The 115,343-nt window shown below is 36.0% G+C and carries 104 protein-coding genes, 4 pseudogenes and 1 other annotated feature (1 of these 109 running past the window's edge); of the genes and pseudogenes, 31 read left to right on the top strand and 77 right to left on the bottom strand.

Going from position 1 to position 115,343, the window contains the following annotated elements; translation table 11 throughout:
- From IGL98_RS00540 to IGL98_RS00490, 11 genes and pseudogenes are all read right to left on the bottom strand, one after another.
- Positions 1-757: the 5' portion of a lipase gene (locus IGL98_RS00540; protein WP_206843594.1), read on the bottom strand. The gene continues 452 nt to the left of window position 1, outside the view; the window shows 757 of its 1,209 coding nt (coding positions 1-757); its start codon is at positions 755-757; its stop codon lies beyond the left edge, outside the window.
- On the bottom strand, positions 757-1,077 hold the full coding sequence (locus tag IGL98_RS00535; protein WP_206843595.1) for a hypothetical protein: 321 nt from the start codon (positions 1,075-1,077) through the stop codon (positions 757-759). Before IGL98_RS00535 ends, IGL98_RS00540 begins: the two co-directional genes overlap by 1 nt.
- Positions 1,078-1,440: 363 nt before the next feature.
- Positions 1,441-1,899 carry a M20/M25/M40 family metallo-hydrolase gene (locus IGL98_RS00530; RefSeq protein WP_242590109.1) on the bottom strand — a complete coding sequence of 153 codons (459 nt, stop codon included), beginning with the start codon at positions 1,897-1,899 and terminating at the stop codon, positions 1,441-1,443.
- Between the two features lie 189 nt (positions 1,900-2,088).
- On the bottom strand, positions 2,089-2,916 hold the full coding sequence (purR, locus tag IGL98_RS00525) for a pur operon repressor (RefSeq protein ID WP_206843596.1): 828 nt from the start codon (positions 2,914-2,916) through the stop codon (positions 2,089-2,091).
- Positions 2,917-3,182: 266 nt separating this feature from the next.
- Positions 3,183-4,019 carry a metal ABC transporter permease gene (locus tag IGL98_RS00520; protein WP_206843597.1) on the bottom strand — a complete coding sequence of 279 codons (837 nt, stop codon included), beginning with the start codon at positions 4,017-4,019 and terminating at the stop codon, positions 3,183-3,185.
- A complete protein-coding gene (locus IGL98_RS00515) occupies positions 3,992-4,672 on the bottom strand; it encodes a metal ABC transporter ATP-binding protein (protein ID WP_206843598.1) in 681 nt (226 codons plus the stop codon). The genes IGL98_RS00520 and IGL98_RS00515 overlap by 28 nt, the downstream gene beginning before the upstream one ends.
- Positions 4,673-4,748: 76 nt before the next feature.
- The gene (locus tag IGL98_RS00510) at positions 4,749-5,717 is read right to left on the bottom strand and encodes a metal ABC transporter substrate-binding protein (protein ID WP_206843600.1); all 969 of its coding nucleotides are present in this window, start codon (positions 5,715-5,717) and stop codon (positions 4,749-4,751) included.
- 132 nt (positions 5,718-5,849) lie between these two features.
- Positions 5,850-6,809 carry an IS30 family transposase gene (locus IGL98_RS00505; protein WP_339099398.1) on the bottom strand — a complete coding sequence of 320 codons (960 nt, stop codon included), beginning with the start codon at positions 6,807-6,809 and terminating at the stop codon, positions 5,850-5,852.
- A 456-nt stretch (positions 6,810-7,265) separates the two neighbouring features.
- Positions 7,266-8,117 (bottom strand): 4-(cytidine 5'-diphospho)-2-C-methyl-D-erythritol kinase, encoded by an 852-nt coding sequence (ispE, locus tag IGL98_RS00500; protein WP_206844768.1) that lies wholly within the window; start codon positions 8,115-8,117, stop codon positions 7,266-7,268.
- Between the two features lie 194 nt (positions 8,118-8,311).
- A pseudogene (locus IGL98_RS00495) lies at positions 8,312-8,588 on the bottom strand (ATP-dependent Clp protease proteolytic subunit).
- 115 nt (positions 8,589-8,703) lie between these two features.
- Positions 8,704-9,306 (bottom strand): flavin reductase family protein, encoded by a 603-nt coding sequence (locus IGL98_RS00490; RefSeq protein ID WP_206844766.1) that lies wholly within the window; start codon positions 9,304-9,306, stop codon positions 8,704-8,706.
- Positions 9,307-9,390: 84 nt separating this feature from the next.
- Between IGL98_RS00490 and IGL98_RS00485 the strand changes: the two genes are divergently transcribed.
- Positions 9,391-10,083 (top strand): ArsR/SmtB family transcription factor, encoded by a 693-nt coding sequence (locus tag IGL98_RS00485; protein WP_206912043.1) that lies wholly within the window; start codon positions 9,391-9,393, stop codon positions 10,081-10,083.
- 89 nt (positions 10,084-10,172) lie between these two features.
- On the opposite strand, the gene IGL98_RS00480 is transcribed toward IGL98_RS00485, so the two are convergent.
- The 16 genes from IGL98_RS00480 to IGL98_RS00405 form a co-directional block, all read right to left on the bottom strand.
- Positions 10,173-10,418: a Veg family protein gene (locus IGL98_RS00480; protein WP_010761984.1), complete on the bottom strand. Its 246-nt coding sequence runs from the start codon at positions 10,416-10,418 to the stop codon at positions 10,173-10,175.
- 133 nt (positions 10,419-10,551) lie between these two features.
- Positions 10,552-11,112, bottom strand: a complete 561-nt coding sequence (locus IGL98_RS00475) for a sigma-70 family RNA polymerase sigma factor (RefSeq protein ID WP_206844752.1) — start codon at positions 11,110-11,112, stop codon at positions 10,552-10,554.
- Positions 11,113-11,199: 87 nt separating this feature from the next.
- A complete protein-coding gene (locus IGL98_RS00470; protein WP_206844741.1) occupies positions 11,200-11,730 on the bottom strand; it encodes an NYN domain-containing protein in 531 nt (176 codons plus the stop codon).
- A gap of 84 nt (positions 11,731-11,814) precedes the next feature.
- On the bottom strand, positions 11,815-12,663 hold the full coding sequence (gene rlmB, locus IGL98_RS00465; RefSeq protein WP_422851622.1) for a 23S rRNA (guanosine(2251)-2'-O)-methyltransferase RlmB: 849 nt from the start codon (positions 12,661-12,663) through the stop codon (positions 11,815-11,817).
- Entirely contained in the window at positions 12,644-13,042 is a 399-nt protein-coding gene (locus IGL98_RS00460) for a Mini-ribonuclease 3 (RefSeq protein ID WP_069646978.1), read from the bottom strand. The genes rlmB and IGL98_RS00460 overlap by 20 nt, the downstream gene beginning before the upstream one ends.
- Positions 13,039-14,451: a cysteine--tRNA ligase gene (cysS, locus tag IGL98_RS00455; RefSeq protein WP_206844733.1), complete on the bottom strand. Its 1,413-nt coding sequence runs from the start codon at positions 14,449-14,451 to the stop codon at positions 13,039-13,041. The genes IGL98_RS00460 and cysS overlap by 4 nt, the downstream gene beginning before the upstream one ends.
- A complete protein-coding gene (gene epsC / locus IGL98_RS00450; RefSeq protein ID WP_206844730.1) occupies positions 14,435-14,983 on the bottom strand; it encodes a serine O-acetyltransferase EpsC in 549 nt (182 codons plus the stop codon). Before epsC ends, cysS begins: the two co-directional genes overlap by 17 nt.
- A gap of 170 nt (positions 14,984-15,153) precedes the next feature.
- Positions 15,154-15,354: a binding site (T-box leader), on the bottom strand.
- Position 15,355: 1 nt separating this feature from the next.
- A complete protein-coding gene (gene gltX, locus IGL98_RS00445) occupies positions 15,356-16,813 on the bottom strand; it encodes a glutamate--tRNA ligase (protein ID WP_206912042.1) in 1,458 nt (485 codons plus the stop codon).
- A gap of 15 nt (positions 16,814-16,828) precedes the next feature.
- Complete coding sequence (ispF, locus tag IGL98_RS00440; protein WP_069646982.1) at positions 16,829-17,302, bottom strand: 2-C-methyl-D-erythritol 2,4-cyclodiphosphate synthase; 474 nt, start codon at positions 17,300-17,302, stop codon at positions 16,829-16,831.
- Positions 17,303-17,310: 8 nt separating this feature from the next.
- Positions 17,311-18,036, bottom strand: a complete 726-nt coding sequence (gene ispD / locus IGL98_RS00435; RefSeq protein ID WP_206844725.1) for a 2-C-methyl-D-erythritol 4-phosphate cytidylyltransferase — start codon at positions 18,034-18,036, stop codon at positions 17,311-17,313.
- Positions 18,023-19,165: a PIN/TRAM domain-containing protein gene (locus tag IGL98_RS00430; protein WP_206844722.1), complete on the bottom strand. Its 1,143-nt coding sequence runs from the start codon at positions 19,163-19,165 to the stop codon at positions 18,023-18,025. The genes ispD and IGL98_RS00430 overlap by 14 nt, the downstream gene beginning before the upstream one ends.
- A gap of 90 nt (positions 19,166-19,255) precedes the next feature.
- Positions 19,256-20,626 (bottom strand): DNA repair protein RadA, encoded by a 1,371-nt coding sequence (gene radA / locus IGL98_RS00425; RefSeq protein ID WP_010761995.1) that lies wholly within the window; start codon positions 20,624-20,626, stop codon positions 19,256-19,258.
- A 103-nt stretch (positions 20,627-20,729) separates the two neighbouring features.
- On the bottom strand, positions 20,730-21,209 hold the full coding sequence (locus IGL98_RS00420) for a dUTP diphosphatase (RefSeq protein ID WP_086314904.1): 480 nt from the start codon (positions 21,207-21,209) through the stop codon (positions 20,730-20,732).
- A gap of 111 nt (positions 21,210-21,320) precedes the next feature.
- Positions 21,321-22,688: a hypothetical protein gene (locus IGL98_RS00415; RefSeq protein WP_206912041.1), complete on the bottom strand. Its 1,368-nt coding sequence runs from the start codon at positions 22,686-22,688 to the stop codon at positions 21,321-21,323.
- Between the two features lie 152 nt (positions 22,689-22,840).
- Positions 22,841-24,157: a PTS sugar transporter subunit IIC gene (locus tag IGL98_RS00410; RefSeq protein ID WP_206912040.1), complete on the bottom strand. Its 1,317-nt coding sequence runs from the start codon at positions 24,155-24,157 to the stop codon at positions 22,841-22,843.
- A gap of 13 nt (positions 24,158-24,170) precedes the next feature.
- Complete coding sequence (locus IGL98_RS00405; protein ID WP_206844718.1) at positions 24,171-24,788, bottom strand: hypothetical protein; 618 nt, start codon at positions 24,786-24,788, stop codon at positions 24,171-24,173.
- A 42-nt stretch (positions 24,789-24,830) separates the two neighbouring features.
- Between IGL98_RS00405 and IGL98_RS00400 the strand changes: the two genes are divergently transcribed.
- From IGL98_RS00400 to IGL98_RS00375, 6 genes are all read left to right on the top strand, one after another.
- Positions 24,831-25,526: an SIS domain-containing protein gene (locus tag IGL98_RS00400; protein ID WP_206912039.1), complete on the top strand. Its 696-nt coding sequence runs from the start codon at positions 24,831-24,833 to the stop codon at positions 25,524-25,526.
- 259 nt (positions 25,527-25,785) lie between these two features.
- Positions 25,786-26,877 (top strand): 3-phosphoserine/phosphohydroxythreonine transaminase, encoded by a 1,092-nt coding sequence (gene serC / locus IGL98_RS00395; RefSeq protein WP_206844712.1) that lies wholly within the window; start codon positions 25,786-25,788, stop codon positions 26,875-26,877.
- Complete coding sequence (locus tag IGL98_RS00390) at positions 26,878-28,065, top strand: phosphoglycerate dehydrogenase (RefSeq protein WP_206912038.1); 1,188 nt, start codon at positions 26,878-26,880, stop codon at positions 28,063-28,065.
- A complete protein-coding gene (locus tag IGL98_RS00385) occupies positions 28,065-29,309 on the top strand; it encodes a DUF1015 domain-containing protein (RefSeq protein ID WP_206912037.1) in 1,245 nt (414 codons plus the stop codon). The genes IGL98_RS00390 and IGL98_RS00385 overlap by 1 nt, the downstream gene beginning before the upstream one ends.
- 99 nt (positions 29,310-29,408) lie before the next feature.
- Positions 29,409-30,203, top strand: coding sequence for a glutamate 5-kinase (gene proB, locus IGL98_RS00380; RefSeq protein ID WP_206912036.1), 795 nt, complete (start codon positions 29,409-29,411; stop codon positions 30,201-30,203).
- A 22-nt stretch (positions 30,204-30,225) separates the two neighbouring features.
- Positions 30,226-31,473 (top strand): glutamate-5-semialdehyde dehydrogenase, encoded by a 1,248-nt coding sequence (locus IGL98_RS00375; protein WP_206844700.1) that lies wholly within the window; start codon positions 30,226-30,228, stop codon positions 31,471-31,473.
- 56 nt (positions 31,474-31,529) lie between these two features.
- Here the strand turns inward: IGL98_RS00375 and IGL98_RS00370 are convergent, their stop codons facing one another.
- A complete protein-coding gene (locus tag IGL98_RS00370; RefSeq protein ID WP_206844687.1) occupies positions 31,530-32,210 on the bottom strand; it encodes a helix-turn-helix domain-containing protein in 681 nt (226 codons plus the stop codon).
- A gap of 266 nt (positions 32,211-32,476) precedes the next feature.
- Here IGL98_RS00370 and hisJ point away from each other — a divergent pair, with 266 nt between their 5' ends.
- Positions 32,477-33,304: a histidinol-phosphatase HisJ gene (hisJ, locus tag IGL98_RS00365; protein ID WP_206912035.1), complete on the top strand. Its 828-nt coding sequence runs from the start codon at positions 32,477-32,479 to the stop codon at positions 33,302-33,304.
- Between the two features lie 60 nt (positions 33,305-33,364).
- Here the strand turns inward: hisJ and IGL98_RS00360 are convergent, their stop codons facing one another.
- The gene (locus tag IGL98_RS00360) at positions 33,365-34,381 is read right to left on the bottom strand and encodes a choloylglycine hydrolase family protein (protein ID WP_206844677.1); all 1,017 of its coding nucleotides are present in this window, start codon (positions 34,379-34,381) and stop codon (positions 33,365-33,367) included.
- Positions 34,382-34,578: 197 nt separating this feature from the next.
- Between IGL98_RS00360 and IGL98_RS00355 the strand changes: the two genes are divergently transcribed.
- From IGL98_RS00355 to IGL98_RS00340, 4 genes are all read left to right on the top strand, one after another.
- Entirely contained in the window at positions 34,579-37,215 is a 2,637-nt protein-coding gene (locus IGL98_RS00355; protein WP_206912034.1) for a YfhO family protein, read from the top strand.
- A 270-nt stretch (positions 37,216-37,485) separates the two neighbouring features.
- The gene (locus IGL98_RS00350) at positions 37,486-38,940 is read left to right on the top strand and encodes a glucosyltransferase domain-containing protein (protein ID WP_242590178.1); all 1,455 of its coding nucleotides are present in this window, start codon (positions 37,486-37,488) and stop codon (positions 38,938-38,940) included.
- 382 nt (positions 38,941-39,322) lie between these two features.
- Positions 39,323-39,841, top strand: a complete 519-nt coding sequence (locus tag IGL98_RS00345; RefSeq protein WP_206844674.1) for an RNA polymerase sigma factor — start codon at positions 39,323-39,325, stop codon at positions 39,839-39,841.
- Positions 39,834-40,967 carry a hypothetical protein gene (locus IGL98_RS00340; RefSeq protein WP_206912033.1) on the top strand — a complete coding sequence of 378 codons (1,134 nt, stop codon included), beginning with the start codon at positions 39,834-39,836 and terminating at the stop codon, positions 40,965-40,967. The genes IGL98_RS00345 and IGL98_RS00340 overlap by 8 nt, the downstream gene beginning before the upstream one ends.
- A 53-nt stretch (positions 40,968-41,020) precedes the next feature.
- Here IGL98_RS00340 and rihC read toward each other — a convergent pair whose 3' ends face one another.
- From rihC to dhaK, 7 genes are all read right to left on the bottom strand, one after another.
- Positions 41,021-41,944, bottom strand: coding sequence for a ribonucleoside hydrolase RihC (gene rihC / locus IGL98_RS00335; RefSeq protein ID WP_206912032.1), 924 nt, complete (start codon positions 41,942-41,944; stop codon positions 41,021-41,023).
- Positions 41,945-42,083: 139 nt separating this feature from the next.
- Positions 42,084-42,416 (bottom strand): hypothetical protein, encoded by a 333-nt coding sequence (locus IGL98_RS00330; protein ID WP_206912031.1) that lies wholly within the window; start codon positions 42,414-42,416, stop codon positions 42,084-42,086.
- A 119-nt stretch (positions 42,417-42,535) separates the two neighbouring features.
- Entirely contained in the window at positions 42,536-45,127 is a 2,592-nt protein-coding gene (gene mprF, locus IGL98_RS00325) for a bifunctional lysylphosphatidylglycerol flippase/synthetase MprF (RefSeq protein WP_206844664.1), read from the bottom strand.
- Positions 45,128-45,287: 160 nt separating this feature from the next.
- The gene (locus IGL98_RS00320) at positions 45,288-46,418 is read right to left on the bottom strand and encodes a glycerol dehydrogenase (RefSeq protein ID WP_206844661.1); all 1,131 of its coding nucleotides are present in this window, start codon (positions 46,416-46,418) and stop codon (positions 45,288-45,290) included.
- Positions 46,419-46,441: 23 nt separating this feature from the next.
- A complete protein-coding gene (dhaM, locus tag IGL98_RS00315) occupies positions 46,442-46,810 on the bottom strand; it encodes a dihydroxyacetone kinase phosphoryl donor subunit DhaM (RefSeq protein WP_069647003.1) in 369 nt (122 codons plus the stop codon).
- Positions 46,803-47,390, bottom strand: coding sequence for a dihydroxyacetone kinase subunit DhaL (gene dhaL, locus IGL98_RS00310; RefSeq protein WP_206844659.1), 588 nt, complete (start codon positions 47,388-47,390; stop codon positions 46,803-46,805). The genes dhaM and dhaL overlap by 8 nt, the downstream gene beginning before the upstream one ends.
- A gap of 173 nt (positions 47,391-47,563) precedes the next feature.
- The gene (gene dhaK / locus IGL98_RS00305; RefSeq protein WP_206844656.1) at positions 47,564-48,547 is read right to left on the bottom strand and encodes a dihydroxyacetone kinase subunit DhaK; all 984 of its coding nucleotides are present in this window, start codon (positions 48,545-48,547) and stop codon (positions 47,564-47,566) included.
- A 355-nt stretch (positions 48,548-48,902) separates the two neighbouring features.
- Between dhaK and IGL98_RS00300 the strand changes: the two genes are divergently transcribed.
- Positions 48,903-49,895, top strand: a complete 993-nt coding sequence (locus IGL98_RS00300) for a dihydroxyacetone kinase subunit DhaK (protein ID WP_206844654.1) — start codon at positions 48,903-48,905, stop codon at positions 49,893-49,895.
- A gap of 60 nt (positions 49,896-49,955) precedes the next feature.
- On the opposite strand, the gene dhaS is transcribed toward IGL98_RS00300, so the two are convergent.
- The 3 genes from dhaS to IGL98_RS00285 form a co-directional block, all read right to left on the bottom strand.
- Entirely contained in the window at positions 49,956-50,504 is a 549-nt protein-coding gene (dhaS, locus tag IGL98_RS00295; protein ID WP_206844652.1) for a dihydroxyacetone kinase transcriptional activator DhaS, read from the bottom strand.
- A gap of 133 nt (positions 50,505-50,637) precedes the next feature.
- Complete coding sequence (locus IGL98_RS00290; protein ID WP_206912030.1) at positions 50,638-51,399, bottom strand: hypothetical protein; 762 nt, start codon at positions 51,397-51,399, stop codon at positions 50,638-50,640.
- A gap of 11 nt (positions 51,400-51,410) precedes the next feature.
- Positions 51,411-52,277 carry an ATP-binding cassette domain-containing protein gene (locus IGL98_RS00285; protein WP_206912029.1) on the bottom strand — a complete coding sequence of 289 codons (867 nt, stop codon included), beginning with the start codon at positions 52,275-52,277 and terminating at the stop codon, positions 51,411-51,413.
- Between the two features lie 455 nt (positions 52,278-52,732).
- Between IGL98_RS00285 and IGL98_RS00280 the strand changes: the two are divergent.
- The 4 genes and pseudogenes from IGL98_RS00280 to IGL98_RS00265 form a co-directional block, all read left to right on the top strand.
- A pseudogene (locus IGL98_RS00280) lies at positions 52,733-53,554 on the top strand (linear amide C-N hydrolase); the annotation flags it as partial.
- Between the two features lie 251 nt (positions 53,555-53,805).
- Complete coding sequence (locus IGL98_RS00275) at positions 53,806-55,239, top strand: amino acid permease (RefSeq protein ID WP_206912028.1); 1,434 nt, start codon at positions 53,806-53,808, stop codon at positions 55,237-55,239.
- The gene (locus IGL98_RS00270; protein ID WP_206844644.1) at positions 55,211-57,637 is read left to right on the top strand and encodes a YhgE/Pip domain-containing protein; all 2,427 of its coding nucleotides are present in this window, start codon (positions 55,211-55,213) and stop codon (positions 57,635-57,637) included. The genes IGL98_RS00275 and IGL98_RS00270 overlap by 29 nt, the downstream gene beginning before the upstream one ends.
- Before the next feature lie 78 nt (positions 57,638-57,715).
- The gene (locus tag IGL98_RS00265) at positions 57,716-59,062 is read left to right on the top strand and encodes a glutamate decarboxylase (RefSeq protein ID WP_069647012.1); all 1,347 of its coding nucleotides are present in this window, start codon (positions 57,716-57,718) and stop codon (positions 59,060-59,062) included.
- 349 nt (positions 59,063-59,411) lie between these two features.
- Here IGL98_RS00265 and IGL98_RS00260 read toward each other — a convergent pair whose 3' ends face one another.
- From IGL98_RS00260 to IGL98_RS00250, 3 genes are all read right to left on the bottom strand, one after another.
- A complete protein-coding gene (locus IGL98_RS00260) occupies positions 59,412-61,553 on the bottom strand; it encodes a hypothetical protein (RefSeq protein WP_206912027.1) in 2,142 nt (713 codons plus the stop codon).
- Positions 61,554-61,964: 411 nt separating this feature from the next.
- Positions 61,965-62,924, bottom strand: coding sequence for an IS30 family transposase (locus tag IGL98_RS00255; protein ID WP_339099411.1), 960 nt, complete (start codon positions 62,922-62,924; stop codon positions 61,965-61,967).
- A 174-nt stretch (positions 62,925-63,098) separates the two neighbouring features.
- Positions 63,099-63,677: a TMEM175 family protein gene (locus IGL98_RS00250; RefSeq protein ID WP_206844638.1), complete on the bottom strand. Its 579-nt coding sequence runs from the start codon at positions 63,675-63,677 to the stop codon at positions 63,099-63,101.
- 164 nt (positions 63,678-63,841) lie between these two features.
- Between IGL98_RS00250 and IGL98_RS00245 the strand changes: the two genes are divergently transcribed.
- On the top strand, positions 63,842-64,042 hold the full coding sequence (locus tag IGL98_RS00245) for a hypothetical protein (protein WP_206844636.1): 201 nt from the start codon (positions 63,842-63,844) through the stop codon (positions 64,040-64,042).
- Between the two features lie 82 nt (positions 64,043-64,124).
- Here IGL98_RS00245 and IGL98_RS00240 read toward each other — a convergent pair whose 3' ends face one another.
- The 4 genes from IGL98_RS00240 to IGL98_RS00225 form a co-directional block, all read right to left on the bottom strand.
- Positions 64,125-65,213: a DUF5105 domain-containing protein gene (locus tag IGL98_RS00240; RefSeq protein ID WP_206844632.1), complete on the bottom strand. Its 1,089-nt coding sequence runs from the start codon at positions 65,211-65,213 to the stop codon at positions 64,125-64,127.
- Between the two features lie 110 nt (positions 65,214-65,323).
- Positions 65,324-66,115, bottom strand: coding sequence for an HNH endonuclease (locus tag IGL98_RS00235; RefSeq protein WP_206844629.1), 792 nt, complete (start codon positions 66,113-66,115; stop codon positions 65,324-65,326).
- A 123-nt stretch (positions 66,116-66,238) separates the two neighbouring features.
- Complete coding sequence (locus tag IGL98_RS00230) at positions 66,239-66,640, bottom strand: hypothetical protein (protein WP_206844626.1); 402 nt, start codon at positions 66,638-66,640, stop codon at positions 66,239-66,241.
- An 18-nt stretch (positions 66,641-66,658) separates the two neighbouring features.
- Entirely contained in the window at positions 66,659-67,186 is a 528-nt protein-coding gene (locus tag IGL98_RS00225) for an HdeD family acid-resistance protein (protein ID WP_206844622.1), read from the bottom strand.
- 226 nt (positions 67,187-67,412) lie between these two features.
- On the opposite strand from IGL98_RS00225, the gene IGL98_RS00220 reads away from it, so the two are divergent.
- The gene (locus IGL98_RS00220) at positions 67,413-67,742 is read left to right on the top strand and encodes a PadR family transcriptional regulator (protein ID WP_206844619.1); all 330 of its coding nucleotides are present in this window, start codon (positions 67,413-67,415) and stop codon (positions 67,740-67,742) included.
- A 2-nt stretch (positions 67,743-67,744) separates the two neighbouring features.
- Complete coding sequence (locus IGL98_RS00215) at positions 67,745-68,557, top strand: hypothetical protein (RefSeq protein ID WP_206911828.1); 813 nt, start codon at positions 67,745-67,747, stop codon at positions 68,555-68,557.
- A 67-nt stretch (positions 68,558-68,624) separates the two neighbouring features.
- Here the strand turns inward: IGL98_RS00215 and IGL98_RS00210 are convergent, their stop codons facing one another.
- The 6 genes from IGL98_RS00210 to IGL98_RS00185 form a co-directional block, all read right to left on the bottom strand.
- A complete protein-coding gene (locus IGL98_RS00210) occupies positions 68,625-69,002 on the bottom strand; it encodes a DUF956 family protein (RefSeq protein ID WP_069647021.1) in 378 nt (125 codons plus the stop codon).
- A gap of 128 nt (positions 69,003-69,130) precedes the next feature.
- Entirely contained in the window at positions 69,131-70,042 is a 912-nt protein-coding gene (locus IGL98_RS00205) for a PTS system mannose/fructose/sorbose family transporter subunit IID (protein ID WP_206844610.1), read from the bottom strand.
- 23 nt (positions 70,043-70,065) lie between these two features.
- Positions 70,066-70,872: a PTS mannose/fructose/sorbose transporter subunit IIC gene (locus IGL98_RS00200; protein WP_206844608.1), complete on the bottom strand. Its 807-nt coding sequence runs from the start codon at positions 70,870-70,872 to the stop codon at positions 70,066-70,068.
- A 33-nt stretch (positions 70,873-70,905) separates the two neighbouring features.
- Positions 70,906-71,904: a mannose/fructose/sorbose PTS transporter subunit IIA gene (locus IGL98_RS00195; protein WP_206844605.1), complete on the bottom strand. Its 999-nt coding sequence runs from the start codon at positions 71,902-71,904 to the stop codon at positions 70,906-70,908.
- Positions 71,905-72,195: 291 nt separating this feature from the next.
- The gene (locus tag IGL98_RS00190; protein WP_206844602.1) at positions 72,196-72,690 is read right to left on the bottom strand and encodes a mannose/fructose/sorbose PTS transporter subunit IIB; all 495 of its coding nucleotides are present in this window, start codon (positions 72,688-72,690) and stop codon (positions 72,196-72,198) included.
- Positions 72,691-72,945: 255 nt separating this feature from the next.
- Positions 72,946-75,843: a sigma-54-dependent transcriptional regulator gene (locus IGL98_RS00185; protein ID WP_206911827.1), complete on the bottom strand. Its 2,898-nt coding sequence runs from the start codon at positions 75,841-75,843 to the stop codon at positions 72,946-72,948.
- 260 nt (positions 75,844-76,103) lie between these two features.
- Between IGL98_RS00185 and IGL98_RS00180 the strand changes: the two genes are divergently transcribed.
- The gene (locus IGL98_RS00180; protein WP_206911826.1) at positions 76,104-77,735 is read left to right on the top strand and encodes an ABC-F family ATP-binding cassette domain-containing protein; all 1,632 of its coding nucleotides are present in this window, start codon (positions 76,104-76,106) and stop codon (positions 77,733-77,735) included.
- A gap of 40 nt (positions 77,736-77,775) precedes the next feature.
- Here the strand turns inward: IGL98_RS00180 and IGL98_RS00175 are convergent, their stop codons facing one another.
- The 3 genes from IGL98_RS00175 to IGL98_RS00165 all read right to left on the bottom strand — a co-directional run bounded on the left by IGL98_RS00175 (position 77,776) and on the right by IGL98_RS00165 (position 81,151).
- Positions 77,776-78,612 (bottom strand): TPM domain-containing protein, encoded by an 837-nt coding sequence (locus tag IGL98_RS00175; protein WP_206911825.1) that lies wholly within the window; start codon positions 78,610-78,612, stop codon positions 77,776-77,778.
- Positions 78,613-78,829: 217 nt separating this feature from the next.
- Complete coding sequence (locus IGL98_RS00170; RefSeq protein ID WP_206911824.1) at positions 78,830-79,699, bottom strand: DegV family protein; 870 nt, start codon at positions 79,697-79,699, stop codon at positions 78,830-78,832.
- A gap of 159 nt (positions 79,700-79,858) precedes the next feature.
- Entirely contained in the window at positions 79,859-81,151 is a 1,293-nt protein-coding gene (locus tag IGL98_RS00165; RefSeq protein ID WP_206844589.1) for an adenylosuccinate synthase, read from the bottom strand.
- A 308-nt stretch (positions 81,152-81,459) separates the two neighbouring features.
- Here IGL98_RS00165 and IGL98_RS00160 point away from each other — a divergent pair, with 308 nt between their 5' ends.
- Positions 81,460-81,942 carry an AmiS/UreI family transporter gene (locus IGL98_RS00160; protein ID WP_206844587.1) on the top strand — a complete coding sequence of 161 codons (483 nt, stop codon included), beginning with the start codon at positions 81,460-81,462 and terminating at the stop codon, positions 81,940-81,942.
- 59 nt (positions 81,943-82,001) lie between these two features.
- Here IGL98_RS00160 and dnaB read toward each other — a convergent pair whose 3' ends face one another.
- From dnaB to rpsF, 6 genes are all read right to left on the bottom strand, one after another.
- Positions 82,002-83,375: a replicative DNA helicase gene (dnaB, locus tag IGL98_RS00155; protein ID WP_010762114.1), complete on the bottom strand. Its 1,374-nt coding sequence runs from the start codon at positions 83,373-83,375 to the stop codon at positions 82,002-82,004.
- Positions 83,376-83,515: 140 nt separating this feature from the next.
- Complete coding sequence (gene rplI / locus IGL98_RS00150) at positions 83,516-83,968, bottom strand: 50S ribosomal protein L9 (RefSeq protein WP_206911823.1); 453 nt, start codon at positions 83,966-83,968, stop codon at positions 83,516-83,518.
- Between the two features lie 87 nt (positions 83,969-84,055).
- Positions 84,056-86,038: a DHH family phosphoesterase gene (locus IGL98_RS00145; protein ID WP_206911822.1), complete on the bottom strand. Its 1,983-nt coding sequence runs from the start codon at positions 86,036-86,038 to the stop codon at positions 84,056-84,058.
- A gap of 231 nt (positions 86,039-86,269) precedes the next feature.
- Entirely contained in the window at positions 86,270-86,509 is a 240-nt protein-coding gene (gene rpsR, locus IGL98_RS00140; protein ID WP_010762117.1) for a 30S ribosomal protein S18, read from the bottom strand.
- A 25-nt stretch (positions 86,510-86,534) separates the two neighbouring features.
- Positions 86,535-87,101, bottom strand: coding sequence for a single-stranded DNA-binding protein (gene ssb, locus IGL98_RS00135; protein ID WP_206844582.1), 567 nt, complete (start codon positions 87,099-87,101; stop codon positions 86,535-86,537).
- Between the two features lie 48 nt (positions 87,102-87,149).
- On the bottom strand, positions 87,150-87,452 hold the full coding sequence (rpsF, locus tag IGL98_RS00130) for a 30S ribosomal protein S6 (RefSeq protein WP_206844580.1): 303 nt from the start codon (positions 87,450-87,452) through the stop codon (positions 87,150-87,152).
- Positions 87,453-87,757: 305 nt separating this feature from the next.
- Between rpsF and IGL98_RS00125 the strand changes: the two genes are divergently transcribed.
- Complete coding sequence (locus IGL98_RS00125) at positions 87,758-89,284, top strand: AMP-binding protein (RefSeq protein ID WP_206911821.1); 1,527 nt, start codon at positions 87,758-87,760, stop codon at positions 89,282-89,284.
- A 57-nt stretch (positions 89,285-89,341) separates the two neighbouring features.
- On the opposite strand, the gene menC is transcribed toward IGL98_RS00125, so the two are convergent.
- The 8 genes from menC to IGL98_RS00085 form a co-directional block, all read right to left on the bottom strand.
- Positions 89,342-90,451 (bottom strand): o-succinylbenzoate synthase, encoded by a 1,110-nt coding sequence (gene menC, locus IGL98_RS00120; protein WP_206911820.1) that lies wholly within the window; start codon positions 90,449-90,451, stop codon positions 89,342-89,344.
- Positions 90,452-90,548: 97 nt separating this feature from the next.
- Entirely contained in the window at positions 90,549-91,379 is an 831-nt protein-coding gene (menH, locus tag IGL98_RS00115; RefSeq protein WP_206911819.1) for a 2-succinyl-6-hydroxy-2,4-cyclohexadiene-1-carboxylate synthase, read from the bottom strand.
- A complete protein-coding gene (menD, locus tag IGL98_RS00110; RefSeq protein ID WP_206911818.1) occupies positions 91,380-93,101 on the bottom strand; it encodes a 2-succinyl-5-enolpyruvyl-6-hydroxy-3-cyclohexene-1-carboxylic-acid synthase in 1,722 nt (573 codons plus the stop codon).
- Complete coding sequence (locus tag IGL98_RS00105) at positions 93,085-94,467, bottom strand: isochorismate synthase (RefSeq protein ID WP_206911817.1); 1,383 nt, start codon at positions 94,465-94,467, stop codon at positions 93,085-93,087. Before IGL98_RS00105 ends, menD begins: the two co-directional genes overlap by 17 nt.
- Positions 94,464-95,936 carry an o-succinylbenzoate--CoA ligase gene (locus IGL98_RS00100; protein WP_206911816.1) on the bottom strand — a complete coding sequence of 491 codons (1,473 nt, stop codon included), beginning with the start codon at positions 95,934-95,936 and terminating at the stop codon, positions 94,464-94,466. Before IGL98_RS00100 ends, IGL98_RS00105 begins: the two co-directional genes overlap by 4 nt.
- Positions 95,937-95,954: 18 nt before the next feature.
- The gene (gene menB, locus IGL98_RS00095) at positions 95,955-96,770 is read right to left on the bottom strand and encodes a 1,4-dihydroxy-2-naphthoyl-CoA synthase (protein ID WP_206911815.1); all 816 of its coding nucleotides are present in this window, start codon (positions 96,768-96,770) and stop codon (positions 95,955-95,957) included.
- A gap of 564 nt (positions 96,771-97,334) precedes the next feature.
- Complete coding sequence (locus IGL98_RS00090; protein WP_206911814.1) at positions 97,335-98,375, bottom strand: Abi family protein; 1,041 nt, start codon at positions 98,373-98,375, stop codon at positions 97,335-97,337.
- Positions 98,376-98,537: 162 nt separating this feature from the next.
- Positions 98,538-98,921, bottom strand: coding sequence for a YccF domain-containing protein (locus IGL98_RS00085; RefSeq protein ID WP_206844557.1), 384 nt, complete (start codon positions 98,919-98,921; stop codon positions 98,538-98,540).
- A 181-nt stretch (positions 98,922-99,102) separates the two neighbouring features.
- Here IGL98_RS00085 and IGL98_RS00080 point away from each other — a divergent pair, with 181 nt between their 5' ends.
- Complete coding sequence (locus tag IGL98_RS00080) at positions 99,103-99,447, top strand: hypothetical protein (RefSeq protein WP_206844554.1); 345 nt, start codon at positions 99,103-99,105, stop codon at positions 99,445-99,447.
- Between the two features lie 31 nt (positions 99,448-99,478).
- Positions 99,479-99,850 carry a PaaI family thioesterase gene (locus IGL98_RS00075; RefSeq protein ID WP_339099416.1) on the top strand — a complete coding sequence of 124 codons (372 nt, stop codon included), beginning with the start codon at positions 99,479-99,481 and terminating at the stop codon, positions 99,848-99,850.
- A gap of 69 nt (positions 99,851-99,919) precedes the next feature.
- On the opposite strand, the gene IGL98_RS00070 is transcribed toward IGL98_RS00075, so the two are convergent.
- Both IGL98_RS00070 and IGL98_RS00065 read right to left on the bottom strand, forming a co-directional pair.
- On the bottom strand, positions 99,920-100,351 hold the full coding sequence (locus IGL98_RS00070) for a hypothetical protein (protein WP_069647067.1): 432 nt from the start codon (positions 100,349-100,351) through the stop codon (positions 99,920-99,922).
- A gap of 143 nt (positions 100,352-100,494) precedes the next feature.
- Positions 100,495-100,692, bottom strand: a pseudogene (locus tag IGL98_RS00065) (DNA gyrase C-terminal beta-propeller domain-containing protein); the annotation flags it as partial.
- Positions 100,693-100,887: 195 nt separating this feature from the next.
- On the opposite strand from IGL98_RS00065, the gene IGL98_RS00060 reads away from it, so the two are divergent.
- The 6 genes and pseudogenes from IGL98_RS00060 to IGL98_RS00035 all read left to right on the top strand — a co-directional run bounded on the left by IGL98_RS00060 (position 100,888) and on the right by IGL98_RS00035 (position 106,075).
- Positions 100,888-101,754, top strand: a complete 867-nt coding sequence (locus tag IGL98_RS00060; protein WP_206844547.1) for a helix-turn-helix domain-containing protein — start codon at positions 100,888-100,890, stop codon at positions 101,752-101,754.
- Positions 101,755-101,767: 13 nt separating this feature from the next.
- Positions 101,768-103,930 (top strand): annotated as a pseudogene (locus tag IGL98_RS00055) (peptidase domain-containing ABC transporter).
- 28 nt (positions 103,931-103,958) lie between these two features.
- Complete coding sequence (locus tag IGL98_RS00050) at positions 103,959-105,302, top strand: HlyD family efflux transporter periplasmic adaptor subunit (RefSeq protein ID WP_206844544.1); 1,344 nt, start codon at positions 103,959-103,961, stop codon at positions 105,300-105,302.
- 108 nt (positions 105,303-105,410) lie between these two features.
- Positions 105,411-105,629, top strand: coding sequence for a hypothetical protein (locus IGL98_RS00045; protein WP_206911813.1), 219 nt, complete (start codon positions 105,411-105,413; stop codon positions 105,627-105,629).
- Positions 105,630-105,649: 20 nt separating this feature from the next.
- The gene (locus tag IGL98_RS00040) at positions 105,650-105,814 is read left to right on the top strand and encodes a hypothetical protein (RefSeq protein ID WP_206844539.1); all 165 of its coding nucleotides are present in this window, start codon (positions 105,650-105,652) and stop codon (positions 105,812-105,814) included.
- A gap of 45 nt (positions 105,815-105,859) precedes the next feature.
- Positions 105,860-106,075, top strand: coding sequence for a hypothetical protein (locus IGL98_RS00035; protein WP_206844538.1), 216 nt, complete (start codon positions 105,860-105,862; stop codon positions 106,073-106,075).
- A 370-nt stretch (positions 106,076-106,445) separates the two neighbouring features.
- Here IGL98_RS00035 and gyrA read toward each other — a convergent pair whose 3' ends face one another.
- From gyrA to dnaA, 6 genes are all read right to left on the bottom strand, one after another.
- Entirely contained in the window at positions 106,446-108,965 is a 2,520-nt protein-coding gene (gyrA, locus tag IGL98_RS00030; RefSeq protein ID WP_206911812.1) for a DNA gyrase subunit A, read from the bottom strand.
- A 19-nt stretch (positions 108,966-108,984) separates the two neighbouring features.
- Positions 108,985-110,934, bottom strand: coding sequence for a DNA topoisomerase (ATP-hydrolyzing) subunit B (gene gyrB / locus IGL98_RS00025; RefSeq protein ID WP_206844532.1), 1,950 nt, complete (start codon positions 110,932-110,934; stop codon positions 108,985-108,987).
- A complete protein-coding gene (gene recF, locus IGL98_RS00020) occupies positions 110,931-112,058 on the bottom strand; it encodes a DNA replication/repair protein RecF (RefSeq protein WP_206911811.1) in 1,128 nt (375 codons plus the stop codon). Before recF ends, gyrB begins: the two co-directional genes overlap by 4 nt.
- Positions 112,045-112,287, bottom strand: coding sequence for a S4 domain-containing protein YaaA (gene yaaA, locus IGL98_RS00015; RefSeq protein WP_010766628.1), 243 nt, complete (start codon positions 112,285-112,287; stop codon positions 112,045-112,047). Before yaaA ends, recF begins: the two co-directional genes overlap by 14 nt.
- A 381-nt stretch (positions 112,288-112,668) precedes the next feature.
- Positions 112,669-113,799, bottom strand: coding sequence for a DNA polymerase III subunit beta (gene dnaN / locus IGL98_RS00010; RefSeq protein ID WP_010766631.1), 1,131 nt, complete (start codon positions 113,797-113,799; stop codon positions 112,669-112,671).
- 200 nt (positions 113,800-113,999) lie between these two features.
- Positions 114,000-115,343, bottom strand: a complete 1,344-nt coding sequence (gene dnaA / locus IGL98_RS00005; protein ID WP_069647074.1) for a chromosomal replication initiator protein DnaA — start codon at positions 115,341-115,343, stop codon at positions 114,000-114,002.

Raw genomic sequence — 115,343 nt, 5'->3', positions numbered from 1 at the left:
ACTTACTCATTAGATTTTGTTCTAGCTGCTGACCATCCATTAAAGCATATGTAGTATCAGGAATTCTTAAACGTCCGTCTTCATCAAATTTCCACAAGGTCAGAGCATGTGCATCTAAAGGATTCGCGGGGCTCCCTTTCGTGTACCCTATCATTATTTCTGCGCCTGTCCCATTTCCCATCAGATTTCCAATCAAATCAGCAAAATTCCGATAATTTGTTAGCATACCTGGATTATTTTTGACCCACTCTTTAGCATCTGGAGAAAGTATGCCATATGGATCTGGACCGTTGAAGCCAACGTTGCGCCATTCATTTTCTGCAGCAATCATAAGTGCCAAATACTCACCCAATGAATGACCCGTTGTTGTAACGACTGCATCGGGGTAAGTTAATTTGATCCAATTTGCAAATTCCTGAGCTGAAACAGCTTGACCAGGATTCCAACCCAGTTGTTTCATACTTAAACCAACAGTTTGAGCATCGGTTACAACATCTCGCCAATCGCCACCGAAATTAGTGCCTGCATAGGCAACTGTAAGCTGAGTTGTATCAGGATATCCACTTGGATTCAAAGGAGCTACTGCCATAGCCTGCATTCCATTACTTGATTCTGATTTAATTTTTAATATTTGGTAATCTTTTCCGCCTAAGTCAATTATTGCTCCTTCTTTCAAATCTGGATCATAACCTTCATGTTTTGGATCTAACCAATAGACGGTGTTACTAGCTTCGTTATATTCAATATCTGTCGCCACTAAATTTCCTCCGTTGATTCATTTGAAAAGACTACTTTAACTTTTGAAGTTGTGGTACCACGTTTTTGAATAGACTTATCTTTTATTGGATAACCACTTACTTTTTCCCTACCATTTGAAAATCCGTACGAAAAAGAAACTTTCTTGTTGTCTGTGTTAATCATTGTAATGAACATCCTGTATGAACTAGTCATAGGATCATAGCTACTTTTTTCAAAATAAATTTCTTTAACATTGCTAAATGTATTCTTTAGAGCAGTTACTGATTGTTTTTCTGCTCCAATCATATTTTCATCCTGCTTAATTTTTCTGTTGTCCATGAAATATTTCCCTCCAATGCTTATTAACACTAGTAAACATAGTCCTACTATTAAAATAGTATTTCTTTTTTTCATCATAAGCTCCTTTAGTAATAATAGATTAACTATACCATATAATTGAATAACAATATATTAGTAAAAATGTGTTATTTGCTAAATTTTATGTGTGTTAGCTAGTTATGTAAGTATTATTTGAAAATATGAAAAGACACTACAATCTTCATTATAGTGTCTTCCCATGCTTTTAAAGTCGGACATTAGCCCTATCTCGATTGTACGCTATAATTAGTTTCCAATCAAAATTAACGATAAAAAACTACTAGTACCAGCTTCTGTCATTTTTCTTTTTAAATGGCATAGATTTTATATTGATAAATGACACAAACTCATATTACATTTAGAAGAACGGCTATTTACTGAAGGGCATTCGTCTATTGTGCCAAATAAGTCGAAAGAAATTTTGCCATTTAAATCAAAAAATGACACCATAGCAGCTAAACCACTTTTCATATCACACGTGCCGCGACCGTACATTTTACCATCACGAATCTCAGGTTTAAACGGATCAGAAGTCCAGTCAGATTCATTCCCTGCTGAAACGACATCCATATGTCCTGAAAATGCTAAAACTTTTTCACTATTTTTATTACCGATTTCAACAATTAGGTTGTCTCGCTCTTTGTCATATTCTAAAAAGCTTGAGTCGATCCCGTGTTTTTTGAAAAGCTTGCTTAGGTACTCAGCGACTTCTTTTTCATTACCGTTGACTGATTTGATTGCGACGATGTCTTTTAAAATTTGAATTTTTTCTTGATTTTCCATTGTGTTGGCCTTCTTTCATTTGATTCATTCAGTTTCTCATCGTGTGTGGGAGATACTGGTTAAATTTGCTTACAGGTTAACTATACACCTAATTTGGGATTTCGTTAAATAAAAGTGGTTCTATTTTATCTCTAAAATTAAAACGAGTGAGACAAAACTGAAATCAGTTTTGCCTCACTCGTTTAGTCTTTATTCATCAAAATAATTCCCAGGAACGACATTGATCGTTTTCGTTCTTGTATCCACATCTTCCACATAAAGTAATGACGTGTAATCTTTAATCGCACGTTGCCCTTTAAATTTAGACTCCGCAAACACAGTGATCCCAACAAGTTCCGCCTCAAATTCTTCGATCAGGCTCTTCATTCCGTTGACGGTTCCGCCACCTTTCATGAAGTCATCTACGACTAAAACTCTTGAACCACGTTTTAAACTGCGTTTTGACAATTCCATTTTTTCGATACGTTCAGATGAGCCCGAAACATAATTCACGCTGACAGTAGAACCTTCCGTGATTTTTGAATCACGACGAACGATTACAAACGGAACATTCAGGTAATAAGACACAGCTTGAGCAATCGGCACGCCTTTTGTCGCAACAGTCATAACTGCATCGATTTTTTCCCCTAAATATTTAGAAGCAATGATTCTCCCAACTTGGCGCAACAATTCCGGCTGTCCTAACAAATCAGAAAGATACACATATCCTCCTGGCAACAGACGATCTTGTTCTGATAAACGTTCACACAAAGCCATAACCAATTCTTTTGATTCCTCATAAGGAATTTCTGGGATAAACCGAACACCGCCGGCCGCTCCTGGAATTGTTTCAAGAATCCCTGTACCTCTTTGTTTGAATGTCTTTTTGATGATCGCTAAATCCTCACTGATCGATGATTTGGCTGATTTATAGCGTTGTGCAAAATGGGTCAAAGAAACCAATGTATGTGGATGATCCAACAAGTATTGTGTCATATCAATCAATCGTTCGCTTCTCCGAATTTTAGAATCTGTCACTTCTTCTCCTCTTTCCTTTAAGGTTTATTATCCAATAGAATAATTACTATCCCTTATTTTTTATAGGTTTGTTATTAATTATTTTTCAATAGGTAAAATAAATGATACTCCCTTACAATCTATCGTTCCCTATTATAGGGTGTTTTGCAAAAAAAATCGAGCATTTTTTGAAAAAATCGAAAAATAGTTCGCAATTTAAGAAACAAAAAAGAAGATAAAAGAAGAAACTTTCGTTTTCCTCTTATCTTCTATTCGTTTAAACTGATTTATCGCTGACTCATTTTCTTATTTCTCTGCATCGTCACCACTACTTTACGGACAATACTTACAAGGATAAATAAGGCGATAAAAATCAATGTGATGCTGGCACTTGGCGGCGTTTCTAAATAATAAGACCCCGTCAATCCTGTTAGCATGCCAATCAATCCCATGATGACACTAATGATAATCACCGTGTTAAACCCTTTACCGATTCGCATACCAATCGCAGCTGGTAAGACCATGATCGCCGAGATCAATAATGCTCCAGCAATCGGGATCATCACCGCAATCGCCACACCTGTGATCACGTTGAATAACATCGACATCCAGTGAATCGGCAATCCATCCACGTGCGCTGTGTCTTCATCAAAAGTCAACACATACATTGGACGTTTGAATAAGACAAATAAAATCACCAATACTACAAACAGAATCGCCAAAATAACGACCTGCTGCCATGTAATCGTCACGATCGAACCAAACAGATACGACTGAATACTGGCCGCTGAATTACCTCCGCTGAGATTCATCAGAACCAGAGCTAAAGCGAGTCCACCTGACATCAAAATCGCAATCGAGATTTCTGAGTACGTACTGTAAATCATTCGTAGATATTCTAAAATAATTGCAGCAATGATCACGACAACTAGCGTCATAATATCTGGATTCCAATTTAAGAAAAATCCTAGTGCAACTCCGGCGAGTGATACATGAGAAAGAGTATCCGCCATTAAAGATTGTCTTCGAATCACGAGAAACACACCCAACATCGGCGCAATTACTGAAATAAAGGTTGCCGCTAAAAAGGCTTTTCTCATGAACTCATATGAAAGCATCTCCATTGTGAATCCTCCTTTCGAACCAAACGAATTTGTCGATCGGCATACGATTTGATATCTTCATGATCGTGTGTGATCATCAAAATCGCTTTGCCATGATCATGTGCATTATGGCGTAAAAGGCGGTAAAACTCATTTCTAGACGTTTCATCCATCCCTGTTGTTGGTTCATCTAAAATAAATAAATCAGGGTCTGTCGCAAAAATACGAGCCAAACTGATGCGTTGCTTCTGTCCACCAGAAAGTTCACCGATCCGTTTATGGCGCATATCCCACATACCAACTGCTTTGAGTGCTTTTTCCACATGTTGATGATCCCTTTTAGTTAAAGGTTTAAACCAGCGATTGCGTGGGAAACGCCCTGAACGAACCAATTCGATCACCGTACTTGGAAACCCAGCGTTAAATGAGGCAACTTGCTGAGGAATATACCCAATACTTAGTTTTTCGCCCACAGTATTTTCTTTAGCGATCGTAATCGCACCTTTTGTTGGTTTCAATAGGCCTAAGCTACTCTTGATCAATGTCGATTTCGCTGCACCATTTTCACCAGTGAGAATGACAAATTCACCTGGGTCAACATAATATGAAACATCTTCTAAGACTGGCTCATCATCATAATAAAACGTGAGGTCTTTGACTTCTAGATAATGCATGACTCTACTCCTTCTTAAACCTTATAAACTGCTTAAATCGGGAGAAAAAACTGTACGTCTTTTATCCCGATTCTTTTTACTTGATACTTTTCTTCAACGCTTCAAGATTGGCTTTCATCACTGAAATGTAATCTTCCCCTTGATCTTGTTCTTTTTGGGTAATACTTTCTAACGGATTAAGAACCGCTAATTCTACATTTGTTTCACGCGCCAATGTTTCAGCAACTTTTGATGAAGCAGACGTTTCAAAATAGATTACTGAGACATTATGCTCTTTAATGTATTTTTTCAACTCTGCTAAACGACTTGGTGACGGTTCTTGATCGGGCGAAATTCCCGCAATTGATTCTTGTGTCAAACCGTATTGTTTTGCTAAGTAGCCGAACGCTGCATGTTGCGTTACAAATGTTTTGTTTTTAGCATTCGTAAATGCTTCTTTATATTCTGTATCTAATTCTTTTAATTTTTCAATATAAGCTGTGGCATTTTTCTCAAATGTCTCTTTTTTATCTGGGTATTTTTTAACTAAGGCATCACGAATTGCTTCAACTTCTTTTTGTGCTAAAACTGGATCTAACCAAACATGAGGATCTAATTCGTGATCATGATCATGCTCGTCATGGTCTGCTTCTTCACTATCATGATCGTGCTCATGAGCCGCACCTTCCATTAAATCGATCGAACCTGCCGCTTCCACAACAGCAACTTTTTTCTCGTCAACGTTTTCCAGGACATCTTTGACCCACGTCTCTAATTCATGGCTGTTATATACAAACACATCTGCATCTGTGATTTTGGCGATATCTTTGGCACTTGGTTCATAATCATGGGGCTCTGTTCCGGCTGGGATCAATAATTGAACATCTCCAGCATCACCTACCACATTTTTAGCGAAATCGTACATTGGGTAAAAAGTTGTCACGACTTTTATTGTATCACTTTTCCCAGATTTATCTTGCTCTTTTGTTTGTCCACAAGCAGTTAGTGTAAACATTACTGCTGTTAAAAGGAATCCTACAATATATTTCCAGCTGTTTTTTCTCATCTCTTTTATCCCCATTTCGATTTGTCTTATTCAAATCGTAATATTTACGATTTGGTAGCAAGAACTAATTTACCAGAAGGAAAAGAGAACGTCAAGAGAAAACAGAAAAAATATTTTATTACTTTTGATTTGTCAAATTAAGCTAGACAATTGTCTTTCATTTACGTAACTCAAAAATACTTCTAATGGTGTTCGATAATTTAAAGATTTCCTTGGTATGTGATTTCTTTTAGAGGCGACAGCCGCAACAAAAGCTTGGTCAACTTGATTAAAATCCATTGTTTTAGGCAGCCCATCTTTACGTAATAACCCATTCGAATGCTCATTTAATCCGCGTTGTGAGGGGGTTCCAGGGTCTGCAAAATAGATAGAAATATCATTGACATTACTCATGTTTTTCCAATTTGAAAATTCTTTTCCACAATCAAAGGTCACGGATTTGAACAAATTTCTGGGAATCTTTTGTAGCCAATCAGTTGTCGCTTTTTCAATATCCAATGCTTTCCGACCATTTGGTTTTAATGTAATAATCACTTTTGAAAGGCGTTCAACTAGAGTGATGATGGCACTTTTATGATAAACGCCAACAATTGTGTCCCCTTCTAAATGCCCAAATTCCTGTTGGAAATCAGGGTAGTCAGTGGATCGTTCTGAAATATTGCGTTTAAATGCTTGCTTTCCGCGACGTTCTTTATGCCCGTTGGGCTTTCGTTTCCCTTTCATTGGTAGTTTTGAGCAATCAAATTGATTTGCTTTAAACTGACGATAAAGTGTTCTAACAGAGCATGAAATAGGAAACTCAGCTCGACCAATAATCACATCAGGTGTCCACCCTTGAGCCACCATAGTTTGAATGTAATCATGCTGTTCTGTAGGCAAACTAATGGGTTGTCGACCACAACGCGTTTTATTTTCTTTATATTGTTGGTAATAGTCACAGATAGATTTTCCTTGTTTTAGGAAGTTGTAAACATTGTAGATTGTCTGTCTAGAACGATTTAAAGTCTTAGAAACCATCGTAACAGGTTGGCTCATATTGAAATAAGCTTCTATCATCACGAGTTCATTTGATGTAAGATGAGTATAGGTCATTTGTCTTCACTCCTTATAATTCTTTGGTCGGAACTATTTTGAGTGTAGCACAAATGACTTATTTAGTTGTCTAGCTTAATTTTACTATCGGCGACTATAAAAAACATTGCCAATTGTTTGATGACGTTGATTCAAAATAATTCTTCCTCTTCCAACATAGTTAGAAAAATAGGAAATTCCCTAGACGTAATTTTACCGAAAAACAGTGGAATCGTGGAAGGCGAATCCTTAGTTTATCAAAAAATAGGGAATATTATTCAGTTAGATTTATCTGAAGCACAAAAAAATTATGCACTATTCTATCGTATCAATGAATCAGAAAGAAAAATTAAGATTGGAAATATGTATCATCAAAAACAGATGCATTTTTCCTTTTAAGCCTTTTATAACTAACGAAAAACCACTCAATTGAGTGGTTTTTCGTTAGGCTTAAAGTCCCAATATTTTCTTTTTCGTTTACTTCAACGTCCGCACAATATACACTTCATCACAAAAGCCTTTTAAACCATTATAAATCCGTTGTGCTCGTGTCTTCTTCTCGCATAAAGCAAAAACAGTTGGACCACTACCGCTCATTAGCGCTGCATCTGCTCCGTATTTCATCATGTGGTCTTTGATTTGCTGAATCACAGGATGACGTTTGATTGTTACACCTTCTAAAGCATTACCGATTTTTTCTGCCATCAATTGATAGTCATCTGTTTCGATCGCCTGCTTTAGACCACGAATATCAGGATGCTCTACACTGTTGAATGATAGACTACCAAAAATCGTACTCGTAGAAACACTCATTTTTGGCTTCACTAAAACAACCCAACATTGCGGCATCGATGGTAAGAATTCGACCTTTTCACCACGTCCACTGACAAAAGCCGTACCGCCATGAACACAATAAGGAACATCTGAGCCGATCTTACTACCTAGTTCAGCAAGTTCTTCTAATGATAAACCTAAGTTCCATAAACGATTTAGCCCTCGTAACGCAGCGGCACAATCACTACTGCCGCCAGCTAAACCAGCTGCTACGGGTATTCTTTTTTCTATATAAATTTTAACTCCCTGCGTAAGATTAAACGTATTCTTCAGCAATTCTGCCGCCTGATACACATGATTTCTTCTATCTACGGGCAAAAAGGAGCTATCTGTTTCGATCACTATTTCATTTTTCGGCAATAACTCAAAGGTCAACCGATCTGCTAAATCTACACTAGCCATGATCATCTCTAACTCGTGATAACCATCATTTCTTTTATAGAGAGCATCCAACCCCAGATTAATTTTTGCGGGCGCTTTTTCTATGATTTCCATTCTTTTTCACCTATCTAATCCCATTACCTGACCAACTTCACAATCTTTTAAATTCTAACATATGTTACTAGATATGTATATAATTGATAAAAACTTGCTTTATTTACGTAATACTTCAAAAAAAGAACCATGAAGCACCTCAGCATCGAAGGCTCACAGTAATCTACTCATTTTCATACTTTACTTTTAAGTGATTAAACAATCTCGCTTCTAGTTTTAATGATCTTATTGACGATCCCATATTCTAAAGCTTCCTCAGCACTTAACCAGTAGTCTCGAGCTGTGTCATTTTTCACCTGTTCAATATCTTTTCCTGTTTCTTTGGCTATCAAAAGGTTCATGAATCATAAAACGAGTATTCGGCAAACAATAGCGTCGCTCTTTTTCACTAGATAAATAAATAAGCGCTTCGGCACTAACGACCCAACCTAAACTAATAATATTGATCTTGGAGTTGATGAAATTAATCATATCAAATATTAAATAGCCAGAATCGACATATCCACCATTGCTGCTGATAAACAAATTCTATATATCGACGCACATTTATGGATTCCTCCATTATAGTTCGTGATGTGCTTAATAGTTATTCTTCTATAAACTCTTGAAATCTAAAATTCTTGCCTAAATGCTTATCCGTTGTTGCATATTCCCTAAATTTGTAAATCAAAGGATGCCATTTCTCCACATCTATATGCGCTTCATCTGCTAAAATTTCTTCTGAGACATGGATTGCATTTATTTTAGTTTCAATTATGGCATAATTTTTTCGTACCATAATCTCAGTAACATTAGCTTCTATTTGAATGGGGCATTCTGCTATGCGCACAGTAGAAACTGAAATGCCTGCTAATTTGGAAAAATTTGCTAAACGGAACTTGTCTTCACAATAATTATAGCCCAATTCTTTTTTGTATTCAGGGACTGTTTTATTTCCAGTTGTTTTCGCAATTTTCTCAACCTGCTTCCACAAGCTTTGTTCTGCAATATTTAAAGTTAAATCCCTACCAATCTTTAAATTGTCAAACCCTTGATTATCCAATCCTACACCTAAAATCACAGATTGATCAAGTGTCCATGTTGAACTGATTGGAGTTAAATCATCATGACCAGACTCTTTGTTTTTTGTTGTCATCAAAACCACTGGAAAACCATAATAGAAAGAATTTTTTTTGAGTTGCTTATACATTGAAATCACCTCTTCTTATAAGATATAAGTAGTATATAATAAAGATATCTCAATCTATATCGAGATGTTAAAGGAGGGGAATAGATGCAGGGATTTCCTGATATCAGCCAAATAACGAAAACGCTAAGCGATGAATCACGTATCCAAATTGTAACTATTTTAATGGATAGCCGTTATCATACTGTTCACGAGCTTGCTAAATTAGTTCACATTAAAGATCATACAGCTTCTTATCATTTGAAAAAAATGGGTGAATTAGGTTGGGTCACGTCTTATAAACAAGGTCGGCATGTTTATTATTGCCTTTCCAATGTTGAAATTGCTGAATTAATGGAGAGGCTAATGATTATTAGCCCAGTAAAACCAATTACATCCTATAACCAAAGCACAGAATACAAACAGTTAAAAGCTGGCCGGAGTTGTTATTGCCATCTAGCAGGTGAATTAGGTGTACATTTTTTTGATCACCTATGTCTAATGCAGTTTCTTATTTTGGAAAATGAGCAGTTATTTCTTACCAATTCGGGAGAAGAATTTTTTTCTGAATTAACAATTAATGTACAAGAATTAAAAAAGAAGGCAGGCGTGTTGGTGAAACCTTGTCTCGATTGGACAGAACGAAGATTTCATTTAGCTGGAAACCTAGGTACAGCATTTTTTAATGAAGGTCTTCATCGTGGTTGGCTGATCAAACATCCTCAAAATCGAAGTGTCGTTTTAAGTGAGTTAGGTACGAAATGGTTTCAATCATTCTTTGCCTTTGATAACAAAGATTAGCTAAAAATAGAAGTAAACGCGCATATATCAAAAAAAGCAGAGCTAAAGCGTTTTCGCTTTAGCTCTGCTTTTAAAAATCAATTCTTGTTTTAGACTGCTTCACTGACAAATTCAATCTCTACTGTGCGTGTTAGCACATCAGAATAACTATAAGAAACTCGTTCAAATGAGTTTTCATCTGGATCTAAATCTACAACGAAGACAGATGGATACGTTTCTGTTAAAATACCGTTACGTTCAGTTTGACGCTTTCTGCCGGTTTGAGCAACTAATGTGATTTTGCTGCCGATACGACATTCTAGATCTTTTTTAATTGACGCTAAAGTTGTTGGCATTGCATTCACCTCAAACTCCATTATACCACATATTAATAAAAATAACAAGTTTACCATAGCAGAAAATGAATTGCAACTAATTATAATTTATAAAAGGATAATTATTTGATGTGAAAAGTTTTAAAGTTCTCATTTAATCATAAATAATCGCTTTCAATTTCTTTTTTGCTCGATCATAGGCACTTCTAACGGTTATTTCACGGTTATCAGTGTCTTTGGCAATCTCTTCCAATTCCTTGCCACTCATATATTCTTCAAAAGTAATTCGTTCAAACGGAGACAATACAGTCGGCAACTGCTCCAGTTTTTCTCGAATGATCATCTGCTCTAATACATTGGTATCTTCCGTCCCTATATAATCAAAAAAAGACTCCCCTTGCTTTTCTATTTTTTGATCTAATGAAACAGACTGTGCATCAATCGTCCGCTTAATTGCACATTGTTTTCTGACCAAACTACGAATATGGTTTTCAAAGTTTGACTTAAAAAATGTCCCAATCGAAACGCTGTGCTCTTCTTCATATTTTTCCAGTGAGCGATGAAAGATTATTCGGCCTTCCTGTAGCCAGTCTTCTCGATCAAAATCCTTTAGATAATACTTTTTTCGAAACTTATGCACCACTGGATGATATTTTCGATACAAACGGTCAAATGCTAATGGGTCTCCTTTTAAAATCTCTTCATACTTATTCATCAACAACATTCTCCTTCCAAGCATTCTACCAAAATGCTTGAAAAAAGCGTAACACTTTCTTTAAAAAAAGCGGAGAAAAATATATAATTAATCTTTCTTTTTGGATAATTCGTCCAACTTTTCGGACAATTTTGACAATTGCTCTAGATTCCATGGAGAATTTCGTCGGAAATCCTGAAAATGGATATCTGTTGCATGAACTGCAATCGTGCGTTCTGTTTTTTGAACATTTTTATACAGCTCATTCGCAGACGCTCGCAATGCTCCTTTTGAAAAAACCAGCCATTGTTCTGCCAGATCGCTCGTTGCGACCGTTACTTGAGTCAGCCGATCATTTTTCTCGCCTGCAATCCGCTCAATATAGCTATCTGCTGTCTCCTCTTCTTTGGTGAAGACGACCGTTAAATGATACTTTTTATACGTTTGCTGAATTCCTGGAACCAATTGTGCATCAAAAACTACGATCACTTCTAAATCCTCGTATTTTGCATAGTTGGATAAACGCTGCAGTAAAACTTCTCTGGCGTCTTCAAGTTTATTTTGATTCTTCAGCTGAACCAACTCAGGCCAAGATCCGATCATATTATAACCATCAACGATCAATAACTGTTTTTTCATTTTGCTTTGTCACCTTCTTTATAATGATGCTGAGATAGAAACTCACGTTCAAAACCGCTTCTATCTCGCCACTAATTTAAATTTCTAAAGAGGATTTCGTCCACGGTAAGCTTCATACATCAACAAACCAGCTGCAACACCTGCATTCAAACTTTGAACATGTCCGCTCATTGGGATTGTCAATAATTCATCCACTTCTTTGTGTAGTCCTTGACTCATCCCACGACCTTCATTACCAATAATCAAAGCGATCGAGCCTTGAGTATTCCATTTACGGTAATCAGTACCTTTCATATCCGTTCCGAATATCCAGAAACTATTTTCTTTAAGCGTGGCAATACTTTGCGTTAAATTCGTTACACGAGCAACTGGAATATATTCAACTGCTCCAGTTGAGGCTTTTGTCACGACCGGTGTAATGCCAACTGCACGGTGTTTAGGAATAATGATTCCATCCACGCCTGTTGCATCTGCTGTTCTCAATATCGACCCAAAGTTATGAGGATCTTCTAAGCTATCCAAAATCAAGAAAAATGGTGTCTCTGTCTTTTCTTTCGTCCGATCAAGTAATTCTTCCAACGTTAAGTATTCATACGCTGTAATCGCCAATACGATTCCCTGATGAACACCGTGATTTGTCATTGTATCTAATTTTTGTTTTGGTACCCATTTAACAGGTACAGCATTTTCTTTTGCTAATAATTTTAAGTGTTCAACTTTTTCACTTTTACTATCTTCTTGAAGAAATAATTTATTTCCACGACCTTGCTGAATCGCTTCGATAGTTGCATGATTTCCAAAAACAAAGTTGTCTTCGATCTCTTCTTGTGAAATCTCACGCTCTTTTCTTACTGGCTCTTTTTTAAATGGCTGATTTTTTTGTGGTTTGTTTCCCTTAAAAGGGCGTTTTTTATCATTTCTCATTTTTTTCACCTATTTTCTTTATACACCAATCGATCAATTCTTCCAAGCGTTCCGTTTGTTTAGTCAAGTGCAGATAGCCCATCAATGCTTCAAATCCAGTTGAAATTCGATATGTTGTGATATCAGCATTTTTAGCAGACGTGTGGCTTTTGGCATTGCGTCCGCGTTTGTACATTAGTTCTTCATTTTCTAAAAGTAATTTTTCTTCCAACATTTCTTGAATCAAAAAAGCTTGGGCTTTAGCTGAAACATAATTCGTCGCCATACGGTGTAACGTGTTCGGTTTGGTTTGTCCTTGTTCCACTAAGTAATCACGTATATAAATCTCATAGATTGCATCTCCAACATAAGCCAAAGCTAAACCGTTTAATTGAGTATAATCTCTCATTCACTTCTTCTCCATCTTGTTCCTTGGGCTGTGTCTTCCAAGGTTATTCCTTTGTCTTTTAATAAATCACGAATTTCATCACTACGGGCAAAGTCACGATTTGCACGGGCTTGATTGCGTTCTTCGATCAATTGGTCGATATCATCATCTAGCAACTCTTCTGATAAGAAGAAAATACCGAAAATGCCTAACCATTGTGTGAACTGTTCTAGTGCTTTTTCGATCACCACAACTGATACAGTCTCTTGTTCACTATATTGGTTCAGCCATTTAGCCATTTCGTAAACAACAGTGATTCCATTTGCTGCGTTAAAATCATCATCCATTTCAGTGGTGAAACGTATTTCTAAATCTGCTAATTCCTGCAGCTTTTGATTATCTTCAGCACGTTCAGCTACTGCATCTGATTTTCTAAAAGACACGTTCTCAAAAGCATTTTTTAATTTTTGTAGGTTGACGCCTGCTTCTTTCATCGTTGTTTCACTATAACGAATTGGGCGGCGATATTGTGTAGTTGCCATAAAGAAACGCAAGACTTGTGGGTCAACTTGCTTCACTAATTCATGAACTGTTACAAAGTTCCCTAACGATTTGCTCATCTTTTCATCATCTTCACCAATCGTAACAAAACCATTGTGCATCCAGTAATTGGCAAATTTTTGACCTGTTTTCGCTTCACTTTGGGCAATTTCATTTTCATGATGGGGAAACTCTAAGTCTTGTCCGCCACCATGGATATCAATTGTATCACCTAAATGTTTGGTTGCCATCACAGAACACTCGATGTGCCACCCCGGTCGTCCAGCGCCCCACGGAGAGTCCCAAGAAATTTCGCCTTCTTTGGCTCCTTTCCATAATGCGAAGTCTAACGGATCTTCTTTCAGCTCTTTTTCCATACCAGTACGTTGGCTAGCCCCGACTTCTAATTCATCGATCGATTGATGACTAAGCTTGCCATACCCTTCAAATTTACGTGTTCGATAATAGACATCACCTTGTGATTCGTAAGCATAACCTTTGTCGATCAATGTTTCGATAAAGGTTAAAATATCCGGCATATGATCCATTACACGAGGGTGTAGCGTTGCTGGTTTAACATTCAAGATATTCGTATCTTCTTCAAATGCATGGATAAAACGATCTGCAACTTCTGGTGCCGTAATCCCTAGATCTTTAGCGGCTCGGATGATTTTATCATCTACATCAGTAAAGTTTGACACATAATTCACTTCATATCCGCGATATTCTAAGTAACGTCTGATCGTGTCAAAGGCCATCGAACTACGGGCATTGCCGATATGAATATAATTATAGACAGTCGGACCGCAGACGTACATCCGGACTTTTCCTTCCTCTATTGGTTGAAACACTTCTTTTTCTCTCGTTAATGTATTATAAATTTGAATCATACGTTACCTCCAATTTTTCTCCTTTTATTCTGACGACCTTTGCCGGGACTCCTACGGCTGTTGCATCGTCAGGAATATCTGTTAAAACAACAGCAGCAGCACCAATTTTTGCTCTTTCACCAATCGTGACAGGTCCCAATATTTGAGCATGTGCATGGATCATAGCCCCTTTTTTGACAGTCGGATGACGTTTCCCTGTATCCTTACCTGTTCCTCCTAAGGTCACACCATGAAATAACACGACATCTTCTTCTATTTCTGCTGTTTGACCGATCACCACACCCATTCCGTGATCAATAAAAACGCCAGGTGCGATCGTCGCTCCAGGATGGATCTCAATTCCTGTTAAGAATCGCCAAAACTGCGCATGGATCTTCGCTAATAAAAACAGTCGGTGTCTATATAAAAAATGGGAAAAACGATGCCAAAACAACGCATGTAATCCTGGATATGTAAGCAACGCTTCCAACGTCGAACGTGCTGCTGGATCATTGTTTTTGACTGCCCTAACAGCTCTTTTTAACCAACTCATATTCATACTCCTTCATTTGATTTTAAATTCATGTAGCTCCGACGGAAAAAATAGAAAAATAGGTTTATGACACATTTGATACCAGACAAATTTTATCTTTTTTCCGAATATCTAACCTGAAAAGCTAGATATTAAAACAAATAAGCGTCTTTTAAACGAAATAACTCCGTTTAAAAGACGCTTCTGCGTGGTTCCACTTTTTTTCACAGGTTTCCCTGCCTCAAAACAGATAACGGTTGTTGGCCGTTTTCAGCTACATATCGCTGAAACTATTCAAAGATGCATTTCAAAAAGGGCTGACAACTGTTTTCACCATCTACAGTCTCTCTAAAGACACGCGCTTTTTTACTTCTTCTTCTCTACATATTTGTATTATAAAACGTTATTTAAATGATCTAAAGCTTTTTCTTTCCCTAGCAGTTCGATCGTATCACCTAATTCTGGTCCATGCATTTGTCCTGAAACAGCTACACGAATCGGCATAAATAGATTTTTACCTTTAACACCTGTTTCTTGTTGAACTGCTTTGATTCCAGCTTTGATACTTGGTACATCTACAACGTCCATCGCTTCTAATTGTGCTTTAAAAGAAGCTAAAACGGTAGGCACAGTTTCTCCAGCTAAGACTTCTTTGGCTGCATCATCTAAGACTGGATGTTCGTTGAAGAATAATTCAGAAACATTGACGATTTCAGCAGCATAGCTCATTTGTGGTTGGTACAAGCTAACAACTTTTTTCAACCATTCCAATTTTTCACCGCTTGGTTGAGCTTCAATTTTGCCTTCTGCTACTAGATAAGGAAGACACATCTCTGTTAAAGCATCTAAGTCTAATTGTTTCATGTATTGGTTATTGACCCATTCAAGCTTCTTCCCATCAAACGCCGCTGGTGATTTGCTTAAACGTTCTGGATCAAAGATTTTGATCAATTCATCTTGTGAGAAGATTTCTTCTTCCCCGACTGGTGACCAACCTAATAATGCTGTAAAGTTGAACATTGCTTCTGGTAAATAGCCAAGTTCACGGTATTGTTCGATAAATTGTAAAATCGATTCGTCACGTTTACTTAATTTTTTACCTGTTTCAGAGTTGATGATCAACGTCATATGTCCGAATTCTGGTGCTTTCCAACCAAATGCTTCATAAACCATCAATTGCTTTGGTGTATTGGCAATATGATCGTCTCCACGTAGAACATGAGTGATTTTCATCATGTGATCATCTACTGCTACAGCAAAGTTATACGTTGGCATACCATCACGTTTTTGAATAACAAAGTCGCCGCCGATATTGTCTGATTCAAAAACGATTTCGCCTTTGACCATATCTTCAAATGTAAAAGAAGTGTTTCGTGGTACACGGAAACGAATAACAGGAACAAGTCCTTGTGCTTCTTTTTCTGCTTGCTCAGAAGGTGTCAAATTCGCACATTTACCAGAGTAATGCGGCATTTCGCTACGAGCACGTTGCGCATCTCTTTCAGCTTCTAATTCGTCTTCTGTACAATAACATTTATATGCGCGATTGCTTACCAACAGTTGATCGATCAAAGGTTGATAAATTTCGCCACGTTCTGACTGACGATAAGGACCGTATTCACCTGGTTTTTCAGGAGATTCATCCCAATCCATGCCTAACCATGCTAAGTTTTCCAACTGGCTTTTTTCGCCGTCTTCAATGTTTCTCTTTTGATCAGTATCTTCGATTCGGATAATAAATTCACCATCATTGTGGCGGGCAAATAAATAATTAAATAAAGCAGTTCTCGCATTTCCGATATGCAAGTGTCCAGTTGGACTTGGTGCGTAACGTACACGTACTTTTGTCATTGTGCATTCCTCTTTCTATTTTTCAAGTAAAGCGACCGCAATCGCTCCCATACCTTCTTCTTGACCAATGAAACCCATTTTTTCCATCGTAGTTGCTTTTAAATTGATTTGATTTGTTTCAATTTCACAGGCTTTGGCGATGTTTTCTTTCATTTGTTCTAAATAAGGTTTCATTTTTGGTTGTTCTGCTAAAATTGTACAATCAATGTTGCCAATAGTAAAGCCGCCAGCCAAAATTTTTTGATTTGCTTCATATAATAATTTCATTGAGTCCGCATCTTTAAACTCTGGATCTGTATCAGGAAATAAATGACCGATGTCTCCAAGTCCTGCAGCACCTAGTAGCGCATCCGTAATTGCATGTAGCAACACATCTGCATCAGAGTGCCCTAGCAGACCTTTTTCAAAAGGAAGTTCCACACCACCGATGATCAATTTACGTCCTTCTACCAATTGATGAACATCAAAACCTTGTCCAATTCGTATCATTTTTTCACCTAGCTTCTTTTTCGTTTCACAATCGCTTCACCGATCAGCATATCTTCTGGTGTAGTCAATTTGATATTTTCATAACTTCCCAATACCATTGAGACAGGTAAATTACTGTATTTTTCAATGAGTGATGCATCGTCTGTTCCTAAATAACCTTCTTGTTGGGCACGGACATGAACAGCTAGTAAATCCTCCCCGTAAAAAGCTTGCGGCGTTTGAATTTGCCATAATGTTTCACGTGGAACTGTCTCTTGTACGATACCCTCAATCACTCGTTTGATGGTATCTTTGACTGGAACACCTAAAATAGCCGCTCTCGTTCCTTGTACCTTTTGGTGCAATAATTTCAATTGTGTCAAGTTAACAAATGGTCTTGCGCCATCATGAACCATTACGATATTCTTTTGATTCAGCAACGCTTTTAAGCCATTATAAACACTGTATTGCCGTTCACAACCACCAGATACGATTGTAATTGGACATTTTTTTTTCTTTGTTTCCTTTTTGACCATTGCCGCTAATAAATCTTGTTCATCTTCTTGCGTGACCAAAACGATGTGTTTACACGCAGGATCATTTAAAAATGTATTTAATGAATAAGAAATAACTGGTTTGCCGATTAAATGCAATAAAATCTTATTTCGGCTGGCGCCCATTCTCTTACCTTGTCCAGCAGCCAATAATATGACTTCATAATCCAGTGCTTTGTTTCTATTTTCAGCTTTTCCCATTGGCTTTATGTTCTTCTTTACTGTCGTCGATCCCACGACCTGAGTGAGCTGGTTTAGCAAAAATCATCCGGCCAGCTGCCGTCTGTAATGCACTTGTTACAACAACTTGAATATGTTCGTTCATGTAATGCTGTCCATCTTCAACTACAACCATTGTGCCATCATCTAAGTAAGCCACACCTTGCTGACGTTCTGTTCCGGCTTTTACAACCATCACATTCATCGTTTCACCTGGAATCACAACAGGTTTTACAGCATTTGCTAAAGCATTGATATTCAAAACAGGAACATTTTGGAACTCAGAGACTTTATTTAAGTTGTAATCATTTGTTACAACCACACCATCCAATAGTTTTGCTAACTTGATCAGTTTACTGTCGACTTCTGAAATATCTTCAAAGTCACCTTCATACATTTCAACCGAAATTCCATCTTCTTTTTGCAATGCATTCAAAATATCCAAACCACGACGTCCACGAACACGTTTTAAGCTATCACCAGAATCAGCAATATATTGCAGCTCATACAACACAAAGTTAGGAATCAAAATAACTCCTTCTAAAAAACCGGTTTTAGCAATATCATAGATTCTACCGTCGATGATCACACTTGTATCTAAAATTTTGTACTTATGAAAATGATCTTCTACTCTACGATCTAAAACTTCTCCTTCACCTTCAGTTTGAACCTTTTTCTGCTTAGGAGTAAAAATTTTACGCCATTCATCAATTCGAGTCGTACCCATACGAAACCCAAGGTAGCCAAAAATGATCATGACTAGAATCGGTAAAACACTATTAACAAACGGGATATTCAAGTTATACATTGGAATCGAAATGATCACACCAATGACTAGACCAAGAATTGCACCAATACTCCCGAATAATAGATAAGTCAAACTCATTTCGTTTAATGCTGCTTCTACTTTTTTCACAACTGAAACAATAGACTTTGCTAACCCTAACGATAAAATAAAGAAAATAAGTGCACCAATCAAACTGTTAGTAAAGTTATTGTTCAGCCATGTATTATCTGCCTGTTTCGCCATGTCCCAAGCCATCGGTAATAATGAGATACCTAAGCTTGCGCCTGCGACGACCATTAGCAGTGTGATAACACGTTTCTGCATAGATTCATCCTCCAATATAGTTATACTTAATTTAAAGATTGAAAGGAAGAGATCGCTCCTAAAATCTTGTGTCGACCTCTTACTCTCACTCTATTTGAATACTTTTCTTAGTGTTTCTCCGATTGTCGCAACACCGACAATCTCGATTCCCTCTGGAGGGGTCCAGCCGCCTAAATTGTTTTTTGGTAAATAAATTTTAGTAAAGCCTAGCTTTTGTGCTTCTCGTACTCGTTGTTCAATACTATTCACACGACGAATCTCACCTGTCAGACCAATTTCACCAATAAAACATTCTGTTGGCTTCGTACCATTTTCTTTATAGCTGGAAGCGATACTTACCGCTACTGCCAAATCGATAGCTGGTTCGTTGATTTTCACACCACCAGCAGCCTTTAGATAAGCATCTTGATTTTGTAGTAACAAGCCAGCACGTTTCTCTAAAACTGCCATGATCAAGGAAACCCGGTTAAAATCCAATCCAGTCGTCGTCCGCTTGGCATTTCCGAACATCGTCGGAGTGACCAAAGCCTGAACCTCAACCAAAATGGGGCGTGTCCCTTCCATTGCGACCACAATCGCTGAACCTGTAGCATCAGCCAATCGTTCTTCTAAAAACACTTGAGAAGGATTCGCGACTTCTTCCAGCCCATGCTCTCTCATTTCAAAAATCCCGATCTCGTTAGTCGAGCCAAAACGGTTTTTCACTGCTCTCAAGATTCTGAAGGTATGATGCTTGTCTCCTTCAAAATACAAAACAGTATCTACCATATGTTCTAGCATACGTGGTCCTGCAATCGAACCTTCTTTGGTCACATGACCTACAATGAAAATCGCAATACCATTGGTTTTAGCGATTTTTAACAGTTCGGCTGTCGTCTCTCGTACCTGACTAACGCTGCCAGCCACGCTGGTAACATCTGGTTGGGTCATCGTTTGAATGGAATCAATGATCACATAATCGGGCTCTAACTTTTCGATTGCACGGCTTATTTCGTTCATATCCGTTTCTGCGTACAAATAAAATTCCGTATCGATCGAACTTAAACGCTCGGCACGCATTTTGATTTGTTCCGCACTTTCTTCTCCAGAAACATAAAGTACTTTGCCGCCGATTTCTGCAAGTTGTTGTGACACCTGTAATAGCAACGTCGATTTACCGATTCCGGGATCCCCACCAATCAAAACCAGTGATCCAGGAACAACACCGCCGCCTAACACACGGTTCAGCTCTACCAACTTTGTTTTAACTCTCGGCTCTTTCTTAGGAACCACTTCAGCTAAGCGCTGAGGCTGTGTCTTTTTACCCGTTAAACTAACTCTAGCACGACGATCTGTCGTATCTTGAATGATTTCTTCGGTCATTGTGTTCCACTGCCCACAGTTCGGACAGCGTCCTAAATATTTAGGGGAAATATACCCGCACGTTTGACACTCAAATTGAACTTTTGCTTTTTTTGCCATATGCTATCCCCTCGTTTTGATGTATTCTTTATTTTACCATAGTATCAGCCACTTAGACTAAGACTTCCCACTGTAAAATACGCAATTTTCCAATGAATTTAACTTAGTTTTTACCTGAAGATCCAAAACCGCCTGTGCGTTCAGTTTCCACATCATCAACATCTGCTAAAAGAAACGGCTTAAAGATACCTTGTCCGATTCGTTCGCCTTTTTCGATAACCATTTCTTCATACCCAAAATTCAAAAATTGAAACATGATATGGCCTTCATTGCCTTCGTTATTATAATAATCACGATCGATCACACCCACGCCATTTGCTAACATTAAAAAACGTTTCAATGGGTTTGATGAACGACTCACTAATTCTAAATACTCATTTTCAGCCATATATGCTTTGATTCCTGTTTTTACCAAAACGGGTTTTGGCGCTATACCTTGTGCTTGTAATTGCCAAATACTTGGTACAACAACGGTTTCTGCTGCTTCAAAGTCATACCCTGCAGCGCCTTTTGTGGCACGTTCAGGGATTGCAATCCCTTGGTCTTTATAATCAGTAATAATTTCAAATCCTCGTTGTTTCATCAAAAATCTCCTCTACTTGTAAACTATTTTTATTTTAACATACTACGCTGATTCCCAGCTTACTTTTACAGTATCTTTAATATTCTCTTGTGTTTTTTTAATGTTTCAACATCATTTAGACTCATTTTGTTCATGTTTTACTACTTCGTAAAAAATAAAAGAATAAAATAACATCAATCCAATGATACTAATTATATGAACATGCTCCACCAATTGAAGAGCCACTGGATTATGGGTTCGATGTGCCGTGATTTGCAATACTGTTTTGACTGGTAACTGTGCTTGTTTAGCTAACAACCACAAAATACTCATCAATAACAACTGATGCGTCACACTGCCTTTTGTTTGGGTACTAAACTTGGTAATGATTCGAGTATCTTGCGGCAAATTCTCTTCTTGATAATACTTTTGATTCAAGAAATTGCCAGTAGCACTAATAAAACAACTTAGCAGAAAAATCCCAATCGGAAAAAGTGGGCGAAACAATAACAAGAATAACGAGAAGATGAATCCCCCAAGATGAACGATTCTAACATCCACTTTAGGAAACAGTCGATATAAAAATTTAATAACAACTGCTGATCCAATAATTCCTATAATATACGGAACATATAAATTTGCAGTAAGACGGTCTATTCCTAAACGTAGCGAAACATAAAATGTGCCAAAAAGCAGTAGAAAGTTCATACACATCCCATTAGCAAACGTTAGCAAATTCAACCATAAAGGAAGCTTCCACATTTTCCTTTGGCGATTCAAATACCAAGCAGTGATCACAAACAACACAGAAAAGCCAATAATTCCAACATCCAAAAGCTGCGGATCAAACAACAGTCGAGCCGAACGAATAAATAACAACAGGACAAAGAAAAACAAAAATAAAAAGAACTCTTTGATCGATATTACCTGTTTGTCGACTTCATTAAAATCAATTTCATAATCAGGATAATGAGTGACCGTATGATAGGCCGCTATATACAACAAGGTATACTCTCCTAAAACCAAAGGAATTCGCAACTCCTTCGTCAGCATCAAAGAGGCGATCACCCCACCTAATATCAATAGGATAAACAGATATTTTCTACCTGTCAAAGCGGAATAGCCTTGCTGTTTTTCATGATAATTGACTGTGGTATTGGCCGCAGGAAGCCACGATGCGCTAAGTCCTATTAAAACAGCCGAAAATAGATACGCTGGAAAGTAGAATTGTCCTAGCATCCCAACCAAACAGCCTGCGCCTCCAATCAAAATAGAAATAATCAGCACATTAAAACTCGTTAACGCTAATTTGAAACTTTTTAACAAGAATATCCCAGTCATTCGAAACGTATAAAAAAGTACGAAAGGTAAAACTCTCTCTAAAGTCGCACCATCGCTTAGGTTCAAAAACAAAAAGTAAGGGATAAAAATAATTGTATTAGATAAAATAAACGGCGCAACTTGCAGACAATTGCGGGCTAATTCTTTTAATTTAGACATTGATTGATCTCCTTTGAAACGGTTTGTTATGTAGGTAGTCTACCACGTTCACAAGAAAAGTAAAATCCTCCACTCAACTAAAAAACGCCTATAACATAAATTATGCAATAGACGTCCTTTTTTATTAAAAAAATAACTTTTTCTTCAAATTCCTACAACACTTCATCCACTAATTTTTTTTGATTTTTCTCCAAAACTTTAAAGAACGGATAGTAAACAAAGATACTCAAAACCACTAAGAAAATGTAGAAAACAATATTACGCCAGTCCATCGTCGCCAAATATGCTTGAGCAAAAAACGGTGTGAAAGACGGATCAACAATAAATCCTAGTGAAATCATCCCGATTTTTTGCGCAAAGTAGGTTAGAAACAGTGAAATAACCGGCATGATCAAAAACGGAATCCCTAAAATCGGATTAAAAACAATTGGTAATCCGAAAATAACTGGCTCATTGATAGAACAAATTCCGGGTACAAACGATAATTTTCCAATCGTTCGATATTGCGGTACTTTACTGAACATCATCAAAATAACTAAACCTAAGGTATTCCCAGCACCGCCCAAAACAGAAATCCGAAACATTTGCAAATTCATCAAATGCGTCATTACTTCCCCATTGGCGGCTTGTTCCGCATTCAAACCAGTCTGAGCTACACCTAATGTAAAGACGATTGGAAAAATGATCGATGAACCATTAATGCCGAACAACCAAAGAACGTTTCCCAATGTCACGATCAATAACAAGCCACCTAAACTCCCAGCGATATTCACAGCCGGCGTTAGCACTGACATAACTGCATCAGGAAACGATTGATCGATCAAACCTAGAAACACCAAGTTCAATCCATAAAATAAAACAATATTCGTCAACAAAGGAATCAACGTATTAATGAACGTCACAACCATCGGTGGCACGGTATCCGGCAGTGAAATCTTAATATTTTTCACTTCGAAGAAACGGCTGACCTCAACGACTAGCAGTCCTAAAATAATTGCCACAAATAGCCCGTTCGTTCCTAAATAAGCTAGAGAAATCGTACCATCCTTAACCGGCGTACACACAAGCAAATAGGTCACCATGCTGACCATCCCATTCATAGCAGCATTTAGTTTATACTCATTTGATAGTGAATAGGCGATGCCAAAAACACTGATCAAACCAATGATCCCCATCGTCAGATTATATGGCGCCGTAATCACATCATAATTAGCAACAGCAAATTCTTTCCACGCCGCTAAAAATTTCATAAATATCCCTGCTTGAGCTGGATCATACTGATCTATATTGATGGGTGGATTGGCAAATATCAAGAAAAAAGAACCAATCACAATAAACGGCAACCCAAACATCATTCCAGTAGAAACAGCTTTAAGATGCCGCTGATTGCCAATTTTATTTGCAAACGGGCTTAAAATATCATTTAATCGATTTACAACAGATCCTTTATCACGTGCTGATTTATTCATCAGATGATCCTCCTTAGACTTGCCAAGAATTAAATTCAAAAGCCGATTCAACGACTTCATTCGGGTCATAACGGTCAATGATTTTTGCATATTCTTCTTTATAGTTATTAGTTACTTCTGCCTGTGGGATAACAATACTTGCTTCATTTAAGAAATGCTTTGAATCACGGCCCATTTCTTTGCCTCTCGTTGTATGTTTATCCAAAGCGATATCTGGAATTTCCGGTACATGCCCCATTGCAAAACTTTTGATCACGATATTTTTTAATAAATCAGATGAACGGTCTTTTTCAGATTGGCATAAATAGCGGATTGCGTGGAAAAAGAACATCGCACGATCAGATTCGTTGTATTGAAATTCTTTACGCATTTGATTTAAATTATTGACCATGATCGCAGCTTGATCGTTGCCCATCCCAATATCTTCTACCGAAATTGCTAGTAATCTGCGCCATAATTTTTCTTCAAACTGTGGAGACGTGATATACATTTCATAAGCAAAATCACAGGCTGCACGCTCATTCCCGCGACGAATAGACTTTTGTAAAGCAGAAACAACCTCATCACCATTTAAATTATTTCTAGTTTTAACTCTTGCCCATGGATCATTGATATATTCTTGTTCTGTCATGTTATAATACTCCTAACTAAATTGATTTTAAGGGTGATTCAAGTGAATATTGATAGTCTTGCTGAAAAATACCAATTGAATAAAACAGAAATCCAAATTTTACGGTATATGACCGACCATCGTCTGGAATTAAAAAATTTAGGTATCCGAGAAATTGCTAAACAAAGCTTTGTTTCAACCGCAACGATCATCAATATGGCGAAAAAAATGAATTTCACAGGATACAGTGAACTCGTTTTTTACATCAGTGAATTCAATCTCAACCAAGAACGTCTAGAAAAACATGATGTAATTAAAGCTTACGGCGATAATTTTTTGACACTTTTGAAAAAATATCAAGATAAAAATATTATGATCTTAGGATCTGGATTTTCGCAAAATTTAGCGAATTACTTTTCTGAATACCTGAATCTTTACGGATTTAGAGCTACTTCTAATAGTCATCTGGAATTTTTAAGAGAAAGTCACAAGGATGACGTATTACTGATTTTCATCAGTAATTCCGGTAATACTGGTAGGATGTTTGAACTAGCAGAAATCGCTCAAACGAATGAGTTGGAAAGTATTTGCTTTGTCGGCAGTGATCATTCTGCCATTAGCAAACTTTCTACGCTTTCTATTAGTACAAATACTTACTCTCCAAGCTCCCATCAAGATTTTTATCCCCAACTATTTTTTGGTACGGTTCTAATCCAATTTGAATTATTAATGAGTTACACACTTCAAAATCTACAGTAGAAGAACGATTCAGCCGATGTCTCTTCATGACGTATTATAGTAGAAAACAACTGGTATAAGAAGCGCTTTCAGGAAGATATGAACATGTTTACCGATTTATAAACATGTTTTCTTTAAATATACAAAGCTGAAAAACACTGTGAAAAATTTTACGAAACTTACTTTTAATCTTTTTTTAATCTAGCCTTTCTGTTATAATGATTTTCACATTTACTATACGATAGTAGATGAATGATCATATCAAAGGAGAGATAAATGTATGAAAACTGTTTACAATTTTTCAGCTGGTCCCGCCGTTTTACCTAAAAGTGTATTGGAAAAAGCTCAATCCGAATTGGTGAATTACGAGAACAGCGGCATGTCCGTGATGGAGTTGAGTCACCGGTCCTCCCTTTTTGAAACGATCATTGAAAATGCCGAAACGTTACTCAGAGAATTGATGAATATTCCTGATAACTATAAAGTGCTCTTTTTGCAAGGTGGCGCTAGTATGCAATTTACCATGGTTCCATTGAATTTGGCGCAAAATAAAACAGCCTTATACGTCAACACTGGGTCTTGGGCAAAAAAAGCCATCAGTGAAGCGAAGAAACTTGGTAATATTGATGTTGAAGTAATTGCTTCAAGCGAAGACAAGAATTTCACTTATATTCCCGAAATCCGTAAAGAAGATATTCCTCAAGATGCGGCCTATGTTCACATTACGACCAATAATACGATAGAAGGTACAACTATTTATGATTTACCTGATACAGGTGACGTACCGATTGTAGCTGATATGTCATCAAATATTCTATCGATCGATTATAATGTAGCCGATTTTGGATTGATTTACGCAGGAGCACAAAAAAACATTGGCCCAGCAGGACTAACGGTTGTCATCGTTCGTGATGATTTAATCGGTCAAGCGGATGTTCTTAGCGCCATGCTAGATTATGATATCCAAGCGAAAAACGGCTCAATGTACAACACACCGCCGACATACAGCATTTATATGGCAAAACTTGTCTTTGAATGGATCAAAGAACAAGGCGGCGTTAGTCAAATGGAAAAACAAAATAAAGAAAAAGCAGCTATTTTATATGATGAGATCGACTCATCTGACCTATTTTCTTCACCAGTAAATCCAAAAGACCGTTCGATCAACAATATTCCTTTTATTACTGGAAGCGATGATCTAGATAAAAAGTTCAATCAAGAAGCCTTGACAGCAGGATTCCAAAACTTAAAAGGGCACCGTTCTGTAGGTGGTATGCGTGCAAGTTTGTACAACGCATTCCCAAAAGCTGGTGTTGTAGCTTTAGTTGATTTAATGAAAAAATTTGAAGCAGAAAATGGAGGAGCAAAATAGATGTATGATATTAAAACATTCAATGCAATTGCACCAGTTGGTTTAGCTCGTTTTAATGAAGAAAATTTTACGATCAATAAAACTGAGACACCCGCCGGTATCATCTTACGTAGTGAAAAACTCCATGATTATGACTTTCCTGCTTCTGTTTTAGCTGTTGCTCGTGCTGGAGCTGGAACGAATAATGTTCCAGTCAAAAAATGCACTGAAGAGGGTATCGTTGTATTCAATACACCAGGCGCAAATGCGAACGCTGTAAAAGAATTAGTCATTGCTTGTCTACTTTTATCTGTCCGTCCGATTTTAAAAGGCTCTAACTGGGTACAAACTCTGACCGGAACAGACACTGAAGAACAGGCCGAAGCGCAGAAAAAACAATTTGCTGGGACTGAATTAGAAGGTAAAAAGTTGGGCGTGATCGGTCTTGGTGCGATCGGTGCAATGGTTGCCAACGATGCTTATCGTTTAGGGATGGAAGTCACAGGATTTGATCCTTTTGTCTCTGTTGATACCGCTTGGAGTATTTCACGTCGTGTCAAACGTGCGCAAAGCATGGAAGAAGTATTAAAAACATGCGATTTCATTACCGTTCATGTTCCTTTATCTGAAAATACCCATCATTTGATGGGAAAAGAACAACTGGCGCAAATGAAAAAGAATGCTGTTTTACTGAACTTTGCTCGCGGTGAGTTAGTCGAAACAGAAGCCGTGGTCGAAGCTCTAGCACAAGGTGAAATCAGCAATTTTGTTACTGATTTTGCCGATGAACGCCTCCTACACAATGAAAAAATCTTAGTTCTTCCTCATTTAGGTGCATCAACAGAGGAAGCAGAAATCAATTGTGCCAAAATGGCTGCTCGTACCTTAAAAAAATTCTTAGAAACTGGGAATATAAAACGTTCTGTTAATTTCCCAACTGTGGAAATGGCCTTCAACTCACCATTCCGTTTCACGATCATACACAGAAATGTACCAAATATGTTAGGTCAAATCTCAACTGGTATTGCGAATTTAGATATCAATATCGATACGATGATTAACCGTAGTCGTGAGGATTACGCCTATACGATCGTTGATATTGCAGAAACAGACGAAGCAAAAATCAATGCCGCAGCGGAAAAAATCCAAGCAGCCGAAAATATCATCCGTGTGAGGACAATCAAAAATACTGAGGTGGTGAGCTACTAATGGTTAAGATTCACCCATTTAAAAGCATTCGACCAGCCGCTGAGTTCAGTGAAAAAATTGCTACATTGCCTTATGATGTTTTAAGTTCCGATGAGGCGCGCGAACTTGGTGACAACAACCCTTATTCTTACCTGCATATCGACAAAGCTGAAATAGATTTACCTGAAACACTTTCGCCTTATGATGATCAAGTTTACGAAAAAGCGGCTAATAATTTACAAACATTTTTACAAAAACAATGGCTGCTCCAAGATGACCAACCGCTTTTATACCTTTACGAATTAACGATGAACGGACGAGCTCAAACTGGTCTTGTAACCTGTACCTCAATCTCTGATTACACGGAAGGTAAAATCAAAAAACATGAATTTACCCGTCCAGAAAAAGAAGTCGATCGCATTCGCCATATTAAAGCGTGCGATGCGAATACTAGCCCGATTTTTCTAACTTACCGAAAAAACAAACAGATCCAAACGTTAACGGACGACTGGAAAAAAACTCACGATCCCGTCTATGATTTCACGAGTTTTCATGAAGTCACTCACCGTGTTTGGCTTGTAGATAAACCAGAAGTGATCGAACAACTCGTTACGACTTTTGCTCAAGATGTACCCGCTTTATATATTGCAGACGGCCATCACCGGACAGAATCAGCGGTCAAAGTTGGACAAAAGAAAAAAGCTGCTCATCCTGACGCTACTGAAACAGCAGAATTCAACTACTTTTTATCTGTGATTTTTCCTAAAGAAGAATTGGAAATTTTAGATTATAATCGTGTTGTGAATGTTCCAATCGAAGCTGATTTCTTCGATTGTTTGGAAAAGAGTTTCACGGTCACAAAAACAAACACAGGAAAACCTACCCAACCGAACACTTTTGGTATATATTTGGATGGTCAGTGGTATGCACTAACTGCTAAAGAGGCAATTCTATCTGACGATCCAGTTGATCGTTTGGATGTTTCTTTACTGCAAAATCATGTATTAGCAGCCATTTTCGATATTCAAGATGTGCGGACAGATAAACGGATCGATTTTGTTGGCGGCATTCGTGGAATGAAAGAATTAGAGCAACTAGTGGATAGCGGACAATGGTCAGCAGCTTTTGCTATTTATCCAACGACGATGGATGATTTATTAAATGTTGCGGATGCGGGTAAAATCATGCCGCCAAAATCAACTTGGTTTGAGCCTAAATTGTTAAGTGGATTATTTGTTCATGATTTAGAGACAAATAACACATAAAGCTGTAAAATAGAAGAATAAAATCTAAGCTTGGACAAAAGCCAAATTTTTGTCCAAGCTTTCTTGCAAATAAACACCTGGAAAGAAACGAGGTCAACCATGCGAAAACAATTAAAAGAAGCAAAACGAATCGTCATCAAAGTTGGGACAAGTACGTTGATTTACCCCAATGGAAATATCAATTTAAGCGCCATTGACCAATTGGCCTTTACCTTATCCGATTTGCGTAACCAAGATAAAGAGATCATCTTAGTATCATCTGGTGCGATCGGTGTAGGTTTAAATAAGTTAAACATGGATAAACGACCCCCGACCATTCCAGAACAACAAGCAGTAGCGGCAGTGGGACAAGCGGAGTTGATGAACATTTACAATCAACGCTTTTTGACTTACAGCCAGCAAATCGCCCAATTATTATTGACCAGAGACGTGATCGAATATCCTGAGAGTCGCAAAAACGTAACCAACACAATAGAACAACTTCTGCAAATGGGCATCATTCCTGTTATCAATGAAAATGATACTGTGGCAATCGATGAATTAGATCATCTGACAAAATTTGGTGACAATGATCAATTATCGGCAATCGTAACCCAACTGATCCAAGCAGATGCGTTGATCATGTTATCCGATATTGATGGATTTTTCTCTGATAATCCGAATACCAATAAAGACGCCACCCTTTTCTCTGAAATCAATGAGATCAACGACAATCTTTTACAATTAGCTGGCGGCAAGGGCAGTCGCTTTGGAACGGGCGGTATGTACAGTAAATTGAAAGCCGCAGAACGTGTACTAGCACATAATGGTGCTATGATTTTAGCAAACGGGCAGCAACCTAAGATTATTTTTGATATTTTAAATGGTGAAATGATTGGTACGTTATTTATTTAGTTCGAAAAAGGAGGAACCTTTCATGACTGATTTAGCACAATTAGGCAAACAAGCGAAAGAAACAGCTTATCAACTAGGTTTGATGGACACAAAAACAAAAAATGATCTGTTACTGCATATGGCGGATGAACTAGAAAAAAATACTGCTAAAATCTTACTCGAAAATCAAAAAGATTTAGCTACAGCCACAGAAAATGGCATTACTGAAACAATGCTAGATCGCTTACGTTTAACTGATGAACGGATTAAAGACATGGCGGATGGTATCCGACAAGTTGCAACTTTACCTGATCCAATCGGTGAAGTCGATAAAATGTGGAAAAATGAAGATGGCTTGATGATCGGCAAACAACGTGTGCCACTCGGTGTGATCGGTATCATCTATGAATCTCGTCCAAATGTGACGACAGATGCGGCAAGTCTTTGTTTTAAAACAGGGAATTCTGTGATTTTACGTGGCGGTAAAGAAGCTTTTCATTCAAATCAAGTCTTGGTAACTGTTTTACAACAAGCGTTAGAACAAAAGGGCGCTTCTCCTTTTGCGATCCAATTTGTTGATGACACTTCTCGGGAAACAGCGCAAAAATTGATGAAATTAAATGACTATTTAGATGTTTTGATCCCTCGTGGCGGCGCTAACTTGATCAAAACAGTCTTAACAACTGCAACTGTTCCAGTGATTGAAACGGGAACCGGCAATTGTCATGTGTATATCGACAAAGACGCTCAATTAGAGATGGCAACCAATATCATCGTTAATGCAAAATGCCAACGCCCTTCTGTCTGTAATTCAGCAGAAACATTATTGATCCATCAAGAGGTAGCAGCGGATTTCCTACCTGTTATCGAAAAAGCACTGAATGAATATAATGTGGAATTACGAGCTGATGAACGAGCGCTAGCTATTTTTGAACAATCGATCCCAGCCACTGAAGAAGATTGGGAAACAGAGTTTAACGACTTTATTTTAGCCGTTAAAGTTGTGGATTCTTTAGAAGAAGCTATTCAGCATATCAATCGCTACAACACTAAGCATTCAGAAAGTATCATTAGTGATAATTATTTTGCTACACAACAATTTTTAAAACAAGTTGACGCAGCAGCAGTTTATGCTAATGCATCTACACGCTTTACGGATGGTTTTGTTTTTGGCTTTGGTGCTGAGATTGGGATCAGTACGCAAAAGTTACATGCACGTGGACCGATGGGATTAGATGAACTTACTTCTACGAAATATATTGTTTATGGTGATGGACAGTATCGGAAGTAAATATTAATAAATGACCAATACAATTCTATATAGAATTGTATTGGTCATTCCTTTTATTAATGGTGAGTTGGCTCATCCTCCACACTCGGTGCTTCTTCATATTCTTTATGCATTATGTCTCTGTACATTCCTGGAATTGAATCCCAAGAAACAAAGGATATGCGCCGTACATATAATCCTTTGTGTTGCACTAAAGCATAATTTTTCCCTTCTGGAGATTGTCCTCCCTTAAAATCTAATCTAGTTCCTTCACCAAATGGATCATCTATAACCCAAATATCCTTGTATGGATCTGGAATTTGCAGCTCTTTACTACTTTCTTCATACTCTTTTCCCCCATTATAAGTAACGTTAGTCGGTAATGTAGCATAGCCTATTTTCATTTCCATAAAGGGGTTGAATCTGTCTATCCACTGATTCTTATATTGATACGTATTCAAAAAAATGATTGTTCCTAAAAAAATAGTTATAGTCGCTATCAATGCATATCGATAAACTTTTTTTAATTTTAAATCAGCATCGATCCTTTTTATCATTTTAGCATCTCCTCTCATAAATTCATCCAACGTAATATCAAATAATTCACTGAGCGTAATCAACATTGCAACATCAGGATATGTACGCCCTGTTTCCCAGCTAGAAATTGTTTTATCTGAAACATTGACTTTTTCTGCTAATTCTTTTTGAGTCCATTCATGCTTAATTCGGTATTTTTTCAATTGATTTCTTAATTCCATTAATTAAACTCCTTTCTAATTACAATATAAAATGAGAACGATTCCTATGCTACCTTGTATCTGTAGAATGAGGAATATAAGGAGCTCTATAGTTTGTAGAATACCTATAAATAAACGTTTCTATATTGATTTATTATACCAAAAACGTTCAGCTCAAACATCGCTGTTTTTACTTTGGAAAAAAATAAAAATATACAATTAAATCTCCTTTTGCTACACTGTTTATAAATAAATGAACAACTTATACACACAAGAGGGGGAGTTTCATGAAACGTGACGGTCACACCCACACAGAATTTTGTCCACATGGAAAAATCGAAGATACTGAATTACTGATCAAACGCGCAATCAGTCTCGGCTTTAAAGAATACAGCATCACAGAGCACGCACCTTTACCTACAGGTATAGAGGAACTTGCAGCTGGAGATCCAAATGTGTGGACAACTGCATCGATGTCCTTGAATGATGTGGATAACTATTTTAAAAAGATGAATGATCTGCGAAAAAAGTACGCTTCTGACATTATTATTTACGTTGGATTTGAGCTAGATTATTTTTCAGAATTTGAAGGATGGACCTGTGATTTTTTAGCTGAATACGGACCACAAACCGATGACGGGATTTTATCAGTACATTTTCTTAATGGGAAAGATGGATTACGTGGAATCGACTACTCTTTTGAAGAATATAAGACCGGTGTAGTTGATGGTTTAGGTAGTTTTGAAAAAGCCCAAAAACGTTACTATCAAAAGGTTTTAGCCTCTTTAGAAGCTGATTTAGGCCCTTTTAAACCTACACGCTTAGGACATATTTCTTTATGCCAAAAATTTGAACGTTTCTTTGATGAATCGATTGATTATCCTTCTGAAAATATCGCACTTGTCCACACCCTTTTAACACGTGTGCAGCAGGAAAAATACAGCTTAGATTTAAACACTGCTGGATTTTATAAACAAGGTTATCAACAGACTTATCCACAGGTGTGGATAAGTAAAAAAGCTACTGAATTGGGGATTCCATTGATTTACGGATCAGATACTCATTCATTGGCTGATGTGGGACAAGGATATGAAAAAATCGAGAATTGGCTATAAAAAATACTAAGATTTGTTGAGGAATTAGCTCACAGATCTTAGTATTTTTTGTGCTTTTTTTTAATTTAAGTCTTCATATTGCGGTGTTTTTACTAACTCATAGATTTTGATCTGATCCTCATTTCCTGCTATTTCATCAAAATGGATCGTTTGAATCGTAAAATTATCATACATTTTAATATACATCTGTCTCTTACTTAAATCGTAAATAGAAGTATATTGTGTGTATTGACGATCTTCCCCTTTGGGTTCGTCTAATTTGACTACGCCTTTGACAATATCAGATGTGGATAAAATATGGAAAGCTTTATTGATAATGTCTTTTTCCCCAACAGGATCACTAAATTTCAACAAATACGCTGCTCGAACAAAACGCGAAGTCGCTGTGTAATCTCCAGGAATACCATGCATGCCAGAACCCTTGCCTGCTGATAAAATTTTATGATCGTGGAATAACGCATCTTTTGCATTTTCATCAGATAATCCTGTATAGTTTTCTAAATTCGTCAGATGCCAGTCAAACTTAGGACTGTTAGTCATCACACCAACTGGATTTTCATATACAACAAATCCTAATTTTATTGAAGGTTCTACAACGATCGTACGGCCAGTAGCATCTGTAAACATAAAATGCTGCGGTAAACCTTGTGCTTTACCTTTAACAGAAAGATCTGCAATCGCTACATCTAAAATCTTTTCTTCAATTTCTTGTGTATTCTTACAATTCGCTAACACCCAAAAGACAAATTGTTCCGCTATCAGAGGTAATTTACCAGCTTTTTTTATTTCTTCAACACTCGAATAGTGATTAAATTCCGCAAAATATTGCGTAATCCCACCAAGTCCACATTCATTGACGCCATCAATCACGCTCTGAGCGACTTTTTGCTGGCTTTCCTTGATTCCTATCCCTAATACAGAATAAATTGTTTGCCACTTTTCGATACTTTCAGTAATTTCGATTTTTTTAGGAATTTGTACACCCGCATAATCAAAATCAATATTGTATTCTTGGGTTCTTCCTAAGTAATGATTTCCTTCTAATGATTTTAAGCTAATTCCTGTACACACTGTCATCCCTTACTTTCTAAAAAGATAGTATTATGTTTCTTATTATACGCTAATTATTATAAGAACAGCTAATTAGACTATTTTTCTAATTTATTCGTTTATAAACCTTTCGATTTTCTTTAATTTTTCTCTTTCTGGCAATCAATTTTCCAATGGATATGCTAAACTATATATATTCTATTTATTACGTTGCGAGGTTGATTATGAAGAAAAAAATACAAGCATTTATTAAAGAAAACTGGCCTTATATGACCGCTAGTTTTTTCATTCCCTTTTTTGTGATGGTCATTATTTATTTAAGTATCGGCATTTATCCTGGAAGTAGCCGGAGTGTGATGGCAAGTGATTCCTTTTCACAATTTTCCAATTTCCATGCCAGTTTCAATAACGTACTGCACGGTAAACAAAGTATTTTTTACACGTGGAATGCGTCCCTTGGTTTAAATTATCTTTCACTAATTTCCTATTACCTTGGTGGACTATTTACACCACTCGTTATCTTTTTTAAAAACCAAAATATTCCTGATGCGCTGTATTTGATCACGTTACTGAAAATCTGTTCAGCTGGTTTAGCTTTTTGGGTGTTTGCTAAAAATACCTACAAGATACCAAAATGGGGACATGTCATGCTTAGTGTTCCGTATGCTTTGATGTCATTTGCTACAGCTCATTCCGAAATTATTATGTGGTTAGACGCGTTTACTTATCTACCACTCGTTATTCTAGGAATTCATCGTCTGATGGATGAACGAAAACCAACGCTGTTATTTGTTAGTTACCTACTATTATTTATCTCGAATTTTTACATGGGCTTTATGATCGGTGTCTTCTCTTTCCTATACTTTATCGCCCGAATGTTGACGAACTGGAAAGTTTATAAACAGCGTATTCTACCTTACGGAATCACCTCTCTTTTAGCAGGTGGCGCTTCGATGATCTTGGTATTGCCAGCTGTCCTAGATTTACGGGCAAATGGTGAGACTTTATCTCAAGTAACTCAGTTTAAAACCGAAGCGACAGCTTTTTGGGATATTGTCATGAAAAATATGATTGGCGTCTACGATACAACAAAATATGGCTCGATTCCGTTTATCTATGTAGGTCTGCTTCCATTGATTTTCTGTATCTTTTATTTTGTAACAAAAGACATACCACGGAAGAACAAACTACTCTTTGGCAGCTTATTCGTTCTTTTGATTGCTAGTTTTTATATCACACCATTGAATTTATTTTGGCATGGTATGCATGCGCCAAACATGTTCTTGTTTCGCTACAGTTTCTTATTTTCTTTCTTAGTTGTTCTATTGGCAGGGTATGGGTTTGAAAAATTCAAAACGGATGATTTGGGCTTGTTAGCTGGTTCTACGATTATGCTGATTGCGATATTTGCTTTAGCTGAAGGAACGAAAAGTGCAACAAGTTATGACTATATCCCGATTACAGCATTCGTTTTGACCGTTTTATTTTTGCTACTGTACCTTGCTGGGATCGTTTTTTATCAATTGAAGAAAATACCTATGCATTATCTGATTATCTTGTTAGTATTACTTGTTTCAGCAGAAGCGTTCATCAATACAAACGCAATGGTGAAAGGGATTCTAAAAGATTGGAATTACGCTTCACGTAGTCTTTATTCTGAACCTTATCCATCGATCAAAAAACTAGTGGATAAAACAAAAAAAGAGAATGATGAATTTTATCGTTTAGAAAACCTAAATCCTGTTTCTTCTAATGATAGTATCAATTATGGTTATAGCGGTGTCAGTTTGTTTTCTTCTATCAGAAATCGTCATTCCTCTTCTTATTTAAATGACTTAGGTTTCCGTTCTAGAGGAACTGGCTTGAATATTCGTTATCCAAATAATACGCTGTTAATGGATTCATTCGTTGGAATCAAATACAATATTTCAGAAAGTGATCCATTGAAGTTCGGTTTTTTCCCAAAAGATAAAGCGGGTAAATTTTCACTATACGAAAATAGTAATGCTTTGCCTTTAGGCTTTTTAGCAGACGATGATATCTATAAAGTCAAACAACCGGCCAATGATAATTTAAGCAGTCAAACCGAATTATTCAATGCATTATCTGGGCAAAAAGAAAATTACTTCAAATTTTATCAACCAACGATCATTAATAAAAAGAATGTCAAAATCGAACAAAATGCAAGTTCGGTAACCTATAAGGAAATCCAAAACAACATCGCAAAAGATATCACTTGGACAGTTGATGTACCTGCAAATACGCAAGCGTATCTTAGCTTGTTCCCGACAGATTTTGGTCAGCTTGAAAGTTCTACTGCCACAATGTCTGTAAATGGGACGAGTCAAAAATCACAAATCAATATCACAGGTCAATATTATAATATTGGTTACTATGATAAACCAACTAGCGTTACCTTTACTGTCAGCTTCTATGGCACAACAGCGGTCAGCTTTATGGAGCCAAAAGTTGTTGGCTTAGATACCAAAGCCTTCGAAAGTTCCATTAAGACGATTCAAGATAAAGGCGCTGATTTAACAGCTAAAGGACGGAAAGCGGTTGGAACTGTGAATGCAGAGAAAGATCAAGTACTTTTAACAACGATTCCTTATGATAAGGGTTGGAAAGCCTATGTAGATGGGAAAAAAGTACAAATCAAATCGTTTAAAAAGGCCTTTGTGAGTATTCCAGTAACGCAAGGTGAACATACGATTGAATTTGTTTATCTGCCGGAAGGGTTTGTGCCGGGCGTGATTCTATTTATTGTTTGTATTGGTGGGTTTATGGTGTATGTTAGAGTGACCAATAAACCTAAACTGGCTTTAGTGAAACCGAATAAACGCAAACGTAAAAAACGTTAAATCAATATTTTATGAAGGAGCTTTGTTATAAAGCTCCTTCATTTTTTGTTATATAGGCTTCTTTTCTAGTTTTTCCTAATTTATAATGTTCTTCTTGGTTTTCTTTTTATTGTTATTAGATGCACTCCTTGTCTTTTTAATACGTGTAGGTATTTTATCCTTATCGTTCGACTAAATGCAATTTATTAGGTAAATTTTAATCCATACCTTTTTTTCTAAGATATAAAATGCTATTATTCAAGAAGTATTAAGAAAGGGGGACTAGACAAATTGTCTACTATAAAACAAAATAAATATAGCATTAGCTTGATTTTTCTGATCTATCTATTAGCCAACTTAGCGATAGGGATAGTGAATTTTCCTTATCTAGATGATGTTGGTCGACAATTATGGGGTTATTCAAAATTTGCAGAAGGGTATTCACGTTGGGGAAGCGAGATTTTAGCTTGGGTGATACAAGGGAGTAGACATCTAACAGATCTAGGATTAGCTTCCTCGATCATAACAGCAATTATTTTAACTACTTCCAGCAGTATCGTTGTTTACACTTTAAATGATAAAAAATTAGAGTTTGCTCCGATGATTGTATCCACAATTATTGGTTTAAATCCTTGGTTCCTTCAAAATATAAGTTTCAGATTTGATGCTCCTTTTATGGCATTCAGTATTCTATTCTCTGTCGTCCCGTTTCTTTGGTGGGAAAGCAAGAAACACTACTTTTTTGCAGCATCTTTTATTGGTATTTTTCTGATGTGTAATACCTACCAAGCATCGTCTGGATTATATATTCTTTTGGTATTAGCATTGTCATTCAAAAAAATTTTGGCAAATGAAAAATGGTTAACTATCCTTAAACAGATATCACTTTCAACACTTGCCTATATCGTTGCTATGCTAGTTTATGTATTTGAAACCAAACTTAATCCTGAACTAACAAGCCGCGGTGGTAATGTTGCAATAGCTTCCTTAAAAGATATTCCTGCAGTTATTGTTATCAATAGTAAAATGTATTTACACAGAATCATGGAACAAAGTACTCGGGTCTGGATTTGGCTATTTTTAATTTTGTTGATATTATTTATTTTCGTTCATGTCACCACAACTAAAACGAATCTTGTTAAAAACCTCTTTTTTTCTCTCGTTTATTTGGTTTTAGGCTCAATTTTAAGCTATGGTGTTTTCTTGATCTTCCCAGAAAAACTAGCCTTAGCTGCGCCAAGATACGCTTACGGATTTAGTGTTTTTGTTGTCATAACGCTTATTTTACTTTTGAATCGGATGCAGCAACAGCCTGCTCTAAGAATAACAATACATGGATTCGTTTATCTGTTTTGCTTTTATTTACTTTCGTTTCCCTTTATTTACGCCTCGTCACTATTTTACCAACTAGGCGCATTTGAACGTCAAAGTCTTGTACTGGCATCAGACTTAAAAAATTTAGTCCATTCAGATAAGGCAAAAGTCTACTCTACTATGCTTTTCAAAGAGTCTCCTGTATTTGAAAATACTGCTAAAAATTATCCAATTCTAAAAGATTTAGTACCAACGAATACCGCATTTTTCTGGCCAAATCAAGTCTTGTTCAAAACATATTCCGGTATGAATTTCGATATCCAGCCTTTTAACTTAGAAGATTTCAAGCAAGATAACCATGAACTAGCGATATCTGATTACTACTATGATGTTTATAAAAAAGATCAAGATTTTTATATTATTGTGAAGTAAATTATACGAACTTTTCGTTTATCATCACATCTCACTTGGCAGATATTGTGAGATCACTTTTTGATCATTGGTTATTCGATCAAGACGAAGATTGAAGCAATTGCTGATAACAACGCGCCAGTAAGTACAACTGGTGAAAAAAGACACCCTGTTCGCAGCAGGGTGTCTTCGTGTTTGTATTGAATAATTTTATTCGTTAGCAAGTATACTATACCGTAGGAAATTACTTACGTCATATTTTGATTTTCTTAGCTCTCATATCTGAATAACTGCTATGACAAAGATTTTAAATGATTAATTGAGTGGTTTGAAAAAAAGAATTTCGATGAAACCTTTTTGTTAAAATTAGAGTCTAATAGCTATAACTGGGAAGGAGAAGTGTATGGAAAAGAGGGAACAAATAAGTTTGGTGAAAAAAGCGAAAAATGGCGACGCACAATCGTTTATAAAACTTTGTGAAGCCTATCAAGTCGTGCTATACAATTCTGCTTATAAATTACTTTTAAATAATGAAGATGTAGCCGATTGTCTGCAAGAAACTGAAATTCGCGCATGGCAAAAAATACCTAACATTAAAAATGAAGCAGCGTTTAATTCTTGGATTTTTAGAATTATGATCAATATCGCTAAGGACATCTTGAAAAAAAGAGTTGAAACAGTTGAATTTGAAGAAAGTTACATGAGCACAAAAGAGAACAGCTACAAAAGATTTAACTTAGAAGAAGAATTTAATAAACTACCAGATAGATATAAAATCCCTATCATTTTACATTATTATGCAGGTTTTAACATAAATGAAATTGCTGAACAACTAAATCTATCTAAAAACACTGTTAAAACAAGGCTTGCACGAGGCAGAATGAAATTGAAACTATTTTTGGAAGGAGAAGAGAATGGATAAAAAAAAGAATGAGAACATCATACAAGAAAAGGAAATCCCAAAAGAAGTAATGGAAAAATTAGTTCAGAATCGCAAGAAAATTTTAAATAATCCTATTAAGCAAGAAAAAAAGAAATTCAAAATGAGATACAAGAAACAAATAATTATTACTTTTACAACGGCTGCGGCAGTAATTTTAATTGCCATGATCAACCCACAAATAAATACAGCAATCAAAAATGCTTTAGGAATTAGCCAAGATTCAGGTGTTGCGATGATAGAAAAAAAAGGTATACAAAGCGAACTCAATTTAACTAGTACACAAAATGGACGAGAGATCACATTGACTAAATTTGTATCAACAAAGAAAAAATTTGCCTTTGATTATCAATTTAAGTTAGATGATGAAAAACTAAAAGAGTTATTGGAAAAACAAAGCTCTCCTGATCGGGTATTCACTAAAAATGCGACAGACGCTCAACATATTGACCTCGGCCTTTTTGTTGATGATAGTGATGAAGATATATTCGGCGGGGTTTCATCTCAATCTACTTTTCGCATAGAAGGAGATATTTTTTATGGTTCTGTCGTAGCAACTTTTAATCGAGAAAAAATACCTGAGGACGCTAAATTGACCCTTCACATTTATAAACTATCTTGGCAAGATGCTGAAGAACTTGATCAAGCATTTATCGAAGCGTCTAATACAGGGAGTCCTTTCGGTGTAGATAATGCTTTAGAATATGAAGGTGACTGGCGTTTTGACATTGATTACAAACCATTGACTCAAACTGCTGATACACAAATCAGTAACGTAAATAATATCACAGATATCAAAGCAACCAGCGATGCTTTACAAACAACTATTCGATTTATTGCTCCTCTCAAAGAATTTAGTACTCCAGAAAAACCTTGTACCCCACGAATTACTTTATATAAAGATGGTATAGAAGTTGAAAATCAACTATTTACACAAATATCTAACTTAGAAACTGGAGAGATCGAATTATCGATTAGTCTAAGCTCGTTAGATACAACATCCGTATATAAAATCCAAGTAAACGATGTGGATAATTTTTCTGGTGAAGCGATCAAGGAAGTTGGCTTTTTCGAACTACAAAATAAAGAATCAAAGTCCTCTAAATAAAAGAGTGAAGAACAGAACCAAAGACCATTCTGTTCTTCACTCTTTTACAATTATCAATCACACTTCTTAATCGCTTCTAAAAACCACTGTCTAAACTGTTCCTCATCAATATCCACACAAACTCGACAATTAGCTGTTTTACCCAAATACCCAGCCAAATCAACCAAAGTAGCCCCTGCCGTCAACATGCCTTGCGTTTCAATCCCAACATAAGCCTCTTTCACTTCAAACATTTCAGGCTCTAACAAATAAGCAATCGCACAACCATCATACATCTTTAACCCAGTCTCTAAACTACCACCTCGATATTGTCTAAACAAATGATCGATCATGTCTCCAGTTTTATTCATTTTCTGAACTTGCTCACGCTCTTTAGGCAAGACCAAAGCTTTCTCCCCAACATCCAATCCGACCATCGTCAGTGAAATATTACTTTCAAAAACAATCTTCGCTGCTTCTGGATCTGCAGCAATATTGAATTCTGACAGCACACCCGCGTTTCCTCTCCCCAAAGAACCACCCATAAGCACAAGCTCTTCGATTCTTTCTACACATTCTGGATAGATTCTTAGTAAAAGTGCAATATTCGTCAATGGACCGATCCCGACAATCGTCGTTTTTTCTTTAGAATCCATCAGGACCTTGTACATCTCAATCACGGCATGGTTTTTTGTTAGTAATTCATACTTAGATTCTGGAAATTCATAGCCATCCATCCCTGTGCTTCCGTGAATGTCACTTGCATTGATTGCTTTACGCAACAACGGACGGTCAGAACCAATTGCAACAGGTATTCTTTTGTTCCAAAAAGCTAACAGCTTCAGTAGATTTTTTGTAACTTTATCTACACTAACATTGCCTGCAACTGTCGTAAACAGCATGATGTTCAACCTTTCATCAAATAATGCAGCAGCAATTGCAACAGCGTCATCGATTCCTGGATCTGTATCGATGATGATTTTTCTTGGTTTCTTCACTTTACTATTCCTTCCTTTTAAACTTTAGCTACACAAAACCAGCAATTCTCCCATGCTAATTTATTCGCACTAAAGCTACCCCTTTTTTATATAAAAAGCGGAAAACAGAAAAGTGCCTGTCTCCCGCCCTCTTCTATTTTTAATAATCCAACTGCTTCAAATGCAGTAGAAATGACTCTTTCGTTAAACGCTTGATCGTATAAAGACGTTCGATTTGCTTGCAGAGTTTTTTATCTTCTTTTGCCTTAGGATCAAAAACATCCATCAACTTACTGATACCATATTCTAAAAGAATACCAGTTCCACCGCTACCAACAGCAAAACCTAGCTCATCTGTATCATTTAATTGACCCTTTTTGATGTCTGAAATGTTACGACTGAAATCGCCTTCAACAATAATTTCATCTGTCTTCTTGTCTAACTCTACCGCTAATTCAGCTTTTGTTTTTACAGTTATTTGTTCGATAGCCATCCCAAAAACCTCCTTTTATTAATTATTATACGCTATTCCACTATTTTTACTAGTAGGATTTGAGACTTAAAAACAGGTAAGGGTAAAACCATTTTGATTTTACCCTTACCTGTTTTATTTTATATCCCAATTATTACTTCCTCTACCAAAGAAACGGCCTTTCCTTTGCCTCGTTCAATCAATAACGCTAGTTGAATAAACGCAAACAACACATTACTTTGTTTAGAATACGCAAAATATCTAGATTCCCAGTTTGTTACATACTGTTCCTTCTCTTTTCTTGTATCTTTGAATCCATACATTTGATCGCCATATTTATAAAAAATATTGATAAAGCGTTCATTTAAAAACGAATATTTTGTTTCACCAACATTTGCTAACGGAGCCGTACCTAAATCAACTATACGATACCCTCGTTTTTGATACTCAGCGATAAAATGGGTCAATAAATAATCCGTAACGTGCTCCGGTGCTGACTCAGAATAACGCAATAAATCATAGGACATTTCATGATTTTGAACGATGGGTTTAGCCGTGATGAAACCGATCACTTCATGACGTTCATTTCGCAAAACACCAATATCGCTTAAAGCTAAATACTCTTTATCAAAATGACCACCCACAAAATTTCGTTCTCGCTGCGAACCTAACCACTCTTCTGACACTCGTGCTATTTCTTGAAACAGCTCATCTGAAACAGGGTCATGATACATCGTAAAGTTATAGCCTAAATTGCTTAAATGCTGAAGCTCCATACTATTCGTTGCTAGAGAAATCGGGGCTGAATCGAGACAAGAAAAATCAATGATTCCTTCTTCTCCAATTTTCATAAAATTAAACCCTAAATCATGTAATACCATTGTATATTCTTCACTGATCCGATAAAACGCCGCTTGATAACCCAGAAGGTCGGCAGCATCCATGAATGCCAATGTGGCTTGTGCCCATTTTTCTTTATCACCGATCGGCTCTGCCAAAACAAAACATTTATTCGCCTTGATCTGATAAGCGAACAATACGTGATCTTCGTTATTTTCCTGATAATAGTAATAGGAATAATTTTTTAAATACAACAAATGACTGCCTTGTGTTCCCCCATACTTACTGATCAACGCTGTTAAACGTTCTTCTTGATACGGTACACCCAAATGTTTGGATGTATCTGCCAAATACTGATATAGCGTAATCAAGCCAATCATCGAAATACCCAGCCCAATCAAACCAGAGAACCAGACATCATCAGATGGAAATAGTAAAAATGTATGTGGAAGTGGTCCTGTTTTATCCGGATGAGAACTATAATACCCAGCTACGGCATAAATAATAAACAAGAAACTAAACAATACACCATCAACCGCTAACGCCCCCCAAGAATAAACAAATTTTTCTCGGTAAAACTCTTTTCTTGCCAAAAAAACGGCTGAAAGAATCACTAGATAAACAAGAATCAACTGCCAAGAAGACGTTCTAGAAACCGTATTAACAATGCCAAAAATCAATAAACCAATCGTAGGCCAATATGCTTTTTTCACTTTCATAGAAATCCCTCTAGCTAACCCTAACAATAAAAAGCCGATCAGCATATTGAAGGTTTGATCTAAAAAATCAAAAGAAAATGGCATTAAGAATTTAAATAGCCGACTAACATTCGATAAGTTTGTGATCGTTGAAAGTAAAACCATCATGATTCCAGCAAAATAAAGAGCTGTCACTAAAATAAAATGCGCCACTTTTTGCGAGAACATCCGCGGTAAATTATCAAGAAATCGATTGATTTTGATCCCTGTTTGATGAATAAATAGAATAATTCCAGTAATAAAAGGGAATACATAATAAAACAAACGATAATAAATCAGCCAAACGACTGCGGTTGACTGTCCCACACCTAACTGAGACAAACCTAAAATCATCAATACATCAAAGGTTCCCATCCCTCCAGGCACCATCGTCAACATTCCGATCAAGGTCGCAATCACAAACATCGGATACACTGAGAGTAAAGACACATCGACTTTCATCAAAGCACCTACACTTAAAAAGACAAACATCGCACCTAACCACTGGCCAAGTGACGCCCCGAATAAAAGAAAAATACCTTTCGGGAAAAAATCCTTAAATAAGGTATATTTTTTTAGTTGTGTAAACAATAATAAAGCCGGTGCAATCAAACTGCCTGCTAGCAGCCAAACCCAATACTCTCGAAACAAACTATCTGGTCGAATAAAAAAGACATCAATAAATGCACTAAACGATAAAATAGACAAACCAGAAATCATAAACAATGCGACTTTAGAAACCGTTACTACAACTTTTTTGCGTGGTGCGTCCTTACCATAAAAATTAGCCCGCAAAGTCGCTCCAACCACACCGCCAAATCCCGCAAGATTATTGATCGTATTCGTGACCCAAGCCGAAACAAACCACTCCCAACGGTTCATTTTTGGCTTACCTTGCTCTTCAAGTACATTCACCACGACTAAATCATATAAAAGCATCGGTAAAACACCAAGCAAACCTGCCACAATCATTCCAATGATCCTAAAGCGGTTTTGTTGCCCCATTGTGTGGAAAACATCCTGCCAAGTCATTCCCTGCACAATATGCGTTACTTGATTGGCTACGAAGATCAAAACGGAGCCCAGAAAGATTAATTTTAATAATAAACTGTGTTCTTTCATCCAGTGAAATAGCTGGTTTATTTTATGTTTCATCTGCTCACCACCTTTGTATATCTTAGAGAGTTTTCCTTTATATGTTAGCTTATAACGAATTATTTTTCCAGTTTCCTTCTTGAAATCCTTGTTTTATGCAAAAAAACAGTTGTTAAGCTTCACTATCTAAGCTTAACAACTGCTTTCAACCAACGACTATCTATTTATGATTCTTATACTCTTTCCCAATCTTATCTGCCACAATAATTGCTGCCTTCACTTGATCCACTGTAATCGGAAATGGCATTGAATGAATCGATTCTTCTGGGATACACGATTTTTCAGCTACTTCAGTCAGTTCAGCATCCGAAATTTCTTTCACACCTAAATCGGCTAAACAAACCGGTAATCCAATCGATAAAGCAAAGTCCAATACTTCATATAATTCGGCTTTTGGTGCATTTTCTAAAACTAACTGACAAATCGTACTGAATGCTACTTTTTCGCCATGAGTTGCGCCATGGGCATCATGTAAAACAGTCAACCCATCGTGAATCGCATGAATTGCAGCGAGTCCCGCACTTTCAAAACCTAAACCAGAAAGTAAGATGTTTGCTTCAATGATATTTTCCAGTGCAGGTGTTACAACGTTATTATCTGATGCTTCTTTAGCTTTTAAACCATCTTCTAAAATCGTTTCATAGCATAATGTAGCCAGTGCCAACGCTGTATTTGTTCCTTTTGCTGGTGGACAGACACCTTCACGAGCACCACATGGCAAACCAGCATTTACATTCGAATAAGAATTATGTGTTGCTCTTGCTTCAAAATAAGTTGATAGCGCATCACCCATACCGGAAACTAAGAAACGTGTTGGGGCATTCGCAATGACGACCGTATCAATCAAGACAACACTTGGACTTTGAACAAAGTACGCATAATCATCAAACTGACCATCTTCTGTATAAAGGACTGCTGAATGACTCGTCGGCGCGTCTGTTGCAACGATTGTTGGTACAATGATCAAGTTATGCCCTTCCGCTACACATTTTGCTGTATCGATCGCTTTACCACCACCAAGACCGATCACACAATCACAATCATTTTCTTTAGCCACTTTTTGCAAACGAGCCACTTCTACTCGTGAAGCCTCTCCATGAAAATTACTTTCTACAAAGGAAATATCAAAGGTTTCAGCTGTTTTATCCAGTTTATCTTTTACTCGATTCACATCGTCTGCATGTGCAATCAGTAAGGCTTTTTTCCCAAATGTTGTGACAAAATAACCTAAATTCAATAACTCGTCTTCACCTTGAACGTATTTCGTTGGACTAATAAACGCTTTTCTCATGTTCTAAACTCCTATCCTACTCTTTATTTTATTTTTAAAGGGGCTAATTGCTCCTTTATGACATCGATCGGTGTATCTACTTGTAATAATGCCGCCGCTGTATAAGCGCTTTCTACTAAAGCCGTATCAAATAATAAAACTTCTTTTTCTGTCATGTCGATGGCCATTTCTAAATTCATTTTAGCGCTGCCTAAATCATAAAAAGCTAATAATGTCTGAGCTGAATTTTTTTCAAAGGCATCCATGATTTTTTCAAATGAGGTTCCAACTGCTCCTTGATCCAACCCAGCGGCGACAGTTATCGGCACATCTTTTGCCACTTCTTTGATCAAACGATCGACACCTTCTCCGATTTCTTTAACATGAGATACAATTACTACACCGTTACTCATCAAATACACCTGCTTCCATTAGAGATTGAAAGAAATACATACTAGACATTGCCCCAGGATCGATATGACCGATCGATCGTTCACCAACATAAGAGGCACGCCCTTTTGTCGCAGCGATCTCTTTTGTTGCTTCTACAGCCTCTTCTAGTACTGCATCTGTTAGCTTTCCAGTTTTAATTGCCTTGATTGCTGGAGCCCATTCGTCTAGCATTGTTTTTTCACCAGGTTGGCTGTTTCCACGTTTCTCGATTCCTGCTAAACCAGCTTCTAGACTCGGTAATGTATCAGACGTTGTTGCTGAAGCTTTAGCCATTTCCATCATAGCTGTTCCATACAGTGGACCAGAAGCTCCGCCGACTTTACTAATCAAAGCCATCGCAGTTAGTTTGAAAACATCTTGTATCGTTTCGGGATCTTTATTCTGCAAACTTTCACTCACAGCATCCATGCCACGCGCCATATTATTTCCATGATCCCCATCACCGATCGGCGTATCTAATTCACTTAAATAATCTTTGTTCTTATCGATTTTTTCTTTGAACAATTGTAATGTCTGTTTTAAATTTTCTACAGTAAACATTTAAGTACCCTCCTAATTTAAAAGCTGAGCGAGCTTGTTCAACCTTGGCAGAAAAATAGGGGAAATTAACTGTGATGCTCTTTATCACATTTAATTTTGATCTTTTTTCCGAAAGGCTAGCTCGTAAAGCTAGATAGATTTAAAAGCTGAGCAAGCTTGTGAAGCTAAATCACTTACCAAGCTACTGTATCAACCTCTTCATTCAACGCGTCTACCCAATCATCTTCTACTTTCAGCAACGTTACAGAAATTCCTGCCATTTCCAAAGAAGTCATATAATTACCAACTTTTGAAAATGAAATCTCTACACCAGAAGCATCCAATAAATTCATTGCATCATCATAAAAAATATATTGTTCCATCAACGGTGTTCCACCTAATCCATTGACTAAAATAGCAAAACTATCGCCTTTGCTCCATTGAAACGCCGCCGCTAATTTAGAAATCAATTCTTCTGCCATTTCTTTAGATGGTTTGATTTTTTCCCGTTTGTAGCCAGGTTCACCGTGAATACCAACACCAAATTCAATCTCATCATCTGCTAACACAAATCCAGGCTTCCCAACTTCTGGTACTGTGGCACCTGTTAAAGCAACTCCGATTGTTTTTAGATTTTCTACAACACGTTTCCCTAAAGCAACTAACTCATCTACTGATGCACCATTACGCGCTGCTGCTCCTAAAACTTTATGAACTAAAATCGTTCCCGCTACACCTCGTTTGCCTTGAGTATACGTGCTATCTTCTACCGCTATATCATCATCCACTATGACTGTGCCGACTTTGATATCTTCCATTTCAGCTAAATCTTTCGCCATGTCAAAGTTCATAATATCGCCGGAGTAGTTTTTCACAACCATCACAACACCTTCTCCTTGATCAACTGCTTTGATCCCTTCAAAAATCTGATCTGGTGTTGGAGATGTAAATACTTGTCCGCAAACAGCTGCCTGCAACATGCCTGAGCCAACAAATCCAGCATGAGCCGGTTCGTGGCCACTGCCTCCGCCACTGATCAAGGCAACTTGTTTCCCAATTTCTTTTTGCTTCAACACGAAAGTTTCTGGTACTTGCTCAATTGATTCATGATGAGCACGGACAAATCCTTGGACCATTTCCGGTACTACATTTTGTGCTTGATTGATGATTTTTTTCATGATGTTCCCTCCTAATTTTATCTCTGCTTTAGTTACTCCAATTTCATCTGAGTTGAACGATTCCGCTGCACTTTTATTTTATCTGGCTTCACGGGCTAACTCCTTGGAAAAAAGATAAAATCTGATTGTGGCAAAAAACGCCACCCTCATATTTTCCTATTTTTCTGTCAGAGTTGAACGATCCCGCTGCGCTTTTATTCATTGTATACGTTTACAATACTCGCATATGAAAAAAGTTGCAACGGACAAACAGGTTTATGTGTCCGCTTTCATTTCGTTTTTTTTCAAACTATAGTTTTCACTGGAAAGACAGCGTATAATAGAAACAGATATTATGGAAAAGGAGCACGTCTCAATGAAACAATTGATCAATTCCAGTGGACACATTCGCCAGCAACTATTGGCTGGACTTACCTATACATATAATGACAAGCTAGATTGGCAGACAGGAACAGGTATCGTTACTAAAAAATTGATTCCGGAAAATAAAGTTGTCCTAATCAGTGGTGGTGGCTGTGGTCACGAACCAGCTCACGTCGGCTATATCGGTGAAAATATGCTGGACTGTGCGGTGATGGGGGCTATTTTTGAGCCACCTACTAGCATCGAAATTCTTCAAGCGATCGAACAAACCTACAATGGACGGGGAACCTTATTGATTATCAAAAATTTTGAAAAAGACTTAGCCAGTTTTCTAGAAGCTGAACATCTAGCCAAAGCAAAAGGATTATTGGTTTCACACGTGATCGTGGATGATGATTGTTCTATCGAAAGAGGCACGTTTGAGAAAAGACGTCGTGGAGTTGCTGGAACTGTTTTTGTACATAAGATTCTTGGGGCAGCCGCATCTGCTGGTAACTCTTTAGATGAACTGCAGGTACTAGGCGAAGCGTTAATTCCTATGATCAAAACACTAGGTGTCGCTTTTTCACCTGCATCTCCCATCGGCATTATTCCCCAACAATATGAACTAGCAGAAGATGAAATGTATTTTGGTATCGGCATTCACGGCGAACCTGGTTACCGTATTGAAACGATGCAATCTTCTGAACGAATTGCAATCGAATTGGTCAATAAATTAAAACAACAATACACCAGAAAAGAATTAACACAGGCTGCTATTTTGGTAAACGGTTTAGGTGGAATTCCCTTACTTGAACTTAGTATTTTCATGAATGATGTTCAACAATTATTGGATATTGAAGATATTGAGGTAGGGTATAAACGAATGGGGAATTTTTTAACTGCTTATAACACAAACGGACTTTCCTTGACTTTATTAGCAATCAAAGACCATAAATGGTTAGATTATTTAAGTGTTCCGACTGACGCCTTTGGCTGGAGATAAGAAGAAAATGAAACAAAAAGACAATGAACAACAGCGTAAATTCCATGTACACGCCGTTGTTCATTGTCTTTCTTCAAATCCCATTAAAAAAGCGATTTTCATTTGCTCAGCAAAACAATGCGAATCAATCTTACAGCCATCAATGATCCATTTTGTCGTTAGTGAGACAAATGCATTCGCATAAAATTCTTCTAAAAATAAGCGATCTGCTTCGTCAACCCTCTTATCTTTTTGCTTCTTAACAACTAAAACTTGATGAATCAATCCTTTTAAATGTTGCGTATAATAGTCTTGAAATGAATTTTGCCCCTCAAACGTTAAAATTTTTCGATAAAAGACCTGATTTTCCTCAAAATAGATAAACAGATTCTCTACAATAACCTGCCAACCTTCATAAGCAAGATTGTCTTCAATCTTTTCAATTGCCTCTTGTTGGAAAATCCAATCCACCAATTCATATTTATCTTGAAAATAATCATAAAATGTTTGCCGTCGCATGTGACTTTCCTGCATGATTTTTGCAATCGTCACTTTTTCAAAGCCAATTTGTGCAACAAGCTTTTTAAATGTTTTCGCAATTTTCTTTTTCGTGATCAATGATCCTGTCATTTGCCTACACCTTTAATTTCTTTATTGCTTTTATTGTACCAGTTAATCGTCATTTAGAAAATCAATCATTCTATCATCAAATAAAAAAACGATAAAGTCAGGTCATCATGCCCGCTTTATCGTTACATTATATTTATAAGTTTTGTTTTTCTAACGTTCTCAATGAAATATAGCCAAAAACGACAATCGAAATAACTGTCAGGAATAATTGGAAGATATAACTTCCGGTTGAACTAAAATCAAATGAGTATGCTAAAGTTTGTAAAATTCCAGTTACCATACTGCTAAGAATATTAAATCCAATAAACAGTAAAAACGAAAGGTTTTTGCCTTTCATGATAATACAAGCCGTTGCAATCACCATCAGCATATTTAAATAACCAAGCAATCCTGAAAAAATAAATTTCCCAAAGCTTAAATCTGTATAATAAAATACTGAATTAAAACCATCCGCAAAATCATTCCAAGCATCTAATTGTACTAATTTTATCAAGAATAAGATTGTAGGAATCAATGCGATCATTAGCATCAACGCAATCGTACAAATAAAGATTGCACCAATTTTTGCAAAGAATAATTTTCTTCTATTCACACCAGACGCAACCATCATTGCCATAACATTGTTCTTATAATCCATAGAAATCATATGGAAAGGATACACGTAAGCAAAAATTATATTTCCAAAAAAGACGATTACACCAACAATTGCGACTGTTCCTATCATTGATGCAGTAGCAGTCGATTCATAATATGAATCCGAAAATGCCGATGCCAGACTTAATGAAAGCAAGGTTAAAACAATATTCAAAATCCCAATAACTCCAGCCGTAATCAAAAAGCTTTTATCTCGTAAAAATTTAAATAACTCCATTTTAAAAATCAGTTTTCCAGTCATTATCGCCCCTCCTAATTCAATTTCTCATCTAAAATTTTTACTTTAGACAACTCTGAAATTTCAATTGTTTCCTCTGTTAAACGTTGTTTGATAAGTACCCAGCGTTCATCAGAGATATCCAATTTAACGCCGCCTTCATCTTCTACTTGATAATAATAATTGACTTCATCCAAAATTTCGATCAGACGAGCATTATTGGTCGTATCAATACGGCGAATTTGTTTTTCTTTTTCAGCATTGATGTCGATCGATTCTGAAATTCGACCGCGGTCGATTACATACACGATGTCACATAATGCTTCTAAGTCATTTTGGACATGACTGGAAATCACCAATGTTAATCCTTGTTCTGTCAATTGTTTCAAATATTTTTTAAACCATTTAACCGTGTCGATATCTAAACCACGAAACGGTTCGTCTAAAATCAAGACTTCTGGTGTATGCATCAAAGCGATCAATAAAATCAATTTTTTCTGCATTCCATAAGAATATGTTTTTACTTTTTGATCCAACACAGCATATAAATCCAGCTCTCTTGCCAAATCTCTGGCTTTTTCTTCGTCAAAGTTACCACGCAGTCCAGAAAAATACTGGATATTGAACCAACCTGAACGATTTGAGTAGACAGACATGCCATCTAAGACAATACCAACATTCAATAATACTTCATTGTGCTGTTTCACAGAAATATCATCGATCAAAATTTCTCCTTGGTAATTGGAGATGATATTCGTCATACATTTAAATAACGTTGTTTTACCCGCACCATTGTGACCAACCAAACCATACGAAGTGCCTTTTTCAAAATCCAACGAAGGAATATTCAAAACTTCAGCACGACCATAGCGCATAACTAGATCCCTTACTTTAATTTCCATAGTAAACTCCTTTAATTTTTTTGTTAGCTTTTCTTTTTGATTTAGCACCCTAAGTATAAAAAGACTAACAATATTAGTTTATCATGTTTTTTATTGTATAGGGAGATAGATTGGAAATAAAAGTTATTTTGCTAGTGTGGTAATGAATTTAAGTATCATAGTATATAAAAATAGAGAAGGTTCATATTTTCTTCTAAAAAAATGTTACTAAACTGTATCGGTCTTGCATGAATAATGTCGATTTAATTCCTAAAATTTCCTTTACCAATTTTAATTAATATACAAGATTTAGTTTAATTCAATTATTTATCTTTCAATTCAAAAGTATTATTCCCAATTCATTTAGAATAAATTTTTTTATTTTTACCAAAAAAATAAAATTAATATCAAATTATCAAGTCTTTTATTTTTTAATTATATATTAATGATGCTATATTTAATCAGATTTAAAAAAAGAACTTTCTAAAGTTAATCTTTTTGAAGTTCCTGCACCACTTATAGATACAGTTACCCCTTTACACTGGATTTTAACAGATACGACTGGAAATTGTATGGTGATTGAGCCAACTGGAAAAATGCTTCATCTTAAAGAAAATCCAGTCGGTGTTATGACAAATACCCCCCTTTTAGAATGGCACATTGAAAATTTAAGTAATTATTTGAATGTTCGTCCTAAACAATACGATCCTGTCGAATTTGGAACCTACACTTCTCACGCATTTTCTCAAGGAACAGGAACATTAGGTTTACCTGGTGGCTATACTCCTCCCGAAAGATTTATTCGGGCAGCTTTCTTCAAAGAAAATATTGATCAACCAGCAATTGAAGTTGAAGCAGTAACAAATGCTGTCAAAATTTTAGCAACTGTTCAAATTCCTAAAGGGATTGTTGTTACAACTGACGATAAAGAAGACTATTCTCAATATATTGGCATGATGTGTAATGAAAGTAAAACCTATTATTACACCGATTACAACAATACGCGTATTTCTCAAGTAACGTTAACTAAAGAATTACTAGAAAGAAAAACACCAAAAGTGTTTGTGACTAAAAAGGCAGAGGATATCAGTATTCTTAACAAAGAAAATAGATCACCAGAAGAAACAGTTTCTAATATCGAACAAAAAGAGGAAGCTGGAATAAATACATTAGATATCCTTCGTCAAGAATTAGCATTGGGCTTAAAAGCAGCAAAAGATGGCAGTTTGGATAATGATGCGCATCAAACAATTGATCAAGCGATTGAGCAATTAAAACAATTAAAAAATAATATTTAAACTTATCTGACTGACTGTAAGATTCAAATTTTTTTCCCACAATTCTTAATGGGATAGTCTGAATAAGGCAGTTATAACTGCCTTATTCAACTTAAAACAAACTAAAAAGCCGAAAAATTCATTTTTTAGCTTTTTTATGGCATCCTAGTACCTATTTATGAATTATTAACTATAGGAAATAGATTAAAATTTTGTATTTAAAAATAAAAAAATGAAAAATTAAACATATTAAATAAGGGGGGGAATGAGAAGTGGATAAAAAGAAAAGTATTTCCGCATTTGGTTTTTTCGCGATGACAGCTTCGTTGTTTATTACTGTTTATGAATATCCAACTTTCGCAGATTCAGGTAAAACGTTAATTTTTTTCTTATTAATTTGCGGGGTATTTTGGTTTTTACCTGTTGCGTTAAGCTCAGCTGAACTTGCTACCATAGAAGGATATCAAGAAGGCGGGATTTTTAGTTGGGTTGGTGAACCGTTAGGTGAAAAATTTGGTTTTGCAGCTATCTTTTTTCAATGGTTTCAAATTACAGTTGGCTTTGTAACGATGATTTACTTTATTATCGGAACAGTGTCAGATGTTTTGAATATACCCATTTTAAACAATAATGTCGCTGTAAAATTCCTTTTTGTTATTTCAATATTTTGGTTATTAACCGTTCTTCAATTTAAAGGAACAAAGATAACCGAACGAGTAGCAAAATATGGCTTTTCTATTGGGATTGTCGTTCCAGTATTGCTCATGCTAGTTTTAGCAATCAAATATATTGCCTCTGGAAATCCGATTTCAACAAATTTTACAGATTCCCACTTTTTACCTGATAAAAGTAATATTGCCGCACTCGTTTCATTTGTACTCGCATATATGGGGGTTGAAGCGTCTGCTCCACACATTACTGATTTGGATAACCCTAAGAAAAATTATCCTAAGATTATGTTTGCTTTAGTTATTGTTGGCGTTGTTCTCAGTACAATCGGTGGTAGTGTTGTAGCAATGGTTTTACATGGAAATATTTCAGCTAATACAGGCGTTGTAGATGCACTAAAACAAATGATTTCACCAGGAAAAGAATCTCCCTTAGTCATTATTTTGGGTTTACTAGTCTCATTTGGTGTTATGGCACAGGTAAGTTCTTGGATTGTCAGTCCCACAGAAGGATTGCAATTCGTTGCTTCAAAAGGTTTATTACCAAAAAAATATGAAGAAACAAATGAACATGATGTTCCAGTTCCGCTATTAATGATTCAAGGACTCGTTGTAACTGCTTGGGCGGCTATCTTGACCTTTGGTTCTGGTAGTTCAGGAGGCAATGTTTCATTCCAAACTGCAATTTCATTAACGGTAATCATTTACTTAAGTGCCTATATTTTATTTTTCATCGCTTATCTAGTTGTCGTTTTCAAAAAGAAAGAGTTGAAAAGGGATTACCAAATACCCGGCGGTCAAAAAGTTAAAATTTTTGTTGCCAGTGCGGGTCTATTGGTTTCAATTGCTGCTATTGTCACTGCATTTATAATACCCGATACAATGACCAAGTCAGAAGGTAAAACGTATATAACCACATTAATTTTTAGCTACATCATAACTGTCGTTGCTCCTTTTCTGTTTTATCAGTTTTATAGCAAGAAAAATAAACTGAAAGGAGTGGTGCATCATGAAGATGGCCAAACAGGAATGGATTAACTTATTCCGTAATAAAATCTTATTAATCTCAGTCATCGCAATTACATTTATACCGATTTTGTATTCATCTATTTTTGATAAATCGGTTTGGGACCCCTATGGTCGGGCGAAAGATTTACCAGTAGCAGTCGTAAATGAAGATAAACCAACAGAATTATTAGGACAAAAAATGAATGTTGGGCAACAAGTTGTTGATAATTTAAAAAAGGATCATCAGTTAGATTGGCATTTTGTTTCAAAAGAAGAAGCAGAAAAAGGCATGAAGGATTTAAAATACTACATGATTGTTACAATCACTGAAGATTTTTCAAAAAATGCGGCTAGTATCATTAATAAAACGCCAGAAAAAATGGAAATTGTTTATACAACGAATGACTCATTAAATTATATCGCCAATGAAATTTCAACAGTAGGTGCTACTGCCCTGGAAACGCAAGTTAGAGAGCAAGTTGTTACAGCTTATGCAACGGCCGTTGTAGAGGCGGGAGAAAAATTAGTTGGCGCGCTTGGCCAAGCCGCTGATGGTGCAAATCAACTTGCAGGTGGTGGCAGTCAACTTCAAACAGGACTGAAACAATATACTGATGGCGTCTCTCAAGCAGATGATGGTTCCAATCAGTTAGCCGATGGGACTGGTCAATTAGCGAATAGTATTGGGCCATTAGCTTCAGGAGTATCACAACTAGATTCTGGTGCGAATCAACTAAGTTCTGCTTTAAATCAAGCAAATAGTGCTTTAGCTCCAGTCCAAAATAATATTACAGGTATTGATGCTGGTCTAACTCAATTAGCTGCTGGTACTCAAGATTTAGCTAATGCTTTGACCACATTCGAAAATAATTTAGATCCTAATGTAAAAGTCATTCTAGATAATGATTTACAAAATATTCGTAATGAAATCAACTCAATTATTACAAATAAAGATAAGCTATTAGGAATTTCCGGTGAAGCAACAGCTGTAGCGGATCAAGCAACTGTGGCAAGTAATAGTCTAAGTGGTGCCAATTTGGAGATTCAAAAAATACAAACAGATATTGATTCTTATGTCGCTGGATTACTTTCAGACACAACGATTCCAGAGGATGAAAAAGCCAATATCGTAAGTTCGATCACCAATAAGGTTGATACAATTTTAAATGAACAGATAGCATCCGCAACAGCACAAATCAACACTTCTTTAGTAACAGTTGAATCCGAACTAGCTACTTTAAGTGCTAGAGCTGCAGAGTTATCCACTTCGGCAAACGATGTTAGCAATATAACAAATGCTATGGCAGCTTCTGCACAACAATTATCTGCTTCTGAAGCAAGTATCCAAGCTGGCGTTAATACGTTTGATTCATTATTAAATCAAGTGCCAGGTTCATCAAATGCCGTAGGATTAACGAATGGTTTATATGCCATCAGCTCTGATTTAAATCTTGTGGCTACTAAGTTACCTACTGCTTTAACTGGAATCAATCAATTAACAACAGGAAGTGAACAACTATCTTCTGGTTTAGATCAATTGCAAAGCCAAATTCCAACACTTTCAAGTGGGGTAAATCAATTAAATACAGGCGCAGATCAACTGCAAGCAGGATTAGCAGAATTAAATGAAAATTCACCTGAATTAATGAGTGGTATTGGTCAGTTAGAAGGTGGCGCGAAAGAATTAGCCTCCGCTTTAGATGAAGGTGTTAATGAAAGTTCAACTCTAAAAATTACAAAGAAAAATATTGATCAATTCGCTGCACCTACTTCGTTGAAAAATGATGAATATAGTAAAGTAGCAAACTACGGTGAAGCGTTAGCTCCTTATATTATGTCACTTGCGCTATTTGTCGGCTCTATGTTGTTTAATTTTATCTATCCAATTAGAAAAATTTCTATAGCAGGACAATCAAGTGGAGCATGGTGGTTGAGTAAAGTCAGCCTAGGTTTTGGTGTTTCAAGTATGATGGCAGTCATTCAAGCAAGTGTAATGTTATTGATTGGGTTACACGTTGATAATGTTTTCCAATTTTTCTTAACAGCATTTGTTAGTGCTTGGTCATATATGGCTATTACAATGTTCTTAGCCATGACCTTCGACAACCCAGGACGATTCGTGGCGATGATTCTCTTAGTGTTACAACTAGGCGGTGCAGGCGGAACATTCCCAATTCAATTACAAGCACCATTCTTTAGTATGATCCATCCGTATCTTCCGATGTCTTACTCCGTTTATGCATTTAGAGAAGCTATTTCTGGCGGGATTGGGGCTCCATTATTTACAAAGAGCATCTTAATCCTAGCCGTATTAATGATTGTTTTTGTCGCACTATTACGCTATTCAATGCATATACTACAAAAGAAACACCTGCAAAATGTTTCTGAATTGAATGATAATCAAAAGTTACAAGGTCTAGAAAATTAAATGTATTGAAATCTAAAAAGTAACTAGTTTGTACTGTACAAAGTTTATAAAAATAAACAGAGAATAGGATGAATTATTATGACAAACAAAGATTTTTCTACCCAAAAATTACCTTCAAAAACATTTTTTGAAGATGGCATTGGCTCTGAAATTGCGTATGATGCGATCAAAAGTTACTTAATCGATGAAGGTAATTCAAGACAAAATTTAGCAACCTTTTGCCAAACTTACATGGATGATGAAGCAATCAAGTTAATGTCTGAAACATTAGATAAAAATGCTATCGACAAATCTGAATATCCAAGAACAGCTAAAGTAGAGGCCTCTTGCGTAAATATGTTAGCAAATCTCTGGAATGCACCGAGTGAGAATTTTATTGGTACTTCAACCGTCGGATCAAGTGAAGCATGTATGCTAGGTGGAATGGCTATGAAATTTAGATGGCGTAATCTAGCAGAGAAAAAAGGAATTGACGTGACAAAAAGAAAACCGAACTTAGTTATTTCATCAGGCTTTCAAGTTTGTTGGGAAAAATTCGGTGTTTATTGGGATGTTGAACTTAGAGAAGTTCCTGTCGATCCAGAGCATTTAAGTTTAGATTTAGATCGTGTCTTTGATTATGTTGATGAGTATACGATCGGTATCGTAGGTATTTTAGGGATTACGTATACAGGTAAATTTGATGATATTAAGACACTAGACAAGATGGTCGAAGAATATAATGTGAAAAACAACGTTGATCTCGTTATTCATATTGATGGCGCAAGTGGTGGAATGTTTGTTCCTTTTGTCAATCCAGAATTAGTTTGGGATTTCCGCTTGAAAAACGTCGTTTCAATTAATACCTCTGGTCACAAATATGGATTAGTCTATCCAGGTGTTGGTTGGGTCATTTGGAAAGATCGTGAATATCTTCCAGAAGAACTGATTTTTGATGTTAGCTATTTAGGCGGGCATATGCCAACAATGGCAATCAATTTCTCAAGAAGTGCCAGCCAAATTATTGGACAATATTATATGTTTTTAAAATTAGGTCACAATGGTTATCGTCAAGTTCACACTGAAACTAAAGAAGTCGCTATGTATCTTGCTAAATCCGTTGAAGAAACAGGATTGTTTGAAATTTATAACGACGGTTCAAATATCCCAATTGTTTGTTATACCTTAAAAGAAGACGCTCAAGTGAAATGGACACTGTATGATTTAGCTGATCGTTTACTCATGAAAGGTTGGCAAGTTCCAGCATATCCATTACCAAAAGATATGGATAATGTCATCATCCAACGCTTTGTCTGTCGTGCAGACTTAACTATGCCGATGGCAGAAGAAATGGTTGAAGATTTTAAAGCAGCAATTAAAGAGTTAGCAACTGCGACCGTTCTAGGTCACGATAGCGGTGAAAAAGTTCATGGATTTACCCACTAGTTGTAAAATTGCTAACAGAATTCATTTTCTTTAAATCGTTATTTTACAGGCTTCTTTTAGAAATTTAGATGCCTTTATCAATTAATACTAAGCACCCATTATAGTAGACACAAGAAAAACAAACATTTTTCTAGTCTAGTATAGTGGGTTTTTTTTACATCGTGCGTAAAGTAAGTTTTCATCAGAAAACCATCAAAAAGGTACACGCCTTAATTCACAGGATCAGAGAATTATCATTATGAATAAATCCTATTAAAATACGACAACCTAACGCCAGTAAAAATCTGGGTTATAGTCGTCGTATTTTAATTTTCACTTCATTTACAAAACATAGTTCAACAATCCATTGCTATCCTTCACTTTGTCGTGCAAGATATGTCTCCAGATATTCACTCAATAGTTTATATCCTTCCATCTTTTGTTCCACTTCTTTCGGGCAATAAATCCACTTACCCATGACTTTCCGTTTCTTAGACAATACATCTATCTCTTCTAAAAAATCATTCAAATCATCGATCAGTTTTTGACTACTCAGCTCATTGCCCAACAAAATATCTTTCTTTTCTCGTTCATATACAGATGCCCATAAGTACGGCAGCACTTCAATTTGGCGGATGTTCGCGTAAAAATCATCTTTTGGCATCATTCCTTTATGCCCAATCCCGCGTCCTTGTTGGAAGAATGAATGAATATCCCACTCTAATTTTTTCAAACGTCGTAATGATGGACCTTGTGAATCATGAGAGTCAGTACTATTTTGATTATATCCTTCATCTAATGCCCAAGATTTTTTGGTTCCTACTGTTTCAGGATGCTTCTCTGAAACACGATCGAGCATTTCTTCGATCGCTAAAGTAACGGTTGGTCTTTCTGCATCGGCTTCTACCACAAGTTTGGCTGGTCGGTTTGCTTGTAGAAATGTCTCTTTTGTCGGGAAATTTCTATTCACTTGTGTAGCTTGCTTTTGCTGTGATGTTTCTGGTCGTGTTGGCAGTGCTTGCGGTCCCATAACTGGATTGCCTGCTCTTGTCACAGGTGTCTGCTGAACAGCTGAAACTGGTTCTTTTTTAACGATTGGAGCGGCTTTTTCCGTTTGACGCATTTTTTGTTCTAATTCAGCAATTTTTTGATGCGCTTTAATCAATTGAACATCTACTTTACCAACAGTTTGTGTTAATTTTTTGATTTCTGTCGCATTTGATTTTAGTTGTTCTTGATCTTTTTGGTGTTGTTCTGCTAACCTTTTCGCTGAATCACTTTTTGTCAGCTTTGCAGTAGGTACTTTCTTTTTGTTATTTTTGACTGTTTTAAGTTCTGTTTCCACTTTTTGTAGTTTATTTGTTAATTGATCGATCACTTGGCTCAATTTAAGCGTTTCTGTCGTTGTTTCCTGTAATTGCTCATAGTCTTTTTCTAGTCTTGCTATCACTTCGGGATCTGGCTTTGGTTCTAAAACAGTCGATTCTACAGCAATCAATTTATCATTGAACTGATCTAATTGTTGCGCAATCGTGGTAACTTCTTTACTAGTTATCGCTAATTTATCAGCTAGCTTATTTTGCTCATTAACTGCTTTTTTAGCTATTGAAAAGTTCACTTTTGGTCTCGATACTTGTTTATTTTTTTCGATTATTTTATTCAATTCTGCGACTTGCTGATCTGAGTGTTTCATTTTTTGACCTAGTGAATCAATCCGCTTTAACGCTTCTTCTAGACGAGATTCCACGGTTGGACCTGATTCTTCACCTGGCCCCAATGTAATTTTGAATTTCGGCGGTGTCTTCGTTTTCGGTAGGTTGGCTAAATTTCCCTCTACATATCCTTTAAATGCTGAAAATTCTTCCATTAATTGATTAACTTTTTTGTTCGCTGTTTTTAATTGTCTCGCATTTTCAGATTCTAACGCCTCTTTAGCTGCAACTTTACTTTGTACTACTTTAACTACTGGCGGCTTTCTCTTATCTTTGACCGTTTGGACCTCTTTATAGATATCATTTAAGTTTTCACTAAATTGATTCATCATTTCTGTTAAAAGTAAAACTTCACTATTCGTTTCTTGCAGCCCTTTTACCATTTCAAGCGGAACTTCTTCAGAAAAACTAGTTATATGTTCTAAAGGCAATTCAGGAACTTCCAAGCTACTGATCCACGTGCGTAAATCACTGATTTGTAGCTTACTTAGCGGATGTGCTAATGCTAAAAGTAGTGTAATATAAACAGCTTTTTGCGTTACACGGACGTAAAGATTTTTTGCGACACAGTCTTCAAATTCATGATTAAATTGTTCTGGAAGGTCTGCTAAAAGACCTTCAAATTGCTCTGGCTGCTCATAATCTTCTGATACTTCGAATTTTCTTAGGAGATAGACAGAATATTGACTAAGCACATCGTCTGAATAGAGTTCTTCTCCTAATCGATTAACTTCGATTTCTTTTCTTAAAAAAACTTTTTTGCTTCCTGTTGTATTCTTTGTAAGACTCAACTTCTCCATATGTACTAACGGCCCCTTTTTTACTTGTACCTTACCTTTTTATTTAGAAACACCCTTTTTAAATTCAAAGAGGCTGGAACCAAAATTTTGCTTTGAAAATCAAGACCACCAACTTTCCTAGCACTAACTTAAAAGTCGATTAGATTGAATGGGTCATATATTGTCAAAATAACTTTTGTAATACCAGTTTATTCGGATTAAAGTAACATAAAGCAATTCAATGCTTTTTATATTCCAATCCCCTCTACACCCTTTTTATAATTCTATGTTTATTACGTTCTTTTTTAACAATCATTTTTAATTTTACCCTAAAAACAACCCTAGTTGTTTTCAGAAAATGTTCTGATATAGTAAAAAAATGAGAATATACAATTTTAATACGCGATTCGTTTGTTTATTTATTTTGATTTGTCAAATTAAGCTAGACAATTGTCTTTCATTTATGTAACTCAAAAATACTTCTAATGGTGTTCGATAATTTAAAGATTTCCTTGGTATGTGATTTCTTTTAGAGGCGACAGCCGCAACAAAAGCTTGGTCAACTTGATTAAAATCCATTGTTTTAGGCAGCCCATCTTTACGTAATAACCCATTCGAATGCTCATTTAATCCGCGTTGTGAGGGGGTTCCAGGGTCTGCAAAATAGATAGAAATATCATTGACATTACTCATGTTTTTCCAATTTGAAAATTCTTTTCCACAATCAAAGGTCACGGATTTGAACAAATTTCTGGGAATCTTTTGTAGCCAATCAGTTGTCGCTTTTTCAATATCCAATGCTTTCCGACCATTTGGTTTTAATGTAATAATCACTTTTGAAAGGCGTTCAACTAGAGTGATGATGGCACTTTTATGATAAACGCCAACAATTGTGTCCCCTTCTAAATGCCCAAATTCCTGTTGGAAATCAGGGTAGTCAGTGGATCGTTCTGAAATATTGCGTTTAAATGCTTGCTTTCCGCGACGTTCTTTATGCCCGTTGGGCTTTCGTTTCCCTTTCATTGGTAGTTTTGAGCAATCAAATTGATTTGCTTTAAACTGACGATAAAGTGTTCTAACAGAGCATGAAATAGGAAACTCAGCTCGACCAATAATCACATCAGGTGTCCACCCTTGAGCCACCATAGTTTGAATGTAATCATGCTGTTCTGTAGGCAAACTAATGGGTTGTCGACCACAACGCGTTTTATTTTCTTTATATTGTTGGTAATAGTCACAGATAGATTTTCCTTGTTTTAGGAAGTTGTAAACATTGTAGATTGTCTGTCTAGAACGATTTAAAGTCTTAGAAACCATCGTAACAGGTTGGCTCATATTGAAATAAGCTTCTATCATCACGAGTTCATTTGATGTAAGATGAGTATAGGTCATTTGTCTTCACTCCTTATAATTCTTTGGTCGGAACTATTTTGAGTGTAGCACAAATGACTTATTTAGTTGTCTAGCTTAATTTTACTATCGGCGTATATAAAAAAATAAGATAAAACTGAAAAAGTTTTATCTTATCTTCTTTCATTAATTTTATAGAAAAGTATAAACCGGCGTTCACTCTTTATATTGTTTTTCAATTCGGCGGTCAGGTATGATCCACATAATCAAAATACCGATATTGACAATCAATACAAAATACGGATGGATCAACAGACCTAGAATCAGGCCTAAAATGTTCAAAACTATCGTGACATAAGATTTATTGTAGCGCTGAAAAAATTCACTTAATTTGGAATCACTACCGTTTACTCGTATCAGCTCTCTAGTCAGTAGCAAATATGCAATATTTGCTAGAAGGGTTATCACGCCATACGTTAATTGAGGAATTAAACTATCGATAAAATCCCCAACCCAAGCAGTAGCAAATGGAAACAATGTCAATGTAAAGATAAAGAAATTATTGGCCCAAAGTACACGCCCATCGATTTTATGAACTAGTTGAAACATATGATGATGATTATTCCAATAAATTGCCAACAGTACAAAACTTACGATATAAATAAATAATTTCCGTTCAACTCCAGCTAAACCAGCTAAAGTATCTGTTGTCGGTTGATGTAATTCTAACACTAAGATGGTCATCACGATCGCAATAACGGCATCTGTAAAAGCTTCTAACCTTGATTTTGACATATTTTTCATCCCCTTATTTTTATTTTACGTTCTTTTTAAGTAAATGCAATGATTATGACCGCCTAAAGATGGAGAGAAAATCAGCCTAAAGGTGGATTCCGTGCTCAAGGATTCTTGCTATACTTTATTCATAGAGAACAAGAGAAAAAATGGAGGTTTTTAAAATGAGACAACGCTCAATGGTAATGAATATATTAATGGTAATCGGATTTTTCTTTGTAGGAAGTATTATTTTAAGTATTGTGCTTGGGCTTTTAGGTGGTCTATTGTGGTTTGCAATCAAAATCATGATTCCTGTGGCTATTGCGGTCTGGTTAGTTCGTGTGATTTCAGGTCCGTCAAATAATCGTCGTCGGTATTATTAAAAAAGCAAACAAGTCAGCACTTTTTGCTTCTTCATAATTACAAAACGATTCAGCTCACTTGAGAGCTGAATCGTTTTTCGGTTTATTTGTACATATTTCCTCGGAAAGCTTGTTCAAGGCTATCAAAGTAATTGATTGAACCTTTTGTTTGAATTTCCCATTTATCATCTTTTTTCTTCATGATTATTTTATAATCATCATAATCGTCAATGCTTACTGGTTTTGAATTTTTTAAGATTTCAGGCAATTTATCTAACTCTGCCTTTTGAGCTGCTTTACTTCTCTCATCAAACTCTTGATCTCTGTGCGCTTCAGAATATTCCTTATTTGCAACTTCCATGTCATCCTTCATCTCTTTAAATGACAATCCCTCCACTTTCACTGTTACTTCAGCCACATCAGGAAAATACGAAGCAATCTCATAATCAACAGTTGCAACTTTTGCATTGTCTTCCCTAAATACCTTAGCAAGTGCTAAGCCTTCTTCATCAGTCACTTTATAGTCATAAAATTGTTTCTTCAGTGCTTTGCTGAAGTTTTCATCAAAGTTTTTAACTGCTTCATCACGATCATTCGCAACTAGTTTGTTATACTCTTTATTTTCAGTAGTTAAAAAGACTTCATCTACAAAAGCTGTTGCTGCCTTGATTGCATCGTCACTATGATCTTTATACTCAGAAGTATCTACATCAAGAATGATTGGTTTCGGTTCTTTTTCTCCATCGTAAATTCTTGGTTCAAAATGTAGTTTATATTCCGCTTTTTTTTCTACAGGAAATACGATATAACCCGTTTTACTTTTCTTGCCAGAAATTTTTTCATACGCAAGAAGAGGTGTTTTACTATCATCTAAATAAAGACTCAGTGCTTCAATTTTACTATCCTCTTCATCATAAAGCATGATGTCAGTCGCACTCATATCTAAACTTTTATCCGTTTCATTTTTGATTGTTACTTTTAACGCAAGAAAGCCTTCCCCTTCATCTGCATCCTCTTTCTTTGGAACGACATATTCCCCTTCATCGATCGAAATAGATGCAATTTTAGATTTTGATACTTTTTTTGCTGTCTTATTGTCGTCTCCACTTTTACTAGAAGATCCCGTTCCTCCGCATGCTGCTAATGAAATAATAGCAACTACTGATAAAAATACTAACCCAAACTTTTTCATTTCCATCTCCCCCTTAACTTTTGTTGAATACCATTTTTATTCTACTACAGTGGGAAGACTATTTTATCTCAATTTTATTAGAATTTACACAATTTTTTTAGAATTCAAAATTATTTATTTTTTTCTTCTGTATACATTTTATCTAGATGAAGTAACAATTGCTGTTCTTTGATTTCTTCAATAGCTTTTACGGCATATAAAACACCCATATGATAATCTTTATGGACTTGTTTTGAAACCGTTAAAAGATTGCTTTCATGATCGCTTCCACCTGCTGATACAAAAACGAGGTGATGGATTTCCACTTGATGGTCACTCGCTGGAATTCTGACGCCAAAACGATTCGTTACCGCCAAATCTTCACCAGTGACTCTACAGTAAAAACGATCTCTACTGGCAATTCTATAAGGCAACGTTGAAATTCCTCGCTTGAAAAAAGTCGCTTTACCATAATTTCGGCTACAGCGGTCCGAGCAAAATGATCTTCTTCGACCTTCCAAAGGTTGATTACACCATTTGCATAATCCGGTATCTTCCCTAAAATCAATCGATTCAAATCCTAATTTCTCACCAAACGCTTTTTCGTATTCATAAAGACTTAACCACCGTCTTTTGTATGTATCTGTTTTTTCTTCTAAACGTAATTGACTGCCTTGTGCTTTATAAATGTATTTATCAGGAATTTCTTCAACAATTTCTTGAATTTCTTTTTTTCTTGCTGCTGAAAAATCTGAAAAATCATTCGCTGATAATTCACCCACACCAAATTGTCCGACTGTTTTACATTTAAAACAAATATAAAATTGCGGCATCTTCGAAGACTCTTCTGAAAAAAGTAATTCTACTTTTTTTGAACATTTTGGACAATAAGCCTTAGGTAGTTTAAAACGATGATAGGTCATGTTGTCATTCCTTCGCCTTTTTTTCTATTATAACGTATTTTTAAATTAAACCTACTTTCAAAAAGTAGAGGACAATCTCAATAGATCATCCTCTACTTTTTTTATTCAATTAAAAATCAGTCATTACCCTAATTCTTCTGTTTTTTTAACGATTTTTTTGATTTCGTGAATAGCTTTCTTTTGTTCCAAGTAGCTTTTCACTTTATTTTCATCACTATCGATTTTACCTAACGTTGAATCTAATTTATCGATTTCAGCATTGATTTGATACACTAATGAATCTTGATCATCGATCCAGTTTTCAGCATTTTCCACTGCTTTATCGTGTGCTTTTTGTTCTTCTTTTTCGATCTTATTTTCTTTACGGATAATTGATTTTACTTCATGCAACGCTTTTTCTTGTTCATAAAAATGTTTGATTTTGCTGTCAGTGTCTTCCATTTTTCCGAGTGTCACGTCCAACTTATCCATTTCTTTACCAATTTTTTCTACTAATTTTACTTCTTTTTCTGCATAATCTGCCATTACTTGTTCCTCCTTGTCTTATCTAAATGCGTAAACGATATGTGTGATACCAAAAAGCATAAAATAAAATCCAACTAGAAAACTTAATGTTAGTGCTGAAGATAAAGGATTCATCAATAACATGATCCCTAAAATGATTCCCAAAACATCCACGACTAATGTAAACCAGAAGTAGCCAGTACTAACTGATTTCGCCAAATCTAAAGCAAATAGCCCAAAAACAGAGTCTAAGATAAACCAGATTGCAAATATAAATGGTAACGCTGCAACCCCGATATTTAAGTTAAATAAGAAATACACACCGATAATAATATCGATTACACCTAAAACAATTGGTGCATACGCTTTGTATCCAGTTAATTCCTTCATTCTATTACGGGCAAAAATTTCAAAAATTCCTTTTAAAATTGCAAATATAGCAAAAACCATTACAATAGCAATTAAATTACCCGCTGGATCTTGAAATGATAATAATGATGTTAATACAAAAAGAATTCCTAGTACTAAAGATCCCCAATCAACACCCGTTTTTCTTGTTTCATTCATAATTTCCCACTTCTTTCATCGATATTTCTTTCTACATTTTTATGGTACTCCTAAAAATTGGTATAGTCAAAAATAAAGACCTGCAAGTCAAGTTTTTCATAAAGGATAAAGAATAACATGAATAATTGTCATTAATTTCCGATCCGCTATATTGTTTTACAACATAGTAAATTCGTGGTATATTGTATTACAAGATACATAACGTAAATGTTAAGGAGGTACTCTATTGGATGCGACCCAAATGCTAAAAGGATTGCTCGAAGGCTGTATCTTAAAAATCATTCAAAAAAAGACCGTTTACGGCTACGAAATGATTACCCTATTATCAGAATATGGATTGAATATGGTTAGCGAAGGGAGCATTTATCCTATCTTACTCAAACTCCAAAAACAGCAAATGATCATTGGTGAAATGCGCCCCTCTTCTGAAGGACCGAAAAGAAAATACTATTCTTTAACATCAACTGGCGAAACCTACTTGCAACAATTTGAAAAACAATGGTCATTGATCTCAACAGGCGTAAATAATATTATGGAAAAAGAAAACGAGGACTGAAAATGAAAACAACAGATATGATCAAACAAAACAACGAGCTGAGAAAGCAGTTAAATTCAGAAAATAAAAAATACTATGAAGATATTCTCGTTTATATCCGTGTAAATTTGAATAAAGAGGAGCGCCAAACAGAGGAAATTCTTTTAGAAATTTTGCAGGATATTTTAGATGCACAAAAAAATGCCACTTCGGCACAAGAATTTTTCGGAAAAAACCCGAAAGAAATCAGCGATAGTATTTTAGCAGAACTACCAAATGATTCTGAGAAATATTGGAGTAAATTTTTATTTGTCTTTTTCTTGATTCTTCTGCAATATAATTTATTTGATTTACTCCTACAGCCAGTTGTTTCTATAAATTGGTTCAACACGGTGATGCCTGTGATTTTTTTAATCATAACCGCGATATTAGGGCTTAATTCGATCAAATACTCAGCCTTTACCAGTGACAGGAAAAAAAGTTACTTTTTCGCTTTCTTGGCGTTATTTTTCTGGATAGCAAGTATTTTAATGCCAATTATCGATAAGAAAATGAATGGTATTGTCGGCTATATATTGTTCTCTCATCAGGCATTTGCGGCCATCTTATTTATTCTTTCAATTTTCTTATTAGTCGTGCAATTCCGCTTCAAAATGAACAATGCTGCTGGGATCTATATCACAACGTTTTTTGCAGTATTGGAAGGTGCTGTTTTACTTGGGATAGTCAATCCGATTTTTGTGTCGACAGGCTTAAAGATTATTCTTTGGGTAGTCATCATTCTTGTCAGTATCTTAGGTGTTGCACGCGATAATCAAAAGTTTAGAAAAAACTAAGATAAATAAAAAGGAAGTGACTGGGACATGACTCTGTGAGTCACAACCTAGTTACTTCCTTTTTTATTTATCCTTTTTTCTTACCCAACGATCGAAACGCACGTTTGATTACATCAAAAAAGCCTAAAGATTGCACCATATGATCTGGTGCTACATATTCTTGTATTTCACGAAGCACTTTTTTGGGCTGTTTAGAAGAGAAAGTAAATGTTCCATTTTTCTTCGTTTGGATCGCGTAACGTGGAATCCATTTGCCTTTAAACATGACAGATGCGATCACATAATCAACTTCTTCCCACGGAATTTGGACAAATTTTCGGCTATCACGGGAATTATAAAATTCAAAACCTTTGTCGCCGATCATAATTTTTCCGTAATCCGTAAGTCCTGTAAAAGCGGTGGCATCTGTTATGAAATCTACTTGTGTATTCAGTGATTGAACCATTTTATCTACTCCATTTCTTCCGTGATTTATAGTCTCCATTATATGTGTTTTTAACTCATTAAGCTATGTAAATGAAACTTGGGACAAAACCAACTGGCTTTATCCCAAGCATAAAACGCATAGACAGATTATAATAATCCGATTACGTGGCCAAGTACGCCGACTACGAATAAACCAAGAATGATAACGATTGGAGAAACTTTTTTCTTCAATAACCACATACAGAAGAATGTTAATAGTAAAGCGGCTAATCCAGGAATCAATTGATCTAAGTTATCTTGTAAAGTCGTTACTTTCATTGCTGAGAGTGCTTTACCTGAGCCAACTTCTTCAAATGCTTTTTGTAGACCTTCTCCATTTATTGGAAGTTTATCCCATTCAACATAAGCACCTTTATCCAATTTAACTGTGGATACGATCGGCATAAATTTGATTGATACCCACCGCTGTACTAAGGCTGCCAGTACAAACATCCCGAGGATCGAAGCACCTTTTGTTACATCTTGCAGTAATCCGCCTGAAAGGTCTTCTGTGATTTTAGAGCCCGCTTTATAACCGAATTCTTGTGTATACCACATAAATGACCAACGAATAATATTCCAAGCTAAGAAGAAAATGATTGGACCAAGAATATTTCCACCAATTGCAAGTGAAGCACCCAATGCACCTAACATCGGACGAATCGTAAACCAGAATACTGGATCACCAACACCGGCCAAAGGACCCATCATCCCAACTTTAACCCCTTGAATCGCTACATCATCAACTGGAGCTCCATTGGCACGTTCTTCTTCCAGTGCTAATGTTACACCAAGGATCGGTGAAGCAATGTATGGGTGAGTGTTAAAGAACTCTAAGTGACGTTTTAATGCTGCTGATTGATCTTCTTTTGTTTTATATAATTTTTTAATTGCTGGGATCATTGAGAAAGCCCAACCACCATTTTGCATACGTTCATAGTTCCAAGAACCCTGAATGAATGTAGAGCGCCATGCAACGGCTAAACGATCTTTTTTAGTTAATTCAATTTTTTCTGCCATGTCTCTTCTCTCCTCCTTCAGGATTAATAATCATTTAAGATGTCGCCAAGTGGGTCACCAGTATTGCTTCCGCCACCGCTACCATTTGAAGAACCACCCATTTTAGAAAGGTTCAAGTAAATCAATGCTAACGCAACACCTAAAGCACCAAGTGCGATCAATGTTAATTGAGAAATTGCTGCTACGACAAAACCAATGATAAAGAACGGCCACACTTCTTTTGTCGCCATCATGTTGATTACTAATGCGTACCCTACAGCTACGACCATACCACCACCGATAGCCATACCTTCAGTTAACCATGCAGGCATTGATTCTAATGCTGCTTGAACGGTATGTGCTGGGATGAATAAAAGTGCGGCTGCTGGAATTGCAATACGAATTCCTTGCATACATACAGCTAAAATGTGTAACATTTCGATTTTTCTGATATCGCCTTTTTCTGCTGCTGCATCCATCATATGAACAATCGGTACAGCAAGTGTCCGAACGATCATTGTTAAGAAAAGACCTGCTACTGCAAGTGGTACAGCAATCGCGATTGCTGATGGAACACCTTTAACACCTTGTCCACCTAATACTAAAATAATTGCTGATGCAACAGATGCTAATGCCGCATCCGGTGCTACTGCGGCTCCAATGTTCGCCCAACCAAGTGCGATCATTTGCAATGTTCCGCCAAGAACGATCCCAGCTTCCAAGTTACCTGTTACTAAACCGATCAAGGTACATGCCACTAACGGTTGGTGGAATTGAAATTCATCAAGAATTCCTTCCATACCAGCTAGAAAGGCAACTAAAATTACTAAAATAATTGTTATAATAGACATGATAAGCCTCCTATTTTCATTTGAATTTTTGGATTATTTTGAGTGTGCTTGTGCTAACTCATGTTTTGCTTTTTTAAGGATTTCATCCATGTTTGCACTAGAATCATTCGGTACTTTACGAACGTCGAATTTAACGCCTAAATCTTCTAATTTCTCAAAAGCTTCAACATCCTCTTGTCCCATTGATAATACTTTACTTACGACTACTTTACCGACTGAATGAGCCATAGAACCAACGTTAACTTCTTTGATATCTACGCCTGCTTCCACTACTTTTACCACATCTTCCGGGTTTTCAAATAATAATAGTGCTTTGGTATTACCGAAACGTGGGTCTTTTGAAATTTCGATCATTTTGCTGATCGGAATAACATTCGCTTTCACGCCTGGGGGAGCCGCTTGTTCGATCAATTTTTTCCGAAGGTCATCTTTTGATACCGCATCTGAAACAACAATAATTCGATTTGGTAAAACCGATTTTGTCCAAGCAGTCGCTACTTGACCATGTAATAAACGAGAATCAACACGTGCTAAAACGAACTTGATTTTGCCGTCACCAACAACTGTTCCTTCTGGTAATGCTCCTTTTGGCTGAGCATCTTCCACAACAGCTTTAGGTGCTTCAGCAGGTTCTAACTCTTCTGGTTTGATTCTCACACCTTCTTTCGCTGTTTCAAGAATGTGCGTTGCGATTTCTTGTGCTGAATTCATTGAGAAGCGTGACGCATATGCTTCGATCAACATTGGTAAGTTCAAGCCGCTAACGATCGCCCATTTGTCTTTATGTTCTTCAAAAAGACTATTAGCTTGGTTAAACGGTGTTCCTCCCCACAAATCGACTAAAAATAATACTTCGTCTTCTTCATCAAACGTTGCGATTGCTGCTTTCAATTTTGCTTTTAAATCGTCTGGGCCTTCGCTAGGCATCAATACAACTGCTTGTACTTTTTCCTGTTCACCAAAAATCATGGAACCGGATTGTAAAATGCCTTGAGCGAATTCCCCATGGCTAGCAATAATAATTCCTACCATAATTTGATACCTCCTATATTTTTTTCAACTACTTTGTCATTACCATCATCAACTGAGGAAAACACAAGCTAGAAAATATAAAAAAGAAAAAATGCGTTACTCAATGTGTTTTCAATTACTTCTTGCAATCTGTCAGATGATTTCTGATGACTACCTATTATTCAACGATCACTCCATGTATTGACTTTGATCGATCGGACCACTCCTTCCAATTCTATGCATAAGATACGACAATTAACATCCAGTCAGTCCATCACGCATCACGCTATTTATATAGAAGCTGAAAAAGAATCATACTAACTGTTCTTTTTTCAGCAATTCCATCAAATCTACTTTGTTGTCTGCGACCACTTTCCGAATCTCTAACGTAATACCATGATCATGTAAATACTTGAACGCTGCGATGTCCTCTTTATTGACCGCAACAGCATTTGTGATCATCCGCTTGCCGCTGGTAAAACTCATTCCACCAATATTGACAGAGTTGAATACTACCTTTCCTTCTACCACACGTTTTACGTCTTCTGGATTTGTGAACAACAACATTACTTTTAAGCTGTCAAAACGTTCGTCTGAAAAAATATCAATCATCTTCTCAACCGTAATGACATTGACTTTTACACCCGGTGGCGCTGCTTGTACAAGCAATGCTTTTCTTAGTGTATCGTGTGCAACTGCATCACTAATGACTAAGATTCGGTTTACATTGGTGCTTTTGGTCCAGACAGTCGCAACTTGTCCATGGATCAAACGATCATCGATTCGCACTAAACGAATATCCATCATGTGCATGGTTCTCCTTTTTCAGGATGTTTAAATCTGCAAATTCTTAATTCATTATTAATAAAATACTATGCCCAGCCATTTATTGCCAAAATAACGACTAGCAAGATCAGCCAAATCATTACAATGGATTGATTGAACAATAGACAGATTTCATCCACTGACTTATTTAAAGCAATTTCCGTGCCAAAATTAGTGTATTGTCAAAATAAAGGAAAAACTAAGGTTTTTTTTAAGAAAATACACAAAGAAGATACACTAAAACAGTGTATCTTCTTTGTGTATCGATTGTAGTGTATCTTCTGTATTTTGTGCTTGATTTAACTGTGTATTTTTAATCAGCTGGATAATATAATAGACTTCTTCCATCGGCAACTCTATTTTGATTAGTTGTTTTAGATAAGCCGCTGCGCTCGTTACGACCTCAAAACTAGGATCTGTTGGAATCTGACTTAGTTCTTCTTCTGTTAGTGTCAATGTATCGTGCTGTAGTATTCTTTCCAACATACCTGCTAAATGCATGACTAAATTAATATAAAAAGAGTAATCCAATCGCAGATCAAGCTTAGTTCTGATAATGTCTGCAAATTCCCATAGAGGATCGATCACTTTTTTGGGGTTGATGAAGGTAAAGCTTTCTTCCATATAATCAATACAGATTTTTTTAGCCGTTGGTTCATCCATTTCTTCTGTTTCCACACGAATGTCGCTGTCCATCAATAACTGATTGATCACAGATTCAGCTTCACCTGAAAAAAAGGTTTCCATCGGAACAAACGGTGCGGCAATTTTAGGATCGGTAATGCCCGTTGTAGCAATGACACGATACTCTTCTTGAATCGCAACAAGTTGTTCTTTCATATCGATAATAGACAACGGTAATACTTCTAGTTCTAAGCCTAATTGCGGTGGAACAGCTGCTTCGATCATTTCTTTCATTCGTTTGGCTGTCCCTTCACCAGACGCACAGATTGCGATGATCACTCGTTTTTTCCAAGTTTCCAAAGGATCGATTTCTCTTTCTTGATGGATTTCAGCATACCCTTGAAAGTTTTTAAGTGAATCATACAACGTGTCCAACTGCGTATCAATCAACGTCGTTTTTCTGGCTGTTTCTAAAACAATTGGTGTGGTGACCATATCGACCGTTCGAACTTCGATTCCTGTTTGCCGTGTGATTTCATCTGAAAAAGTAGCTAAAGAACCCATATCCACTAAAAGAATTACTCCACTGTCTTCATTGACTTCTTTGACTACATTGACGATTTGACGTAGCGCTTCTTTCGGCTGCATTTCTAACGGCATATCGACCGCTCTTAGATTATCAACATTCAACAGTTGAGAGACCACTTGAACCATACTTGTAGCCGTACTTTTTCCGTGAGCAGCAACTACGATTCCAATCCGTCCTGCATCTTTATTTTCCCTTAGTGAAATCAGTAGAACTGCTAGGTAATAGGTTTCAAATTCAGGGATTTTCATTTGATAATTGATTTCGATAATTCGTTTGATTTCTTGTGCTGTCTCAAATTCTATTGGATAATCCAGCACCATATTTTTAATATTTTCATTTAATTGATGCTGACGTTCTTCGCCATTTTGAATTCGTTTTAAAAACGAACTGATGTGTAAACTCATAGCGTAAATAAAATTTGATTGAAAATTATAGTTTAGTTTTTGTTTGGCAAAATTATAGATTTCTTTTGTGACATCGATGATACGTTGATCGACGATTTCTGCTAACTTATTTTCAGTATCAAAGGTAAAACCATGATCTTTATAAAAAGATTTTAAATGAACATTGATATCTGTTGTAATAAAATTGTTGATCACTTCTTGTTCTAGTCCATCAGCTTTTAATAGGGCTGCTTTATCCCCAATAATTTCATATAAATTATATGGTAGTTCATACGAATCTGACTGTATCGTTACTAAAGGTTCATTTGGCGTAACGATCATTTGCGGTTCTAAATATTTAGATAGTTCCGCCAATGCATCACGATTGCTAGCGAGTTGCATCATGCCTTCTTTTATACTATCAGTCAATTCATCGATTGTGATCGTCAGTTCATCTTGGTCGATGTGATTTAAAAAACCTCTGGCTGTCACTAATTGAACATTTGACTTCAACTGACCTACATTTCCATAAGAAACACTCCCAATCAAAGCTTTCACGACATCTTCTGATAAAGAAATTTTCTTCTGAATACGTGATGCTTCCATTGAGATCATCACTCTAAGTAGATCGATTTTTTCTTTTGCAGGTCGATCAATAAAATTAGGTAACTGAATAATGATCGGAATCCTACGAACAAAGGTATTTAATAAAGAAGAGGTTGGATTTTCAGTTGTGGCACAAATGATCCGCACATCTGCTCGACGGTTTTTAACAGTTTCACCTAACCTTGAATACGTCCCATGATCCATAAAATAAAAGACCATCTCTTGTCCTTCTGGCGGTAAGCGATGAACCTCATCAAGAAACAAAATACTTCCGTCTGCTTCATGAATGATTCCTTCTTTGGCTTTCGTTGCACCAGTAAATGCTCCTTCAGCATAACCAAAGAGGTGAGACATTAATAATTCAGGATTGTGGGCATAATCGGCACAGTTAAAAACAACTAGTTTTTTATCTGGATCGATCACATGATTTAACAATGCAAATTGAAACATAGCATGAGCAAAATACGTTTTTCCAGAGCCTGTTGGGCCTGTGATCAAACAGTTCAATCCTTTTGGTGGGTACAATATAGCCGCTTTTGCTTGTTCAACAGGGGTTCTCATACTACCAGTAGAGCCAATCATTCCTTTAAAAATGTCTTCTCCAGCAAATTTTTTAGTTGGCTTATGGATAGGATTCACAGATGTTGTGTGCTCTTCAAGGAGGCTGTGCTCACGATAACTTTTTACTGGTTTGGATAAAGGTTGATATTTAAAAATGGTTTTATCAACATACTTAACTGGACGTCCTTCTGTCTTCTCTAACAACCCTTCTCGAACGAGCTGATTCAAGTCTTTACTAGCATTTGTTCTTTGAATACTCAAAGCCTTTGAGACATCTTCAGTCGTCAGACCGCTTCCAAAGGAAACATCACTTGATGTGAGATTCTCGGTCTGTTCTTTTACATAAAGATAAATTCGGTCTATACGCTTCATTCTCATTACTCCTTTCACCGCTAAATAGTTTAAAAGATACACTAATTTCATGTGTATCATACAGTGTATCGTTTCAAAAGTACACTAATAACCTTTTTATTAAAATGTTTCACATGAAACAAGGATTTTATAAAAAGTGATCTCATTTTAGTAAAATCCATAAGGTATTTCTGAAAAAGTCTGAAATTCCTTGAAAAATATGGGTTTCCTCGCTATAATGCAGAGAGGTTTAACTATTCTATATGAAGTGAGGAAAACAATTGATTACTGTAAATGATGTAAGTTTGCTATTTTCAGACCGCAAACTTTTTGATGATGTAAATATTAAATTCACACCCGGTAACTGTTACGGTTTGATTGGTGCTAATGGCGCTGGTAAATCAACATTCCTAAAGATTTTATCTGGCGATATTCAGCCAACGACTGGAAATGTTGCTCTAGGTCCTGATGAACGTTTAGCTATCTTGAAACAAAATCATTTTGATTTTGAAGATAATACTGTTCTAGAAACTGTTATCATGGGTCACAAACGTTTGTATGAAGTAATGAAAGAAAAAGATGCTGTCTACATGAAAGAAGATTTCACGGATGAAGATGGGATCAAAGCAGCTGAACTTGAAGGTGAATTTGCGGAATTAAATGGTTGGGAAGCTGAACCAGAAGCGGCTGTTTTACTACAAGGTTTAAACATCCCTGAAAATCTGCATGACCAAAAGATGAGTGAACTGACAGCTGGTCAAAAAGTTAAAGTGTTGCTAGCGCAATCACTATTCGGTAAACCAGATGTTTTACTACTAGATGAGCCGACCAATGGTTTGGATACTCGTTCGATCAACTGGTTAGAAGAATTCTTGATCAACTTTGAAAATACTGTTATCGTCGTTTCCCATGACCGTCACTTTTTAAATAAAGTATGTACGCACATGGCCGATCTTGATTTTGGAAAAATCAAATTATATGTTGGTAACTATGATTTCTGGTTAGAATCAAGTCAATTAGCGTCAAGACTACAATCAAACGCTAACGCTAAAAAAGAAGAGCAAATCAAAGAATTACAAGACTTTATCGCTCGTTTCAGTGCCAACGCATCGAAATCAAAACAAGCGACTTCTCGTAAAAAAATGTTGGATAAAATCACTTTAGATGACATCCAACCCTCTTCACGCCGCTATCCATTTGTTGGCTTTACTCCAGATAGAGAAATCGGAAATGATTTACTCCATGTGGAAAATGTCTCTGTGACGATTGATGGTAAGAAGATTTTAGACAATATCTCATTCTCTTTAAATAACGTTGATAAAGTAGCATTCATTGCAGATAATGATATCGTTACAACAACTTTATTCAAAGTGATCATGGGTGAAATCACACCTGACACAGGTAGCGTACGTTGGGGTGTTACAACAACTCAAGCTTACTTACCGAAAGATAATAGCAAAGACTTCGATACTGATTTAACGATTTTAGATTGGTTACGTCAATTTGCAAGTAAAGAAGAAGATGACAATACATTTTTACGTGGTTTCTTGGGAAGAATGTTATTCTCTGGTGAAGACGTACTGAAATCAGTTAACGTGCTTTCTGGGGGCGAAAAAGTTCGTGTGATGTTATCTAAGTTGATGTTATCTAAATCAAATGTACTTGTTTTAGATGATCCTACGAATCATTTAGATTTAGAATCAATCACAGCTTTGAATGATGGACTCATGGCGTTTACTGGCGCAATTTTATTTGCATCACATGACCACCAGTTTATTCAAACATTAGCAAACCGTATTATTGCTGTATCTGATAAGGGTGTAGTTGACCGTGCGGATACAACTTATGATGAATTCTTAGAAAATAAGGATGTTCAAAAACAATTGGATGAATTATTTTCTGGTGAATATTAAAAAAAAAGATCAAACGCATATTTAGCGTTTGATCTTTTTTTTAGATACTTGCACCGCCTCCTCCAGAGCTGCCTCCACCTCCAGAAAATCCGCCACCTGAGCTTCCGCCGCCACCGCTCCAAGAACTACCGCCAGAAGATGAACCGCCACCCCAGGAACTACCACTGCCACCATCACCTTTACCAAAAATCGCAGATAAAATCCAAATAGGTACCAATAATACCATTACCAGAATAAATTCTGAATCCTCTGAATTCCTATTACTTGAAGAAGTATAAATTGTATCATCTTCTTCATCAAAAGAATCTAATTCTGTTTGGCTTAATGCATGCTCATCAACAGGGTACTCATATTTTTGATTGATCAACGTTGTTACAGCATTAAATACATAACGTAAACCTTCATTAATCACCTCAGGATCAGATGATTTCAATTTGTCTTTTTGACTGATTAGAATATTCATTGCCGTACTGTCTGTAATTACATCTTCCAATCCATAACCAACTTCGATTCTTATATTACGCTCTCCATCATTTAATGCATATAAAATCAAAATTCCATTATCATATTCTTGATTACCGATCCTCCACTTTTTGAAAAGCTGTGGTGCATAACTATCTATACTATCTCCTTCAGTTGAATTTATCACTCCTACAACAACTTGGGGATTTTCTGGTTGTACTTTATAGTATTCGCCTTTGTCATCAAATAGTTGTTGTGTCTCTTGATTTAAAATATTCAATTGGTCCAAATAAAAATGAGTCGGTGCCTCTGGCAAGTTCTTTTCCTCAGCGGAGGCAGCAATTGGAACATTGATCAATAATACGAATAACAATAAAAATAACCCTTTTACATTCACTTTTTGTAAACTTCTCATAATTCTTAACTCCTTTTAGTCAAGTGCTTACATGCTTTTACCAACAAACTATTTAGTAAACGACTAGATATTCAATTACGTAACACTATTGTAATATTAAGGAAACATTCTTGTAATCAGACTTTAGTCTTATTTTTTTCTTTTTGAACAATATAAAAAAGTGTGAAACAAAACGAGCATTTCTGTTTTGCTTCACACTTTATCATTAAATAATATCCTATACTCGTTTCTTTCCACGCGAAAATACTGCTATACAGCCATTTCCAGTATGACTAGTAATTGTTGGTCCAAGTGGATGCAAGCGAATTTCTTTGACTTGAACTTTTTCTTCAATCAATGCTTTGACTTTCTCTGCACTCTCTAAATCACCAGCATATGCAATAAATACCGTTTGTTTTAACGGTTCGATCATTCCTTGAACAGTTTCATCAGCTAATTTCTTCAATGCTTTAGTGCGACCACGAACTTTGCCTATATTTTGTAGTTTTCCTAGTTCATCTACTACAATGATCGGCTTAACATTCATCAACCCGCCGATTGCAGCTGCGGCTTTAGAGATTCTACCACCACGCTCTAAATGTTTTAAATCGTCCACTGTGACCCATGAATGAACGGTCATTTTATTTTCAGATAACCACAATAAAATATCTTCTAAAGAATGGCCATCTTCTTTCAATTGAATGACTTCACTGACTAGCAAACCTTCGCCTAAACTAGCAGCTTTCGTATCGATCACATAAATTTCTGCATCATTGTATTCTTCCTTCAATATTTCAACAGCTTGCATCGCACTTTGGTAAGAGCCGCTTAAACCAGAAGAAAAGGCTAAATATAATATCGGCATCTTCTTTTCGACAAAGGGTCTAAAAAATTCAATATAGCGTCCCACATTTACCTGAGAAGTGGTCGGCATGCCACCCGTTTTTATTTCTTGTAAAAACCAATCATAATCAAATGTTTTCCCTAAATCATCGACTAATTCTTTCCCATTTAATTGAATGGTCATACTGATAAAATCAACATTATTGGCTTCTAAATATGTATATGGTAAATCACAACATGAGTCTGTCATTAATTTAAATGTCATTTTTAAATCCTCCCTAACTGTTTTTCTATTTTAACACATAATTGATGGATACTCATGTTTTATATAAGAGAATAGATAATCAAAAAAGGCTTCCTGTTTAGAGAAAAATGAAAAAAAGCGAGAGACAATTTTTACTTTGTCTCTCACCTGCTTTAAGATTTAAATTTGTGCCCAAACGCTTTCTAATACATTCGTTTGATTACGGTCTGGTCCTACTGAGAATGTTGAGATACGCACGCCAACTAATTCAGAAATACGGTGTACATAGTTTCTTGCATTCGCTGGAAGATCAGCTAATGTCTTACATCCTGTGATATCTTCTGACCAACCTGGTAACTCTTCATAGACTGGTTTACAGCGGCTCAACTCTTTCAAGCTAGCTGGATAATGATAGATCAATTTTCCATCTAATTCATAGGCTGTACAGATTTTTACTGTTTCTAAACCACTTAGCACATCAATCGAATTCAATGATAAATTCGTGATGCCCGATACACGTTTAGAGTGACGCATTACAACCGTATCAAACCAGCCTACACGACGTGGACGACCTGTTGTTGTACCATATTCTTTCCCCACTCTGCGAATCGTTTCTCCTGTTTCATCAAACAATTCTGTAGGGAAGGGACCATCACCAACACGTGATGTGTAAGCTTTACAAACACCAACGACTTTATTGATCTTAGAAGGACCAACACCACTACCGATCGTAACGCCTCCAGCAACTGGATTTGACGATGTAACAAATGGATAGGTTCCTTGGTCAATATCCAACATAACGCCTTGTGCGCCTTCAAATAATACACGTTTGCCAGCATCTAATGCGTCATTTAAAATAACAGAAGTATCTGTCACGTATTGCTTGATTTGTTGGCCATACTCATAATATTCTTCGAAAATATCTTCAAAAGCAATTGGTTCGCTATCGAACATTTTAACGAATTGACGATTTTTTTCTTCTAAATTGATTTTCAAACGCTCTTCAAAAATTTCTTTATCTAATAAATCTGCTACACGAATCCCTACACGAGCGGCTTTATCCATGTATGCAGGCCCGATCCCTTTGATCGTTGTACCAATTTTGTTTTCACCTTTAGCATCTTCTTGCAATTGATCCAATTGGATGTGGTAAGGTAAAATCACATGCGCACGATCTGAGATACGTAAATTATCTGTTGTGACATTATTGTCTTTTAAATAAGCCAGTTCTTTTACTAAAGATTTTGGATTAACTACGACGCCATTTCCGATCACACTGATCTTGTCTTTGTAAAAGATACCTGAAGGAATCAAATGTAGTTTATAAGTGACACCATCAAATTTAATGGTATGACCTGCATTATCTCCGCCTTGATAACGTGCGATGACCTCAGCATTCTCACTTAAAAAATCTGTGATCTTTCCTTTTCCTTCATCGCCCCACTGCGTTCCAACTACTACAACTGATGACATTCGAACACCTCGTTCTAAATTATTTTGTCCTGATTCATTGTACCAGTAAAGCAGAACGCTTTCAAGGAAAAATCGAATAATATCATTCTTTAAAAATAAAAAGAGGTTAAAACACGAACATTAATCAATATATCAAAAAACATTGAATAAAAAAGCGAATATTGGCTGTCTGTCCTATAAATGAAAAAATAGATGCCTTATCATTTTCGAAGACTGTCATCTAAAAATAACAAATTGCATATTTCTTTTTCTAGAAAACTAACGTAAAATATAATACGCAATTCATTTTAAATAGGAGGGTTTTTATTTTGTTGGGTGTTGTTTTATTATTCGTTGGCATTACATTGATTAGTAACGGCTATTGTGGGTTAGCGGGAGTTGATGGGAAATCAACTGCCTTTATAAACTTATTTACAGGAAGTATAACGTTTATAGCCAATACAACTTTTTTATTGCGTGGCGACTATTTTTCCGCTGGTACTGGTTTTTTATTTGCTTGTACAAACCTTTTGATGGGCGTTATCTACTTGTTTGATTTAGACTGGCGCTCTTATGGTATTTTCGGATTATTTGTTGCAGTAAATGCCATTCCTTGTGCCTACCTTTCATATGCTAGTGGTGACTGGCGTTTTGCCATCATCTGGATACTCTGGGGAATTCTATGGTTTTCTGGATTTTTACAAAATGTTTTGGCACTTCCAATTGGAAAATTCGTTTTGTACTTAGCCATTTTTGAAGGAATCGTTACTGCTTGGATTCCTGGATTTTTAATGATAACAGAATTATGGTAAGCAAAAAACAGCTATGACCGGAATAAATACCGGCGTATAGCTGTTTTTTTATTTAATGGTTAAAAATCATCTGGTCTTTGGGATAGCGAAGCAAATTTATTGAACTCTTTAATAAATAACAGCTCAACCGTCCCTCGGGCACCACTTCTGTTTTTCTCAATAATTACTTCAATGACGTTATCGATTTCAGGTTCTTCACGATTGCCATCTTCTCCCTCTTCACCACGATCATAATAATCATCACGGTAAAGGAACGCCACGATATCCGCATCTTGCTCAATAGATCCAGACTCACGGATATCACTTAGTACAGGACGTTTATCCTGACGCTGTTCTACACCACGGGATAATTGAGACAAGGCAATAACTGGAACTTTTAATTCTTTGGCCAATTTTTTTAATTGACGGGAAATTTCAGATACTTCTTGTTGACGACTCTCGCGACCAGTTCCTTCAATCAGCTGCAGGTAATCGATCAATATCAACCCAAGATTGCCACGTTCTTGTGCTAACTTCCGGCATTTTGCCCGAATTTCTGTGATTTTAATACCTGGTGTATCATCGATATAGATTTGTGCTCTGGATAAACTTCCCATCGCAATAATCAGATTTTGCCACTCTTCTTCTGAGAGCTGACCTGTCCGCAGGTGTCCAGCTTCAATCGAACCTTCCGCACAAAGCATCCGGTTAACTAACGATTCTGCCCCCATTTCCAAACTGAAAATAGCAACAGAACGATCTGTTTTAGTCCCAATGTTCTGTGCAATATTCAACGCAAAGGCTGTTTTCCCTACCGCTGGACGAGCTGCCAAAATAATCAATTCCTCAGCTTGTAGTCCTGCTGTCATTTTATCCAAAGCTGGGTAACCAGTAGGTAAACCAGTGATTTCTTCATCATTTTGATAAAGTTGGTCAATATTGGCAATCGACGTGTTCAATACATCCGCGATCGATAAAAAACCACTTCGATTTCTTTTTTCTGAAACTTCTAAAATACTACGCTCTGCATCGTCTAATATTGTTTCAACATCTTCGCCTTGCTCAAAACCTTTGGTAACAATTTCTGTAGCGGTTTGAATCAAGTTGCGCAGCAATGATTTTTGCTCAACGATTTTTGCATAATACACAATATTAGCAGCTGTTGGTACAGCTAACGCTAAGTCAGACAGATAGCTTAAACCACCAACGTCTTCTAGTAAATTCTCTTGCTCCAAACGATCTTTGATCGTAATAACATCAATCGCTTCATTTCGATCATTCAAGGTAAGCATAGTCTGAAAAATCAATTGATGATTACGGCGATAAAAATCTTTTGGTTCTATGTATTCTAAAGCATCGATAATAACCTCAGCATCTAAAAAAACCGACCCTAAAACGGCCTGCTCTGCTTCCATACTTTGGGGCGGTACTCGATCTTGCCATACTTCATTCATTTTTTTCTCTCCTATAGCTATAATTACGCTTTTCAGTCTTTCTATTTTAACAAGAAACAACCGAAATGTACAATGACAATATCGTGTCTTTTCTTCTTACCGATAAACAAAAAACAGAGGATAACCTCTGTTTTTACTAATTATTCTTCTATTACTTGAACTTTGATAGTTGCCGTTACGTCATGATGTAATTTCGCTGGAACTTTTGTAAACCCTAATGAACGAATTGGTTGTGATAGTTCTAGCTTACGCTTGTCTAATTTGACCTTATATTGCTTGTTTAAGGCCTCTGCGATTTGTTTTGAAGGAATAGCTCCAAAGAGACGTCCATCCTCACCAGCCTTTGCTTTAAGCTCTACAACTGTATCTTCTTTTTCTAGGAACTCTTGCATTTTTTTCGCTTCTGCTAAAATTTCGGCTTCATGCTTATCTTGGGCCTTTTTTTGTCCAGCAAGGGCACTGATACTTCCTTTATTCGCTTCTTTAGCATATCCATTTTTGATTAGAAAGTTTTGTCCGTATCCGTTTGGTACTTCTTTTACTTCCCCTTTTTTTCCTTTACCTTTGACGTCTTGTAAAAAAATAACTTTCATGCGTATTACTCCTCCTCGTATAGTAATTAATGATCAGCTCCAACTAAAATATGAAGGCAATACTTTTTGCGACAATCTTAAAAGGTACTAGCCCAGTGAATCTGAATCATACATCACATCTATATTTTGATAGATCACTTTTAGCAGCTGCTCTTTTACCTCAGCTACTGTTACATTAGATAATTGTACCGCAGCATTGGTAAAATGACCACCTCCGCCTAAATTTTCCATGATTAGTTGGACATTTATTGACCCGTTACTGCGTGCACTGATACCAATTTGCTTATCGATCCGTTTTGTTATGACAAACGCCGCATTGATTCCGACCATTGATAATAATGTATCCGCTGTTTTAGCAGCTGTTACACTATCATATTCTTTCTCTTCACTGCCAGTCACGATAACCGTATCTGGCGTAACATATTCACTTTGGGCAATCAAGCTGTTCATTTCTAAATAACTAGTTAAATCTGAGCTTAATAAGTATTGTACTAAAGATGAATCTGCGCCACAAGTTCTTAAATAGCTAGCCACATCAAATGTGCGTGCCGTAGTCCGAACACTAAAACTTTTTGTATCAACAACGATTCCTGCAAGCAGTAAGGTTGCTTCAAATTTGTCCAACTGTTTTTGTGCATTACTTTGATACTCAATCAATTCTGTCACCAATTCTGAAGCAGATGAAGCGGATGACTCGATGTAAGAAAGTAATGGTTTAACAGGAAACTCATCACCGCGACGATGATGATCAACGATTACAACTTTATCAAATTGTTCATATAATTCTTGTGAGATCGAAAGTGAGGGTTTCTGGTAATCTACCATGATCAATAAACTACTATCGGTTTTCTTTTTCATTGCTTCTTTTGGTGTGATGATCTGTTTTGCTAGTTCAGGATATTTTTCCAGCTCAGACATCACTCTTTCAACATCCGGAATACTTTCATTTTTCTCTAACACAACCCAAGCTTCTTTACTATGAAATTTGGCTAACCTTGCCATGCCAAATGCCGAACCTATTGCATCCATATCAGGAAAACGATGGCCCATAATATAAACATCTGAGGACTCAGAAAAAATACCTTGAATTGCAGTGCTCATTGCACGAGAGCGAACACGCGTTCTTTTTGCGACTGATGCTGTTCTACCACCATAAAAAATTGGTTTTGCATTATCTTTCGCTTCTTTTACAACGACTTGATCACCGCCTCTAACTAATGCAGTATCTAAGTTTGTTTGTGCCGTATTACCAGTCTGGCTCAACGTTTCTCCACCATAAGAAATCCCCATACTTAATGTAATCGCTATCTCTCTTGTACTAGATTCTTTTCTGATCTTATCTAAAATTTGAAATTTAGAATCCATCATCTTTTTTACATCTTCTAACTGAGCAATGAAAAAATAACGCTCTGCGTTCAATCTTTTATAAAAAACTTGATATTCATCCATCCAATCAGAAACCATTGTGGTGATAAAACTATTTAAGTAAGATATCTCTTTTTCGTCCATACTATCTGTAATATCATCATAATTATCAACGGAAACAATTCCAATAGCTGTCTGCATTTCTAATTTTTCATGATACAGATTGCTTTCTTCCGTAATATCTTTAAAAGTGATTGTATTTTGTTTTGTATCAACATTGAAACGATAAACGTGATCCCCAACTTTAAATATATCTTTATCCTTTTCTGCCAGTGTTACATAGGTTTGTATTAATTCTGGACTAATAAGTGTTTGACCATCTTTATGAAAAATTGCTTCTGCGAAAGGATTTAACCACTTAGCTTCTTTTGTATCAGGATCAAAATTTATAATCCCAACAGACACTTCATTAAAAGCATAATCCAATGACTTTTCTGCAATCGTACTTGCTTCTCTAATTTTTTCTGTATTAGATATCTCAATTTTTTTGATTAGGTAAACTATTCGATTTATCAATACAATATTGAGTATCAGTAATCCAGCTATAAATATATATTTATTAGATATGAAGAAAAATAACATTACTTCTAATAAAAAGAGAACGAATACAGAACCCAAAATCCGTTTCATTCCATTTTTTTTCATTATAAAGACTCCTCCATTGTTCTGCAGATAAGGTTATTTTAGCATAAAAAAAGAAATTCTGCGAATTACAAAATGTTTCACGTGAAACATTTCAAGAAAGGATTTATGGAATTTCATCATTGACTATACAAAACACTTTTTCTACTTGTTTTTCATATTATTCAATCATAAATTTATATATAAAAAAAGAGAACAAAGAACTAGTCCTTGATCTCTTAAGCAAATTCTATATTATTGCTCTTCACCAACAAATGGTAATAAGCCCATGATACGTGCGCGTTTGATTGCAATTGTTAATTTGCGTTGATTCTTAGCACCAGTACCTGTTACACGACGTGGCAAAATTTTTCCACGTTCAGAAATGAATTTTTTTAATAATTCGATATCTTTATAATCAATATATTCAATATGGTTAGCAGCGATATAATCGACTTTACGACGTTTACGTCCGCCTCTTCTTTGTTGTGCCATTCTTATTCCCTCCTATCAAATTCGTTTAGAATGGTAAATCATCATCTGAAATGTCAATAGTAGAACCTGTTCCACCAAACGGATCAGAGTCTCTATCAAAATCAGGCATACCGTTATTGTTAGACTGAGAGGATGATTGATTAAAATTGTTTTGTCCAGAGAAATCATTATTTTGTGCTGGTTTTGGTTGGAAACTTCCACCGCCACTGTTGTTAGCACCAGCATTATATGTTGATCCTGATCCTTCTTGTGTTTGTCTTTGCTCTGAAGCAGAACGAGACTCTAACAATTGGAAATTATCACATACAACTTCTGTAACGTAAACACGTTGACCTTGTTGATTTTCATACGATCTCGATTGGATACGTCCAACGACACCTAACAAAGTACCTTTACGTGCATAGTTTGCCATCGTCTCAGCAGGCTTACGCCAAATCACACAATTAATAAAATCTGCTTCACGATTTCCATTTGCATTCGTAAAGTTACGGTTTACCGCTAAAGTAAATGTCGCAACCGCTGAACCACTAGATGTATATCGTAAATCTGGATCTTTTGTTAGTCTTCCAACTAATACAACGTTGTTAATCATTTAAACATCTCCTTTCGTCATTCCAATGTTTCACGTGAAACATTTGGATTATGCTTCTTCCTTGATAATCATATGACGGATAATACTGTCATTGATTTTAGCAAGACGATCAAATTCATTGATTGCTCCTGCAGTTGATGGAGAAGATACTTTAACGATATGATAGATGCCTTCACGGAACCCGTTCATTTCATATGCTAAGCGGCGTTTTTCCCAATCTTTTGATTCGATAACTTCTGCTCCGTTATCTTTCAAGATTGTGTCGAAACGTTCAACTAAAGCAGTTTTTGCTTCTTCATCAATGTTCGGACTAATAATGTACATAATTTCGTAATTCGTAGCTTGACTCATTGATTTTCACCTCCCTATGGACTTTAGGCTCTTAGTTTGCTAAGAGCAAGGAGAGTTATCTAAAATATATAGACTACTCACAAGGTTTCATTATACAGCTAAAAGCTGATAAAATCAAGCATTCTTCACAAATTTTGTTCATCTTTTTAATCAATCACTTTTTCTCTCTGTCTTACTTTAATATACGTATAAATTTATTCTTTTCATTTTTTTGCTATTTATTTAGGTTATTTATTTTTCATGGTATACTATCTTTGTTCGATATTACACAAATACTTTAAAGAGTTTGAAAGGATGCTGTTACATTGAATCAATTGTTAGAATACCAACCGCTCAACTTATACACGAATTATCTGGATGCTGCACTTAAGAACCCAGAAACTGCTATCATTCATGATGAGGCTTTACCAGCTTTTCCTGAACTTGGAACTAATTATACCTATCAATTAAGTCATGAAGCGATTTTAAATCGTGCCTATCAATTGGCTAGTTTAGGTGTTAAAGCGGAAGACAAAATCATTATATTCAAAAGCTCAAAATTCGATACGTATTTGTTGGCAGTCGCTGCTTCTTATTTAGGCGCTGTTCCTGCGATGATTTCTTATCATTTTCCTGCTGAAACGATTGAAGTTTTTGTTGATCGTTTGGAAAATCCATTTATCTTATTTGATGATGAAACTGCCGCTAAAGTAGCTAAGGTGAAAAATAGCTCTCCAGAAAAACAAATTTCAGTAGCAAAACTTTTACAGGCTCAAGCTAAAGAAGTCCCACAAGTAGAATTACCTAAGGATACTATTGCTTATATGACACATACCTCTGGCACAACTGGCATTCCCAAATTGATTTGTCACTCTGCTAATTCAATGGGCTGGCGTACAAAATGGCAAAAAACGATTTTTACGAAGATCGCCGAGAAAAAACTTGTTGGATTCCATATTTCACCGGTTCATTCTCGCTTTAATATTGGGATTTCTTCCTTAATGGCGATGGGTTTTCCGATGATGCCATTATCGATTTCAAATAGTGATTCTGTTTCGAAAATGCTTATAAAGTACCAACCAATTGCGCTTGAAACACATCCAAACAATTTTGTTCAATGGACTTCTCTTGCAAAAAGACAGCCTGAGGCTTTCGCTAGCGTACGCTATTACCATTCTACGTTTGACGCGATCAATAATGCGACAATGGGCCGTTTCTTAAAAGCTTCAGAGAAAAATGATCCAATTTTCCTTCAAGTCTACGGTCAAAGTGAATGTGGCCCAATGATCTTAAAAGCTCATACTTTAGAGTCTCTAAAAACATCGGATGCTCGTGATATGGGTGTTGGTTTAGAAGGGTTAACGGAAGCACGAATCGCAGATAAAGATGGCAATGTTTTACCTGCTATGACAGATGGACATATTCAATTTTTATCTAAAGGACGCGCCTTAACTTACTATAAAGAAGATGATCGATTCCAAGAAACCGTCTTTGGTCCTTGGTGGGATAGTGGGGATTATGGCTTTATGAATGAAAATGGTCATTTATTCCTGAAAGATCGTCAAGTTGATTTGATTGAAAAAATCGATAGTAATTTGGCAATTGAGGATCATTTATTGGATGCTCTTGATTTTCTTCAAGAAGTAATCATCGTTAGAGCAAAAGACAATTCTCCTCAACCAATTCTCGCAGTTGATCCAAAACAAGGCATGGATTGGGATGCTTGGTGGGAACAAGTAACTGACTTACCTCATCTAAACAAACCGATTATTATGGATTGGGACGAAATTCCTCGTACAGCTACGATGAAAGTACAACGATTACAAATTGAGAAAACTTTAAAGGAAAAATAACAAGTTATTATAAATAAGAATCACAGTCTAAGATAAAAAATTAGCCTGTGATTCTTTTTATTTAGTAAATATCGTATCATAAATACCATATTTTAATAACGTTTCTACGGATAAAGAAACACCAATTCCCAAGCCATCAGGCACACTGATTTTACCTTTTTGAATTTCAATAGGCTCAGTCAAAATATCTTCATAGTAATAACGATTAGAAGCTGAAATATCTCCAGGAAAAGTAAAGATTTTTTGAGAAGCAAATTGTAAATTCAACGCTCTTCCCACGCCAGATTCAAACATACCACCTAGCCAAACAAGTAACTTTTTTTCATTACAAAAATCGACTATTTTCATAGCTTCTGTAATTCCACCTACTCTAGGAATCTTCAAATTGATACTTCGGCAGCTCCCAAAAGAAAATGCCAACTCACAATCTTTAAGCGTTCGAATATTCTCATCCAAACAAATATCTGTTTTTAATTCTTTTTGCAATTGTGCATGATCCAAAAAATCATTCGCCGCAAAGGGCTGTTCGATCATTGCTAAATTGTATGTGTCTAATTGTTTTAAGTGCGCTATATCTTTAATGGTATAGGCAGAATTAGCATCTACCATCAGTGTAAGATTGGGAAATTTTTTCCGAATCACTTCGATTGGTTTCAAATCATAGCCTGGTCGAATTTTCAATTTAACTCTTTGGTACCCAAGAGCAACATATTCAGTAATTTGATCCGTTAATTTAGTTAAATCAGTCTGAATACCCACACTGACGCCAACCGGAATTTGAGCTCTCGTTCCATTGAAATACGTTTTTAGACTTTCTCCGTTACGTTTAGCATATAAATCCCAGATTGCTGTCTCAAGGCTGGCTTTTGCCATTTGGTTGCCTTTAACCTCATTGAAGAGAAGTGATACTTCTTTAGGATGATGAATCTCTACGTCTTTTATTAAAGGAATCAAGTGCTTTTCTATAATAATTCGTGCAGTATCAATCGTTTCTTCTATGTAATCTGGCTGTTCAAAAGGGACCAATTCACCTATCCCCTGATTACCTAATTCATCTGTCACTAACAAAAGATCAAATGCTTTCTCTGTTAAGCGACCATAACTTGTTTCAAAAGAAATCCGTAAAGGTAGCCGAACACGATAACGATCAATGCGGTGAATTTTCAATATGGTTTCCTCCTTTTAAAAGTGTAGCGGGCTCGTTCAGCTCTGACAGAAAAATAGGAAGACATAACCCGAGGGGCTTTTTGCCTCAATTATAGTTTTATCTTTTTTCCGAGGAGCTAGATAAAAACGTATAGACAACTTCTTCAACTATTTCCGGTTTTTCCAAATGAACACAATGGCCAGCATCACTTACGACTTCAATAGACATATCAGGTTGCTTTTCCTTCATACTTTGGGCTATGTGCTGAAATTTAAGGTCTAATTCCCCCACTATCACCAATGTAGGGATTTTTATTTTGTCCAACTCTTGCCAAAAATCAGGCTGAACTCCTGTACCCATATACCATAAACTACAAGCCAACCCAAAAACTTGTTGAGATAATCGTTCTTGACGAAGTGTTTCCTGAATTTTCGAGGATAGTCGTTTTTGGCTATCAAAAAGGGACAGTTTTTCCCATTTATCAACAAAGGCTTCTATAGGGTGACTCATTATAAACCCAGCTAGATGTTCATCAGAACGTTTGCGCATAATTCGCTCCGACATGCTCTGTAAACCAGGAGAACCACTCTCTAAGACCAGTTGATGAATCTTTTGAGGAAATAGGTACGTAAATCCTAAAGCTACTCTAGCGCCCATTGAATAGCCTAATAAAGAAAATGAAAGTATCCCTAATTTTTCGGTCAATAACGCAATGTCCTGACACAAGCAATCCATCTGATATCGATAGGGGTGAACATAACAATCCGTTTGACCATGACCAATCAAATCAATCACTAAAATATTTCTATCACTTTCTTTTTGAAAAACTGGAGCAAACGTTTGGCTTGTTCCAGTAAACCCATGAAAACAAACCAATGTTGGTCTATTTGACTCATAGCCAGACAACCATTCATAATAATAAATTACACCATTTATACTTGTTTTCATTTATTTTTTCCCTAGCTTTTTTTTCAGTCCATCAATGACTTTTTCATATAACAACACATTTTCATGACGGTCACCTACAACTTCAATCAGTTGGAACTTAGGTTGCTTTTGTGTAGCTTCCAGCAACAGCTCTAATTGTTCTAAGGTCTCTGCTTTTACATATTCAGCGCCATATAATTGAGCAACTAAAGAAAAATCTAAATCGATCGGTGTACCAAAAATCGGTTCAAAATCCTCTACTTTCAATTGGCGTTGTGAAAGAAAAGAAAAAATGCCGCCACCATTATTATTTAATAAAACAATCGTTAATGGCAAATTATACCGTTTGGCCAACAATAAACCATTCATATCATGATACATAGCCAAATCACCGATTAACAATACATTTTGACGGTCTGGGTTTGTCGCACACATTCCCAAGGCAGTTGAGATGATGCCATCGATTCCATTGATTCCTCGGTTACCAAATAAATGATAATGATTGCCTTTAGGTGTTGAAAATCGGTCTAAAAAGCGAATCGCATTGCTGTTTGAAACAAACAATTGACCATTTTTCGTCATTTTTTTATGCACTAAAATACTTGCAGAGGTTTCATTTAGTGTCTTCATTTCGCTAAGTTCAGTTAATTGTTGTTCTGTTTTTTCCTGCCAGTCGATCCATTGATTACGCCATGAATCTGCGGTTCTCATTTTAATTTTATCAGTAACTGCCTTAGCAAAAGTTTGTTCTTCTGCCTGTATAGCAACTTGTGTTTGTTTTAATTGATCTTGCCACTCACCCGTTTCATCGACGAAGTAGATCGTTGTTGTCTCATTAAGAGATTGTAGCCAGAGCATCGTATTTTTTGAAATTGGCAACATTCCAAATCGTATCACCACTTCTGGATATTGGATCATGTCAACTTCTTGGATAAATAAGTCCGCATAACTCATAATCAAAGGACTCTCTTTACTACCCGAATTGATATTTGCCAGGGGATCACTAAGAATCGGCCAATTTAACATTCCTGCTAATTCAATAAATATTTTGGCTTCTTCTGGTGTGTGGCTTCCACCAACAACTAAAACACCTTTTTTTCCTTGCCATACATCGACACACTCTGCTAGTTGTTCCTCTGACAACTGCTTTTTACCCGCGAAGATTTCGGTTGTTTTTTCAGTGACCAATGATCGATTTAAATCAGGTAATAACGGCTCCCGCAATGGGAAATTCAAATGAACTGGACCTTTGGGTGTTTGGCAAGCGGTATCTGTTGCACGCATTCCTTGCCAATAGGCATAGTCCAGCATCACCTTCGTTCCTTCTGGAATCGCCATTTCTATAAATTCCTTTACATGATTTTGGAACAAATGAAACTGATCCATCGCTTGAGGAGCACCAACTTGCCGTAATTCGTGGGGCCGATCCGTTGTCAAAATAATCAATGGAATATGACTAGCGTTAGCTTCACAAATCGCTGGATAGTAATTTGCTGCGGCTGTTCCTGATGTACATAATAAAACAACCGGCTTAGTGCTTGCTTTACTTAATCCTAAAGCAAAAAAAGCTGCCGAGCGTTCATCTACTTCAATGAATGTCTCTATTTGTGCTTGTCGATGTAACAATAATGCTAATGGTGTGGAACGAGAACCAGGACTTATCACAGCTTGCTCCACTCCACTGCTGATCATCCCTTCAACAAAGGTTTGTAAATAATTTGTCATTTCACTTTGATTTGCCATGATCGTCCCCGCCTATTCCTCTTAACATCGGTTGAAATTTAATTTTTGTCTCTATTCTTTCTTGCTCTGCTTGAGAATTTTTCACAATACCACATCCAGCATATAAGTAGCCGATTTTCTCAGAAAATACAGCCGAACGAATCCCCACCGCAAATTCCCCTACATCTTCTTTGATAGCGACCCAGCCGATTGGCGCGCCATACAATCCTCGATCTAACTGTTCATGCTCTTTAAGCCATGCCAAAGCGAGTTCCTTTGGTTCTCCGCCTAATGCGGGTGTTGGATGTAATTGCTGAATTCCTTTCAAGAATTGATACGCTTTTTGACGTTGCCCTTCAATCGGTAAATGTAAATGCTGAATATCGCGATTCTTTAATAATTCTGGTTTCTTAGTCTCTATGGAAGTTCCTGTCATCTTTTCTAATTCTTTGATGATTCTATCGACAACAATTTTGTGCTCCTGTTTATTCTTCATATCATTTAATAAATAGTTACCCAGCGCATCATCTTCCGTCTCCGTTGTTCCACGTGAAACAGAACCAGCGATGCTTGCCGTTGAAAAAGTCTTTTTAGAAGCTTTTAATAAACGTTCCGGCGTGGCACCGATAAAGACATGTTCATCCGCTTCAAACACAAAAAAGTACGTATTGGTTTGCTGTTGTTGAAGATTCTTTAAAATGATATCTGCTTGAAATGGACGATCGCTTTTCACTTCCATCCGTCTTGCCAACACAACTTTCTCTAAAGGTCCTGCTTCTCGTAGTTTTGCTACAGTTTCGTCAACGACCGTCAGCCATTCTGAAACAGCGATTTCTTCCGCTTTTATTTGCATAGTTTCTTTTTTTTCAATCAGCTGAGTAGCCATTACTTTAGCAAATTGTGATGTGAGTTCCAACCACTTTTGCTGTACTATTTCTTTATTTTCTGCACTGAAATTCAGCGTAAGATACTGTTTTCCAGCGGTTTCTGTCAGTAAAAAGGTCGGCAAATAAAACAATCCTTGTTCCATAATTCCCCAGTCATTTTGTTTAGACTGTTTGCTATCAAAAGCGAATCCTCCAAATAAAATAGCACCTGTTCCAGGAATAGAATGGTTTTGATAAATTTTATCTTTTTCTCCTAAAATAAATGTATCTACTTGTTCAAATGAAGCTTGATCATGCGCTAATTCTTTTTCTTTGCCGAAACCGACTAGCGTAAAATTACTGTCAGGTGTTTGCCAATAAAACCGTTCACCTTTAAAGGTTTTTTTTCCCTTCTCAAAAGAAGTACGCAAAGAATCTACATTTTCATTTATTTCTTTGACCCAGCTAAATTGACGATAACCATTTTCATAAGCTTGTTCTAATTCTTTAGGAATGCTCATTTGCTTAAAAAAGCCTCCCTCTCTCTTGTTGTTAAGCGATGTTTCGCTAATTTCCCGCTAGCGGTTCTGGGTAGCGAATGGCACAAGTAGATCCGTTTAGGCAGTTTATATTTTGCTAAATAGTTTTTAGCAAAGGTATTTATTGTTTCGATTGTGATCGTTGATTCTCCGACAATATAAGCCACAGGAACAGCGCCCCATTTTGCATCGGCTTCACCAACTACAGCAACTTCTTTTACCCCAGGAAACTCTTGGAGTATATGCTCGATTTCTGTAGGATAAATATTTTCGCCGCCTGAAATGATCAACTCACTTAAACGGCTGACTAAATACAGATATCCTTCATCATCTAGATATCCCATATCACCTGTTTTAAACCAGCCATCTGCCGTCCATTTTACCGTTTGCCATTGTTCGCCATTTAAATATGTACGAACGATATTCTTTCCTTTTAATAGAATCTCTCCAACTTCATTTGGAGACACTCGTTTTGCTTGTCCATCAACGATTTTGATTGCTATCCCCGTAAATGGTTTACCCGCAGAACCAATTTTATTCGCCGCATCTTCAAAGCTTAATGCCACGACTTGAGAGCAGGTTTCCGTCATTCCATATGATTGGATCACAGGAATACCATAGCTTTCACATTTTTCCAACGCTTTAGGAGAAATTGGTCCGCCGCCGAGTAACATCTCTTTGAAATTTGGGCTATAGCCCTTCTTAGGATAGTTTTCCAGTAGTTCTTGCAACATAACAGACACAACGGATATCACGGTCCCCCGACCTTCAGCTAGATCATTTGTCACTAATTTTGCGTCAAACTTACTATATAAACGGAAACTGCAACCTAATACTAATTGGCGAATGATGATCGACAACCCGCTAATATGAAATAAAGGTACTGGACACAGCCAGCAATCTTCCGCTGTAATCTCCATATTTTCTTGTGTTGCCAAAGCACTAGCCAAATGATTACTGAAACACTGTACGACTCCTTTAGGATTTCCTGTCGTACCTGATGTGTACATGATCGAAGCCGTATCATTAAGTTGATAGATAGAGTCTATTTCAGTTGCTAATGCTACTTTAGTACCTTCTGGCTCTATCATTTCAATTAGGGTTAATTGCTTCAACTCAGTAAAAAATGGCAAACTTTCAGTAGAAACCACCACCAGATTCACCTTTGCATCGGTCAATTGGTAGTGGAGTTCCTGTAAGCTTAAATGTGTATTTAACAAAACTAGCTCTTTACCTAATTCCCACAAAGCTAAAATCGAAAAATACATTTCTTTTGAGTTACGGCTAAATAGAGCAACTCGTTTTTCTTTAGCTGGTATCTTTAACGAAAACGATGCTGTCCATTGCTTAACTTCTTGAGCTACCTCAGCAAATGACCATACTTCATCCTGCCAATAAAAAGCAGGATGATCAGGTCTTTCATTTACTTGTTTTTGGAGCCAACTACTCATGTTTTTCACCCTTTTATTTTATGGAAATTTAGGGAATTGGTCGAAATCAGGATCACGTTTTTCTTTAAACGAATCGCGTCCTTCTTTGGCTTCATCCATTGTGTAATAAAGTAACGTTGCGTCTCCCGCTAGTTGCTGAATTCCAGCCAATCCGTCTGTATCAGCATTTAGAGATGCTTTGATCATACGTAAAGCAAGCGGACTTTTCTTCAACATTTCTTCTGCCCACTCCATTGTAACATCTTCAACATCTGCTAAAGGTACAACTGTGTTGATCCAGCCCATATCCAACGCTTCTTCAGCTGAATATTGTTTGCATAAAAACCAAACTTCTTTGGCTTTTTTATGACCGACCACACGGGCTAAGTAGCCAGAACCATAACCTCCATCAAAACTACCGACATTTGGTCCAGTTTGACCAAATTTAGCGTTATCCGCTGCAATCGTAAGATCACAAACAAGTTGAAGTACATTACCTCCACCGATCGAATACCCTTTGACCATTGCAATAACAGGTTTTGGAATCACACGAATCAAGCGTTGTAAATCTAGTACATTTAAACGAGGAACACTATCCTCACCTACATATCCGCCATGCCCACGGACTTTTTGGTCTCCGCCTGAACAAAATGCTTTATCTCCTGCACCGGTTAAAATAATTACGCCGACATCTTGTTTATCACGGCTGATGTTAAATGCATCGATCATTTCCATGACAGTTTTTGGTGTAAAGGCATTGTGTACTTGAGAGCGATTGATGGTGATTTTCGCGACTTTGCCTTCTTGTTCAAATAAAATTTCTTCGTATTCTTTGATCGTTGTCCAGTTTCTCATGAGGAAACCTCCTTATAATTTTAAAAGCGGAACAAATCGGTTAATCCTGTAGAAAATCAGGAATTTGACATTGAAACGCTTTTAGTTTCACTGACAATTTATCTATTTTCCAAAGGATTGATTTGAGCAACTAGATAGTTTAAAAGCGGAACAAGCTGTTTAGCTCTGACAGAAAAATAGGAAATTAAAACTATGGTGCTTTTTGCCTTATTCATAATTCATCTTTTTTCTGAAGAGCTGGTTTGTCCAACTAAATTAGTTTTCAATGCTTCTATTATACACAAATATATAGATTTTAGAATGATAGACGGTTTAGATACTGGTGAAAGATTAAACGAATGATACTAGCAAGAAAATAGTAGAAATAATTCAAATACACTAAAAAACTGTCTGATACAAACGCCACAACCAGCTTGTATCAAACAGTTTTATTTTCCTTTAATTTATAGTCAGCTGTTACCCCAACTATAAACGACCTTTCGGAAGGGTCTTTCATCTAATAACCATGTTACCACTTGAATTAACCTTGGTCAACACTAAACTCTGGCATAATTCTCCCAAAAATCAATATGTTTTAATTATTTCAGAAAACATATTATACTTTTCGTTCAGCCAAGGATGATTTATATATAAGTCTTCATTTCGCTTGCATCTATTCAGCAATTCTTCTAATTCAGCTTTTCTGCTATCTCTAATTCCTGATGATTCAACATATGTATCGTGCAAAAATAACAACGATACTAAATCATGTACTCTCATATTCGTTAGATTAGGATAGATACGATTATTACTAAAATCTGTTCTTATTACATAATCTGTTAACTTTTTATGAGGATACCTGGATGGGCTTTCCTTACTCCCAAATTGAAATTCTTGATTTAAATATAATAAAATAGTTCTACTATGAGCTGCACAATTTCGTACATTCTTTGAGTATGGTAGAAAAATTTTAGCCACTTCATACTTACTTGATTCAAACAAGTTCTGTTCACAATAAAATTTGATAAATGATGATAACTGTCCAAAAGTCATTAATTCTAAAAGGACCCAAATAGATGGTTTCTTTATTCTTTTACAATATAAATCATAATCATAGTTTTTTCTATTGCTTCGTTCATTCATTATTTTATCTACTACATCAATGTATTTCGCTTGCTGCTCTGCTTGTTCTTTTTCAGAAATATTTTTCCTTTCAATCCATGAATTGAAATTACTTTTCTGATAGTTATTGTATTCACCAACAATTGAATAACCATCATCATCACCTTTTGTAATTGAAGATATGATTTTCGTTTTTAGCGAGTGTTCAATATCTAATGTTAATTTCATTAGTAAATATCTCAAATGCATATCAATAATTGCCAAATCAGATAAATGTTTTAAATCTAAATTCTGATACTTTCCATCAGAATTCCTTTTAAAATTTTTTCTAAATGCAGTCATTTTATAATAATATGTATTTTCAGATAATGTTTTTATTGCGCTTGCTTCATCACTTTCTTTAAATTCAATACCTTTAAAACTCATATACTTAACCTGCTCTTCTACACTAATTTTCTGTTGTTGCTTTATCTTTTCAAGTATTGTTAACATTTCAATATCCATTTTTATTCTCCTAAATACATTTATATTCATTATACTTTCTAAAAAGATATTTAACAATATGACATACACAGATTTGATTTAACTCTTCATAAATAAAGAAACATACAATCAAAAATAGAGTAGCTAAGCCATGATTCAGCTATAGACTACTCCTATTTTTTCCTATTCCATATAAACACTGTTAGTAGGCACTACTTGCGCACCAAATGGCATCAACGCCAACTTAGCTAGTTTAAATGACTGCATACCAAATGGAATTCCAATAATCGTCACACATAAAAGAATCCCACTGATACAATGTCCTACCGCTAACCAAAATCCGCTGAGAACCAGCCAAAGAATATTCACTAAAAATGAACTCGTACTTGTGCTATACACAACTCTTTTGCCAAACGGCCAAAAACTCAATCCAGCAAGCTTGAAACACTGTAACCCAATTGGGATTCCAACAATCGTAATACACCAAAGAACTCCAGCTAAAAGCCAAGCCAAACCACCAGCGAAACCGCCAAAAATAAACCAAATAATATTTCCTAGACAACCCATCTCTGAACCCTCTACTTTCTTCTTGATCGTATAAAAATAAATTATACTATAAAAGCTAAAAACAAACTCTTGCTTGCCCTATAAATTTACTAAATCATATAAAATTCCTTGTACACATTCTATAACTTCGTTACTATTATGACTATAAGCCTCATTACGAACAGCGAAGGAGATTATTTTTATGAGCACAGCAATCTTAGTCTATCAAAGTACACCCATGTTTTTAAAAAGCAAATTACCAAACGGAAACATTCTAGGTATGTTTAAACAAAATAAACTAGTAACGAAGCTGAATCAATCGTTGGAAAAGAGAAATAGTCACTGGATCGCTGTTCTAGACGATTCAATAGCAGATATTGACGTGATCGCTCAGGAAGCAGATGCCATTATTTGCGTTCCAGGCTTGCAAAAACAGTTTGAACTAAAAGATTACCCCAAAGAAAAAGTATTCTACTTTGATTCTTTAAGTTATCATGATTTAGCACTGGATAAAGTAATTGATTTTCTAGAATCGATTCAACAATAATTTACTTAGAAAAATGAGAGGATTGATTTTCGTGCATTTATTAGATTATTTAAAAATCGAAACAACTGAACTATCTAAAGAAAAAGTTATACTAAAAATGAACATTGAAGATTTTCATAAACAACCTTATGGCGTTTTACATGGAGGAATGAATGGGATTTTGATCGAAACTGCTTGTAGTTTAGGCGCTAATGAACAACTGGATGAGAATTCTTATGCAGTTGGAGTAGATCTTCAAATCAATCATCTAAAAAGTGTGTCAAATGGAACATTAACGGTGATTGCGACAGCAAATCGTGTCGGACAAGCAATTCAAGTTTGGGAAGGAAACGTATTTAATGACGCTGGGGAACTAACAGCTGTTGGGCGCTGTACGTTAATGGGTAGAAAATTTGAAAAGTAAAGAGAATCATTGGCGAGACAAAAACAGCTTATTACTTGGAGTTAACGCTTTTGCCTCGACCACTTTCAACTAGATTATTTCACCTGTAATTACTTTCAAATTCATCAGTAAAGAGGTCATTATATCCAATTCTCGTTGATCTACTTCTGAATATTTTTGATTTAAAATTTTTTCTCTTTCTTTTTTTACGAGTAAATACATTAAATTCAATTCCTCTGAAGTTAAATTTGATAAATAAACATGATTCGGTTCAGAGTATGCAAATGCTTCTATTTCGAATGTTTCCGGATTTCTCTTTAGACTCGTTCTGATCTGAAAACCATTTGAGAAAGTGATCATCTCAACATAAAGATACTCTGAAAAAGTAATCGGTCTACGTTCATAAACAGTCGTTTTTCCTCCAAATATTTCCAGTATATTTTCAATAAAGTTAGATAATGCCGTTCCAATATTTAATTGCTTTGAAAAAGTTTTAGATAGTAATAATTTTTCTTGTGTCATCATTTTTACCTCTCACTTCTTATTACTCTTATTATAATCATACTTTTTTTCAAAACAAAGCAAAACGATATTATGTTTTTTTTAAATATAAAAACTATGCAAAAAAGAACATCTCAGCATTCCACTGAAATGTTCTTTTTTATTTATTCTTCAGTCGTTGTATCTATTTCAGGCGTTTCAGTTTCAACAACTGTTGTTTCTACACCTTCAACTTCTTCAACGATTTCATCTGGCTCCGGCTCTACAACCGCCATCGTCACAACTTTTGCATCCTCTTCCATTCGCATCAAACGAACCCCTAATGTAGCGCGTCCTGTTTGAGAAACTGAATCAACATTGAAACCAGAAAACTTTATATTAAATTACCAATTAAACTCTTTAAGTGTTGTAATTCTTACTAATAGATGTTAAACTTGTATAAAAATCTGAATATTCAGAAAAAAAGGAGCGAAGTATTTATGTGGGCTTTAATTCTTTTAAATTTTTAAAAATGCCCTGAAGAAATCTATTAACCTTTGAAAGGAGTGATCTCTACCATGATTATAGACTTAGGTAAAACGATAGATTTTATTAGAAAAGGCAAAAATATATCCATAAAGCTTCTGACAAGTGGCGTTATTTCGAGATCTCAATATCATAGAATTATCAATAATCAATCTGAGATATCCGCTGTAACATTTTTTAAACTGTTAGAACAACTCAATGTTTCTATAGAAGAATTCATGTTTATTGGTAATTCTTTTAAAGAAGATGAATTTAAACGACTATTTAAAAACGTTAAAAAAGCTTTTCTGGAAAAAGACACTGAGAAACTAGAAAATTTAAAATTATATTCACTAAATTTGTATAAAAAATCTTTAATAGAAAAATATAAGCATATTTACTTGATAATCGATTTGTTAGTCAATCGATTAAACTTAAACAATGACTATAGAAAACAAAATGAGATTCAATATTATTTATTGAATCTCAATTTTTTTACACACTACGATTTGGTTTTATATATAAATACTTATTTTTCATTTTCTAGAGAAATAAATGAATTAATGATTAATAATATCTTTAACAGTGCCAATAAATATAAAAATTTAAAACAATACGAATCAGAGTTAGTAAAAATACTTGTTAATATGATAATTATCGAAATAGAAGAAAAAGATATCTTAAAAGTCCACAAGTATGCACAAATACTTGTAAACTTGAATATTTCCGATGAACTATTGTTAGAACAAGTTTTACAAAATTTTTTTATTGGGCTTTCCTTAATAATAACTGAAGACTGTCAGAACGGAATTTTAATTACTAAGAAAAACATTGATTTTTTAAAGCAACTAAATAATTCTTATTGGAGAATTTTAGAAAATATATACATAGTTACAATACACGTCATGAACGAAAAATAAGGAGAAAAATATTTTGAAATCTTTAAAATATAAATCAGTTAAACAAAATGATATGAAAGATTGTGGTGCGGCATGTATCGCGACAATCTTACGTCAATATAAATCAAATATACCAATTTCTAAAATCAGAGAAATGGCTGGAACAAGTGAGCTTGGAACGAATATCTTTGGAATCGTTCAGTGCTTAAACAATTTTAATTTCGAGAGTAAAGCTATAAAAGCAGACATGTCTATTTTTGATGATCCCACTCTCCCATACCCAGCAATAGCTCATATAATAAAAGATGAAATGCTCCTTCATTTTGTTGTTATACATAAAGTGGCAAAAAATTACCTACTAATTTCAGATCCAGCTGAAGGTTTGGTAAAACTTTCAAAACAACAATTTGAAGAAATGTGGACTAAAGCCATCATTTTTACTTTGCCTAAAGAGGATTATATTGCTCTTTCAGAAAATAACAATTCCCTACTCGATATTATGAAAGTCCTTTTTTTAGATAAAAAATTAATTTTTCATGTTGTAGTGGCTGCATTTACAGTGACCCTACTAGGTATTATTGCTTCTTTTTATTTTCAAACACTAATTGATTCCATTATACCAGAAGGTGCACTTACAACTTTAAATGTAATTTCATTAGGTATCATTTTTCTTTATATTTTCCAATCAGCATTTGAAAGTATCAAAGCATATTTATTAGCAGTTTTAGGAAATAGAATGAGTATCAGACTAATGCTTGGTTATTACAATCATGTACTTCTCTTATCAATGAATTTTTTTGCCACAAGAAAAACGGGAGAGGTTATTTCACGATTTACTGATGCAAGTAAAGTTGTAAATGCACTTGCAAGTTCTGTATTGACAATCATTTTAGATGTTACTATGTTATTGCTTATCAGTTCAATAATGTTCTTTCAAAATGCTAAATTATTTGCTTTAACACTAATTGTTATTCCTTTTTATTGTATTATTATACTTGCATTTGTCAAAAAATATGACGAATTAAATCATAAAGAAATGGAAGATAACTCTCTACTTAACTCTTTCATTATTGAGTCTGTAAATGGGATAGAAACAATAAAATCAATTCAAGCTGAAAATGAAGCGTCAAAAAAAGTCGATAGATTATTTATTAACTACATTCACTCTATGTTTAAAACTTTCAAATTAGATAACATCCAAACTGCTTTAAAACAAATACTGCAATTAGTGGTGAATACAGTAATTTTGTGGTCTGGTGCAAAATTAGTTATTGAAGGTACTTTGAGTGTTGGACAATTAATGACATTTAACATGATGGTTTCTTATTTTTCAACTCCCTTAAAAAATATTATTAACTTACAACCACACTTACAAACAGCAAAAGTAGCTGCAGATCGATTAGGAGAAATTTTTACCATAAAATCTGAATTAGATGAAAATGATAGTGAAAAAATCATTCATGAAGATATCTTCAGAGGAGTCATTGAATTAAAAAATGTGTCTTTTAACTATCCTATGCAAAGAGAGTGCTTGAGTGAAATAAATATGAAAATAAACTTTGGAGAAAAAGTAGCTATCGTTGGAAAAAGCGGTTCGGGTAAATCAACATTAGCAAAATTACTTGTCTCACATTATGAATGTACAGAAGGAAAAATAAAATATAACGATTACAATATTAAGGATGTTTCAAAAAAAAATCTACGTAAAAATGTCACTCTGATTCCCCAAACTACTTTTTTCTTTAGTGGTAGTATTTATGAAAATTTAGTGTTTGGCTTAGACAGAGAAGTCACCTGAGAAGAAGTCATTCACTTTTGTAAAATCGTATGTATCCACGAACATATCGAATCTTTACCTTTAGGATATAGCAGTTTTATAGAAGAAAATGCAGCGAACTTCTCTGGAGGACAAAAACAGCGTTTAGCATTAGCACGATCGTTATTACGAAAATCTCCTATAATTATTATGGATGAAGCAACAAGCAGTATCGATAGTTATACAGAAAAAAAAATAATTGATAATTTAATGACTATTACTTCATTAACAGTCATAATAATAGCTCATAGATTGTCTATTTTGAAAGAATGTTCACATATTTATGTAATGGAACAAAAAAAGATTGTTGAGCAAGGAACTCATCTCAATTTACTACAAAAACAAGGTACCTATTATAATTTATTAGGTTATTCTGAATAAACTATCTAGATTATTAAAGGAGTGCGCTATGAACGAACTTTTAAACATAAAAATAGGAAAAGACTTATTGGATACCAATTATAGTAAAACTGGATTATATGTACTTTATCCGTTTATTTTACTTTTAATTTTTGGCACTATTTTTCTAACTTTCGGAACAATGGAGCTATCCATAAAATCCACTGGTGCAATTTTGTCTAAAGATCTTGGTATTACAATTTCTAGTCCAGTTAACACAAAAATATCTAAAATTCTAGTATCAAATAATGATGGAGTTGAAAAAGGAAGAGATTTAATTATATTTGACTCTAGCCAGATACAACAAGAAGTAGACAAGACTGCTGAGGCAATTAAAGAAAAAACTGAACAACAGAATTACTTGTCATTATTTAAAGACAGCATTAATGAAGAAAACAATAAATTAGAAAATGATTTATTTGGATATAAAAGTCAAGTAGAAAATTATCTCACAGCTTTGAAAAAAAATAATGTTGATGACAGCCAAATAAAAAAGTCATCTCTTAGTGAGCAACAAAATCTTTTAACCACTCAATTATCGTCAATTGAAACAAAATTAACAGATTATGCTACATTCAAAGAATATGTCAACAACGACTCCCCACATTCATTTTCTACTGATATCGTTCATGTTGAGGTATTAAGCTATGAAGAAAAGAAAAAAAGTTTGTTAGATAGTAAAGAACTAGCCACTTTTAAAATTGAAATTCTAACTACTATTGAAAAAAATGTTCAAATGCTTCTTCAAGAAAAAATAACCTTAAATGAGAAACAATTACTTTTGAAAGAGAGTATTGATACTACTGATATAAACAAACAACAACAGTTACTAAGCTCTGAAGAAACAAAAACACAATTACTAAGTACTATTGAAGCAACCGCTGCAGAGACAAAAAACAGTAAACAAGAATTAACCCGACAGCTAGAGTCTCACAAAAAAGAACTAAATAAGTATCGTTTAACAGCCGAAGCTGATGGAACAATCGAATTTTCTGAAGCTGTTTCAAAAGGGAAAATTATTCCAGAAGGAACTGAGGTAGGCAAAATTGTTAGCCATAAACAAGAAAAGTATATCGAAGTGTATCTTCCCAGTAACCAAATCCTAGGAGTTAAAAAGGGACAAGAAATAAAATTTACAGTAAATAATTTAGAAAGCAATAAAAATAAAGTAATAATTGGAACAATAAATAAAGTACAGACTGAACCTAAACAAACAGAACAGGGAAGTTTTTATACTGTTTTTTGCGAACCTACAGATGTTTTAAACTATCCACACGGAACAACCGGAAACATCAATATATTAACTGGTAAAACAACTTATTTATCTTTCTTATGGAAAAAAATTTTTAAGTAGATTCCATATATTGTCCGATATATGGAACGTTTTCACAAATAATAATAAAGTGTATATATAATTAACTTATAGAAATTTCTATAACAAACTTTTAAAGGAGGAAATAGTATGAATAACGGTTTTGCAGCTTTAGAATCAAAGTATACTGGACTTGAGTTAGAAGAAATGTATGATATCAATGGCGGTATTACTATTATAATTGCTGGTGTTGCAGTAGTTCTCACAGCTAAAGCAATTGCCGCTGGTGTCGGAATTGTTTCAGCAATTATAGGTGGTGTCTATTCGTTAGGTTATGTTCTTGGTAAAGGTTGGGCTTACGTAAAATAATAGTAGAAGGAGCTTTTATTATGAATTCATCAATAATTGATTTATCTCCTAAGATATTAAAGCTTGTGACTTTTTTATTTATTTTCTTAATTGCAGGAAATATTTTGATGGATTTGATTTATAAAAAAGATATTGATACTGGAAAAATCTTTTGGATGATTATTTTACTATTTTTCATTAATTAACAATAAATGTAAACTAAAATATTTTAGATAATGGAGGAAAAATTTATGGAGAAACTAAATGCTTTAAATACTCTTGAAACAAAATATTCTTTACTTGACTCGGATGAGATGTATGATACAACTGGTGGTTTAACTATCATCATTGCTGGTGTTGTCTTTGTTGGTTGGAAAGCTGCTGCTTTAATCGCAGCAGGAGTCACTACACTAGCTGGTGCTGCCGCTTTAGGCTTTTGGAATGGGTATCATGATAATAAAAAATAAGTAGACTGTAGGTGATTAGTATGCTTAAAATATTAAATAAAAATATTAATTTATGGACATTTTCGTACAGCATCGTTTTAATAATGTCTCTTTTAATTATTGGCTTACAAATAATTTATTATTTTGTTTATGGTAGCAAATTTTTAGATAAATATACTTTAATCGGCTTTGTATTATTAACCTTCTCATACTATAATTTATTTTTAAAATAGTTTATGGATCGTTAGGTATCTTAGCAAAGAAAGAATTACAATATATCCATAGAAATTAGAACATTTAGCCTGTACTACACAAAGTTACATCTTCTAATTTTTTCTTGCTAAAAAACCTCGTTTCAGTCTAATGTTGACTGAAACGAGGTTCTTACTTTTTATTCTTCAGTCGTTGTATCTGTTTCAGGCGTTTCAGCTTCAACAACTGTTGTTTCTACACCTTCAACTTCTTCAACGATTTCATCTGGCTCCGGCTCTACAACCGCCATCGTCACAACTTTTGCATCCTCTTCCATTCTCATCAAACGAACCCCTAATGTAGCGCGTCCTGTTTGAGAAACTGAATCAACATTGAAACGAATAATGACACCTTTATTGGTAATCACTAGAATATCTTCATCACCACGAACGGTAGTAAGTCCTGCTAGTGGACCATTCTTCGGTGTGATATTGGCTGTCTTGATCCCTTTACCGCCACGGCCCTTCACAGGGTACTCAGAGGCTTTTGTACGCTTACCGTAACCATTTTCCGTCAACACTAGAACTTCCGTGTCAGCGTCGAGTAAAGAGGCTCCTACGACGTAATCTTCTTCTCTTAGACGAATACCACGCACACCTGATGCTGTACGACCCATATCACGGACTGCTGTTTCAGCAAATGTCACAGAATAACCATTATGCGTTCCGATGATCATGTTTTGTTCGCCATTTGTTAAGACAACATTGACTAGCTCATCCTCTTCTTTTAGACCGATTGCGATCAAACCATTGCTTCTAATATTAGAGAATGCTTTGACTGCTGTACGTTTAACAGTACCTTTACGGGTCGTGAAGAATAGATAATGTCCTTCTTCTGCTTGTCCTTCAACAGCGATGATCGCTTGAATCTTCTCACTAGAATCAATACCTAGCATGTTGATCACAGGGATTCCTTTAGCTGTTCTGCCGTATTCAGGAATTTCATATCCTTTAGCACGGTAGACTTTACCGTTATTCGTAAAGAATAGTAACGTATCATGAGTTGAACAAGAAACTAGGTTTTTCACGAAGTCATCATCATGAACGCCCATTCCCTGAACACCACGACCACCACGGCGTTGTGCTCTAAATTCACTGTTCGCTAAACGCTTGATATAGCCATTGTTTGTTAGTGTAATAACAACTTCAGCTTCTTCGATCAAGTCTTCATCTTCTAAACTTAGGACTTCACCCACTAATAATTCAGTGCGGCGAGCATCGCCATATTTATCATGAATCTCACCTAATTCTGTTTTGATGATCTCAACGACACGTTCTGGTCGAGCTAAGATATCATTCAAATCAGCAATGAATTTCAATAATTCTTGGTACTCATTTTCGATCTTATCGCGTTCCAAACCTGTCAAACGGCGTAAACGCATATCCAAAATCGCTTGTGCTTGACGATCTGAAAATTCAAAACGTTCGATCAAAGAGGCTTTCGCTTCATCATCTGCTTTTGAATTTCGAATAATTGCGATGATCTCATCAATGTGATCTAAAGCAATTCGCAAACCTTCTAAGATATGAGCACGTGATTCTGCCTTTTTCTTATCAAATTCTGTACGACGTGTAATAACTTCTTTTTGGTGCTCTATATAATTTTCCAGAATTTCTTTCAGACTTAGAATCTTAGGAATCCCTTTTTCGATTGCTAACATATTAAAACCAAAAGAGGTTTGTAATGCGGTCATTTTATAAAGGTTATTCAAGATAACAGAGGCACTGACATCGCGACGAACATCAATGACGATACGCATACCTTCACGAGAAGATTCATCACGTAAATCAGTGATTCCTTCAATCCGTTTTTCACGATGTAATTCTGAAATTCGTTCGATCAAACGCGCTTTGTTGACCATATACGGCAACTCAGATACTAAGATACGTTCTTTACCATTCGGCATATCAACGATCTCAACTTTAGCACGAATCGTAATCGATCCTCGACCTGTTTCATAGGCGCGGCGAATTCCTGATTTACCCATAACTAAACCACCTGTAGGGAAATCTGGTCCAGGCAATACTTCCATTAACTCATTCGTTGTCGCTTCTGGATTTTCCATCAGCAAGCTTGCAGCTTCGATAACTTCTGCTAAATTATGAGGTGGAATATTTGTTGCCATCCCAACAGCGATCCCTGTTGTTCCATTCACTAAAAGGTTAGGAAAACGTGCTGGCAGTACATCTGGTTCTTGTTCTGAGTCATCATAGTTTCCATGAAAATCAACTGTATTTTTATTGATATCACGAAGCATTTCCAACGCAATTTTACTCATTCTAGCTTCGGTGTAACGCATTGCAGCAGCGCCATCACCATCGACAGAACCAAAGTTTCCGTGTCCATCAACGAGCATACTGCGGTAACTAAAAGGTTGAGCCATCCGTACCATTGCTTCATAGATCGATGAATCTCCATGTGGATGGTACTTACCCATAACATCCCCAACGATACGAGCTGATTTTTTATGTGGTTTGTCAGGTGTTACACCTAACTCATTCATTCCGTATAAAATACGGCGGTGAACTGGTTTTAACCCATCACGAACATCTGGCAACGCACGAGCCACAATAACGCTCATCGCATAATCAATGAAGGATTCTTTCATTTCACTGGTCAGATTGACGTCTTGAATGTTCTCTTTCATTTCTTCACTCATGAATTTATCTCCTTCTTAATTAAATATCTAGATTTTTCACGTAATGGGCATTTTCTTCAATAAATGCTCGGCGTGGTTCAACACGGTCTCCCATCAACATTTCAAAAATTTGATCGGCTTCGATCGCATCATCGACACTGACGCGTGACATCAAACGTCTTTCAGGATCCATTGTTGTTTCCCATAATTGATGATCATCCATTTCTCCAAGACCTTTGTAACGCTGAACACTTGGTTTTGGACTAGCTGGTAGGCTCTCTAAAACTTGAGCTAGTTCTTCCTCAGCATTTTTTCCTGGTTGAACATAGGTGATATTTTTCCCTTGTTTTACCCCATATAAAGGTGGTTGAGCGATATATACATATCCCGCTTCAACAACTGGGCGCATGAAACGATAGAACAATGTTAACAATAGCGTACGGATATGTGCACCATCAACATCGGCATCGGTCATGATTACTAATTTGTGGTAACGAGCTTTTGATACATCAAAATCAGCCCCAAAACCTGTTCCCATCGCTGTAAATAATGAACGGATTTCTTCATTCGCTAAAATTTTATCCATGCTAGCTTTTTCAACATTCAAGATTTTCCCACGAATTGGTAAAATCGCTTGGAATTCACGGCTACGTCCTTGTTTCGCTGAACCGCCGGCTGAATCTCCTTCGACGATGAAAATTTCGCATTTTTCAGGATCTTTACTTGAACAATCGGCTAATTTACCAGGTAAATTACTGATTTCAAGTGCCCCTTTACGACGCGTCACTTCACGTGCTCTTTTAGCAGCCATACGGGCTTTAGAAGCTAGTAGGCCTTTTTCTACGATTTGTTTCCCAACAGTTGGATTTTCCATCAAGAATTTATTGAAATACTCAGAGAATAAACGGTCCGTAACAGTCCGAACTTCTGAATTTCCTAATTTTGTTTTGGTTTGTCCTTCAAATTGAGGTTCTGGGTGTTTGATAGAAATAACAGCTGTTAATCCTTCACGAACATCTTCCCCTGTCAGGTTTTCGTCATTTTCTTTCATGATCTTTTGTTTACGAGCGTAATCATTGATTACACGCGTTAATGACGTTTTAAAACCTGATTCATGCGTTCCACCTTCATACGTATGGATGTTATTGGCGAAACTTAATAAATTGGTATGGTACCCATCTGTATATTGCATGGATACTTCAACGATGATGTCTTGTTGTTCCCCTTCAATAAAAACAGGTTCTGGAAATAAAACATCTTTATTCGCATTCAAATGTTCTACGTAGCTCTTGATCCCGCCTTCGTAATGAAATTCTTTCAAGACAGGTTTTTCTTCACGTTTATCTTCAATAGAAATTTTTAGCCCTTTATTCAAGAATGCTAACTCTCTAACACGTGTTGCTAATTTATCAAAGTTAAAGACAGTTGTCTCTGTAAAGATTTCCGGATCTGGAACAAAATGGACTGTCGTTCCATGACGCTCTGTGTCACCGATCACTTTTAAGTCATCTTTTACAGCACCTTGATGGAATTCTTGGTAATAAATTTTTCCTTCTTTGTAGACCTTTACGTCTAATGTTGTTGATAAAGCATTAACAACAGAGGAACCTACTCCGTGAAGTCCGCCGGAAACTTTATATCCGCCGCCGCCAAATTTTCCTCCTGCATGGAGAACGGTAAAGACTGTTTCTACAGCAGGTCTGCCTGTTTTGGCTTGAATACCGACTGGGATTCCCCGTCCATCATCGACAACAGTAATACTGTTATCTTCTTCAATTACTACTTGGATACTTGATGCAAAGCCTGCCAAAGCCTCATCGATCGAATTATCAACGATCTCCCAAACTAAGTGATGCAAACCTTCCGAACTCGTCGATCCTATGTACATACCAGGACGTTTACGAACCGCTTCAAGACCTTCTAATACCTGAATCTGACTGGCATCATATTCTTGTGCACGTTCTTTCATGTTTTTTTCTTCTTCTGTCATATAGATGCTTCCCTCTCTATCTCTCCCTGATGAACATAAAATATATCTGGTTCAACAGCTAATTTATTGTTTAAATGATCCAAACTTGTCGTTGTTAAAAAAGTCTGAACCTTTCCTTCAATCGTTTCTAGCAGGTGCAATTGTCGTTCATTATCTAACTCACTCATGACATCATCCAATAACAACACAGGATATTCTCCTGTTTCTGAATACATTAAATCAATTTCCGCAAGCTTTACGCTAAGAGCTGTGGTTCTTTGTTGACCTTGTGATCCATATGTTTGGACGTTTTGTCCGTTTACATTAAAAATCAGATCATCTCGATGAGGACCTAAAAAGGTATTGGCCTTAAACAACTCACGTTTTCGGTTATCAAGAAGGCTCTGCAGCAGTTGCTTTTGGATCTCTTCTAGTGAAAAATTTTCTTTATCTAACGGGATACTTGAAAAATAATCGATCGCCAATTCTTCTTTTTCATGGCTAATTTTCTTATGCAGTAAATTCGCCCAGTGCTCTAATTTTTGGATAAATTCTAGACGAGCAAACAAGACTTTTCCGCCAAATTCTGCCAATTGTTCAGTCAAAATATCTAAATAAACAAGATCCGACTGTTTTTTTTCAGCTAACTGCTTTAAATATTGATTACGCTGTTTTAAGACAGACTGATATTGAACCAAATCATACAAATAAATCGGATTGACTTGGCCTAATTCCATATCGATAAACTTACGACGTAATTGCGGTGAGCCTTTGACAAGCAAAAGATCTTCTGGCGCAAATAAAATGACATTTAGCTGACCAATATATGAACTCAAACGCTTTTGTTCAATATGATTGACCTTTGTCTTGCGGCCTTTGTTAGAAATAATGATCTCAAGCGGCACCGTTCCTGTCTTTTTTTCAATAACTCCGCTGATTCTTGCTGAATCAGAATCCCAATGAACCAATTCTTTCTCGTTACTGGTTCTGTGACTGCGGGTCATCGCTAAAACATAAATACTTTCTAAAAGATTTGTCTTGCCTTGTGCGTTTTCCCCTAGAAAAATATTTAAGGTTTTAGGGAAATCTAAGGTCAGCCCATCATAATTACGATAATGCTGCACCTCGATTTCATTCAGTCTCATCGACTACCTCGCCTTTTTTGACCATAAAAAAAGTACCTTCTTCAGGTATTTCGAGCATCATACCAGCATATAATTTTCTACCGCGGCGATTCTCTAATTCCCCATCTACGAAAACACTATTTTCAGCTAAGTACCATTTGGCAGCGCCGCCACTACTGATAACGTCGACTTCTTTTAAGACTTGACCGAGTGTCATGTAATCTGTTTCTAAAACAATCGTCTTTTTCAAAATGCATCCCTCTTTTTTGTTTTCACTTTTACTCCAATATTATACTCTTTTTTACATCAAAAAACAAATTTATCCGTCTAATTTTCTTTCTAAGCAATTTTGAAGGCAATCGACAAAAAATATTCTAACGATTAAAAAAGGCTTAAAATGCATTTTAAGAAGAAATATACGAGTTGAGCTTCTTGAAAAGTTTTTTTAGTGTTTTTACTTTATTAAAAATCTATTATTTTAAAATCTGATTATTTCTATATTAAACAGTCGTCTACTTTTTTAGATGAAATGACATAAACGATTGGGTAAAACACGTCAACTATGCAACTAGTCTGTTGTTAAATAAAAAAGGACTTGCCTCGAATTTTTGAGGCAAGTCCTTTTTTATTTTTAATTCGTACGAACAGGTGTAATCAACTGAATAAAATCTAAATCAGTTTCTGTCGGTTCTAACGTAAATGGACGAATCGCAGAAATAAATTTAACTGTAATACTCATATCACCAAATGCTCGTAAAGCATCTTTCATATAATCCGGATTGAAAGAAATTTCTAGTGGATCACCAGTCACTTTTTCATAATTTAGCGGTTCTTCTACTTTCCCGATTTCTGGCGAGTTTCCGTAAAGAACAACAGAATCAGAAGCAATCGCTAAACGAACGATATTATTACGACCTTCATGAGACAATAACGATGCACGATCGATTGCAGATAATAATTCTGGCACATAAAAATCAATTTCAGTATTAAAACTTGTTGGAATCAAACGATTCGTATCAGGATAATTTCCTTCTAACAAACGAGAATAGAAATACATATTTTGTGTTTTGAACAATACTTGGTTTTCCATAATGCTGATTTCGACCATTTCTTCTTCATTCGTAAATGAACGAGAAAGTTCAGTCAAACTTTTTCCTGGAATGACAATATTGAAATTTTCAGCTGCTTGTTCGATTGGAATGATTCGTTGACTCAAACGGTGTGAATCTGTCGCAACAGCTAATAATTTTTGGTTTTCTAAAATAAAGTGAACTCCTGTTAAAATTGGACGACTTTCATGAAGAGAAACAGCAAATCCTGTTTCATTGATAATTTTTGTCAACAGGTGAACGGGTAATTGAATTTGATTTTTTGCATCGATTACGGGCAGGTGTGGATAATTATCTGCGTCTAGTCCATTAACCGTAAAGTCAGCCTTTCCTGAAGTGATCGCAACTTGATTATTTTCCAATACTTCTAATGTGAACATATCTTCAGGTAATTTACGAATGATTTCACCAAAGAAACGAGCTTGTAAAACAATACTACCTGTAGATTCAATTGTCATCTGAGCTTTTTCGTCTTCCTTACTTAGAAAACTTTCAATAGAAATATCTGCATTACTACCTGTTAATGATAAGCCTTCGTCAGTTAAAACGATTTTTACACCTGTTAAAATTGGGATAGTTGTTTTAGAAGAAATAGCTCGTTGAACGGTTTGTAATTCTTGTAAGAAGGTATTTCTTTTCACGGTTAATTTCATAATGATTGAACTCCTTTTTTAATTGATTTTAAAAGTATAAATTTTGCTAAGACAGTTTTGTATTTATATATAAATAAATAATAAAAGTAGTAGGTCCTGTTAATTCTGTGGAAAAGTTAGGAAACGAAATAAAAGACAAGTTTTCCACCTGTGCATAACTTGTGGAAAACTTTTTACTATTTCTCTTTTTTATCCACAGGCTACGAATTAAGCAAGTTTTTGATTTCGCCAACTTCTTTTTGAATTGTCGGATCTTTTTGCATTAATTGTTGAATTTTTTCATGAGCATGAATAACTGTAGTGTGATCTTTTCCGCCGAACTCGGCACCGATTTTTGGTAGAGAATTTTCGGTCATCTCTCTGGAGAGGTACATCGATATTTGTCTAGGAACAACGATCGATTTCACACGTTTTTTGCCTTTTAGATCTTTTAACTGGATATGGTAATACTTTGCCACTTCTTCTTGGATTTGTAAAATCGACAAATGATTTTGACTACCGACAGATTTTAAGGATTTCAGAGCATCCGCGGCTAGACTAGTTGTAATATCTTCCCCATTGATCGTAGCAAATGCTTGAACTCGCACCAAGGCGCCTTCTAATTCACGAATGTTGGAATCAATTTGGCCAGCGATGTAACTGAGCGTATCGTCAGGAATTTCCAAGCGTTCTGCATCTGCTTTTTTCCGTAAGATGGCAATTCGTGTCTCTAAATCAGGTGGTGTGATATCAACAGAGAGACCCCAAGCAAAACGAGAAACTAATCGCTCAGGTAGCTTTGGAATATCATTAGGCGGCCGATCACTGGTGAGAACGATCTGTTTGTTTTCATTATAAAGATCATTGAAGGTATGGAAAAATTCTTCCAATGTTGCTTCTTTCTCAGCTAAAAATTGAATATCATCGACTAGTAGTAAATCAACATTTCGGTACTCTTTTCTAAATTGTTCAGAATTCTTGGTTTGGATCGAATTGATAAATTCATTTGTAAATGTTTCACTGCTGACATATTTTACTTTTGCATCTGGTCGATTTTGCAGCATTTGATGACCAATAGCATGCATCAAATGGGTTTTTCCTAAACCAACACCACCATAAAAGAATAGTGGATTATAGATAGAACCAGGATCTTCTGCTACAACTAAAGCCGCTGCATGAGCCATTTGATTTCCTTTTCCGATAACGAATGTATCAAAAGAATACTTTGGATTCAATAAAGCTTTTTTCCCATGTTCCGCAATTTTTTCCTGCGTTACAGGGGCTTTTTTTTCTTCTTGAACCGGCATTGTCTCTTTTTCACCAGTAACAACAAAATGAGGCATCACTTCAGCACCAGTCAATTTAAAGCCGGTTTCGACGATTTTTGCGGCTAAATTCTTTTCCCAATAGTCTTTATGAACAGCAGAAGGAACTTCTAACCATAATTGATTATTCTCCAACTTTAGCGGTTGCGTTGTTTTTATCCAAGCATCAAAACTTGGCGCAGACAAAACAGATTGGTAAGTATCTTCTAGATCTTTCCAGAAACTTTCCATATCGGGCAT

The sequence above is a fragment of the Enterococcus sp. DIV0840 genome (genome assembly GCF_050527835.1).
GTDB lineage: Bacteria > Bacillota > Bacilli > Lactobacillales > Enterococcaceae > Enterococcus_L > Enterococcus_L ureasiticus.
This window is presented reverse-complemented; position numbering and strand designations above follow the sequence as displayed.

What these genes read in the sequence shown, in the direction of transcription:
- IGL98_RS00215 (WP_206911828.1), top strand. Translation starts at nt 67,745, where the DNA reads ATGAAAACAACAGATATGATCAAACAAAACAACGAGCTGAGAAAGCAG.
- IGL98_RS00415 (WP_206912041.1), bottom strand. Translation starts at nt 22,688, where the DNA reads ATGTCTAAATTAAAAGAATTAGCCCGCAATTGTCTGCAAGTTGCGCCG.
- dhaM (WP_069647003.1), bottom strand. Translation starts at nt 46,810, where the DNA reads ATGAGTAACGGTGTAGTAATTGTATCTCATGTTAAAGAAATCGGAGAA.
- IGL98_RS00200 (WP_206844608.1), bottom strand. Translation starts at nt 70,872, where the DNA reads ATGTCTATTATAACAATTATTTTAGTAATTTTAGTTGCCTTTCTAGCT.
- IGL98_RS00535 (WP_206843595.1), bottom strand. Translation starts at nt 1,077, where the DNA reads ATGGACAACAGAAAAATTAAGCAGGATGAAAATATGATTGGAGCAGAA.
- IGL98_RS00330 (WP_206912031.1), bottom strand. Translation starts at nt 42,416, where the DNA reads ATGGCTATCGAACAAATAACTGTAAAAACAAAAGCTGAATTAGCGGTA.
- IGL98_RS00070 (WP_069647067.1), bottom strand. Translation starts at nt 100,351, where the DNA reads ATGACACAAGAAAAATTATTACTATCTAAAACTTTTTCAAAGCAATTA.
- IGL98_RS00530 (WP_242590109.1), bottom strand. Translation starts at nt 1,899, where the DNA reads ATGGAAAATCAAGAAAAAATTCAAATTTTAAAAGACATCGTCGCAATC.
- IGL98_RS00460 (WP_069646978.1), bottom strand. Translation starts at nt 13,042, where the DNA reads ATGAGAGATTATACTCAATTAAACGGTTTAGCTTTGGCTTATGTTGGA.
- radA (WP_010761995.1), bottom strand. Translation starts at nt 20,626, where the DNA reads ATGGCAAAAAAAGCAAAAGTTCAATTTGAGTGTCAAACGTGCGGGTAT.
- IGL98_RS00105 (WP_206911817.1), bottom strand. Translation starts at nt 94,467, where the DNA reads ATGAGCATTCCTAAAGAATTAGAACAAGCTTATGAAAATGGTTATCGT.
- IGL98_RS00515 (WP_206843598.1), bottom strand. Translation starts at nt 4,672, where the DNA reads ATGCATTATCTAGAAGTCAAAGACCTCACGTTTTATTATGATGATGAG.
- IGL98_RS00375 (WP_206844700.1), top strand. Translation starts at nt 30,226, where the DNA reads ATGACTGATTTAGCACAATTAGGCAAACAAGCGAAAGAAACAGCTTAT.
- IGL98_RS00210 (WP_069647021.1), bottom strand. Translation starts at nt 69,002, where the DNA reads ATGGTTCAATCACTGAATACACAAGTAGATTTCATAACAGATGCCACC.
- gltX (WP_206912042.1), bottom strand. Translation starts at nt 16,813, where the DNA reads ATGACAAAAGTACGTGTACGTTACGCACCAAGTCCAACTGGACACTTG.
- IGL98_RS00235 (WP_206844629.1), bottom strand. Translation starts at nt 66,115, where the DNA reads ATGACCTATCATCGTTTTAAACTACCTAAGGCTTATTGTCCAAAATGT.
- IGL98_RS00360 (WP_206844677.1), bottom strand. Translation starts at nt 34,381, where the DNA reads ATGACAGTGTGTACAGGAATTAGCTTAAAATCATTAGAAGGAAATCAT.
- dnaA (WP_069647074.1), bottom strand. Translation starts at nt 115,343, where the DNA reads ATGCCCGATATGGAAAGTTTCTGGAAAGATCTAGAAGATACTTACCAA.
- dhaK (WP_206844656.1), bottom strand. Translation starts at nt 48,547, where the DNA reads ATGAAAAAAATCATCAATCAAGCACAAAATGTAGTACCGGAAATGGTC.
- dnaB (WP_010762114.1), bottom strand. Translation starts at nt 83,375, where the DNA reads ATGAATGAAGTATGGCAAGATCGAGTACCGCCCCAAAGTATGGAAGCA.
- IGL98_RS00060 (WP_206844547.1), top strand. Translation starts at nt 100,888, where the DNA reads ATGATTATAGACTTAGGTAAAACGATAGATTTTATTAGAAAAGGCAAA.
- IGL98_RS00390 (WP_206912038.1), top strand. Translation starts at nt 26,878, where the DNA reads ATGTATGATATTAAAACATTCAATGCAATTGCACCAGTTGGTTTAGCT.
- ispE (WP_206844768.1), bottom strand. Translation starts at nt 8,117, where the DNA reads ATGGAAATCATAGAAAAAGCGCCCGCAAAAATTAATCTGGGGTTGGAT.
- IGL98_RS00505 (WP_339099398.1), bottom strand. Translation starts at nt 6,809, where the DNA reads ATGACCTATACTCATCTTACATCAAATGAACTCGTGATGATAGAAGCT.
- IGL98_RS00470 (WP_206844741.1), bottom strand. Translation starts at nt 11,730, where the DNA reads ATGAAAAAACAGTTATTGATCGTTGATGGTTATAATATGATCGGATCT.
- IGL98_RS00230 (WP_206844626.1), bottom strand. Translation starts at nt 66,640, where the DNA reads ATGGCAGATTATGCAGAAAAAGAAGTAAAATTAGTAGAAAAAATTGGT.
- IGL98_RS00050 (WP_206844544.1), top strand. Translation starts at nt 103,959, where the DNA reads ATGAACGAACTTTTAAACATAAAAATAGGAAAAGACTTATTGGATACC.
- IGL98_RS00090 (WP_206911814.1), bottom strand. Translation starts at nt 98,375, where the DNA reads ATGGATATTGAAATGTTAACAATACTTGAAAAGATAAAGCAACAACAG.
- IGL98_RS00355 (WP_206912034.1), top strand. Translation starts at nt 34,579, where the DNA reads ATGAAGAAAAAAATACAAGCATTTATTAAAGAAAACTGGCCTTATATG.
- IGL98_RS00250 (WP_206844638.1), bottom strand. Translation starts at nt 63,677, where the DNA reads ATGTCAAAATCAAGGTTAGAAGCTTTTACAGATGCCGTTATTGCGATC.
- IGL98_RS00175 (WP_206911825.1), bottom strand. Translation starts at nt 78,612, where the DNA reads ATGAGAAGTTTACAAAAAGTGAATGTAAAAGGGTTATTTTTATTGTTA.
- dhaS (WP_206844652.1), bottom strand. Translation starts at nt 50,504, where the DNA reads ATGACAGGATCATTGATCACGAAAAAGAAAATTGCGAAAACATTTAAA.
- hisJ (WP_206912035.1), top strand. Translation starts at nt 32,477, where the DNA reads ATGAAACGTGACGGTCACACCCACACAGAATTTTGTCCACATGGAAAA.
- IGL98_RS00240 (WP_206844632.1), bottom strand. Translation starts at nt 65,213, where the DNA reads ATGAAAAAGTTTGGGTTAGTATTTTTATCAGTAGTTGCTATTATTTCA.
- gyrA (WP_206911812.1), bottom strand. Translation starts at nt 108,965, where the DNA reads ATGAGTGAAGAAATGAAAGAGAACATTCAAGACGTCAATCTGACCAGT.
- IGL98_RS00225 (WP_206844622.1), bottom strand. Translation starts at nt 67,186, where the DNA reads ATGAATGAAACAAGAAAAACGGGTGTTGATTGGGGATCTTTAGTACTA.
- IGL98_RS00260 (WP_206912027.1), bottom strand. Translation starts at nt 61,553, where the DNA reads ATGGAGAAGTTGAGTCTTACAAAGAATACAACAGGAAGCAAAAAAGTT.
- ispF (WP_069646982.1), bottom strand. Translation starts at nt 17,302, where the DNA reads ATGATACGAATTGGACAAGGTTTTGATGTTCATCAATTGGTAGAAGGA.
- IGL98_RS00405 (WP_206844718.1), bottom strand. Translation starts at nt 24,788, where the DNA reads ATGACAGAACAAGAATATATCAATGATCCATGGGCAAGAGTTAAAACT.
- IGL98_RS00040 (WP_206844539.1), top strand. Translation starts at nt 105,650, where the DNA reads ATGAATTCATCAATAATTGATTTATCTCCTAAGATATTAAAGCTTGTG.
- IGL98_RS00285 (WP_206912029.1), bottom strand. Translation starts at nt 52,277, where the DNA reads ATGGAAATTAAAGTAAGGGATCTAGTTATGCGCTATGGTCGTGCTGAA.
- IGL98_RS00290 (WP_206912030.1), bottom strand. Translation starts at nt 51,399, where the DNA reads ATGACTGGAAAACTGATTTTTAAAATGGAGTTATTTAAATTTTTACGA.
- menD (WP_206911818.1), bottom strand. Translation starts at nt 93,101, where the DNA reads ATGGCAAATCAAAGTGAAATGACAAATTATTTACAAACCTTTGTTGAA.
- cysS (WP_206844733.1), bottom strand. Translation starts at nt 14,451, where the DNA reads ATGATTCAAATTTATAATACATTAACGAGAGAAAAAGAAGTGTTTCAA.
- IGL98_RS00185 (WP_206911827.1), bottom strand. Translation starts at nt 75,843, where the DNA reads ATGAAGCGTATAGACCGAATTTATCTTTATGTAAAAGAACAGACCGAG.
- ssb (WP_206844582.1), bottom strand. Translation starts at nt 87,101, where the DNA reads ATGATTAACAACGTTGTATTAGTTGGAAGACTAACAAAAGATCCAGAT.
- IGL98_RS00170 (WP_206911824.1), bottom strand. Translation starts at nt 79,699, where the DNA reads ATGACATTTAAATTAATGACAGACTCATGTTGTGATTTACCATATACA.
- IGL98_RS00370 (WP_206844687.1), bottom strand. Translation starts at nt 32,210, where the DNA reads ATGGAATTAAGAAATCAATTGAAAAAATACCGAATTAAGCATGAATGG.
- IGL98_RS00385 (WP_206912037.1), top strand. Translation starts at nt 28,065, where the DNA reads ATGGTTAAGATTCACCCATTTAAAAGCATTCGACCAGCCGCTGAGTTC.
- epsC (WP_206844730.1), bottom strand. Translation starts at nt 14,983, where the DNA reads ATGAGTTGGTTAAAAAGAGCTGTTAGGGCAGTCAAAAACAATGATCCA.
- IGL98_RS00245 (WP_206844636.1), top strand. Translation starts at nt 63,842, where the DNA reads ATGAGACAACGCTCAATGGTAATGAATATATTAATGGTAATCGGATTT.
- menH (WP_206911819.1), bottom strand. Translation starts at nt 91,379, where the DNA reads ATGAAAACAAGTATAAATGGTGTAATTTATTATTATGAATGGTTGTCT.
- IGL98_RS00340 (WP_206912033.1), top strand. Translation starts at nt 39,834, where the DNA reads ATGGATAAAAAAAAGAATGAGAACATCATACAAGAAAAGGAAATCCCA.
- IGL98_RS00270 (WP_206844644.1), top strand. Translation starts at nt 55,211, where the DNA reads ATGAAGATGGCCAAACAGGAATGGATTAACTTATTCCGTAATAAAATC.
- IGL98_RS00320 (WP_206844661.1), bottom strand. Translation starts at nt 46,418, where the DNA reads ATGAGAAAAGCGTTTATTAGTCCAACGAAATACGTTCAAGGTGAAGAC.
- IGL98_RS00145 (WP_206911822.1), bottom strand. Translation starts at nt 86,038, where the DNA reads ATGAAAAAAAATGGAATGAAACGGATTTTGGGTTCTGTATTCGTTCTC.
- serC (WP_206844712.1), top strand. Translation starts at nt 25,786, where the DNA reads ATGAAAACTGTTTACAATTTTTCAGCTGGTCCCGCCGTTTTACCTAAA.
- proB (WP_206912036.1), top strand. Translation starts at nt 29,409, where the DNA reads ATGCGAAAACAATTAAAAGAAGCAAAACGAATCGTCATCAAAGTTGGG.
- IGL98_RS00035 (WP_206844538.1), top strand. Translation starts at nt 105,860, where the DNA reads ATGGAGAAACTAAATGCTTTAAATACTCTTGAAACAAAATATTCTTTA.
- rpsF (WP_206844580.1), bottom strand. Translation starts at nt 87,452, where the DNA reads ATGAGTCAAGCTACGAATTACGAAATTATGTACATTATTAGTCCGAAC.
- IGL98_RS00195 (WP_206844605.1), bottom strand. Translation starts at nt 71,904, where the DNA reads ATGGTAGGAATTATTATTGCTAGCCATGGGGAATTCGCTCAAGGCATT.
- IGL98_RS00510 (WP_206843600.1), bottom strand. Translation starts at nt 5,717, where the DNA reads ATGAGAAAAAACAGCTGGAAATATATTGTAGGATTCCTTTTAACAGCA.
- IGL98_RS00165 (WP_206844589.1), bottom strand. Translation starts at nt 81,151, where the DNA reads ATGTCATCAGTTGTAGTAGTTGGAACGCAGTGGGGCGATGAAGGAAAA.
- IGL98_RS00190 (WP_206844602.1), bottom strand. Translation starts at nt 72,690, where the DNA reads ATGATGGATATTCGTTTAGTGCGAATCGATGATCGTTTGATCCATGGA.
- IGL98_RS00255 (WP_339099411.1), bottom strand. Translation starts at nt 62,924, where the DNA reads ATGACCTATACTCATCTTACATCAAATGAACTCGTGATGATAGAAGCT.
- IGL98_RS00300 (WP_206844654.1), top strand. Translation starts at nt 48,903, where the DNA reads ATGAAACAATTGATCAATTCCAGTGGACACATTCGCCAGCAACTATTG.
- menB (WP_206911815.1), bottom strand. Translation starts at nt 96,770, where the DNA reads ATGAGAAACTGGACAACGATCAAAGAATACGAAGAAATTTTATTTGAA.
- IGL98_RS00480 (WP_010761984.1), bottom strand. Translation starts at nt 10,418, where the DNA reads ATGCCAACAACTTTAGCGTCAATTAAAAAAGATCTAGAATGTCGTATC.
- IGL98_RS00485 (WP_206912043.1), top strand. Translation starts at nt 9,391, where the DNA reads ATGCAGGGATTTCCTGATATCAGCCAAATAACGAAAACGCTAAGCGAT.
- IGL98_RS00345 (WP_206844674.1), top strand. Translation starts at nt 39,323, where the DNA reads ATGGAAAAGAGGGAACAAATAAGTTTGGTGAAAAAAGCGAAAAATGGC.
- IGL98_RS00410 (WP_206912040.1), bottom strand. Translation starts at nt 24,157, where the DNA reads ATGAATAAATCAGCACGTGATAAAGGATCTGTTGTAAATCGATTAAAT.
- mprF (WP_206844664.1), bottom strand. Translation starts at nt 45,127, where the DNA reads ATGAAACATAAAATAAACCAGCTATTTCACTGGATGAAAGAACACAGT.
- ispD (WP_206844725.1), bottom strand. Translation starts at nt 18,036, where the DNA reads ATGGGAAAAGCTGAAAATAGAAACAAAGCACTGGATTATGAAGTCATA.
- IGL98_RS00085 (WP_206844557.1), bottom strand. Translation starts at nt 98,921, where the DNA reads ATGGGTTGTCTAGGAAATATTATTTGGTTTATTTTTGGCGGTTTCGCT.
- dnaN (WP_010766631.1), bottom strand. Translation starts at nt 113,799, where the DNA reads ATGAAATTAACCGTGAAAAGAAATACCTTCTTACAAGAATTACAAACC.
- IGL98_RS00265 (WP_069647012.1), top strand. Translation starts at nt 57,716, where the DNA reads ATGACAAACAAAGATTTTTCTACCCAAAAATTACCTTCAAAAACATTT.
- recF (WP_206911811.1), bottom strand. Translation starts at nt 112,058, where the DNA reads ATGAGACTGAATGAAATCGAGGTGCAGCATTATCGTAATTATGATGGG.
- rplI (WP_206911823.1), bottom strand. Translation starts at nt 83,968, where the DNA reads ATGAAAGTTATTTTTTTACAAGACGTCAAAGGTAAAGGAAAAAAAGGG.
- IGL98_RS00520 (WP_206843597.1), bottom strand. Translation starts at nt 4,019, where the DNA reads ATGGAGATGCTTTCATATGAGTTCATGAGAAAAGCCTTTTTAGCGGCA.
- IGL98_RS00475 (WP_206844752.1), bottom strand. Translation starts at nt 11,112, where the DNA reads ATGAATAAGTATGAAGAGATTTTAAAAGGAGACCCATTAGCATTTGAC.
- dhaL (WP_206844659.1), bottom strand. Translation starts at nt 47,390, where the DNA reads ATGTTTACTGTAGAAAATTTAAAACAGACATTACAATTGTTCAAAGAA.
- IGL98_RS00430 (WP_206844722.1), bottom strand. Translation starts at nt 19,165, where the DNA reads ATGCAGAAACGTGTTATCACACTGCTAATGGTCGTCGCAGGCGCAAGC.
- IGL98_RS00420 (WP_086314904.1), bottom strand. Translation starts at nt 21,209, where the DNA reads ATGAAACAACGAGGATTTGAAATTATTACTGATTATAAAGACCAAGGG.
- IGL98_RS00045 (WP_206911813.1), top strand. Translation starts at nt 105,411, where the DNA reads ATGAATAACGGTTTTGCAGCTTTAGAATCAAAGTATACTGGACTTGAG.
- IGL98_RS00205 (WP_206844610.1), bottom strand. Translation starts at nt 70,042, where the DNA reads ATGGCAGAAAAAATTGAATTAACTAAAAAAGATCGTTTAGCCGTTGCA.
- IGL98_RS00080 (WP_206844554.1), top strand. Translation starts at nt 99,103, where the DNA reads ATGAGCACAGCAATCTTAGTCTATCAAAGTACACCCATGTTTTTAAAA.
- rpsR (WP_010762117.1), bottom strand. Translation starts at nt 86,509, where the DNA reads ATGGCACAACAAAGAAGAGGCGGACGTAAACGTCGTAAAGTCGATTAT.
- gyrB (WP_206844532.1), bottom strand. Translation starts at nt 110,934, where the DNA reads ATGACAGAAGAAGAAAAAAACATGAAAGAACGTGCACAAGAATATGAT.
- IGL98_RS00100 (WP_206911816.1), bottom strand. Translation starts at nt 95,936, where the DNA reads ATGAGTAGTTGGCTCCAAAAACAAGTAAATGAAAGACCTGATCATCCT.
- IGL98_RS00490 (WP_206844766.1), bottom strand. Translation starts at nt 9,306, where the DNA reads ATGTATAAGCAACTCAAAAAAAATTCTTTCTATTATGGTTTTCCAGTG.